The organism is Mesorhizobium ventifaucium (assembly GCF_935822925.1).
In the GTDB taxonomy this organism is placed as follows: domain Bacteria; phylum Pseudomonadota; class Alphaproteobacteria; order Rhizobiales; family Rhizobiaceae; genus Mesorhizobium; species Mesorhizobium ventifaucium.
In genome coordinates this window covers 452,468-547,383 of the sequence record NZ_CAKXZS010000023.1, presented here as the reverse complement: position 1 = coordinate 547,383, position 94,916 = coordinate 452,468, and the positions used below count along the sequence as shown (strand labels likewise).

The following is a 94,916-nucleotide window of genomic DNA, read 5'->3' as shown; positions in this document are numbered from 1 at the left end:
GCTTCGCCATCCGTGAAGGCGGCCGCACCGTCGGTGCCGGCATCGTAGTCACCATCAAAGAGTAATTTGGACTTAAACCGATCTGTCGCGGGCGCTGCCCGCGCCGCGCCAGAACAAGGAAGTGACGCATGAACGGACAGAATATCCGCATCCGCCTGAAGGCGTTTGATCACCGGGTGCTTGACGCCTCGACGCGGGAAATCGTGTCGACGGCCAAGCGCACCGGCGCCAACGTCCGCGGCCCCATTCCGCTGCCGACGCGGATCGAAAAGTTCACGGTCAACCGGTCGCCTCACGTCGACAAGAAGAGCCGCGAGCAGTTCGAGATGCGCACGCACAAGCGTCTGCTCGACATCGTCGATCCGACCCCGCAGACGGTCGACGCTTTGATGAAGCTCGATCTTGCCGCCGGTGTCGACGTCGAGATCAAGCTCTAAGGAACCAGAGCGGCGGGGCGACCCGGAACTCTGAAGGAACAAGAGGCGTGGAGGGGCGACAGCCCCGACAGGGAACTCTGAAGGAACAAGAGGCGTGGAGGGGCGACAGCCCCGACAGGGAACTCTAAAGGAATGAACCGATGCGTTCAGGTGTGATTGCAAAGAAGGTGGGAATGACCCGCATCTACAACGATGCCGGGGAACATGTTCCCGTCACCGTTCTCCAGATGGAGAACTGCCAGGTCGTGGCGCAGCGCACGCAGGAGAAGAACGGCTATACCGCCGTCCAGCTCGGCGTTGGCCTTGCCAAGGTGAAGAACACGTCGAAGGCGATGCGCGGCCATTTCGCAACCGCTTCCGTCGAGCCGAAGGCCAAGGTTGCCGAGTTCCGCGTCTCCGCCGACAACATGATCGATGTCGGCGCCGAGATCACCGTCGATCATTTCGTCGTCGGCCAGAAGGTCGATGTGACGGGAACCACGATCGGCAAGGGTTTCCAGGGCGTCATCAAGCGGCACCACATGGGCGGTGGCCGCGCGACCCACGGCAACTCGGTCTCGCACCGTACGCACGGCTCGACCGGCCAGCGCCAGGACCCGGGCAAGGTGTTCAAGGGCAAGCACATGGCCGGCCACATGGGTGACACCCGCGTCACCACGCAGAATGTCGAGGTCGTCTCGACCGACGCCCATCGCGGTCTGATCCTGATCCGCGGCGCGGTTCCCGGTTCGAAGGGCGCCTGGATCCTGGTCCGTGACGCGGCCAAGGTTGCGCTGCCGGCCAATGCGCCGAAGCCCGCCGCAATCCGCGCCATTGCAACCAGTGATGGCGCCAAGAACGATGCCCCGGCCACAGAGGGAGCGGAATAATGGACCTCAAGATCACAACGCTTGGCGGCAAGGACGCCGGCAAGGTGAAACTCTCCGAGGAGATTTTCGGCCTTGATCCGCGCGAGGACATCCTGCAGCGCGTCGTGCGCTGGCAGCTTGCCAAGAAGCAGCAGGGCACGCACAAGACCAAGGGTCGCGCCGAGATCGCCCGCACCGGCGCCAAGATGTACAAGCAGAAGGGTACGGGCCGCGCCCGCCACCATTCGGCGCGCGCTCCGCAGTTCCGCGGCGGCGGCAAGGCCCACGGCCCGGTCGTCCGCAGCCACGAGCACGATTTGCCGAAGAAGGTGCGTGCGCTGGGCCTCAAGCATGCTCTCTCGGCCAAGGCCAAGAGCGCCTCGCTCATCATCATCGATGAGCTGATGCTGACCGAGGCCAAGACCAAGGCGCTGATCGCGAATTTCGCGACGCTGGGCCTGTCCAACGCCCTGCTGATCGGCGGCGCCGAGCTCGACAAGAATTTCAAGCTGGCGGCGACGAACATCCCGAACATCGACGTGCTGCCCATCCAGGGCATCAACGTCTACGACATTCTGCGCCGCGGCACGCTGGTCCTTTCGAAGGCCGCCGTCGAGGCTCTCGAGGAGCGCTTCAAATGACCGACCTTCGTCACTACGACGTGATCGTCTCGCCGGCGATCACCGAAAAGTCGACCATGGCTTCCGAGCAAAACCAGATCGTCTTCAATGTCGCCAAGAAGGCGTCGAAGCCGGAAATTAAGGCTGCCGTCGAAGCGCTGTTCGGCGTCAAGGTGATGGCCGTGAACACGCTTGTTCGCAAGGGCAAGATCAAGCGCTTCCGCGGCACGATCGGCCGCCAGAGCGACGTCAAGAAGGCGATTGTGACGCTGGCCGACGGCCAGTCGATCGACGTCGCGACGGGTCTCTGAGCAAGACGGCGAGGACAACGGACATGGCACTGAAAAAATTCAACCCGATAACGCCGAGCACCCGCCAGCTAGTCATCGTCGACCGCTCGGGCCTCTACAAGGGCAAGCCCGTCAAGGGCTTGACCGAAGGCCTGACCAAGTCGGGCGGCCGCAACAATTACGGCCGCATCACGGCCCGCTTCATCGGCGGCGGTCACAAGCGTACGTACCGCATCATCGACTTCAAGCGCCGCAAGTTCGACGTTGTCGGCACGGTCGAGCGTATCGAATACGATCCGAACCGCAGCGCCTTCATCGCGCTGATCAAGTATGACGATGGCGAGCTGTCCTACATCATCGCCCCGCAGCGCCTTGCTGCCGGCGACAAGATCGTGGCCGGCGAAGCGGTCGACGTGAAGCCGGGCAATGCGATGCCGCTGGCCTCGATGCCGGTCGGCACGATCGTCCACAACATCGAGCTGAAGCCGGGCAAGGGCGCCCAGGTTGCCCGTTCGGCTGGCGGTTATGCCCAGCTCGTCGGCCGTGACCAGGGCATGGCGATCCTGCGCCTGAACTCAGGCGAGCAGCGTGTCGTCCACGGCTCGTGCATGGCCACCGTCGGCGCCGTGTCCAACCCGGACCACGGCAACATTAATGACGGCAAGGCAGGCCGCACGGTGTGGCGGGGAAAACGTCCGCACAACCGCGGCGTGACCATGAACCCGGTCGACCATCCGCACGGCGGCGGCGAAGGCCGCACCTCGGGTGGCCGCCATCCGGTTTCGCCTTGGGGCAAGCCGACCAAGGGCAAGAAGACGCGGTCCAATAAGGCGACCGACAAGTTCATCCTGCGCTCGCGCCATCAGCGCAAGAGCTAAGAAGAGGTAACGCCAAGTGACTCGTTCGATTTGGAAAGGCCCTTTCATCGACGGCTACCTTCTCAAGAAGGTGGACAAGGTTCGTGAAGGTGGTCGCAATGAGGTGATCAAGATGTGGAGCCGTCGCTCCACCATCCTGCCGCAGTTCGTCGGCTTCACCTTCGGTGTCTACAACGGCCAGAAGCACGTTCCCGTTTCGGTGAACGAGGACATGGTCGGCCACAAGTTCGGTGAATTCGCTCCGACCCGGACCTATTACGGTCATGGCGCGGATAAGAAGGCGAAGAGGAAATAATCATGGGCAAGGCCAAAGCTCCGCGCAGGCTTGCTGACAACGAAGCGCGCGCCGTGTTGCGCACGATTCGTATCAGCCCGCAGAAGCTGAACCTGGTTGCCGCGCTGATCCGCGGCAAGAAGGTCGCGACAGCGCTTTCCGATCTCGAATTCTCGGCCAAGCGGATTTCCGGCACGGTCAAGAAGACGCTGGAATCGGCGATCGCTAACGCGGAAAACAACCACGACCTCGACGTCGATGCTCTGATCGTGGCGGAAGCCTATGTCGGCAAGTCGATCGTCATGAAGCGGTTCCATGCCCGTGGCCGTGGCCGCGCCAGCCGTATCGAGAAGCCGTTCTCGCACCTCACGATCGTCGTTCGTGAAGTCGAAGAAAAAGTGGAGGCCGCATAATGGGCCAGAAAATCAATCCTATCGGTCTGCGTCTCGGCATCAACCGCACCTGGGATTCGCGCTGGTTCGCCAACACCGGCGAGTACGGCAAGCTGCTGCATGAGGACATCAAGATCCGCAAGTATCTTGAGAAGGAACTCAAGCAGGCCGCGATTTCGAAGGTCGTGATCGAGCGTCCGCACAAGAAGTGCCGCGTCACCATCCACGCGGCGCGTCCGGGCCTGATCATCGGCAAGAAGGGCGCCGACATCGAGAAGCTTCGCAAGAAGCTGATGGAGATGACGAAGTCCGAGACGCATTTGAACATCGTCGAAGTGCGTAAGCCCGAGATCGACGCGACGCTGGTCGCCCAGTCGATCGCGCAGCAGCTCGAGCGCCGCATCGCGTTCCGCCGCGCCATGAAGCGCGCCGTGCAGTCGGCGATGCGCCTCGGTGCCGAAGGCATCCGCATCAACTGCGCCGGCCGTCTTGGCGGCGCCGAGATCGCGCGCATGGAATGGTATCGCGAAGGTCGCGTGCCGCTGCATACGCTGCGCGCCGACGTCGACTACGGCACGGCCGAAGCACACACCGCCTACGGCATCTGCGGCGTCAAGGTCTGGGTGTTCAAGGGCGAAATCCTCGAGCACGACCCGATGGCTTCGGAGCGCCGCGCCACCGAGGGCGATCATGCGCATGGCGGTGGTGGTGAGCGCGAACGCGGTCGCCGTCGCGAAAACGCCTGAGACAGTTGAGAATTTGGAGTTAGAACGATGCTGCAGCCAAAGCGCACAAAGTTCCGCAAGCAGTTCAAGGGTCGTATCCACGGTGCCGCCAAGGGTGGCACCAATCTGGATTTCGGCGGTTTCGGGCTGAAGGCGCTTGAGCCGAACCGCGTCACCGCGCGTGAGATCGAGGCGGCCCGCCGCGCGATCACCCGCGAGATGAAGCGCGCCGGCCGCGTCTGGATCCGTATCTTCCCGGACGTGCCGGTGACGTCGAAGCCGACCGAAGTCCGCATGGGCAAGGGCAAGGGCGCGGTCGATTACTGGGCGGCGCGCGTCAAGCCTGGCCGCATCATGTTCGAGATCGACGGCGTCAATGAGGAAACCGCCCGTGAGGCGCTGCGTCTCGGCGCGGCCAAGCTCTCGGTCAGGACGCGCTTCGTACAGCGCATCGCAGAATAAGGACGGGCTGATCATGAAAGCCGAAGACATCCGGACCAAGACCCAGGACCAGCTGACCGACGAATTGGCCAGCCTGAAGAAGGAGCAGTTCAACCTGCGCTTCCAGAAGGCCACCGGCCAGCTCGAGAAGACCGCGCGCGTGAGGCAGGTCCGCAAGGACATTGCGCGTATCAAGACCATCGCTGCGGAAAAGTCCGCGGCTAAGAAGGCTTAAGGACGAAAACCATGCCAAAGCGCATTCTGCAGGGCACCGTCGTCAGCGACAAAAACGAGAAGACGGTTGTCGTCAAGGTCGAACGGCGCTTCACGCATCCCGTGATGAAGAAGACCGTGCGCATGACCAAGAAGTACAAGGCGCACGACGAGAACAATGCCCACAAGGTCGGCGATCAGGTGTTCATCCAGGAATCGAAGCCGATCTCCAAGGACAAGCGCTGGACCGTCGTGTCTTCGGACCAGGCGTAAACAACGAATTTTGAACAGACCGGGGAGGGGCTTTGAGCCCGTCCCGTTAGAAGAGAAGAAGGCGGCCAGTCATGATTCAGATGCAAACAAACCTCGACGTCGCGGATAATTCCGGCGCCCGTCGTGTCATGTGCATCAAGGTGCTGGGCGGCTCGAAGCGGAAATACGCTTCCGTGGGCGACATCATCGTGGTGTCGATCAAGGAAGCCATCCCGCGCGGCCGCGTCAAGAAGGGCGATGTGATGAAGGCGGTCGTGGTTCGCACGGCCAAGGACATCCGCCGCCCGGACGGCAGCGTGATCCGTTTCGACAAGAACGCGGCCGTTCTCGTCGACAACAAGAAAGAGCCGATCGGCACGCGTATCTTCGGGCCGGTTCCGCGCGAACTCCGCGCCAAGAACCACATGAAGATCATCTCGCTCGCGCCTGAAGTGCTGTAAGGAGCCGGACCAATGCAGAAGATTAGAAAAGGCGACAAGGTCGTCGTGCTGGCCGGCAAGGACAAGGGCCGTTCGGGCGAAGTCCTCTCGGTACAGCCGAAGGAAGACACCGCGCTGGTGCGCGGCGTCAACATGATCCGTCGTCACCAGAAGCAGTCCCAGTCCCAAGAGGGCGGGATCATCACCAAGGAAGCGCCGATCCAGCTGTCGAACATCGCGCTGGCAGACCCCAAGGATGGCAAGCCGACCCGTGTCGGCTTCATCTTCCAGAAGGACGGCAAGAAGGTGCGCGTCGCCAAGCGCTCGGGAGAAGTCATCAATGGCTAAGGCTCAAACCAAGCAGGCGACTGCCCAGAACACGCCGCGCCTCAAGCAGGTCTACAACGAGACCATCCGCAAGGCGCTGCAGGAGCAGTTCGGCTACGAGAACGAGATGCAGGTTCCGCGCATCGACAAGATCGTGCTGAACATGGGCGTCGGCGAGGCGACCGGCGATTCGAAGAAGCCTTCGATCGCGGCGGAGGATCTTGCGCTGATCGCCGGCCAGAAGGCCGTCGTCACCCACGCGCGCAACTCGATCGCCGGCTTCAAGGTCCGCGAAAAGATGCCGATCGGCGCCAAGGTCACGCTGCGCAAGGAACGCATGTACGAGTTCCTCGACCGCCTCGTGAACATCGCGCTGCCGCGCGTCCGCGACTTCCGCGGGCTCAATCCGAAGAGCTTCGATGGCCGTGGCAACTATGCCATGGGCATCAAGGAACACATCGTGTTCCCGGAGATCAACTACGACAAGGTTGATCAGATCTGGGGCATGGACGTCATCGTTTGTACGACTGCGAAGACGGACGACGAAGCCAGGGCATTGCTCAAGGCCTTCAACTTCCCCTTCCGCCAGTAACGGCAGCGAGAAAAGGAAAAATCTGAAATGGCAAAGACCAGCTCAGTCGAGAAGAACAACAGGCGCCGCAAGCTTGTGGACCAGTACGCTGCCAAGCGTAAGGTCCTCAAGGCGATCGTCATGGATCAGTCCAAGCCGATGGAAGAGCGCTTCCGCGCTCAGCTGAAGCTTGCGGCACTGCCGCGCAACTCGGCCAAGATCCGCATCCGCAACCGCTGCGAAGTCACCGGACGTCCGCGTGCCTACTATCGCAAGCTCAAAGTATCGCGCATCGCGCTTCGTGATCTCGGCAACAACGGCCAGATCCCGGGCCTGGTCAAGTCGAGCTGGTAAGGAGGACATAACATGTCATTGAGCGATCCTCTCGGCGATATGCTGACCCGCATCCGCAACGCCTATGGCCGCAAGAAGTCGAGCGTTTCGACGCCGGCCTCGCGCCTGCGTACCCGCGTCCTCGACGTGCTGAAGGCGGAAGGCTACATCCGCGACTACAGCCAGACCGACTTCGACAACGGCAAGTCCGAAATCGAAATCGAGCTAAAGTATTTCGACGGTGCGCCGGTCGTGCGCGAAATCGCCCGCGTCTCGAAGCCGGGCCGTCGTGTCTACGTTTCGGCGAAGTCGATCCCGCACGTCGCCAACGGCCTCGGCATCGCCATCCTTTCGACGCCGAAGGGCGTGATGGCCGACCACGAAGCGCGTGAACAGAATGTCGGCGGGGAAATCCTCTGCCAGATCTTCTGATCTGGAGCGCGATCCCGAACCGAACCACGCAGTGAAAAGTGGAACCCGGCTTCGGACAAGATCACGCTCGAAACAGAGACCTGAAACAAGAGAAGTGACGAGGACAACAAAATGTCTCGTATTGGAAAGAAACCCGTTTCGCTGCCGCAGGGCGTGACCGCGACCGTCGACGGCCAGACCGTCACGGCGAAGGGCCCCAAGGGTGAGCTGAAGTTCGTGGTCAACGACGAAGTACTGGTCAAGATGGAAGGCAGCGAGATCGCTGTCCAGCCACGCGACCAGACCAAGACCGCCCGTTCCAAATGGGGCATGTCCCGCACGCAGATCGTCAACATCCTGCAGGGCGTCAAGGACGGTTTCGAAAAGAGGCTCGAGATCACCGGCGTCGGCTATCGCGCCGCCATGCAGGGCAAGAACCTGCAGCTGGCGCTCGGCTTCAGCCATGACGTCGTCTACGAAACGCCGCAGGACATCACGATCACCGTGCCGAAGCCGACGGAAATCACCGTGACCGGCATCGACAAGCAGAAGGTCGGTCAGGTTGCTGCCGAGATCCGCGAATATCGCGGTCCTGAGCCGTACAAGGGCAAGGGCGTTCGTTACGCTGGCGAGAAGATCGTCCGCAAGGAAGGCAAGAAGAAGTAATTGCGTCAATAGTGAATGGTGAATGGTAAAATGGCAGTAGGATAGAGCAGGGGCCGGCTGGCACTTGGTTTCTACCTTTCACTATCTTTCCATTCACCATTCACTGCAAATCAACGCCGCGGGGAGCGGTCGCGGGAGGCTTGTCCTACCGCACAGGGTTGCCCCCGTTTTTTGAAGGCAAGGAACTGATACTCATGGGCTCGAAAGAATCCACTCAACGCCGCGCTCAGCGCGTCCGCCGCCAGATCAAGAAGGTCGCCGGCGAGCGTCCGCGTCTGTCGGTCCACCGCACGTCGAAGAACATCTACGTCCAGGTCATCGACGACGCCAAGGGCCACACCATCGCTGCCGCCTCGACGCTGGAGAAGGACATCAAGGGTTCGCTCAAGACCGGTGCCGACACTGCCGCCGCTGTGGCAATCGGCAAGCTGATTGCCGAGCGCGCTTCGAAGGCCGGCGTCAAGGAAGTCGTCTTCGACCGCGGACCGTACATCTACCACGGCCGCGTCAAGGCGCTGGCCGAGGCCGCCCGTGAAGGTGGCTTGAGTTTCTAAAACGTTTCGCTCCCGGCAACCCACAGAGGTGCCGGATATCATCATCAACCGTGCTTCCGGAAAAAAACAAGGAACAGGATATGGCACAGGAACGTAGGGATGGCGGCCGCGGCCGTGATCGCGAAGAGCGCGACGACGGCATGGTGGACAAGCTCGTCCACATCAACCGCGTCGCCAAGGTCGTCAAGGGCGGCCGGCGCTTCGGCTTTGCAGCACTCGTCGTCGTCGGCGACCAGAAGGGCCGCGTCGGCTTCGGTCACGGCAAGGCGCGCGAAGTGCCAGAGGCGATCCGCAAGGCGACCGAATCGGCCAAGCGCGACATGATCTTCGTGCCGCTGCGCTCGGGCCGTACGCTGCATCACGACGTCGAAGGACGCTGGGGTGCCGGACGCGTTCTGCTGCGCGCTGCCAAGCAGGGTACCGGCATCATCGCCGGCGGCCCGATGCGCGCCGTCTTCGAGACGCTCGGCATGCATGACGTGGTCGCCAAGTCGATGGGTTCGTCGAACCCGTACAACATGGTTCGCGCCACCTTCGACGCGCTGAAGAGCCAGATGCATCCCAAGGATGTGGCTGCCGCGCGCGGCATCAAGTATTCGACCCTTCAGGCCCGCCGCGGCACCGCCGTTGCGGCCGAAGAATAGTCGCGCTGACCAGGGATTTTGACCATGGCCAAGAAAGCAACCAAGACCGTCACCGTCGAGCAGATAGGTTCGCCGATCCGCCGGCCGAAGGAGCAGCGCGCGACGCTGGTCGGCCTCGGCCTCAACAAGATGCACAAGCAGCGCACGCTGGAGGACACCCCCTCCGTGCGCGGCATGATCGCTGCCGTCCAGCATCTCGTCCGCGTTGTGGACGAGGGCTGAACCAGAGCGCAGGAGAACTCAGATGAAACTCAACGATCTGCGTGACAAGGACGGCGCGACGCATTCCAGGAAGCGTCTCGGCCGCGGCATCGGTTCCGGCTCGGGCAAGACCGCCGGTCGCGGCGTCAAGGGCCAGAAGGCGCGCTCCGGCGTCGCCGTCAATGGATTCGAGGGTGGCCAGATGCCGCTCTACCGGCGCTTGCCGAAGCGTGGCTTCAACAACATCTTCGCCAAGAGCTTTACCGTCGTGTCGCTGGCCCGCATCCAGGCCGCGCTCGATGCCAAGAAGCTCGACGCCAAGACGATCGTGACCGCCGAAGCGCTGGTCGCGGCCGGCGTCATCCGCCGCGTCAAGGACGGCGTGCGCATCCTCTCCGACGGCGAGATCAAGTCGAAGCTTACCTTCGACGTGGCCGGCGCCTCCAAGGCTGCCATCGAGAAGATCGAAAAGGCCGGCGGTTCGGTGAAGCTGCCGGAAAAGGCAGCAGCCGAGTAACGGCGATTTGAAGCGCGATCGCCAGAGTGGAACACATAGAGTGGGACACCTTTCGCTTTCGATTGCGCTTTGATCCGCTCAATATTGCGGCCGCGTCAACGCGGCCGCTTGCATGTTTGCAGTCCGGAGCTTATCTCGTGAGCTTCGGTGACACGCGCCGCCTGAGTTGCGGGCCATCGAGCGTGACCAAGCGGAGAATCAGGCATGGCTTCGGCTGCTGAACAACTAGCCTCGAATCTGAATTTCTCGGCCTTCGCCAAGGCGGAGGATCTGAAGAAGCGCATCTGGTTCACCGTTGGCGCGCTGCTCGTCTACCGCCTCGGCACCTATATCCCGCTGCCCGGCATCAATCCCGACGCTTTCGCCCAGGCCTTCTCGTCGCAAAGCAAGGGCGTGCTTGGCATGTTCAACATGTTCGCCGGTGGCGCCGTCGAGCGCATGGCGATCTTTGCGCTCGGCATCATGCCCTATATCTCCGCTTCCATCATCATGCAGCTGATGACCTCCGTCATCCCGACACTGGAGGCGCTGAAGAAGGAAGGCGAGCAGGGCCGCAAGGTCATCAACCAGTATACCCGCTACGGCACCGTGCTTTTGGCGCTGGTCCAGGCCTACGGCATTGCGGTCGGACTGGAAGGCGGCAACGGCATCGTCAGCGATCCCGGCATGTTCTTCCGCATCTCGACCGTCATCACGCTGGTCGGCGGCACCATGTTCCTGATGTGGCTCGGCGAGCAGATCACCGCCCGCGGCATCGGCAACGGCATTTCGCTGATCATCTTTGCCGGCATCGTCGCCGGCCTGCCGCAAGCCATCTCCGGTACGCTGGAACTTGGCCGCACCGGCGCGCTGTCGACCGGCCTGATCCTGGCGATCATCGTTCTCGCCGTCGTCGTTATCGCGCTGATTGTGTTCTTCGAGCGCGCCCAGCGGCGCTTGCTGATCCAGTATCCAAAGCGCCAGGTCGGCAACCGCATGTTCCAGGGCGACACCTCGCACCTGCCGCTCAAGCTCAACACGGCCGGCGTCATTCCGCCGATCTTCGCCTCTTCGCTGCTGTTGCTGCCGGCAACGGTCGCCGGCTTCTCGCAGACGACCAACATGCCAGCCTGGGCCAGCACTGTCCTGGCGGCACTCGGCCATGGCCAGCCGCTCTACATGGCGTTCTATGCGGCGATGATCGTGTTTTTCGCCTTCTTCTATACGGCGATCGTCTTCAACCCGAAGGACACCGCCGACCAGCTCAAGAAGCATTCGGGTTTCATTCCGGGCTACCGTCCGGGCGAGCGCACCGCCGATTATATCGACTATGTTCTCACCCGCATCACCGTCGTCGGCGCCATTTATCTGGTGCTGGTGTGTCTGCTGCCCGAGTTCCTGATTTCAGCGACTGGCGTACCATTCTACCTCGGTGGCACATCGCTTCTGATCGTGGTCAGTGTAACGCTCGACACGGTGGCGCAGATTCAGGGCCACCTGATCGCGCACCAGTATGAGGGCCTGATCAAGAAGTCGAAGCTGCGCGGGGGGAAGAAGGCCAGATGAGGTTGATATTGCTTGGGCCGCCAGGGGCGGGCAAGGGGACACAAGCACAAAGACTGGTAGAAAAATACGGCATACCCCAACTCTCCACGGGCGATATGCTGCGCGCTGCTGTCCAGGCCGGCACCGAAGTCGGCAAGCGGGCCAAGGCGGTGATGGATGCTGGCGAACTGGTTTCCGACGCCATCGTCAACGCCATTGTTGCCGAGCGCATCGATCAGGCCGATTGCGCCGGGGGATTCATCCTTGACGGATACCCGCGAACCCTGGTGCAGGCAGACGCGGTTGAATCGATGCTCTCGGCTCGCGGCCTCACTCTCGACGCCGTCATCGAACTTGTCGTCGACGACAAGGCGCTGGTTGGTCGAATCGGCAAGCGCGCCGAAGAGGCCAAGGCCGCGGGTCTGCCGGTGCGAAAGGACGACAATCCGGCGGTGTTCGAAGAGCGCCTGAAGGAGTACTACAAGAAGACGTCGCCACTGATCGGCTACTACTATGCCAAGGGCAAGCTCAGAGGTGTCGACGGCATGGCCGACATCGATGCGGTGACGCGGCAGATCGAAGCGGTGCTCACGGCTGCGACCCCAGTGGCGGCCCAAGGGTCTGCGTACGGAAAATAAACGATTACGCTTGACTGGAGCGGTTCGCTGGGGTATGGCGGCCCGTCTTCCTATCAGGCATGAGGCTTGCTTGCCCGCAAGGGCAAGGCAGCCGCTTTGAACTGGAAACTCCCGCATGGGCCGGCCTCCACCGGACGCGGGGCAACTTTGATAGCGCCGGCTTGTCCGGCCCACATGGAGAAGAGAAGAACATGGCTCGTATAGCCGGCGTCAACATTCCGACCAACAAGCGCGTCGTCATTGCGCTTCAGTACATTCACGGCATTGGCAAAAGCTTCGCCCAGGAGATCGTCGACAAGGTCGGCATCCCGGCCGAGCGCCGCGTCAACCAGCTGACCGATGCGGAAGTGCTGCAGATCCGCGAGACGATCGACCGTGACTACCAGGTCGAGGGCGATCTGCGCCGCGAAGTGTCGATGAACATCAAGCGGCTCATGGACCTCGGCTGCTATCGCGGCCTGCGTCATCGCCGCTCGCTGCCGGTTCGCGGCCAGCGCACGCATACCAATGCGCGCACCCGCAAGGGCCCGGCCAAGTCGATCGCCGGCAAGAAGAAGTAATTTAGGGGAATATGGGAGTAGGGCAGTAGGGCAGTATGTTTGGTCGCGGACGACCGCGCCGTACTAACATACTCCCTTACTGCCCTATTCCCCTACTCCCTTACGAAGGTGGAGCCGCTGGCATTACGGCGGTGTAGAGATCAACTGAAAGGACCATCATGGCCAAGGAAGCCACACGTGTTCGCCGTCGCGAACGCAAGAATATCTCGTCGGGCGTCGCCCACGTCAACTCGACCTTCAACAACACGATGATCACCATCACCGACGCGCAGGGCAATTCGATTGCCTGGTCGTCGGCGGGAGCCCAGGGCTTCAAGGGATCTCGCAAGTCGACCCCGTTCGCTGCCCAGATGGCTGCCGAGGACGTTGCCAAGAAGGCCCAGGAACACGGCATGCGCATGCTTGAGGTCGAGGTCTGCGGACCCGGCTCCGGTCGTGAATCGGCGCTGCGCGCATTGCAGGCAGCCGGCTTCACCATCACCTCGATCCGTGATGTGACGCCGATCCCGCACAATGGCTGCCGCCCGCGCAAGAAGCGCCGCGTCTAGAGAATACCGAACGCCGCGCGAACGCCAGGAGCGTTCCTCCACGGCATTCCAGGTCGCCCGCCACGATTGGATGGTGGCGGGTCAACGGAAGGAAAGCATCATGATCCAGAAAAATTGGCAGGAACTGATCAAGCCGAACAAGATCGAGTTCTCTTCGAAGAAGAAGACGCTGACCACGCTGGTCGCCGAGCCGCTCGAGCGCGGCTTCGGCCTGACCCTCGGCAACGCGCTGCGTCGCGTGCTTCTGTCTTCGCTGCGTGGTGCGGCTGTGACCGCCGTGCAGATCGACGGCGTTCTGCATGAATTCTCGTCGATCGCCGGCGTGCGCGAGGACGTGACCGACATCGTCTTGAACATCAAGGAAATCGCCATCCGCATGGAAGGCGACGGCCCCAAGCGCATGGTTGTGCGCAAGCAGGGACCGGGCGCTGTTCTCGCCGGCGACATCCAGACGGTCGGCGACGTCGAGATCCTCAATCCCGACCACGTCATTTGCACGCTGGACGAAGGCGCTGAAATCCGCATGGAGTTCACCGTCGATACCGGCAAGGGCTACGTGCCGGCCGACCGCAATCGCGCCGAAGACGCGCCGATCGGCCTCATTCCGGTCGACAGCCTCTACTCGCCGGTCAAGAAGGTCTCCTACAAGGTCGAGAACACCCGCGAGGGCCAGGTTCTCGACTATGACAAGCTGACCATGACGATCGACACCGACGGTTCGATCTCGGGCGAGGACGCGGTGGCTTTCGCCGCCCGCATCTTGCAGGACCAGCTTGGCCTGTTCGTCAATTTCGACGAGCCGCAGAAGGAAGTCGCCGCCGAACAGGTGACCGAGCTTGCCTTCAACCCGGCGCTGCTCAAGAAGGTCGACGAGCTTGAGCTTTCGGTGCGTTCGGCCAACTGCCTGAAGAACGACAACATCGTCTATATCGGCGACCTGATCCAGAAGACCGAAGCCGAGATGCTGCGCACCCCGAACTTCGGCCGCAAGTCGCTGAACGAGATCAAGGAAGTCCTGGCGGCGATGGGCCTGCACCTCGGCATGGAAGTGCCGGATTGGCCGCCGGAAAACATCGAAGACCTCGCCAAGCGTTACGAAGATCAATACTAAGCTTGATCCCGAAAAGTTGCAGACTTTTCGGATAAGATCATGCGGCTAACCAACTGAGGCTGTGGCCTCTGAACCCGGAATGAAGGAGAAGAGCCATGCGCCACGGATTTAAAGGCCGCCGCTTCGCCCGCAGCATAAGCCATCGCAAGTCGATGTTTGCCAACCTTGCCGTATCGCTCATCGAGCATGAGCAGATCCTCACCACCTTGCCGAAGGCGAAGGATCTGCGCCCGATCGTCGAGAAGTTGGTAACGCTCGGTAAGCGCGGCGACCTGCATGCCCGCCGCCAGGTGATTGCCCAGATCGGCAATGAAGGCGTCGTCAAGCGCCTGTTTGACACGATCGCGCCGCGCTACGCCACCCGCAACGGCGGCTATCTGCGCATCATGAAGGCGGGCTTCCGCCACGGCGACAACGCCGCAATGGCGGTCATCGAGTTCGTCGATCGCGACACCTCGGCCAAGGGCGCCGGCGACCGTGCCCGCATCGAGGCAGAAAGCACCGACGAGGAAGCCGCAGCCGCATAAGCTTCGGTTTATCCTGAAAGAGTTCAAAAGGGCCTGCGGGCCCTTTTATGCATTCTGGAAGCGGTAGGGAGCATTGCGGCGACTGTCTTGACTTAAGCTCATGTCGTTTCCTCGAGAATAATTCGATTACATCGACTTAGCCTTTCATTTTGCACAATCGTCGGGACAATGGCGCCCCGACCCGGAGGATTCGGAATGCGCGTAAAACGAATGTCCCTTGTTCTACTCTGCGCCTTGATGGCGGCGGCAGTCGTGCCGGTCGCCAGGCAGGCGCTGGCTCAGGACGACAAGGCCGATCCCGGTCTGTCCGACGTGCTGACCGACATGTTGCGCGGCGCCGAAGGCGAAAATGCCACCTCCGGTCCAGACAAGCGCGTGCCGTTCGGCCGCGAGGAGATGCAACTGTCATTTGCGCCGCTGGTCAAGCAGACGGCGCCGGCCGTGGTCAATGTCTATGCCTCGCAAACGGCCAGGCTGAGGTCGCCCTTCGACGGCGATCCGTTCTTCGAAGAGTTCTTTGGCCGTTCGCAGCCGCGTGCGCAGTCTTCGCTCGGCTCCGGCGTGCTGGTCGACCCGACAGGCGTAGTGGTCACCAATTTCCACGTCATCAAGGACGCCGATCAGGTCAAGGTCGCCACCGCGGACGGGCGTGAATTCGACAGCAAGGTGCTGCTCAAGGACGAGACGCTTGACCTCGCTGTGCTCAAGATCTCCGCCGACAAGCCATTTCCGGTCGTCGCCATCGGCGATTCCGACGCGCTCGAGGTTGGCGACCTGTTGTTGGCCATCGGCAACCCCTTCGGTGTCGGCCAGACCACCACCAGCGGCATCGTTTCGGCGCTTGCCCGCAGCCACATCGGCGTTTCCGACTCCAGTTTCTTCATCCAGACCGACGCAGCGATCAACCCCGGCAATTCCGGCGGTGCGCTGATCAACATGGGTGGCCAGTTGGTCGGCATCAACACGGCGATCTACAGCCGCAGCGGCGGCTCGATCGGCATCGGCTTTGCTATTCCCTCCAACATGGTTCGCGCTTTTGCCGATGCGGCCAAGGCCGGGCGTGACTTCTTCGAGCGGCCGTATATAGGCGCCGAATTCGAGCGCGTGACGCCGCAAATCGCCGAATCGCTTGGTCTCGAGACGCCGACCGGGGCGCTGGTTTCGTCCGTCGACGAAGCAGGGCCGGCGGCCAAGGCGGGGCTCAAGGCCGGCGACGTCGTGCTGTCGCTCAATGGCACGCCTGTCGAGAGTATCGAGGCGCTGGATTACCGGATGGCGACGCTGTCGATTGGCACCAATGCCAGCTTCGCCGTTCTGAGCAAAGGCCAGCAAGCGGCGATGGACATCGCGCTGGAGCGTGCGCCGGAAGGTGCAAAACTTGCGGAAGTGACGCTGCGCGGTCGCAGCCCGTTCTCCGGTGCCAAGGTTGCGGAACTGTCGCCGCGGCTCGCCCAGCGGCTCGGCATGCGCACGGACGTCAAGGGTGTTACGGTGATCGACATCAATCGCGGTTCGCCCGCAGCCGGTTTCGGCTTCCAGCCGGGCGACATCGTTCGCGAGGTCAACGGCTTGACGATCGATACCGCCGCGACCCTGGAACAGGCAGCCATGCAGGAGACGCGCTGGTGGCGCTTTACCGTCGAGCGCGACGGGCAGATACTGCGCCAGGTGTTGCGTTACTGAGCCCGAGCGTCGATCCTTCGGACGAGATCGCGCTCCAACGAAAAGAAGTGCATGGCCGATCTGTTCAGTGTCGATGAACCGGAAAAGGCGCCGCCCGGCAGGCCGCTGGCCGACCGACTGCGCCCGCAGAACCTCAGCGAGGTCGTCGGCCAGGAGCATCTGACCGGACCCGACGGCGCACTGACGCGGCTGATCGGCTCCGGCTCGCTCGGCTCGATGATCTTCTGGGGGCCGCCCGGGACGGGCAAGACCACCGTCGCGCGACTGCTTGCCGGCGAAACCAGCCTTGCGTTCCAACAGATATCGGCGGTGTTTTCCGGAGTCGCCGACCTGAAGAAAGTGTTTGAGGCGGCCAAGCTGCGCCGCACCAAGGGCCGTCAGACGCTGCTCTTCGTCGACGAGATCCATCGCTTCAACCGGGCCCAGCAGGACAGTTTTCTGCCTGTGATGGAAGACGGCACTGTCGTGCTGGTTGGCGCCACCACCGAAAACCCCTCCTTCGAGCTGAATGCCGCGCTTCTATCCCGCGCCCGCGTGCTCGTTTTCCATTCGCTCGGTGAGGACAGCATCGCAAAACTGCTGGCCCGTGCCGAAGAGACCGAGGGCAGGGCGCTGCCGCTCGACGAGGAGGCGAGGGCGATGCTCGTGCGCATGAGCGATGGCGATGGCCGTGCTGCCCTGACGCTGGCGGAAGAGGTCTGGCGCGCCGCCAAGTCAGGCGAGGTGTTCGGCGCCGAGGGCCTGCAGCGCATCGTCCAGCGCCGCGCGCCGATCTACGACAAGGGCCAGGACGGCCACTACAATCTGATCTCGGCGCTGCACAAATCGGTGCGCGGCTCCGATCCCGATGCCGCCCTCTATTATCTCGCCCGCATGTTTGACGCCGGCGAGGATCCGCTCTATCTCGGCCGCCGCCTGGTACGCATGGCGATGGAGGATATCGGGCTGGCCGACCCGCAGGCGCTGGTCGTCGCCAATGCCGCCAAGGATGCCTACGACTATTTGGGCTCGCCAGAGGGCGAGCTCGCCTTCGCCGAGGCCGCGGTTTATCTCGCCAGCGCGCCCAAATCCAACGCCGTCTACACCGCCTTCAAGGCCGCCACTCAGGCGGCGAAGGAGTTCGGCTCGCTACTGCCGCCCAAACATATCCTCAACGCGCCGACCAAGCTGATGAAAGAAGAAGATTACGGCGCGGGCTACCGTTACGACCACGACGAGCCGGACGCTTTTTCCGGACAGGATTATTTTCCGGAAAAGATGGGCCGCCGCACATTCTATGATCCGCCGGAGCGGGGTTTCGAGCGTGATATCAGGAAACGGCTCGACTATTGGGCGAAGCTGCGCGGCGAGCGGGACAGATGAGCTCGCTTCACTCGGCCGGTTCGGCAAAGGGCCCGTTCGACAATTGTGCTTCCGCCGAGCGCAAGGGGCAGGGATTGACCGGGGTGCCCGACAAGGCCAGTAAACGGCGATGATAAATCTCCTCCTCGTTGCCGCGGGCGGCGCTATTGGTGCGGGGCTGCGCCACATCGTCAATTTCGTTGCGCTGCGCCTTGTCGGCCCGAGTTTTCCCTGGGGCACCATGGCGATCAACATTGTCGGCTCTTTTGCCATGGGTCTGTTCGTCACGACCCTGGCGCGGCGCTACGGCGGATCGAACGAGCTTCGGCTGTTCGTCGCCACCGGCATCCTCGGCGGCTTCACCACCTTCTCCGCCTTTTCGCTCGACTTCGCGACACTGTGGGAGCGTGGCGCGACGCTGCCGGCGTTCGGATATGCCCTTGCCAGCCTCATTGGCGCGATCATTGCCCTGTTTCTGGGTCTTTGGCTCGCAAGAAGCCTGCCTTAATGCTATTGCCCCCGCTTACAGCACCGCGTGTCCCTTAGGACGCGCAAAGGACGCTGTAGCTTTTTGATTTTGCGCATGACCCTTTCCGAAAATCGAGTTCAGGTCATGCGCTGGAAACGGGTAAAAACGAGACAATGGCAGGCGTAGAACAGATCACGGTGGAGGCCGGCGAGGCGGGCATGCGGCTCGACCGCTGGTTCAAGACCCATTTTCCGGGTCTTGGCTTCGGCCATCTGCAAAAACTGCTGCGCTCCGGCCAGATCCGTGTCGATGGCGGCAGGGTGAAGGCCGATACCCGCGTCGAGCCGGGCCAGACGGTTCGCATCCCACCGCTCGAAGTCGACAAGAAGGGCGAGAGCCCGCTCACCGGCCACTCGATCCGCAACCAGGGCGACGCCGACGTTCTGGCCAAGATGCTGATCCATGAAGATCCAAAAGTGTTTGTCTTCAACAAGCCGGCCGGCCTCGCCGTCCAGGGTGGCTCAGGTGTCACCCGCAATGTCGATGACATGCTGGAAGCCTGGCGCAGCCAGAAGGGCGAGAAACCGCGTCTGGTGCACCGGCTCGACCGCGACACGTCAGGCGTGCTGGTCGTCGCCCGCACCAGGCTCGCCGCCATGAAGCTTGCCGAGGCGTTCCGGGCGCGTGAGACCAAGAAGACCTATTGGGCGCTGGTCAAGGGAATGCCACCGAAGCGCGAGGACAAGATCTCGACTTGGCTGATCAAGGAGCCGACGCCCGACGGCGACCGCGTGCGCGTCGCCAAGCATGGCGAAAAGGGCGCCGACCACGCGGTGTCTTATTACCGGATCGTCGAGCAGGCGGCGCAGACCCTGTCCTGGCTGGAGATGGAGCCTTATACCGGCCGTACCCACCAGCTTCGCGTCCATGCCGCTCACATCGGCTGCCCGATCATCGGTGACCCCAAATATTTCGAGGCCGACACCAATTGGGATTTTCCCGGCGGCATGCAGAACCGCCTGCATCTGCACGCGCGCCGCATCGTCATCCCGCATCCCGACAAGGGTTTTATCGACGTCACCGCACCGATGCCGCCGCATATGCGCCAGAGCTGGAACCTGATCGGCTTCGACGACGCCAGCGCGGAGGACTAGGGCCGGTGGGTATCGCCACCGATACGCTTGACCGGCGCGACAGGGTCGACATGGCGGCCGCCGCCATCATGTTGGGGCTGACCTTTTCCTGGGGGCTGAACTACGTCGCCGCCAAGATCTCCTATGCCGGCTATGATCCTGTTTTCCTGTCGATCGCGCGGTCGGTCATTGGCGGGCTGTGCGTTTTCGTCTGGTGCCGCTGGCGCGGCATTGTGCTTTTCACCCGCGACGGAACCCTTGTCGCCGGCATTCTGGCGGGCGCGCTCTTTGGTCTCGAGTTCCTGTTTCTCTATGTCGGGCTCGAACAGACGACCGTCGCGCGCAACACCTTGCTGGTCAACACCATGCCGTTCTGGGTGCTGGTCGGCGGGCATTTCCTGCTGAACGAACGCATCACCGCGCGCCGGCTCGTCGGCCTTCTGCTCGCTTTCGCCGGCCTGGTCGCGGTGTTCTCCGACCAGTTGAGCGCCGATAACGGCGCGACCCTGATTGGTGATCTGCTCAGTCTCGGCGCCGGCATTCTGTGGGCCTTGACCTACATCGTCATCAAGCGGACGAAATTGGCGGAAACCAGCGCCGAGAAATTGCTGCTCTATCAACTGGCCGGCGCTGCGATGGTCGGCGCCTTGGTGCTGCCTTTCGCCGGTTCGCCCGTCCGCGACTTCGCCGCTTTACCGACCTTGGCCTTGCTTTTCCAGGCGGTCTACATCGTCGCCTTCACCTATGTACTGTGGTTCTGGCTGCTGCGGCGCTATCCGGCATCGGGCCTGTCGAGCTTCACCTTCCTGTCGCCGGTGTTCGGCGTGCTGTGCGGTGCCATCTTCTTGAACGAGCCGCTGACCATTCGTATTTTCCTGGCACTCGGCCTCATCGCAGCCGGCCTGATCATTGTGAACCGGCCGACCCGAAAACAGATCCCCGGATGAAAGGCTCCGGCATGCGCGATATTCTCAACGACCTCGAAGCGGGAAAGCAGCTTTCCGATCCGGATCCGGTACGCCGTGCCCAGATCCAGATGAAGACACCCCTGCCGAAACGCTTCTACAAAGCCGTCGCGGTCGCACCGGCCGAGGCTGGTTTTGCCGTTCATCTCGATGGCAAGCCGGTCCGCACGCCGGGCAAGGCGCTTCTGATCCTGCCGACCGAAAAAGCCGCCACTCTGGTCGCCGACGAGTTCGCTGCGCAAGGCGAGACGATCGACCCGGTGACGATGCCGGTCATGCGTCTGGTCAACACGGCCATCGACGGCGTCACCAGCGATCCGCAGGCGGTTTTGGAAGACATCCTGCGCTTTGCCTCGTCCGACCTGCTCTGCTATCGCGCCGACGCACCCCAAGGGCTGGTCGATCGGCAGAACGAATATTGGGATCCCGTCATCGATTGGGCGCGGAGCGCGCTCGGCGCCCGGTTTCACCTCGCCGAAGGGGTGATCCATGTCGAGCAGCCGCGCGAGAGCATTGCGGTGCTCGGCGTTCATCTTGCCCAACGTGCCGACCCGCACCGGCTTGCCGCCATCCACGTCATGACCTCGCTGACCGGATCGGCGCTGCTGGCGCTGGCCGTCGATTTCGGCGAGATCGACGGCGAGGCAGCCTGGGCCGCCGGTCATGTCGACGAGGACTGGCAGGCCGAGCACTGGGGCCATGACGCGGAAGCTGTCGCCCGCCGTGCCCACCGCAAGCGCGACATGATGGCCGCCGCCGGTCTCCTCGAGGCGCTCAAGGGCTGACCGCAATCGCCGCGTTGCACATTAGAGCGACGTGCGTTCAAGTTGGACGTGCGAAGTACGCTCTAAGACCTTGAAACTATGCATCGTGCTTTCGGAAGATCGATTTCGATCTTCGGGCCGATGCATTGGACCAAAGTCATAATCCCAAAGGCGGGCTGCCTCTGGGTGGCGCTTTCTGTCATTTCTCACGGCGATTGCTGCTCGAGTTCGTGTCCAGAGGCACGACACCGCGCAGCATCAAGCACAGCGAGATATCACGGGAGGACGAATTCATGGCAATGGCAGCGACCGCCGGCAGAGCAAGCCGCGGCATGACGCGGGAAGAGAAGAAAGTCATCTTCGCTTCCTCGCTCGGCACGGTTTTCGAATGGTACGATTTCTATCTCTACGGCGCGTTGGCGGCCTCGATCGGCATGACATTCTTCAACTCGTATCCGGAAGCGACGCGCAACATCTTCACGCTGCTGGTTTTCGCTGCTGGCTTCCTCGTGCGCCCGTTCGGCGCGCTGGTGTTTGGCCGCATCGGCGATCTCGTAGGTCGCAAATACACTTTTCTCGTCACCATCATGATCATGGGCCTGTCGACCTTCCTGGTCGGCCTGCTGCCTGGTTCGGCAAGCTGGGGCATTGCAGCGCCCATTATCCTGATTGCGCTGCGTATGCTACAGGGCCTGGCGCTCGGCGGTGAGTATGGCGGTGCGGCGACCTATGTGGCCGAGCATGCGCCCGACGACCGTCGCGGCTTCTATACGTCGTGGATCCAGACGACGGCGACGCTCGGCCTGTTCCTGTCGCTGGTCGTCATCCTTATCGTGCAAAATTCGCTGAGCAAGGAGGATTTCGACGCCTGGGGCTGGCGTGTTCCATTTCTGCTCTCAGCCATTCTGCTCGGCATATCGGTCTGGATTCGCCTGTCGCTTGCCGAATCGCCGACCTTCCAGCGCATGAAGGACGAGGGCAAGGGCTCCAAGGCGCCGCTGACGGAGGCCTTCGGACAGTGGAAGAATGCCAAGATCGCCATTCTGGCGCTTTTCGGCCTTACCGCCGGCCAGGCCGTGGTTTGGTATAACGGCCAATTCTACGCGCTGTTCTTCCTGCAGAACGTGCTCAAGGTCGACGGCCAGTCGGTCAACATCATGATCGCCATCGCGCTGGCACTCGGCACGATCTTCTTCGTCGTGTTCGGCTGGCTCTCCGACAAGATCGGCCGCAAGCCGATCATCATGGCGGGCCTGGCGCTGGCGATCGTCACCACCTTCCCGCTGTTCAAGGCGCTGACCTGGGCAGCCAACCCGGCGCTCGCCACCGCGCAGCAAAACACCCGTGCCACGATTACCGCTGCGCCTGGCGACTGCAAGTTCCAGTTCAATCCGACCGGAACGCGCAAGCCTCTGACGTCGTGCGATATTGCGACGGACTTTCTTGCCAAGAGCTCGGTGCCCTATGACATCGTCACGACAGCGGCACCGGGGACTGCGGCCAGCGTCAAGATCGGCACCGCAACGGTGGCGTCCTATGACGCCGTGGCAGCCGCAGACAAGGCAACTTCAAGCGACGCCGCGTTCAAGAAGGCAATCAACATTGCATTGCGGGACGGCGGCTATCCGCTCAAGCGTGCTGCGGCCAAGGTGGCCGACCAGAAGCTTGACGCCTTCGTCGCGGCCAATCCGGAACTGAAGCTCGACGCCGCCGCAATCCGCGCCGGCGACAAGACGACGCTTGCGGCCGACCGGGCGATCAAGGACAAACTGCTGACGGCCGATGAGGCCGCGGCGGGAGCGCCCGAGATCACCGTCTACAACGTGCCGGGGGCAGGCGCCTTTGCGATGTTTGCCGACCCTGAACAGGTCAGCTGGGCAAAAGTCATCGGCATCCTGTTCATCCTCGTCCTTTACGTGACCATGGTCTACGGACCGATCGCCGCGATCCTGGTAGAAATGTTCCCGACCCGCATCCGCTATACCGGCATGTCGTTGCCCTATCACATCGGCAATGGCTGGTTCGGCGGCCTGCTGCCGGCAACGGTGTTCGCGCTCAGCGCCTACAGCGGCGATATCTATTACGGCCTATGGTATCCGGTGGTGATCGCGGCGATGTCGCTGGTCATCGGAACCATCTTTGTCAGGGATACGCTGGGAACGGACTTGCACGCCAAGACCTGATCCTCGCCTGACAGCAAAAAGGAAAAGCCCGGCGTGAGTGATCGCGCCGGGCTTTGCAATTCGTCAAAAGCGATGCGGAGGAAAGGTTTAGCTCTTCCGGTCCTGTTTTTCTTTCTCGATGGCCGCTTCGTGATACCAGCCGCTACCGAAATCCGTACGGTTGCGCAATGAAGCAAGTTCTGCCGCGAACTTAGCCTTTCCGCTTAAATTTGAGGCAGAAACGCGCGCTGCCACCGGGAACATCAGGATTTTGGCCGACTGACGGGTAGGAGTGATTTCCATTGTCGGTCTCCCTTCTTCTGCAGAGCCTTGCCGGTTCAATCTTTCCCGAAGATAGGTTCTGCAATCCAGTTAGGCAACATGATTACGAAAAGATCAGTAATTGCCTATTATTTGTGCGAAATGTGCTTGTGATTGATCCGGACGCATTGCGGCGACGGCACCACGAATTCTCGGGACGCGCCGTCACTTCTGCCGCATCCTTTGCCGGCGAGAATGGCACACGAATTGCTTTTAATAACCCGGCAGGTCGGCTGCAGGGTGGCTGGCACGCCCGCGCCGTCCAGGTTCGGTGATCAAAGCAACGAGAGGCTAGAATGACGAAATACAAGCTCGAGTACATTTGGCTCGATGGATACACCCCGGTTCCCAACCTTCGTGGAAAGACGCAGATCAAGGACTATGCCGAATTCCCGACGCTCGACCAGCTTCCGCTGTGGGGCTTCGACGGTTCCTCGACCATGCAGGCCGAAGGCCACTCGTCCGACTGCGTGCTGAAGCCGGTCGCCGTCTATCCCGATCCCGCGCGCACCAATGGCGTGCTCGTCATGTGCGAAGTCATGATGCCGGACGGCGTGACGCCGCATGTTTCCAACAAGCGCGCCACCATCCTCGACGACGAGGGCGCCTGGTTCGGCTTCGAGCAGGAGTATTTCTTCTACAAGGACGGCCGCCCGCTCGGCTTCCCCGAGAGCGGCTACCCTGCGCCGCAAGGCCCGTACTACACCGGCGTCGGCTACAGCAATGTTGGCAGCGTCGCCAGGCAGATCGTCGAGGAGCATCTCGACCTCTGCCTTGCCGCCGGTATCAACCATGAAGGCATCAACGCCGAGGTGGCCAAGGGCCAGTGGGAATTCCAGATTTTTGGCAAGGGCTCCAAGAAGGCGGCCGACCAGATGTGGATGGCCCGCTACCTGATGCAGCGCCTCACCGAGAAATACGGCATCGACATCGAATACCACTGCAAGCCGCTCGGTGACACCGACTGGAATGGATCCGGCATGCACGCCAACTTCTCGACCGCTTACATGCGCGAAGTCGGCGGCAAGGACTATTTCGAGGCGCTGATGGCCGCCTTCGACAAGAATCTGATGGATCACATCGCCGTCTACGGGCCGGATAACGACAAGCGTTTGACCGGCAAGCATGAGACCGCGCCATGGAACAGGTTCAGCTATGGCATCGCCGACCGCGGCGCCTCGATCCGCGTGCCGCATTCCTTCATCAACAACGGCTACAAGGGCTATCTCGAGGATCGCCGCCCGAACTCGCAGGGCGACCCCTACCAGATCGCTTCCCAGATCCTGAAGACGATTGCCTCCGTCCCGACCAGTGCCGAGGTTTCGGCTGCCGCCTGAGCATGCACTCACGGCGCAGACCTCCCTCTGCGCCGTGAGTGCTCTCCGTCGGGTCGGCCTTTTGCCAGGCGACAACACCAACTGCTAATTGAGTGTTCTCCATCCCAAAGCAAAACCCCGCCGGATCGCTCGGGCGGGGTTTTGTTTGTCGCTTAGCCGATCCGCTCAGATCGAATAATACATGTCGTACTCGACCGGATGCGGGGTCATTTCGAAGCGCATCACTTCGGCCATCTTGAGCTCGATGTAGCTGTCGATCTGGTCGTCGTCGAAGACGCCGCCGGCCTTCAGGAAGCCGCGGTCCTTGTCGAGGCTCTGCAAGGCTTCGCGCAGCGAGCCGCAGACGGTCGGGATCTTCTTCAGTTCCTTCGGCGGCAGGTCGTAGAGATCCTTGTCCATCGGCTGTCCCGGATGGATCTTGTTCTTGATGCCGTCGAGGCCGGCCATCAGCATGGCGGCAAAGGCGAGGTAGGGGTTGGCGCCCGGATCGGGGAAGCGGACCTCGACGCGCTTGGACTTCGGCGACGAGCCGAATGGGATGCGGCAGGAGGCAGAGCGGTTGCGCGCCGAATAGGCGAGCAGCACCGGCGCTTCATAGCCCGGCACTAGGCGCTTGTAGGAATTGGTCAGCGGGTTGGTGAAGGCGTTGATCGCCTTGGCGTGCTTGATGATGCCGCCGATGTAAAACAGGCAGCTCTCCGAGAGGCCGGCATATTCATTGCCGGCGAAGGTCGGCTTGCCGCCCTTCCAGATGGACTGGTGGACGTGCATGCCCGAGCCGTTGTCGCCGAAGACCGGCTTCGGCATGAAGGTGGCCGTCTTGCCGTAGGCGTTGGCGACCTGGTGCACGACATACTTGTAGATCAGCATCTTGTCGGCGTTGCGGACCAGCGTGTCGAACTTGATGCCGAGCTCGTGCTGGGCAGCGGCCACTTCGTGGTGATGCTTTTCGACACGCACGCCCATTTCGGCGAGCACGGTCAGCATTTCAGAGCGCATGTCTTGCGCCGAGTCGATCGGCGGCACCGGGAAATAGCCGCCCTTGATGCGTGGACGGTGGCCGAGATTGCCGGTCTCGTAGTCGGTGTCGTCGTTGGACGGCAATTCGGTGGAGTCGAGCTTGAAACCGGTGTTGTACGGATCGGCCTTGTACTTGACGTCGTCGAACACGAAGAACTCGGCCTCCGGGCCGACGAAGATCTGATCGCCGATGCCTTCCGCCTTCATATAGGCTTCAGCCTTCTTGGCGGTGCCGCGCGGGTCGCGGTTGTAGGATTCCCCGGAGATCGGATCGAGGATATCGCACAGGATGACCATGGTCGACTGCGCGAAGAACGGGTCCATATGCACGGTCTCGGTGTCGGGCATCAGCACCATGTCGGACTCGTTGATCGCCTTCCAGCCGGCGATGGACGAGCCGTCGAACATTACGCCGTCGGCAAACATGTCTTCCTCGACCTCAACGACATCCATCGTCACGTGCTGCAGCTTGCCCTTCGGATCTGTGAAGCGCAGGTCAACGAATTTCACGTCGTTGTCCTTGATCTGCTTCATGATGTCTTTGGCTGTCGTCATGTCATGTTTCCCTGTCTGATGACGTTTCGAGGAGATGATCTGAAATCAGAATCCTCAGACCGCGTCCATCCCTGTTTCGCCGGTGCGGATGCGCACGACTTCCTCGATGTTGGAGACGAAGATCTTGCCGTCGCCGATGCGGCCGGTCTGGGCCGCCTTGCGAATCGCTTCGATCGCGCCTTCAACCGCGTCGTCGCCGAGCACGACCTCGATTTTCACCTTGGGCAGAAAATCCACGACATATTCGGCGCCGCGATAGAGTTCGGTATGGCCCTTCTGCCGGCCAAAGCCCTTGGCCTCGGTAACGGTGATGCCTTGCAGCCCGGCCTCCTGAAGCGCTTCCTTCACTTCGTCTAGCTTGAACGGCTTGATGATCGCTTCGATCTTTTTCATGTAAAAAGTGGCCTCCACTGCCAAAAAAGACGGGTTGTGAGCCCCGCTTGCGCCTCTTTCAAGCACGAAATGTGCCAATCTGAGGGGACTTGAAGCGGTATCACGCGATTTCGATGCCATGCCGCGTTGAGGGCTAAATTCGCGTCATTCGCTGACGTTGGATGCGTCATGGATACTGCGAACCTACACATTGTCGGTGCTACCGTCCGCACAATAATTGGGCAGATAGAGCATTTCGCGGGCAATTGTGCTTTGACGACGCCATTGTCCCTAACGATGTGCTTACAGATCGTGCCATTTCATCGCCGTTTGCTTCGAACCGAAAACTGGACAATGTTTGATCCACAGGAATCGGGAGTTTGATCACAGGGATCGGGTTTGACCACAGGATCGGCTTGAGCCAATGGGGATCGGCATCCATGAGCAATGAAATTCTGTCACCGGCCGAAATGGCTGAGGCCGACCGGTTGACGATTTCCGCCGGACCATTCGACGGCATTGGCCTGATGCGCAATGCAGGGGCCGCAGTCGCTGCTGTGGTGCTCGCCCATTTTCCGGCTGCCAGACACGTCCACGTGCTGTGCGGGCCCGGCAACAATGGCGGCGATGGATATGTCGTCGCCCGCATTCTTCGGGACAGTGCCGTCGACGTCTTGCTGTGGGCATCCGGCTCGCCCAAAGCCGGCAGCGACGCGGCGCTCGCCGCGTCGGAATGCCCGGTCGGGCCCCGGCGGCTGTCGGAATTTGTTGCCGAGACAGGCTCGATCCTGGTCGATGCGCTTTATGGGGCAGGGCTGTCGAAGCCGCTGTCCGGCGATGCCGTCAGGGCGGTCGAGGTTGCGACAGAACTGAACCTGCCTGTCGTTGCGGTCGATCTGCCCTCAGGCGTGTCAGGCGAGAGCGGCCAGGTTCTCGGCCAGGCATTCCGCGCCCGAATCACGGTGACGTTTGCGCGAAAAAAGCCCGGCCATCTGCTGTTGCCGGGGAGCGGGATGTGCGGCGAGCTGGTGCTTGCCGACATCGGCATTAGCGACGATATGGTTGCGCAGCTTGAACCGCAAACCTTCGAGAACACCCCGCCGCTTTGGTTAGAAAGTTTCCCGATTCCTGCCGTCGACGCGCATAAATACAGGCGCGGCCATGTCGGCGTCTTTTCCGGCGGGCCATCGGCGACGGGTGCCGCACGGCTATCGGCGCTTGCCGCGGCCAGAAGCGGGGCAGGGGCGGTGACCGTGCTGTCGCCGGCGAACGCCGTGCAGGTGAATGCCGCGCATCTGACTTCGATCATGCTGCAAAAGGCCGACAGCATCGCGGACGTGCAGGAATTCATCGACGGCCGTCGGCCGTCGGCGTTCGTGCTCGGACCCGGATTTGGCGTCGGTGAAAAAACACGCGATTTTGCCTTCGGCGTGCTGGCCAACGGAGAGCGGCAAGGCGGCAGGGTCGACGGGCTGGTGCTCGATGCCGATGGCATCACTTCGTTTCGTGATACCCCGAAGGTTCTGTTCGAAGCCGCCCGTCGTTTGAACGCGCCAGCGTTGGTGCTGACGCCGCATGAGGGCGAATTCGCCAGGCTGTTTCCGGACATCGCCGGAGACAAGAACCTGTCCAAGCTGGCCAAGGCGCGCTCTGCCGCCGAGCGCGCCGGCGCCATCGTCGTCTACAAGGGCGCGGACACGGTGATCGCGGCTCCCGATGGCAGGGCGGCGATCAACGGCAATGGCGCGCCATGGCTGGCCACCGCCGGTTCGGGCGACGTGCTGTCGGGGGTCATCGCCGGCTTCCTGGCGCAAGGCATGCCGGCTTTCGAAGCCGCCTGCGCGGCGGTCTGGATCCATGCTGAGGCCGGCAGCCGTTTCGGACCTGGGCTAATCGCTGAAGACTTGCCGCTGGCGCTGGTTCCGGTGCTGCGCGAGCTTGCCGAAAATCGCAACGGGATGACCGCTGAATGAACCGTCAGCTCGCCTTGAGCGCTGTGATTTTCGCCAATTTTTTCTTAGCCAGCCTGGCGCGCGCCGAAGGTCCGGTGATGATCGTCGACGATCCAGCCGTGCTCGCCGCTCTCGACGCCAGGGGTTTTGATTTCGCCGGCATTTTCGATGTCGACGGCAAGGGCGACCTGAAGACGCTCTATGGCAAGGCGCCGGCCTATCATCAGATCGTCGAAACGATTGCCGGCGATGTCGCCGCGCTGCGCGCCGAGATGAAGGCGGGCGGGCGGTCGCTCTACGAAGTCACCGACGGCAATGTCGGCCGCATCATCGACATGCGCTGGCTGAAGACCGACGCCGCGCGCTTCCGGCTGGTCGGTGTCGTCAACCGGCTCGATCGGCGTGATTTCGCCAAAATACGAGGCGACGGGGGCTGCGGCGAGGTTCGATTCATCTATCGCCTCGCCTACAGCTTCAAGAAAAACGGCAAGGTTCTGGCCTCGCGCCTGCCGTTCAATTTCAATGCCATCTATAGCGCCGCGCCGGACGCCGATGGCGGCTGCGTCGGCGTTGCCGGACGCTGGACGCCGCAGCTCGATGAGACCGTCGACATCGGCTGGCTTGTCGGCGGGCCGCTTGAAAAGGCCGGGCTGTCCTTCAAGCAGCTCGAGCTCAACGCCCAGGTGGTGCGCTTTCCCTCCGGCCAGGAGACCGAATTCGGCGGGCAGGCTGCCTACCTCATGCGGATTTTTGGCATCGATGGAGAGACGGTCAGCGAAAAGCCGCTGGAAAACACGCCGGACGTGACGCTGCTCTCGGAAGACGCCGCTCTGAAAGCAAAACTTGCTGACTATATCAGCGCCAATCTCGCGGCGGTCGATCTCGGCGTCTACGAAATCCCGGATGAATTCCTGGCGAAGAAAGTCGTCTCGTGGTCGACTTTCGGCAGCGCAAGACAGGCCAATCACCCGTTCACGCCGCTGTTCCAGCCCGCGGATTTTTCCGGGCTGGACTATTCCGCGCTGAAGCTGCTGCGCACGCCGGAGGCGCTGGTCGAGCGGCTCGACAATGGCGCTTGCCAGGGTTGTCATCAGGCTGGTTCGACCGCCGGTTTCCATTTCATCGGCCTCGACGACAAGACGACATCGCCGCTGAACCGCATCGAGGTTGGCATCTCGCCGCATCTTCATGCCGAGATGCCGCGGCGCGAATCCTGGCTGCGTGCGACCGCCGACGGCAAGGAACCGAACCGCCTCCGCCCGCTGTCCTTCGCGCCGCCGGCCGCATGGAAAGACGCCGGCGAGGTCGCTTACGCACCAGCCGAGATGGCGATGCCATGTTTGATGCCGGAGGATGCGGCCCACTTCGGCACGACCTGGCAATGCGGCGGCGGCACCGTCTGCACGGCGCTGGCGACCGCATCGGGGGTGCGGACGAAACTGGCGCAATGCCTGCTGCCCAAGGATAGCGCAAAGACGTTTTCCGGCCATCCATGCCTGACCGGCTCGATCGCCAGCAACAGCACGCAGCCTTTCAATGACCGCTACAGCATTACAGGCCAGTTCGCGGCCTTCGCCACCGACATTTCCCGCACCGCCTACACCTGCCGGCCGCCGAAAATCGGTGTGCCGGCCGGCATCGCCTATCGCGGATGCAATGACAAGGACCGTGCCTTTGCCGGCTTCAAGCCGGGCAGGCCGATGCCGAACGAGATCTGCGGGCTGGTCGGCGGCAAGAAATTCGACATTTGCGTGGCGACCAACAATTTCGACCAGTGCTTGGGCGGCGCCGTCAATCGCGGCAACCGGCCGGCTTGCTCGGCCGATCATTTCTGCCGCGAAGATTATATGTGCCAATCGCTGCCGCCCGATACGCCGGGCATCGGCAAGGTGAAAGGTGTCGGCTTCTGCTCGCCGACCTATTTTATCTTCCAGATGCGCATCGACAATCATGCAACGCCGTGGTCTGGCGCCGTCCGCGCGACGATGGGCGCGGGGTTTGGCGCGGCGGAAGCGGAGTGAGCTTTTGCTGCTTTCGCGATATCAGCGCCTCACAACGGAATGTTGTCGTGCTTCTTCCAGGGGTTCTGCATATCCTTGTTGCGCAGCATGCGCAGCGCACGCGCAATGCGGCGGCGGGTCGAATGCGGCATGATTACCTCGTCGACATAGCCGCGCTCGGCGGCAACGAAGGGCGACAGGAAGCGATCCTCGTAAGCCTTTGTATGTGCTGCGATCTTCTCCGCATTGCCGATGTCCTTGCGATAGATGATCTCGACCGCGCCCCTGGCGCCCATCACTGCGATCTGCGCCGTCGGCCAAGCATAGTTCATGTCGCCGCGCAGATGCTTCGACGCCATCACGTCATAAGCGCCGCCATAGGCTTTTCGGGTGATGACGGTGATCTTCGGGACGGTCGCTTCGGCATAGGCGAACAACAGCTTGGCGCCGTGCTTGATCAGCCCGCCATATTCCTGCGCGGTGCCGGGCAGGAAGCCTGGAACGTCGACGAAGGTGACGATCGGAATCGAAAAACAGTCACAGAAGCGCACGAACCGCGCCGCCTTGCGGCTTGCGTCCGAATCGAGCACGCCGGCCAGCACCATCGGCTGGTTGGCGACGAAGCCGACCGTGCGGCCCTCGACACGCCCGAAGCCGGTAACGATGTTTTTCGCAAAATCCTGCTGGATCTCGAAGAAATCACCCTCGTCGGCAACTTTAAGGATCAACTCTTTGATGTCGTAAGGTTTGTTGGCATTCTCGGGGATCAGACGGTCGAGCGACAGATCGTGATCGGTGACCGACTGGTAGCATTCGATCTCTGGGATATCAGCCGTGTTGGAGGCAGGCAGCAGATCGACCAGCCGGCGCATCTGCAGCAACGCCTCGACGTCATTGTCGTAAGCGCCATCGGCGATCGACGACTTCGTCGTGTGGACGAAGGCGCCGCCGAGGCTCTCGGCGGTTACCGTCTCGTTGGTGACGGTCTTCACCACGTCCGGGCCGGTGACGAACATGTAAGAGGTGCTGCGCACCATGAAGATGAAGTCGGTCATTGCCGGCGAATAGACGTCGCCGCCGGCGCAAGGGCCCATAATCACTGAAATCTGCGGGATGACGCCGGAGGCGAGCACATTGCGCTGGAATATCTCGGCATAGCCACCGAGTGCTGCCACGCCTTCCTGGATGCGGGCGCCGCCGGCGTCGTAGAGGCCGATGATCGGCGCGCGGTTGCGCAGCGCCATCTCCTGCACCTTGACCACCTTTTCGGCGTGGGCCTCTGATAGCGAGCCGCCGAACACGGTAAAGTCCTTGGCGAAGACGTAGACCGGTCGGCCGTTGACGGTGCCCCAGCCGGTGACGACACCGTCGCCGGCGATCTTGGTCTTCTCCATGCCGAAATCGGTCGAGCGATGCTCGACATACATGTCGAACTCCTCGAACGAGCCTTCATCGAGAAAGACGTCGATGCGTTCGCGCGCGGTGAGTTTGCCCTTCTTGTGCTGAGCGTCGGTACGGGCCTTGCCGCCGCCCATGCGCGCCATGGCGCGGCGGCGCTCGAGTTCCTTCAGCACGTCCTTCATCGGTCGGTCCCCCAAAAAGAAGCTGATCTGTGGTAGTCATGGCGGCAAGTGAGCGCAAGCGCCGCTTCGCCAAGGCTTTCGCTGCGCTGCAACATGACGCCCCTTGCATTTCGCAACGAACTGGGCCATATGCGGCGGCATAGGCGCTTGGGCCGGGACTATCCGGCCTTCTCGACAAATGAGACTGGTTGCGTCTGTTTTCCCTCTTCCCGACATATCGGCAAGGCGGCGAAAAAGCCCCGTGGCATGATGCCTGCGGGCACGACAGCGCAGCCGTGCGGACGACAATTTCCGCCGCCTTGTCGTTTCATGACAGTTTTTCGGCGGCAGGTTGCGCCCTGCCGCCATTGATGTTTGCGGCCAGGAGCCGCGTGAAAGAAGAATATTTTGATCAACGAAAACACTTTGACCGGTAAGGACAACACTTTGACCGGCAAGAACACTGGGGAACTTTCGGGTTTCGCGGCACTTGGAATTACGGGCGCGCTGCTCAAGGCTACCCATGCCGCAGGCTTCACCGATCCGAAGCCGATCCAGGCCCAGGCGATTCCGCCGCAGCTGGAAGGCCGTGACATTTTCGGCATCGCCCAGACCGGTTCGGGCAAGACCGCGGCGTTCGCGCTGCCGATTCTGTCGAAGATCATCGCGCTCGGCACCAAGCGCCGGCCGAAGACCGCTCGTGCACTGATCCTGGCGCCGACGCGCGAACTCGCCGTGCAGATCGAAGAGATGATCAAGCTGCTCGCCAAGGGCGCGCATGTCTCGACAGCACTCGTGCTTGGCGGCGTCTCGCGCTTCAGCCAGGTAAAGAAGATTGCTCCCGGCGTCGACATTTTGATTGCCACGCCTGGCCGGCTGACCGATCTGGTGCGTGAGGGCGACCTCATGCTAGCCGACACCAAGTGGCTGGTGCTCGACGAGGGCGACCGCATGCTCGACATGGGCTTCATCAACGACGTCAAGCGCATCGCCAGGGCGACCGCGCCGGACCGTCAGACGGTGCTGTTCTCGGCGACCATGCCGGCCGAAATCGCCGAACTGGCCAAGGGTCTGCTGAAGAACCCGATCCGCGTCGAAGTGGCGCCTCACAGCACTGCGGCGGCCGAGATCGTGCAGGGCGTCGTCTTTGCCCGCACCAAGCAAAAGCGCCAGGTGCTGTCGACAATGCTCGCCGACGAGGCGATGAAGTCCGTCATCATCTTTTCGCGTACCAAGCATGGCGCCGACAGGGTGACCAAGGACCTCGAGCGCGATGGCTTCAAGGCCGCCGTGATCCACGGCAACAAGTCGCAGAACGCCCGCCAGAAGGCGCTGAACGATTTCCGCGAGGGTTCGGTGCGCATTCTTGTGGCGACCGATATCGCGGCGCGCGGCATCGACGTGCCCGGCATCAGCCACGTGGTGAATTTCGACCTGCCGGACGAGGCGGAGAGCTATGTCCACCGCATCGGCCGCACCGGCCGTAACGGCATGGACGGCATCGCCATCACGCTTTGCGACCCGTCCGAGAACAGCAAGCTGCGCCAGGTCGAGCGCATCATCCGCACCAAGCTGCCGATCGTTGCCGACCACCTCGGCAGTCCCGATCCGCAGCGCAATCCCGCCGAAAAGAACGAGCGCAGCTTCGAGCCGGCCAACGATCGCAATGGTCGTCGCGACGGCAGGCGGCCGGGCGGCCAGAACAACGGCAACAAGCGCTTCGGCGACAAGCCGGCCTTCGCCGGCGAGCGCAAGCCGGAAGGCACCAAGGCGTTCAAGGGCAACAACAAGCGTCGTTTCGGCGGCAAGCGGCCGGCGGCACGGGCTGCGTAATCAGATAGTGCATCCAGCCCGCGCCTGTCGGGCTCGGTCGGCTGCTCACAATTGAAAAAGGCGATCGGAGCGATGCTTCGGTCGCCTTTTTCGCCTGAGACCTACTTCACCATCGCCTGTACCCACACGACAATGCGCTGCGCGAGGAAAGCTGTGGTTGCTGGCGACAGCGCGTCTCCGGCAATGACATGATTGTCTCGATCGCCGGTATCGTCGACCGGCACCAGTTCGTGCGCCGCGCCCCAGCGCCCGGCGATTTCGCGCGTGCGGTCCGGCCGCACGATCTTGTCCGAATCGGAAAAGATAAAGAGGGCAGGGATGGTCGCCTTCTCCACCGGCGCGCCATAGGCTAGCTCGGTCAGCGCCACCATTGGCAGGGTCGCCGCGATCGGATAGCGGTAGGTCCAGAATTTCTCGTGCAGCGCATTGCGTGGCACGAAGCTGCGCTGCTTGCCGGCGACCAGCTCGGCGATCTCTCGGCCCCACGGCATGGTCAGAAGTTCGGCGCCGGAAGCCTTGACGCCGAAATTCGGCGAGATGAACGCTATTGCCGCCACCCCGTCCGATGCGCCCGGCTGCGTCGCAGCCCAGGCTGCCAGCGAGCCGCCGGTCGAGGTGGCGATGACGATCACCTTGTCGCCGATCGCTCGGCCAATGGCGAGCGCTTCCTCATAGTCGTTGATCCAGGCGTTGACGCTGCCATCCGCCATTGCGGCACCGCCCTGTCCGTGGCCGGTGAGACGGGTGTAGTAAAGATTGGCGTCGAGCTGGTCGGCCACCTCGTCGGGAAGCGGGCGAACCTCGCCCTTCGACGCCGAAAAGCCGTGGATATAGACGATCGACAGCGGCGTCCTGGTACGAACCATCGGATTGGCCCAGATGATTTCCTTTTCCAGCCCGTCGTGGATATCAGGTACGGCCGCCTCCTTGCGTGCCAGATAGGCTTGCGGATCATCGCCGATCACGGAAGGATCGAAGCGGATCGTGGTGTCGGCTTGGATGCGCGGGCCAAGCACGAAGGCCAGGACAAGAATGACGGCGAGACCCAATACCGCAAGCACGATCCGTCGCCCCATCGCAGACTCCACGCAATAAACTCTCAACCTGTGGCCGCGACGGCAAACAGGCAACGACGTCCCGCCGACGGCGGGATCGCCAACTTTGATGGCCGGTCTATTGGCACGGCGGCTTGCGGTCGAAATTAAGCGGACGCGCCTTCCAGCGGGTCGCGGTGCTGATGACCCATCGGCAGAACGGTCTCGGCAGGATTCTGAGCAGCTTCAGGCCCCAGCTCAAGCGGCGCGGGAAGGTGACTTCGAAGCCGCCGGACTTGATGCCGCGCGCCATGCGGCACGAGGCGCGATTGACGGGCATCAGCCCGGGCATCGGCAGCAAATTCTTCTCGGTCAGCGGGGTGTCGACGAAGCCCGGGTTTATCACCTGGATGCGGACGTTCATCTTGTCGAAATCGTACTTCAGCGACTCGGCGAGGATATTGATCGCCGCCTTGGTGCCGCCATAGGCGGCCGTGGTCGGCCAGCCGAAATAGGCGGTGACCGAACCGACCAGGACGATATGGCCGCGCGCGCGGACGCGCATGCGCTCGATGACCGGCACCAGGCCGTTGATGATGCCGAAATAATTGACATCGAAGGACTGGCGAAATCCACGGACGGTGAGGTCTTCGCCGGCGGTCGCAATATAGCTCCCGGCATTGAACACGGCCAAGACGATCGGGCCGAGATCCTTCTCAATCGCCGCGACCGTCTTTGCCATGCGTTTCTCGTCGGTGACGTCGCAAGGATAGGCCGTGACGTGGCCCGGCATCTGCGCCGTCTCGACGACCAGCGTATCGATCGGATCGTCGTCGAGCGCCGTCACCGCGACGACATAGCCTTGCGCCGCAAGGTCCTTGGCCAGTGAACGGCCGATGCCGCTGCTGCCGCCGGTAATCCAGGCGACGCCGTGCTTCGGGTCGGCCCGATAGAGTGTCATGCTATGCCCTGCGACTTTGTCTTGGCCTGTGCTCTAGCGGTGAAGAAATCGGATGAAAAGAGCGCTTTTCAATGGTGAGCTTCAATGATTGGCGGAACGCAACATCTGTTTTAGGAAATTGCAGCCCGGAAATGCCGCTGGACCAGGCAAATTCTTGCCTTGAAACCCAAGCTTCGGGTTTCTAGGGTTCGGCCGCAAGCATAAAGGAATCTCCATGCCCCGTTCTGTGATCGAAGCGATCGGCAATACGCCTCTGATCCGCCTCAACAAAGCCTCGGAAGAAACCGGCTGCGAGATCCTGGGCAAGGCCGAATTCATGAATCCGGGCCAGTCGGTCAAGGACCGTGCCGCGCTGTTCATCATCCGCGACGCCGAGCAGCGCGGGCTCTTGAGGCCGGGCGGGGTCATCGTCGAGGGGACGGCCGGCAACACCGGCATCGGATTGACGCTGGTCGCCAAGGCGCTTGGCTACCGCACCGTGATCGTCATCCCCGACACGCAAAGCCAGGAGAAGAAGGACACGATCAGATTGCTCGGCGCCGAGCTGATCGAGGTGCCTGCCGTTCCCTACAAGAACCCCAACAATTATGTGAAACTGTCGGGTCGCCTGGCCGAGCAGATGGCCCGGTCCGAGCCGAACGGGGCGATCTGGGCCAATCAGTTCGACAACGTCGCCAACTGTGATGGCCATACCCGCACCACGGCGCAAGAAATCTGGGCCCAGACCGGCGGCAAGGTCGACGGTTTCGTCTCGGCGGTCGGCTCCGGCGGAACACTGGCCGGGGTCGCCTTCGGGCTCAGGGCCAGGAGCAAGGACGTCAAGATCGCGCTCGCCGATCCGCTCGGCGCGGCGCTCTATAGCTTCTACACCACCGGCGAACTGAAATCCGAAGGCAGCTCGATCACCGAAGGCATCGGGCAGGGGCGGGTCACCGCCAATCTGGAAGGGTTCACACCGGACTTCTCCTTCCAGATCCCGGACGAGGACGCGCTGCCTATCGTCTTCGACCTGATCCAGGAGGAAGGCCTGTGTGTCGGCGGCTCGACCGGCATCAACATTGCCGGCGCGATCCGGCTGGCACGTGAGATGGGTCCCGGCCACACCATCGTGACTGTGCTTTGCGACTACGGCACGCGCTACCAGTCGAAATTGTTCAACCCGGAATTCCTGCGTCAAAAGCAGCTGCCGGTGCCGGGCTGGATGGAACAGCGGAGCACGATCTCGGTGCCGTTCGAAGAGGTTGCGTGATGGCTTACAGGACGAATGCCCTGTTTCGCGACGACGCCTATCTCAGGACGGCTGATGCCGTGGTAGTCGCCGTCAACGACCGTGGCGGCATCATTCTCGACCGGACGATCTTCTATGCCACGTCGGGCGGGCAGCCTGGCGATACGGGCACCCTCGAACGCGCCGACGGCAGCCTGATCGCTGTTGCCGCCACCATCACCGGTGAGACCAAGGATGACATCATCCATGTGCCGCCGCCTGAGCAGGCGGTGCCTGAGGTCGGTGAGCCGGTAAAGCTTGCCCTCGATTGGCAGAGGCGGCATCTGCTGATGCGCATGCACACAGCCTGCCACTTGCTTACCGTCGTCTGCCCGTTCCCGATCACCGGCGCCTCGGTTTCCGAGGACGACAGCCGTATCGATTTTGATATTCCGGATGCCGGCTTCACCAGGGAAGATGTGACGGCCAGGCTGATGGAATTGGTGCGGGCCGACCACCCGGTCTTTGCCAGGCTGATCACCGACGAGGAACTGGCGGCCAATCCGGGGCTGGTGAAATCGAAAAATGTTCGGCCGCCCGTCGGTACGGGCAAGATCCGCCTGGTCTGCATTGGCGAGAACGCCTCGATCGACAGCCAGCCTTGCGGCGGCACCCACGTGAAGAGCACTGGAGAAGTCGGCGAAATCCATATCGGCAAGGTCGAGAAGAAGGGTCGCGAGAACCGGCGCTTCCGAATACGCTTTGGACCAATGCCGCCGGCCTGATAAACAGCCGGCCTGATAAACAGATTGTCAAAGGCGGGCAGGAGAAGAACAATGGCCGAAGACAGCCCTTTCACCGTCGATGCGGATTGGTTGCAGAAGCGCCTTGGCGAGCCTGGCCTGACCATCGTCGACGCGTCCTGGTATTTGCCGGCGCAGAAGCGCGACGCGCGCGCCGAATACGACGCAGCGCACATTCCGGGCGCCCGTTTCCTGGATCACGATGCGATCTCCGATCCTGATTCACCACTGCCGCACACACTGCCGTCGCCGCAGCATTTCGCCCAATATGTCGGCGCCATGGGCATTTCGGCCGACGATACCATCGTTGTCTATGACGGCCCGGGCTTCTTCTCGGCGCCGCGCGCCTGGTGGATGTTCCGTGTCATGGGGGTGTTCCAGGTCTACATATTGGACGGCGGCTTCGATCGCTGGAAAGCGGAGGGACGGCCGGTGACGGCAGAGCCGACGAAGATCGCGCCTTGCGTGTTCCATGCCGACTTCGATGCCGCTCGCGTCGCCAGCCTGGCCGACATGCGCCGGATCGTCGAGACCGGGGAAAGCCAGATCGCCGATGCGCGTTCGCCTGGCCGGTTTGCCGGTACCGAGCCGGAGCCTCGCGCCGGCATTCGCTCAGGCCATATGCCCGGCGCGCGCAATGTGCCGTTTTCGGCGCTTGCCGAGAACGGCGAGCTGCTGTCGAAAGACCGGTTGCGCAAGGTGATCGAGGACGCCGGCATCGACCTGTCAAAGCCGGTTGTCACCTCTTGCGGCTCAGGCGTTACGGCGGCGGCGATCACGCTGGCGCTCGAGACGCTAGGCCACACCGATAACAGGCTCTACGACGGTTCATGGACCGAATGGGGTGGGCTTGGCGATACGCCCGTCGTGACGGGCAAGGACTGACTGTGATGGAAAACGGCGCGCTTGAAGACATCGAGGTCACGGTGACGTTTCTCGAAATGCATGCGCCGCCGGCGTATTCGCCGCCGCTGCCGTACAACCGCCAGATCGCATTGCTGAAGACCAAGGACATTCCGCTGCATTTCTACCGCTATTTGATGGATCGGGTAGGCCGCAAATGGCACTGGGTCAACGTGCTGAGGCTGAGCGACGAGGAGCTTTCTGCCGGCATCCATCGCGAGGACCGCGACATCAGGGTGCTGTATCTCGACGGCTCGCCGGCCGGCTTTTTCGACCTGAAGCCGCATCTGCCGGGAGAAGTGGAACTTGCCTATTTCGGAATGATGGAGCACGCCACCGGCCAAGGCATCGGCCGATGGTTCCTGGGTGCGGCGATCGACGCCGCCTGGTCGCACGGACCAAGGCGGGTGACGGTGCAGACCTGCACGCTCGACCATCCGGCGGCATTGCCGCTCTACCAGAAGCTCGGCTTTGAACCGGTCGCGCAAAAGAAGGAGATGGTGCATCCAATGACCTTCGCCGAGCGTGCGGCCAGCGTTATGCGGCCATGATTTTCTATGCAAACTGAACCTTCATCAATGCTTCAGCCTGGAGGCAAACTGTTGGAGCGTTCGCCACGCGTCCAAGGGAACGCGTGGCGCTCGAAATGGCGATGGGAGGATCAATGACGATTCGGGTGGTGATGGCCGGTGCGACCGGCTGGGTCGGCAAGGCATTGGTTCCGGCGATCGGGGCGCAAGGCGACATGGCGCTGGCCGCGGCCGTGTCACGCAGCGGCGCTGGGCAGGATTCCGGCCTCCTGGTCGGCCTGCCGGCAAACGGTATCATCGTTTCCGCATCGCTGGCCGAGGCAATGGAGGTGCCGTCGGACGTGCTGGTCGATTACACCAAACCGCATGTCGTGAAGGACCATGCGCTGCTGGCCATCGAAAACGGACGCCACGTGGTGATCGGCACCTCGGGGATGGGTGCGAGCGATTTCGGCGAGATCGATGCTGCAGCCCGCGCCAGTCGTGTCGGCGTCGTTGCCGCCGGCAATTTTTCGATCACCGCCACGCTGATGAAGCGGTTTGCCCTGATGGCGGCGAAATACGTGCCGGATGTCGAGGTCATCGACTATGCCAGCGCCAGGAAACCCGACGCGCCGTCCGGCACGGCGCGCGAGCTTGCCGAAGCGCTGGCCGATGTCCGCAAGCCTTCCACCGCACGGCCGGTCTCGGAGGTCTCCGGTGTGCCGGGAACGCGCGGTGCGGCGGTTGGCATGGGCGAGGGGGTGCAGGTGCATGCGCTGCGCCTGCCTTCCTACATCCTGTCCTGCGAAGCGCTGTTCGGCCTGCCCGACGAGCGGCTGACCATCCGCCACGACGCCGGCTCGTCCGCTGCCCCTTACGTGGCCGGAACGCTGCTCGCGATCCGGCGGGTACAGGAGATCACCGGGCTGGTGCGCGGTCTCGACGCGCTGATGGACTGATCCGAATTGGCAGGAATCGGGTGGGAAGCGCTGGCGCAGCGACGTAATTTCCGGTCGACCACATCGGAGATTTCACCATGACCATCCAGTTCAAGGCCTTGCCCACGGAAGGTGTCAGAGCCTTGCAGCGCGGCGGGCCGGACGCCTATGGCCTGATGCCAGAGCGGAGAATATCCGACGGTGACGGCGTGCCTTGCCGCCACTGCCTGAAGAACGTCGCCGCTGGAGAAGCCTACCTTGTCCTGGCTTATCGGCCATTCCCGGAATTGCAGCCTTATGCCGAGACCGGTCCGATCTTCCTGCATGCCCAGCACTGCGAGCGCGCTGCCGAAGCCGCGGCGCTTCCCGAAATTCTCGAAAGCACCGACTACATCGTGCGCGGTACGGCAGCGACGACCGCATCGTCTACGGCAGCGGCGGCGTCATCCCAACGGGCGCTATCGCGGCGCGGGCCGAGATTTTGTTCGAGCGCGACGACATCGCCTATGTGCATGTCCGCTCGGCACGCAACAACTGCTATCAGTGCCGGATCGAGCGAGCGTGATCGGATCGGTCGCAGCTGTCGTACGCCTGTCGCAATGTCGCGTTATGGAATGATTGTCGATCGATTTGCCGACCGCGGATGAACCGGCGGGAGATCTCGATTTCAGAGGAAGCGGGGCTTTGGCTCCGCTTTTTTGCTGCCTGCATTGTCCCGCCCCATTTTTTTCACCCGAAGTATTTCGCCACCCGAAGAAAAAGCCCGCCGGAATGCCCGACGGGCTTTGACTGTTGTCTGGACGGCTCGAAAATTAGTTGAACTTGTACTTCGCACCGATACGAACGGTGTGGAACGAAGGCGTGGAGGTGAGAGTGTCGTCCGGCAGCCCAAGATCCGACGAAAAATCCTCCTCGGAGAACTGCGAGTAGCGGTACTCGAGGCCGACGGTCACGTTGCTGGACATGGCCGTTTCCAGACCACCACCCACCGAGAAGCCGCTGGAGTCCCAATCGAGGATATCGCCGATGGGCGAAGACGCATTCAGATCGAAATGCTGCCAGCTGTAACCGCCGAGCACATAGGCAAGTGTCGATTCGTTGACTTTCATGCCGACGCGGGCAAGCACATCGAAGCCGTAATCGGTATCCAGATTGATCGATCCGCCTGGAAATTCCAACTCGGAAGTCATGCCGGAGTAGCGGGCATCCACCATGACACCTGCGACCCAGCTGCCGAAATCATGGTCATAGCCGACGTTCAATTCGCCGAACACACCTTCGCCGCCGAGCCCGTTGAACTCGAGCCCGCCAAGCGGCGGAACCTCGATCTGATGCACCGACGCACCCGCGCCAGCGGCGCCGCCGACGTAGAAGCCGGTCCAGTTGTAGGCAGGCGCTTCAAAAGAGGCGACGCCGCCATTCTGGGCGCCAAAGCGATAGTTGGCCCCGACCTGGAACGTATGCCGCGACGTGTCGAGATTGAGGGCGCCATCCGGCGCACCGAAATCGGAAAGCAGATCATCATTAGTACCGAAGCGGGTATAGCGATATTCTGTCTTGATGGTCCAGTTGCTGTTGATGGCCGTTTCAACGCCGGCTCCGACGAAGTAGCCGCTCTGGTCCCAATCCGAGTCAAAACCAGCGTTGGTGTCGAGTTTGTATTTCTGCCAGGAATAGCCGCCGAGCACATAGCCCAAAGTGTTCGGCGTGAACAGGTAACCGGCCCGCAGACCAGCGTCGAAACCGTAGGTCTCGCGGACCGAAGCCTCGAATCCAGCTACATCGAGCGTGGTTTCAATGTTGCCGATATGGGCGTCCAAGAGTCCGCCGATCAGGAAGCGCGGCGACACCATATAGTCGTAGCCAACGGTCAGTTCACCGTATACGCCTTCACCACCAATGCCGTTCAACGAGAAGCCGGGAAGGAAATCGCTGCTGAGCTCGTGGACATTGGCGCCGGCGCCAACGCCAAAGCCGACATAGATGCCACTCCAGTTGAAGTCCGACGTCTCGACGACCGGCACAACCGCGTCGGCGGCATGAGAAGCCGATCCAAGCGCCAGAACGGAAACTGCGCCAAGAAGAAGAGATTTTGCGAATCGTTTGCTGATCATTGCCCCTGCCTTTTGAAAAACCCGTCAGCCGTCTAGCACCTGCCCATGCTGGCGGATGTAACAAAAAAGCCACAGGAATGACACATTGCAAGCAGAACGGGTAAAACCGGTCAGCCTATCGCAATCCGTGAAATCTACTTGTGGAAAAAGCGGCCGGGGGCGTCGGCGGCTCTGTCGGGAGAGGACTGAGCGACGGGTTCAGGCGGCGAGAACGGCCTTCGGCTCGACCAACTCATAGCCGAGTGATTCGGCCACCGCGCGGTTGGTGATCTTGCCCTTGTGGACATTGAGGCCGTTGCGCAAATGATGATCGTCGACCAGCGCCTTCAGGCCCTTGTCGGCGAGCTGCAGGCCGTAATGCAGCGTCGCATTGTTCAACGCCTGGGCCGAGGTGACCGGCACCGCGCCCGGCATGTTGGCGACGCAATAGTGAATGACGCCGTCGACCTCATAGGTCGGGTCGGCATGAGTTGTGGCGTGCGAGGTCTCGAAGCAACCACCCTGGTCGATGGCGACATCGACCAGCACCGAGCCTTTCTTCATTCCCGAAAGCATTTCGCGCGAAACGAGTTTTGGCGCGGCGGCACCCGGGATCAGCACGGCGCCGACGACGATGTCGGCCGAAAAACATTCCTCTTCCAGCGCTTCGACCGTCGAGTAGCGGGTGTGGACGCGGCCGCCGAAGATATCGTCGAGCTGGCGCAGCCGCGGGATCGAGCGGTCGATGATGGTGACGTCGGCGCCAAGGCCGGCTGCCATCCGCGCGGCATGCAGGCCGACGACGCCGCCGCCGAGCACAGTCACCTTGCCGGGCAGCACGCCGGGCACGCCGCCGAGCAGAACGCCGCGGCCGCCATTGGCCTTCTGCAGCGCGGTAGCGCCGGCCTGGATCGACAGGCGGCCCGCGACTTCCGACATCGGCGCCAGCAGCGGCAGGCCGCCGCGGTCGTCGGTGACCGTCTCGTAGGCGATGGCCGTCACGCCCGAGGCCAGCAGGCCCCTGGTCTGCTCCGGGTCCGGAGCGAGATGGAGATAGGTGTAGAGGATCTGGCCGTCACGGAGCTGGACCCATTCGTTGGGCTGCGGCTCCTTGACCTTGACGATCATGTCGGACTTGGCAAACACGTCGCCGGCCGTCTTGGCGATGCTGGCGCCGGCGGCGCGATAGGCGTTGTCGTCGGCGCCGATGCCGGCGCCGGCGCCGGTCTCGACCAGCACTTCGTGGCCATGCGCGACATATTCGCGGACCGATCCCGGCGTCAGGCCGACGCGGTATTCGTGGTTCTTGATTTCCCGGGGGCAGCCGACGCGCATCTTCTTCTCCTCCTGATTCAGCCTTTTGGGGCATATTCGCTGTTTAGAGGTAGTGAACCACGAATCGTCGCGTAGGTGTTTGCGAATGCGCTTGCGCAAGAGGGTACGGTTCGATAATCGTTGCGCGAAACAGCTGGATTGTCGCAGGAATCCCGAAAAATGCCGCTCGACAGGATTGATATCGCCATCCTCGAAACGTTGCAGAAGGACGGGCGGATACCCAACGCGGCGCTTGCCGAGAAGGTCGGCCTGTCGCAGTCGGCCTGCTCGCGGCGGCTGGACAATCTGGAGAAGTCCGGTACCATCCGCGGCTACCACGCCCGGCTTTCCAATGCCGCTCTTGGCCACCAGATGACGGCGATCGTGCATATATCGCTGTCGGGGCAATTCGAGAAGACATTGTCGGATTTCGAGGCGGCGATAAAGCGCTGCCCGAATGTGTTGTCCTGCCACCTGATGTCGGGCGAATACGATTATATCCTGCGCATCGCGGCAAAGGACCTCGTCGACTATGAGCGCATCCACAAGGAATGGCTGTCGGCGATGCCGCATGTTACGAAGATCAACTCGTCGTTCGCCTTGCGCGAGATCGTCGACCGGACGGCGGTCGGGATGAAGCCGGAACTTGCTTAGGCTTTGAAAGCCTCCGTTACCACCCGGTCCATCGGGATATCATGCGGCTGCGGGTAGATGGTGGCGATGCGCTGCAGTTCGTAGCCGACACCGATGACCAGCGGCTTGAACGGCATCGCCGCCAGCGTGCGGTCGAAGAAGCCGCCGCCATAGCCCAGCCGATACTGTCTCGGATCGATGCCGACGACAGGCGAAATGACGATGTCGGGCAGCACCGGATCGCCTCCAGCCGGGATCGGGATGTTCCAGACGCCCTTCTCAAGCCGGTCGCCCGGTGCGTAGGCGCGAAAGACAAGCGGGCGGCCTTTTTCGACGACAACAGGCAGTGCGGTACGGCCGCCGCGCTCATTGACGGAAGCCATCCAGGCCCGCAAATCCGGCTCGCCGCGGAACGGCCAGTAAAGGCTGACCATGCGGCCGGCAATGTCGCCGATCAGCGCGTCGAGACTTTCGCCGATGCGCTGCGACATTGCCATCCGCATGTCAGCCGAGACAGCGAGGCGGGCCGCAATCAGCCGCTCGCGCTCGGCCTTGCGCCATCGTTTCACGTCGTTCCAATCGGATAGGGGCGCCCGGAATTCCGAGTCGAGCTCGTGCATGAAGCAAGGCGGCGAGGAAAATTGCCCCGGACCGTCGGCGTTATGATCGCTATCCAAGTTCCACTCCTGTCATCTGCTTTGATGAAATTATACTCGGCGGCAGGATGGGGGCATGTACAACAGCGACATCTTCCGGCGAGCAGTCGGCAAAGTCGGATGTTGTTGCGGTGCACAAAAATAGCTACATCAGCCTTGGCGAAATTGCTCTCCAATCTGCTCTCGCGGCCAACTGCCCTCCCGCCAGCCTGCTCTCCCGGCCCAACCTGTTCTCCCGGAGTGAATGAGATGAACGAATCCAGCCATCATGTCGTCGTCGTCGGGGCGGGCTTTGGGGGGCTCGAATTCACCCGCGCGCTTGACGGTGCGCCGGTGCGCATCACCATGATCGACAAGCGCAACCATCATCTCTTCCAGCCGCTGCTCTACCAGGTGGCGACCACGGCGCTGGCGACCTCGGAGGTCGCCTGGCCGATCCGCCATCTCCTGCGCAAGCGCAAGGACGTGACGACGCTGCTCGCCACCGTCAGCGGCGTCGACCGCGTCGGCAAGCGCGTACTGTTCGATGATGGGGGCGCGGTCGCCTACGACACGCTCCTGCTGGCAACCGGCGCCCGCCACGCCTATTTCGGCCATGACGAGTGGGAGCCTTTCGCGCCAGGGTTGAAGACGCTGGAGGATGCCACCACCATTCGACGGCGCATTCTGCTGGCCTTCGAGGAGGCCGAGCGGGAAACCGATCCCGCCAAGCGCCAAGCGCTGCTGACGCTGGCGATCGTTGGTGGCGGACCGACCGGCGTGGAACTGGCCGGCACCATTGTCGAACTGGCGCACGACATGCTGCGCGGCGAGTTCCGCAACATCGATACGCGGCAGACGCGCGTGGTGCTGATTGAGGCCGGTGACCGCATCCTTCCCAATTTCGCGCAAGAACTCTCCGACTATGCCAGCAAGGCGCTTGAGCGGCTTGGCGTGACGGTCGAACTCGGCCGGCCCGTTACACGCTGCGATGCCGAGGGCGTCGTCTTTGGCGACACGCACCTGCCGGCCAGAACTATCCTGTGGGCAGCAGGCGTTGCCGCTTCGCCGGCCGCCGAATGGCTGGGGGTGGCAGCGGACCGCGCGGGCAGGGTGCTGGTCGAGCCCGACCTGACCGTGCCGGGCAGCCCGGAGATTTTCGTCATCGGCGACGCAGCACACGTCCTGCGGCCGGATGGCCGCATGGTGCCCGGCGTAGCACCCGCCGCCAAGCAGCAGGGCCGGCATGTCGCCGCGACGATCAAGGCCCGGCTTGCCGGCGACACGACCCCGCGGCCCTTCCGCTACAAGCATGACGGCGATCTGGCGACGATCGGCAAGCGCGCCGCCGCGATCGATTTCGGCTGGATCAAGCTCACCGGCCGGCTGGCCTGGTGGCTGTGGGGCCTCGCGCACATCTATTTCCTGATTGGATTCCGTAACCGGCTTGCGGTTTCGCTGAGCTGGCTATGGATTTACGCGACAGGTCAGCGCAGCGCGCGGCTGATCACCCAAGGCGACGACGACAGGAACTGAAGTCTCCGCGCGCGCACATGCATCCGCACGCCAAGGCGCCAACGCCGCTTCCTGATGAATCCCGCAGCGATCTCTCACGTCATCAAAAGGAAAGAGCCAAGATAAGCCAACACGGATCATGGAAAGATTTTGCGGGAGGGCGCTGATCAACGCCGGAATCACTATGGTTGCAGCCACCCAGATGCAGTAGTTCTAGCCATGCGTTATGTCATCGTCATCTGCGCCGTCACGTTCTTCCTGATCTGGGACGGACTCTACAATCAGGGCAGCTATCTCGACACCACGGTCAGGGAGATAACGCGCATCGCGCGCTACATCACCGGTATGATGTAGGTTTCCTCGCCCCGCGCAACGCGTTGTTGCCGCGACATCGTTGCCGGTTGACGCGCCCGTGTTGCCCACACAAAACACGGTCGCCCACACAAAACACGCTTGCACATCGATCGAGGAGGCTGGGGTTGATCCGGCATATCGTTTTCTTCAGCGCACGGCACAAAGAGGATGTCGAGGCCGTACGGACCGGCTTGCTGGCGCTGGGCAACATCCCCCATTCCCGTCTGTTCGAGGTGACGCTCAACACCAAGGTCGACCCGCTTTCGGACGAGATCGACGTGGTCGTTTATGCCGAGTTCGAGGATGACGCCGCTCTGGCCGCCTACAAGGCGCACCCGCTCTATGCCGAGACGACCAGCCAGGTCAAACCGTTGCGCGAATTGCGCTATTCGGCGGACATTGTGGCTGCGACTTGAAGAGAAACTGACCCAAGCAGGAGCGACTCCGTCTGCGGCGGTTGGTTCGGTCGGATCAGCGCCCGGCCGCTCTGGGGCGTCCAGACCCAGCATGGGCAAGAACAGCCATCGCTGCCGCTATGAAATCCCTGCGCGTCAGGCGAGGGCTCTTGAACCAACTTCTGGAATGATGCACACCGCGCCGGCATGACCGAGACGATGCCAGCACGCCCTCATTCGCCCGGCGCTTATCCGCCCGGCGCATATTCACTTGACCATCTTGTGCTGCCGACCGCGAGCCTCGACGTGGCGCGGGCGCGGCTGGTTTCGCTTGGCTTTGTCGTGGCGCCGACCGGCACCCATCCTTTCGGCACGGAAAACTGCTGCGTCTTCCTTGAAGACGGCATCTATCTCGAGCCGCTGGCAGTGGGCAATGCGCAAGCGGCGGCGAAAGCGATTGCCGACGGCAACGTCTTCGTCGCGCGCGATCGTGCCTATCGCGACAGCTGCGGCAATGAGGGATTTTCCGCTCTCGTCCTGGGCACCCAAAATGCCGATGCCGACCACGCACGCTATGTCGAAGCGGGCCTGTCGGCTGGAGGGATGCTGAGCTTTTCGCGCGCCTTCACCGACGCGGCGGGCAACAGCGACACGGCATCGTTCAAACTGGCCTTCGCCTCCGGCAACGGGGCGACGGACGCATTCCTGTTTGCCTGTGAGCGGATCAATGCGCCGAAAGTGGACCGCGGCGCGTTGCAGGTCCACGCCAATGGCGCAACCGGCATTATCGAAGTCGTGGCGGTTAGCAGCGAGCCATCCGAACAGCGCCGATTGATTTCGATCGCGACGCGCAGTCCGGCGACCGGGCAGGGGAGCAGCACAGCGTTTGACCTGCCGAACGCGACCTTGACCCTGCTTGACCCCGCCGCTTTCGAAACGCGCTTCGGCATACCTGCCGGCGCGCCATCGGAACTCCGCTTCGCGGCGATCGTCTTCTCAGTTCGCCGCGCGGACACGGTCGCCAAGCTGCTTGCAGCCAGTTCCGTCGAACACGACATACGCGGCGATGATATTGTCGTGCGGCCGGTATCCGGGCAGGGTGCGGCCTTCGTTTTCCAGGAGAAAGCATGAGCAAGCCCAATTCGTCCGTAACCGTCGGCAATGTCGTCTTCGGCAACACCGCGCCGCTGTCGCTGATTGCCGGCCCGTGCCAGCTTGAATCGCGCCAGCACGCCTTCGACATGGCTGGCGCACTGAAGGAACTGACCGAGAAGCTCGGGCTGGGCCTCGTCTACAAGACCAGTTACGACAAGGCCAACCGCACTTCGCTTGGCGGCACGCGCGGCGCCGGGCTCGACGCGGCGCTGCCCGTCTTCGACGATTTGCGCAAGGCGTTTTCGCTGCCGATCCTGACCGATATCCACACCGAGGAACAGTGCGCGCTCGTGGCGCCGCATGTCGATATCCTGCAGATTCCGGCTTTCCTCAGCCGCCAGACCGATCTGCTGATCGCGGCGGCAAGAACTGGCAAGGTCGTCAATGTGAAGAAGGGCCAGTTCCTCGCACCGTGGGACATGAAGAACGTCGTCGCCAAGGTCACCGGTTCTGGCAACGCCAATGTGCTGGTCACCGAGCGCGGCGCTTCCTTCGGCTACAACACGCTGGTGTCCGATATGCGCGCCCTGCCGATCATGGCCGAGATCGGCGCGCCGGTGATTTTCGACGCCACGCATTCGGTGCAGCAGCCGGGCGGGCAGGGCGGCTCGTCAGGTGGCGATCGCCGTTTCGTCGAGACGCTGGCGCGCGCCGCGGTCGCGGTCGGTGTCGCCGGCGTCTTCATCGAGACGCATCAGGATCCCGACAACGCCCCCTCCGACGGTCCCAACATGGTGCCGCTGAAGGACCTTCGGGCGCTGCTTGAAAGGCTGATGGCATTCGATCGCGTCGCCAAGGGCTGAGCAAGTTCAGCGGTCCAGCCCTAATTCCGACCCCGAAACTTGTGATCAACAGGCGCCGGTTGTACGCTGCCCAGGCAACCGAGTGCCTTGGAGGAGGAAGCCATGTCCGTCGCCCGCGTCACCGAAATCACATCATCGTCGAATAACAGCTTTCAGGACGCCATCGAACAGGGGATTGCCCGCGCCGCAAAGACATTGAAGAACGTCGAAGGCGCCTGGATCCAGGACCAGAAGGTCGTCGTCGAGAACGGCAAGATCTCCGCCTACCGCGTCAACATGAAGGTCACCTTCATCCTCGCTGAGTGATCAGCCCTGCACGTATGACCGCGTCCATAAAAGTCTGGAACCTTCGCAGCCCTTTCCTCATTGTCGAACCTGAAGTGAACGACAAAAGGAGCACATCATGACAACCCAGACAGGACACACTGAAGCCATCGCTGCCTCGCGGGTGATCGGCACTTCCGTCTACAACACGGAAGGCACGCACATCGGCGACATCGAGGATGTCATGCTCGACAAACTATCGAATGGAATCATGTTTGCCGTGATCGGCTTTGGCGGATTTCTCGGCATCGGCGAGAAGTACCACGCCATTCCGTGGGCGAGCCTCGACTATGACGAGGACAAGGGCGGCTACGTCGTGCCGTTCACCAAGGAGCAACTGAAGGCAGCTCCCGCCTATTCGATCGACGAATTGACGGGCGCCGACGGCGAAGCCGCGCGTGATGCTTCATACAGTTACTACAAGGTCGAGCCTTATTGGCATTGATCTTGCTCTGCCGGAATCAAAGGGCCCCCGGTTGAACCGGGGGCCTTTTCTGCAGGATATCTACTCCGCTGCAAGGGTCGACAACTCTACCGCGCCCTGTTGAGGCTGCTGAGTGTCACACGACGTCAAAAACGCCGCCGCGATCAGGAACAAACTCACAATACCGCTCAACTGAGACATGGCGAAACTCCTCCTGTTTCGCCCCGCGCGACTGTGAGCATAAACCAGAAAGCCGCACGCCGCCAAGGCTTATGACTGACATGACTTATGATGACAGCAATTTGTGCTTCGTGATTCGATGTGGCGGAAGTGGCGCCGATATTTGCGGGCGCCCCGATTGCGTTTTGCAGCACTTTGGCTAAGACGTGCGCGACGCTTCGTCAGATCAATCGGGGACATCGCAATGACTGCCATCATCGACATTGTCGGGCGTGAAATCCTGGACAGCCGCGGAAACCCGACCGTCGAGGTCGACGTCGTGCTCGAAGACGGCTCGATGGGCCGCGCTGCGGTGCCTTCCGGCGCCTCGACCGGCGCGCATGAGGCGGTCGAACTGCGTGACGGCGGCGCCCGTTATCTCGGCAAGGGCGTCCTCCAGGCGGTAGAGGCCGTCAATGGCGAGCTGTTCGAGGCGATCGGCGGCATGGAAGCCGAGAACCAGATCCACATCGACCAGACCATGATCGAGCTCGACGGCACGCCCAACAAGAGCCGCCTCGGCGCTAACGCCATCCTCGGTGTCTCGCTGGCTGTAGCCAAGGCTGCGGCGGAAGCGGCTGGCCTGCCGCTCTACCGCTATGTCGGCGGCACCAAGGCGCATGTGCTTCCGGTGCCGATGATGAACATCATCAACGGTGGCGCCCATGCCGATAACCCGATCGATTTCCAGGAATTCATGATTCTGCCGATCGGCGCGCCGACACTGCGTGACGGCGTGCGCTGGGGTTCGGAAATCTTCCATACGCTGAGGAAGCGGCTGAAGGACGCCGGCCACAACACCAATGTCGGTGACGAGGGCGGCTTCGCTCCTAACTTGAAAAGCGCGCCCGCCGCGCTCGATTTCATCATGGAATCAATCGAGAAGGCCGGCTTCAAGCCGGGCGAAGAGGTTGCGCTCGGCCTCGACTGCGCCGCGACCGAATTCTTCAAGGACGGCAACTACGTCTATGAAGGCGAGAAGAAGACCCGCGATCCGAAGACCCAGGCCAAGTATCTGGCCAAGCTCGCCGCGGACTATCCGATCATCACCATCGAGGATGGGCTGGCCGAAGACGACTGGGACGGCTGGAAAACGCTGACCGACCTCATCGGCAACAAGATCCAACTGGTTGGCGACGATCTGTTCGTCACCAATACGGCCCGGCTGCGCGACGGCATCCGCATGGGCGTCGCCAATTCTATCCTGGTCAAGGTCAACCAGATCGGCTCACTGACCGAAACGCTCGACGCCGTCGAGACCGCGCACAAGGCCGGCTACACCGCGGTCATGTCGCACCGCTCGGGCGAAACCGAAGATTCGACCATCGCCGATCTCGCCGTCGCCACCAATTGCGGGCAGATCAAGACGGGGTCGCTGTCGCGATCGGATCGCATGGCCAAGTACAATCAGCTCATCCGCATCGAGGAAGAGCTCGGCAAGCAGGCGCTCTACGCCGGCAAGTCGATCGTGAAGGGCTGAGCCGCAGAAAATCCGAAAACCCAGAAAATTCGAAAACGAAGGGGCGGGGCATTCTCGCCTTTTTTGTTTCCACACCGCCAGATCCGGTCGTCCGTAACCGTCCATTAAGCACAATCGGGCGAGAAAGGGCGAGGTCGCAGAGTGTTAGAGCGCCCTTTGCGCGTCCAAGCGGGCGCGCGGCGCTCTAAGGGATTTGGATCATGTGGACACGTCAGCACAAGCAGAGAAATACCGGTCGGCTGATCATCCCCTCGCTCTGCGTGGCGTTCCTTGCCTATTTCGGCTTTCACGCCTACCACGGCGAATTCGGCATCTATTCCAAATACCGGTTGGAAGCCGAAGCCGTCGACCTGCAAGGTAAGCTCGATGCCGTCAAGGCGCGCCGGCTCGATCTGCAGCGGCGTGTTCAGCTGATGCACCAAGGCACGCTGGAGAAGGACATGCTCGATGAGCAGGCGCGCAAGGCGCTCAATGTGTCCCACGCCGATGAAATCACCATCATGCTACCGGCCACGGCAAGATAACCAAATTCAAGTTAATCGCCGATATTTTCAACGATTTTAATCGCTTAGACGCATGTCAGCCATGCATTTTCAGCATGGCGAAACGCTTTCTCGCGTGTTAGCCTTTGCCAAATCGGTGGGGAGAACTGATCTCCCTCAGTGTCCGCAAGAGACGCCAACAGGGAGTGATGCATGGCCACCGCCGCCAGAAAAGCGCCTGCCAAAACCAAACCCAGATCCGACGGCAAATCGGCAGGGCTTTCAGCCCCCAAACCTGTCGACTTCACCAAGGATGAGGAGCTTGACGCCTACCGGCGCATGCTGCTCATCCGCCGCTTCGAGGAAAAGGCCGGCCAACTCTACGGCATGGGCTTCATCGGCGGCTTCTGCCACCTCTATATCGGCCAGGAAGCAGTTGTCACCGGCATGAAGATGGCGCTGATCGACGGCGACCAGATGATCACCGCCTACCGCGACCATGGTCATATGCTGGCGATGGAACTTTCGCCGCGCGGCGTCATGGCCGAATTGACCGGGCGCCGCGGCGGCTTGTCCAGGGGCAAGGGCGGCTCCATGCACATGTTCTCCAAGGAGAAGCATTTTTACGGCGGCCACGGCATTGTCGGCGCGCAGGTTTCGCTCGGCACCGGCCTCGCCTTCGCCAATCGCTATCGTGGCAATAACAATGTGACACTGACCTATTTCGGCGACGGCGCCGCCAATCAGGGCCAGGTCTATGAGAGCTTCAACATGGCCTCGCTGTGGAAGCTGCCGGTGATCTACATCATCGAGAACAACCGCTATGCCATGGGCACCTCGGTAACGCGTTCGTCGGCCGAGACGGATTTTTCGCACCGCGGCGCCTCCTTCAAGATCCCCGGCATCCAGGTCGATGGCATGGACGTCCGCGCGGTCAAGGCAGCCGGTGATCTCGCCACCGAATGGTGCCGTGACGGCAAGGGGCCGCTGATTCTCGAAATGCAGACCTACCGCTACCGCGGCCACTCGATGTCCGACCCGGCAAAATACCGCTCCAAGGAAGAAGTGCAGAAGATGCGCTCCGAGCGCGACCCGATCGAGCAGGTCAAGGCGCGCCTGCTCGACAAGAAGTGGGCTGATGAGGACGAGCTCAAGGCCCTCGACAAGGAGGTCCGCGACATTGTCGCCGACGCCGCCGAATTTGCCCAGAACGACGCAGAGCCGGATCCGTCCGAGCTCTGGACCGATATCGTACTGTAACGAGAGGGCAAGGCCATGCCGATCGAAATTCTCATGCCCGCTCTCTCGCCGACCATGGAAGAGGGCAATGTTTCCAAATGGTTGAAGAACGAGGGCGACAAGGTCGCCGCCGGTGACGTCATCGCCGAGATCGAGACCGACAAGGCGACGATGGAAGTCGAAGCGGTCGACGAAGGCACGCTCGGCAGGATCCTGGTTGCCGAGGGCACCGAGGGCGTAAAGGTCAACACGCCGATCGCGGTGCTGCTGCAGGACGGCGAGAGCGCCGCCGATATCGGCAAGGACGCCAAGGCTGCACCGGCCTCCACCCAGGATGCGATTTCAGACGGCGGGCAGCGCACCGACGCAGCCGAGGAAGGCTCGAAGGCCGCGCCGCAGGATGCCGGCGAGGCGCCGAAGGCGTCCGTTCCCGCTGCCCCTGCGATGAAGGCGGCCGCCGATCCTGACATCCCGGCCGGCATGGAAATGGTCTCGACCACGGTGCGCGAGGCGCTGCGGGATGCGATGGCCGAGGAAATGCGCCGTGACGGAGACGTCTTCGTGATGGGCGAGGAGGTCGCCGAGTACCAGGGCGCTTACAAGATCACGCAAGGGCTGCTGCAGGAATTCGGGCCGCGTCGCGTCGTCGACACACCGATCACCGAGCACGGTTTTGCCGGCGTCGGAGTCGGTGCGGCGATGGCCGGCCTGAGGCCGATCGTCGAGTTCATGACCTTCAACTTCGCCATGCAGGCGATCGACCATATCATCAACTCCGCCGCCAAGACGCTCTACATGTCCGGCGGCCAGATGGGCGCGCCGATCGTCTTCCGCGGGCCAAACGGGGCGGCCGCCCGCGTCGCTGCCCAGCATTCGCAGTGCTATGCCGCCTGGTACAGCCACATTCCCGGCCTGAAAGTGGTGATGCCCTACACCGCCGCCGACGCCAAGGGATTGCTGAAGGCCGCGATCCGCGACCCGAACCCGGTCATCTTCCTCGAGAACGAAATCCTCTACGGCCAGTCCTTCGATGTGCCGAAGATGGACGATTTCGTGTTGCCGATCGGCAAGGCGCGCATCCACAAGTCGGGCAAGGATGTCACCATCGTCTCCTTCGGCATCGGCATGACCTACGCGGTGAAGGCCGAGGCCGAATTGCGCGGCATGGGCATCGATGCCGAGATCATCGACCTCAGGACCATCCGACCGCTCGATTTCGACACCATCATCGCCTCGGTCAAGAAGACCAATCGTCTCGTGGTGGTGGAAGAAGGATTTCCGCAGAGCTCGGTCGGCGACCACATCGCCAGCCAGGTGTCGCAGCGCGCCTTTGATTTCCTCGACGCGCCGGTCATCACCATTGCCGGCAAGGACGTGCCGATGCCCTACGCGGCAAACCTCGAAAAGCTGGCGCTGCCCAATGTCGGCGAGGTCGTCGGGGCGGTCAAAGCCGTCACATATCGCTGAGCAGGGCGGGAGGACAAGATGCCGATCAATATCACCATGCCGGCCCTGTCGCCCACTATGGAAGAGGGCAATCTTGCCAAGTGGCTGGTCAAGGAGGGCGACAAGGTTTCGCCGGGCGATGTGATCGCCGAGATCGAGACCGACAAGGCGACGATGGAAGTTGAAGCCGTCGATGAGGGCACGGTGGCCAAGCTGGTGGTTCCGGCCGGCACCGAAGGCGTCAGGGTCAACGCGCTGATCGCCGTGCTCGCAGCCGAAGGCGAGGATGCGGCGGCTGCCGCCAAGAGCGGTGATGGCGCTGCGCCGGCAAAGGCTGAGGCACCAAAAACAGAAGCCCCCAAAACTGAAGCACCAAAGGCGGAAACCCCAAAGCCGGAAGCGCCGAAACCTGCGGCCGCACCGGCGCCCCAGGCGGCTCCGATTGCGAATGGCCATGCAAGCGGCGAACGTGTCTTCGCCTCGCCGCTGGCCCGTCGCATCGCCCGGGAAGCCGGTGTCGATGTCTCCGCGGTGACCGGCTCCGGCCCGCATGGCCGCGTGGTCAAGGCCGATGTCGATGCAGCGATCTCCAGCGGCGGCGCCAAGGCGGCACCCGCCGCGAAAGCGGCACCTGCCGGCGCTCCGGCTCCGGCGGCCGCAGCCAAGCCAATGTCGGACGACCAGGTGCTGAAACTGTTTGCCGACGGCTCTTACGAGCTTGTCCCGCATGACAACATGCGCAAGACCATTGCGCGCCGGCTGGTCGAGGCCACGACCACCATCCCGCATTTCTACCTGACGCTCGACTGCGAGCTTGATGCGCTTCTGGCGCTGCGCACGCAGATCAACGGTGCCGCCCCGGTGAAGAAGACCGACAAGGGTGAGGCGCCGGCCTACAAGCTGTCGGTCAACGACATGGTCATCAAAGCGATGGCAATGGCGCTGATGGCGGTGCCGGATGCCAATGCGTCATGGACCGAGAGCGCCATGGTCAAGCACAAGCATGCTGACGTCGGTGTCGCCGTGTCGATCCCCGGCGGGCTGATCACGCCAATCATCCGGCGTGCCGACGAAAAGACGCTGTCGGTCATCTCCAACGAGATGAAGGATCTTGCCAGCCGCGCGCGCAGCCGCAAGCTGAAGCCGGAAGAATACCAGGGCGGCACCACGGCGGTGTCCAATCTCGGCATGTTCGGCATCAAGGACTTTGCCGCCGTCATCAACCCGCCGCATGCGACGATCCTGGCGGTCGGCGCCGGCGAGGAGCGCGCGGTGGTCAAGAACGGTGAGATCAAGATCGCCACCATTATGTCGGTGACATTGTCGACCGATCACCGCGCTGTCGACGGCGCGCTCGGCGCCGAACTCCTCGTCGCCTTCAAGCGCATGATCGAAAACCCGATGGGCATGCTGGTCTAGAGGGGAAAGAAGGCGGTGCGGGAACTCTTCACCAGCCTTTTTGCCTTCAGCCTTCCAGCGTTGCAACGATCGTCGTGCATTGGCTGTTCGTGGGCCGGCGGGTGAGGCGCGCGCGGGCGGATTTCGACCGGAGTGGGGCAAACGCATGAAAACAGTCCTTTGCTACGGCGATTCGCTGACCTGGGGCTATGATGCGGCAAGTCTGGATCGCCACCCGCTCAAGGACCGCTGGCCGAGTGTGCTGCAGACGACGTTGGGAGCCAGCGTCGAGGTCATCGCCGAAGGCTTGAACGGCCGCACAACAGCTTTCGATGACCATCTGGCCGGCGCCGACCGTAACGGCGCAAGAGTGTTGCCGACGATCCTGATGACGCATGCGCCGATCGACCTGGTCATCATCATGCTCGGCGCCAACGACATGAAGCCGTGGATTCACGGCAATCCGGTCGCCGCCAAGCAAGGCATGCAGCGCCTGATCGACATCGTGCGCGGTCACGACTACCCGTTCGATTGGCCGTCGCCGCAGATCCTGATCGTCGCACCGCCCGCCGTCAGCCGCACGGAAAACGCCGAATTCAAAGAAATGTTCGCCGGCGGCGATGAAGCGTCGAAGCGGCTGGCGCCACAATATTCCGTCCTTGCCGACGAGGTCGGCTGCGGCTTCTTCGATGCGGGCTCGGTGGCCGAGACCACGCCACTCGACGGCGTCCATCTCGACGCAGAGAACACGCGGAAAATCGGGCAGGCATTGGCGCCAATCGTGCGCGTCATGTTGGAACTCTAGAGAATCAGGGGAGAAATCCGTGGCTGAGAACTACGACGTCATCATCATCGGCTCCGGCCCCGGCGGCTACGTCACGGCGGTGCGTTCCGCCCAACTCGGATTCAAGACAGCGATCGTCGAGCGCGAGCATCTCGGCGGCATCTGCCTCAATTGGGGTTGCATCCCGACCAAGGCGCTGCTGCGTTCGGCCGAGATCATGCACTATTCGGATCATTTGAAGGACTACGGCTTGAAGATCGACGGCAAGGTCAGCGTCGATACCGCTGCCGTGGTCGACCGCTCGCGAAAGGTCTCGCTGCGGCTGAACGGCGGCGTCGCCTTCCTGATGAAGAAGAACAAGGTCGATGTCATCTGGGGCGAAGCCAAGCTGTCCAAGGCAGCTTCCGGCGATAGACCGGGCGAGATCGTCGTGTCGAAATCGTCGAAGAAGCCGATGGAGCCACAGCCGCCGGCGCCCAAGGGCGTCAAGGGCGAGGGCACATACACTGCCAAGCACATCATCCTGGCGACCGGCGCCAGGCCGCGTGCGCTGCCCGGCATCGAGCCCGACGGCAAGCTGATCTGGACCTATTTCGAAGCGATGGTGCCGAAGGAGATGCCGAAATCGCTGCTGGTGATGGGTTCGGGCGCAATCGGCATCGAATTCGCCTCATTCTACCGCACCATGGGCGCGGAGGTGACGGTGGTCGAGTTGCTGCCGGCGGTGATGCCGGTCGAGGACGCAGAAGTCTCGAAATTCGCGCAAAAGCAGTTCGAGAAGCAAGGCATGAAGATCATCCTCGATGCCAAGGTCACCAAGGTCGAAAAAGGTGCGAACTCGGTGACCGCGCATGTCGAGATGAAGGACGGCAAGGTCGAGAAGATCACCGCCGACCGGATGATCTCGGCCGTCGGCGTGCAGGGCAATATCGAAAATCTCGGCCTCGAAGCGCTCGGCGTGAAGACCGAGCGCGGCTGCGTCGTCGTCGACGGCTACGGCAATACCAATATGCCCGGCATCTATGCCATCGGCGATGTTGCCGGCCCGCCTTTGCTCGCCCACAAGGCCGAGCACGAGGGCGTGGTCTGCGTGGAGAAGATCGCCAATCTCCCCGGCGTGCACGCCACTGACAAACTGAAAATTCCGGGCTGCACCTATTGCAACCCGCAGGTTGCCTCCGTCGGGTTGACCGAAGCGAAAGCCAAGGCCGAAGGCAAGGACATCCGCGTCGGCCGCTTTCAGTTCGCCGCCAACGGCAAGGCCATCGCGCTCGGCGAGGACCAGGGTTTCGTCAAGACCATCTTCGACAGGAAGACCGGGCAGTTGCTCGGCGCGCATATGGTCGGCGCCGAAGTGACCGAGCTGATCCAGGGCTTTGTCGTGGCGATGAACCTGGAGACCACCGAGGAAGAACTGATGCACACGATCTTCCCGCATCCCACGCTGTCGGAGATGATGAAGGAAAGCGTGCTCGACGCCTATGGCCGCGCGCTGAACGCATGATAAATTGACCGCGTGAGACCCGGCACGTGAGAGCCAAGGAACTCAACGGCAAGGTAATTCGTTTCCGAATGCATTCGTCACCAGAGGAGAGGGCATATGGACGTGAATGGCGTGGGCTGGATCGCAGCCATCATCATCGGCGGGCTGGCGGGCTGGCTTGCCGAGATGTTCATGAAAAGCAACATGGGCGTCTTGATGAACATCGTTCTGGGCATCGTCGGCGCGATCGTGCTGAATGCCATCCTGCAGGCGCTCAACATCGGCGCCTTCGGCGCCGGCTGGATCGCCTATTTGATCACCGGTTTCATTGGCGCCTGCCTGCTGATCTGGGTAGGGCGCCTGGTGCGCCGTTAGTTGCTGAACTCTTGCCATGCGAAAACGGCTGTGGCGGCATGCGCCGCCGCGGCCTTTTTCTTTGCAGCGAAAAGTCCTAGATGACTTGTGAAAGCGAACGCCGGAAGGCGATCGCGAATGAACTGGATTTCTGATGGTCACCGTCCTCGACACGATCGCCAATGCGCCGCGCCTGCGGCATCCTGAAAAGGCGCACAAGCCTGACCAGGATGTGCTGCGCAAGCCCGACTGGATCCGCGTCAAGGCGCCGATGTCGAAAGGCTATGCTGAGACGCGCGACATCGTGAAGTCGCACAGGCTGGTGACGGTGTGCGAAGAGGCCGGGTGCCCCAATATCGGTGAGTGCTGGGAGAAGAAGCACGCCACCTTCATGATCATGGGCGAGATCTGCACGCGCGCCTGCGCCTTCTGTAACGTCGCCACCGGCATTCCGACCGCGCTCGATCCCGATGAACCGGCGCGCATCGCCCACGCCGTCAAGCAAATGGGTCTAACTCATGTCGTCATCACCTCAGTCGATCGCGACGATCTCGCCGATGGCGGAGCTCAGCACTTTGCCGAGGTCATCGGCGCCATCAGGGCGGCAACGCCTTCGACGACGATCGAAATCCTGACGCCCGACTTCCTGCGCAAGGACGGCGCGCTGGAGATCGTGGTGGCGGCTAAGCCTGATGTGTTCAACCACAATTTGGAGACCGTTCCGTCGAACTATCTGACAGTCCGGCCGGGCGCCCGCTATTTCCATTCGATCAGGCTGCTGCAGCGGGTCAAGGAACTCGATCCCTCGATCTTCACCAAATCCGGCATCATGGTTGGCCTTGGCGAGGAGCGGAACGAGATCCTGCAATTGATGGACGACCTGCGTTCGGCCAATGTCGACTTCATGACCATCGGTCAGTATCTGCAGCCCTCGAAAAAGCACCATCCGGTGATCCGTTTCGTCACGCCGGAGGAGTTCAAGTCCTTCGAGACGATCGGCAAGACCAAGGGCTTCCTGCTGGTGGCATCGAGCCCGCTGACGCGTTCGTCGCATCACGCCGGCGACGATTTCGCCAAGCTGCGCGCGGCGCGGGAAGCGTTTCTCAAGAAGTCCGCCTAACACACTGGTTTCATGCCACAATTCGAAGCTCATCGCCGCGTTACGCATACGCCGGAACAGATGTTCGCTCTGGTCGCCGATGTCGAATCCTATCCGCAATTCCTGCCGCTTTGCGAGGCGCTGACGGTTCGCTCGCGCAAGGAACGCGACGGACGCACCCTGCTCGTCGCCGACATGAGCATTGGCTACAAGGCGATCCGCGAGACTTTCACCACGCAGGTGCTGCTAAAGCCTGACGAGAAGGCCATCGACGTCAAATATATCGACGGTCCGTTCAAATATCTGAGCAATGCCTGGCGTTTCGAGCCGGCCGACGGCGGTTGCAATGTCTGCTTCTTCATCGACTACGAATTCAAGAGCCGTATTCTGGGTGCGGTGATGGGAGCGATGTTCGATCGCGCCTTCCGCATGTTCTCCGAGGCGTTCGAGAAGCGCGCCGACGTCATCTATGGCGCAACGCCGGCAGCCTGATCCGCAGCGAGCGCGCGCAAGCCCAGTTCAAGCGCATGCTTGACCGTCTCCCGGCGGATGAAATTGCGGCCTTTGTCAGCAAACAACTGGCATTCACTGACGACCGGCCGGCCGGTCAAGGCGATACCGAACCAGACCAGGCCGACGGGCTTTTCCGTCGAGCCGCCGCCCGGACCGGCAATGCCGGTGACGGCAAGGGTTAGCCCGGCGCGCGAATGGTCCAAGGCGCCGGCCGCCATCTCGACCGCCGTTTCCCGTGAGACCGCGCCGTGCGCCTCGAGCGTGGCGGCGGATACGCCGAGCATCTCAGTCTTGGCCTCGTTGGAATAGGTGATGAAACCCCGGTCGACCACCGTCGAAGAGCCGGCGATGTCGGTCAGGGCGGCGATGATCATGCCGCCGGTGCAGCTCTCGGCCGTCGCCAGCATGATGCCGCGCTGTTGGCAGGCTTGAAGCAGGGCATCTGCGAGATCGCTGTTGCTCATTCGGGGACATCGCCTGGAAACGCGACGCTGGCGGTCGCGATGGCGGCTATGCCTTCCTCGCGTCCGACAAAGCCGAGCTTTTCGTTGGTTGTCGCTTTGATCGAGATGCGGTCCCTGGAAATCGCCAGCATTGCCGAAAGGATTTCGGTCATCGCTTCACGATGCGGGCCGACGCGCGGCGCCTCGCAGATCAGCGTGATGTCGGCATTGGCGATGCGCCCGCCGCGCGCGCGCACCAATCCTGCCGCATGCTCGACGAAGATCCGCGAGGCCACGCCTTTCCACTGCGGGTCCGATGGCGGGAAATGCGTGCCTATGTCGCCCGCGCCGCAAGTGGCGAGCAGCGCGTCCGTCAAGGCGTGCAGGCCGACATCGGCATCCGAATGGCCGGACAGTTTCTTGTCGTGCGGGATGGAGACGCCGCACAGGACGACATGGTCGCCGGGCTCGAAGGCATGGACGTCGTAGCCATTGCCGGTGCGGATATCCGGAAAACGCGGCCGTTCGCCGGAAAGCCGCTGATCCGCCATCGAGATATCCCTTGCCCAGGTGAGTTTGACATTGTCCGGCGAGCCCGGGACGATTTTCACTGGAATATTCGCCCATTCGGCAATCGCCGCGTCGTCGGTGAAGTCCGCCTTGCCCAGATGATGGGCCTTTTCATGGGCAGCCAGGATCGGCCAGAACGGAAAGCCCTGCGGCGTCTGGGCGGCATGAAGCCCGTTCCTGGAAACCGTTTCGCCGATCATGCCGGCGGCCGACTCACGTTTCAGCGTATCGGCGACAGGCAGGGTAGGCAGCGCTCCCTGGCGCTCGCCGATGGCGGCGATCGTGCGGTCTATCAGTTCCGCGTCGACGAACGGGCGGACGGCATCATGGACCAGAATCCGGCTCGGCGCATGGCCTCTCAGCGCAAGCAATCCGAGTCGGACGGAGTCCTGCCTGGACGCTCCACCGGTCACCGTGACCACCCGATCGGCGTTGGCGCCGGCGGCGCTGCGAAAAAGCGCGCTGTCGTCGGCATGGATGGCGACAACGACAGGACCGATTCTCGGATGCGCCAGAAACACGTCCAATGTGCGCGCTATGATGGCACGGCCGCCGATCCTTTGGTATTGCTTCGGCCCGTCGGCCTGACCGGCGCGCGCGCCGCGGCCGGCGGCGACGATAACGACGGCAACCTTGTCGTCCGCCGCCAAAGCCTGCTTTTCGCTTGCGTCTGTCATGCCGAGACGCTTAGCGCATCATCCCGAAAAGTGGAATCGCTTTTCGGAAGAGATCATGCGCAGATGAAAAGTGCCAAAGCGCCCCAGGTACGCACGCCGCTTTGGCGTGCCAGCCTTTTTCCCAAATGCGCCTTAATGTGACGTCATTGCGAGTTGCACATTGCCGCCATTCTGGCTAGAGAATGTGCATCTATAAGAAATGCTTGGTTTTTGTGCATGCTTGACCTGACCAAATTGGCTTCACCGCTGGACGTGGGTCGTGTGAGAATCCGCAATCGCGCTTTTCTCGCGCCCATGTCGGGCATAACAGATGAGCCGTTCCGGCAGCGTGCCTATGCGCATGGCGCCGGGTTGGTGGTGTCCGAGATGGTGGCGAGCGGCGAGCTTGCCAGGGGCAGAGCCGGTTGCGGCCTGCGCATTCGCCATTCCGGGCTGCCTGTGCACATGGTCCAGCTTGCCGGCCGTGAGGCCACGCATATGGCAGAGGGCGCCCGTATAGCCGCGGGCGAGGGCGCCGACATCATCGACATCAATATGGGCTGTCCGGCCAAGAAGGTGACCGGCGGCTATGCCGGTTCGGCGCTGATGCGCGATCTCGATCACGCTTTGTCGCTGATCGAGGCGGTGGTCGGCGCCGTCGAGGTGCCGGTCACGGTCAAGATGCGGCTCGGCTGGGACGAAAGCGCGCTCAACGCCCCGCTGCTGGCGCGCCGCGCCGAGCAGGCGGGGGTTCAGATGGTGACGGTGCATGGCCGCACGCGCTGCCAGTTCTACCAGGGCAAGGCCGACTGGCGCGCCATCGCGCGCATTAAGCAGGCTGTCTCGATCCCGGTCGTTGCCAATGGCGATGTCGGCTCGCCGGCGGAGGCAGCAATGATCCTCGACCAGTCGGGCGCCGACGCTGTGATGATCGGCCGCGCCCACTACGGCGCACCCTGGACGGCAAGCAGCATTGCGGCAGCCGCGGCAAAAGAGGCGACGCCCGGCGTGCCGGAAAGCCCGCAAGCGTTGGCCGACTACGTCGTTGCTCACTACCAGGACATGCTGTCGCTCTACGGCATCGAAAGCGGCGTGCGCCAGGCGCGCAAGCATCTTGGCTGGTATCTCGACCGCCACGCCGCTGGCGTCGTCGATGAGCAGCGGAAGGCCATCCTCACCTCTTTCGAGCCTGTCCGCGTCATTGCCGCGCTGCGTGAGGTGTTTTCAAGCGCTGCCGAGGCGGTGAACCTGCGGGGCGCAGCATGAATGCCACGGTTGCACAAAACATGGGCATGGCGGACGCCGCCCACATCGTGCTCAACACCATCCGCCGCCCGGTGATCATGCTCGATGCGGAAGGGTTCATCACCTTCGCCAATGCCGATGCCGAGGATTTCTTCCGCTCGAGCGCGACCATGCTCGCCCGCAATACCCTGCCCAAGCTCATTCCCTTCGGCAGCCCGTTGCTGACGCTTGTCGACCAGGTGCGCGAGCGCCGCGCGCCCGTCAACGAATATCGGGTCGACGTATCATCGCCGCGCCTCGGCATCGAGAAGGTCGTCGACCTCTATGTCGCGCCGGTGTCGGAATTCCCGGGCTCCGTCGTGGTGATGTTCCAGGAACGGTCGATGGCCGACAAGATCGATCGTCAGATGACGCATCGCGGTGCGGCACGATCGGTGACCGGCCTTGCCGCGATGCTCGCCCACGAGATCAAGAACCCGCTATCCGGCATCCGCGGTGCTGCCCAACTGCTCGAACTGTCGGCTTCCGACGAGGATCGCGCGCTGACCCGGCTGATCACCGACGAGACCGACCGCATCGTCTCGCTGGTCGATCGCATGGAGGTGTTTTCCGACGAGCGGCCCGTCGATCGTTATCCGGTCAACATCCATGTCGTGCTCGACCATGTGAAGGCGATTGCCAAGAACGGTTTTGCCAAGCGGATCAAGATATTGGAGGATTATGATCCATCATTGCCTCCGGTTTTCGCCAACCGCGACCAGCTCATCCAGGTGTTCCTCAACCTGGTCAAGAATGCCGCCGAGGCCATTGGCGGCGATCCGCAAGGCGAGATCACCCTGTCGACCGCGTTCCGGCCGGGCATCCGTGTTTCGGTTCCGGGATCGCAGGGCCGTGTGTCGCTGCCGCTGGAATTTTGCGTGCGCGACAACGGTTCTGGCGTCTCCGAAGATATCCTGCCGATCCTGTTTGATCCCTTCATCACCACCAAGCCGAACGGGTCGGGGCTTGGTCTGGCGCTGGTCGCGAAAATCGTCGGCGAGCATGGCGGCATCATCGAATGCGATTCGACGCCGCGCGCAACCACCTTCCGCATCCTGATGCCAGCCTGGAAAGAAACGCCGTTCGGCACAGATGATGATGGCGAAGGAGACCGCAAATGACGGTTCGCGGCAATATTCTCGTCGCCGACGACGATGCGGCGATCCGTACGGTGCTCAATCAGGCGCTTTCGCGCGTCGGCCATGAGGTGCGAGTGACGTCCAACGCCTCGACGCTGTGGCGTTGGGTGGCGGCGGGCGAGGGCGATCTCGTCATCACCGACGTGGTCATGCCGGATGAGAACGCTTTCGACATGCTGCCGCGCATCAAGAAGGCGCGGCCGGAACTGCCCGTCATCGTCATGAGTGCCCAGAACACGTTCATGACCGCGATTCGCGCCTCCGAAACCGGCGCGTACGAATATCTGCCGAAACCGTTCGACCTGACCGAGCTTCTCAACATCGTCAACCGGGCGCTTTCCGAGCCCCGACGGCCGAAGATCGATGCGAGGGCGGACGAGCCGCCGGAAACGATGCCGCTGGTCGGCCGTTCGGCCGCCATGCAAGATATCTACCGCATGCTGGCGCGCATGATGCAGACCGACCTGACGGTGATGATTTCAGGCGAATCGGGCACCGGCAAGGAACTGGTGGCGCGCGCGCTGCACGAATACGGCCGCCGCCGCGGCGGCCCGTTCGTCGCGATCAACATGGCGGCGATCCCGCGCGACCTGATCGAATCGGAACTGTTCGGGCACGAGAAAGGCGCCTTCACCGGCGCGCAGAACCGCTCTACCGGCCGTTTTGAGCAGGCTGAAGGCGGCACGCTCTTCCTTGACGAGATCGGCGACATGCCGATGGAAGCGCAGACGCGCCTGCTGCGTGTCCTGCAGCAGGGCGAGTACACCACTGTCGGCGGGCGTACGCCGATCAAGACCGACGTGCGCATCGTCGCCGCCACCAACAAGGATCTGCGCACGCTGATCAATCAGGGGCTTTTCCGCGAGGATCTGTTCTATCGCCTGAATGTCGTGCCACTAAGGCTGCCGGCGCTGCGCGAGCGGTCCGAGGACGTTCCGGATCTCGTCCGGCACTTCTTCAAGCTCGGCGCTAGCGAAGGCCTGCAGACCAAGCGCATTTCCACAGGCGGCATCGAGCTGATGAAGCGCTATCCGTGGCCAGGCAACGTGCGCGAGCTCGAAAATCTTGTCCGCAGGCTTGCCGCACTCTATTCGCAGGACGAGATTTCCGCCGAGGTCATCGAAGCGGAACTGAAGACCGGCGAGAGGCCGGTCGTCCCCGGCGGCGGCAATCTTATTCCCGACGATCTGTCCATTGGCCAAGCGGTGGAACATTTTCTGCAGCGCTATTTTGCGTCGTTCGCCGGCGACTTACCGCCCGCCGGCCTCTATCAGCGCATCCTTTCCGAGGTCGAATATCCGCTGGTGCTCGCGTCGATGACGGCAACCCGCGGCAACCAGATCAAGGCTGCGGAACTCCTGGGTCTCAACCGCAACACGCTGCGCAAGAAAATTCGCGAACTCGGCGTCAACGTCTACAAATCGTCCAGGCCGGCATAAGCGAAGCCTTTTCAGGGGATCGATCGCCGAAACAGTTCCGTCCAGGTCACACTTGTTGCATAATCGCCACAATGCGTTGCATACATCCGACGCAATCACTGGCTCTAGACGGCGACATGGCTCCACGGGCACCGACACTGAGCGAAACGCTTTTCAGCGAACCCGGCACCCGGGACGGGCGCCGGCTGCTTGCGCTGCCCGGCGTGGTGGCAATTGCCGGTGCTTTGGCTACGGCGGCGATCTCCTTCGCCATCCTCGTCGGCGCCACGCCGATCACGCCGGACGAGAGGACGACGCTGGCGCTTATCGCCGTCAATGCGGCGTTCATCCTGTTCCTGATCGCGCTGGTTGGCCGCGAAGTACATCGTATCGTGATGGCGCGCCGGCGCGGCAAGGCGGCGTCGCGGCTGCATGTGCGGATCGTGGCGATGTTCGCGCTGGTCGCCGCGATTCCCGCCATCATGGTCGCGATCATCGCCTCGATCACGCTCGATATCGGTCTTGATCGCTGGTTCGAAATCCGCACCAAGACGATCGTCAATTCGTCGCTGTCGATAGCCGATGCCTATGTGCAGGAGAACGCGCGCAACCTCCAGGGAACGACCCTGTCGATGGCCTACGATCTCGACGCCTCCCGCACGCTCTACGGCCTCGATCGAACCGGCTTCCTCGATCTCATGAACAAGGAAGCCGTCGGACGCTCGCTGGCCCATGCCGCGCTGATCAGGCTCGACGGTTCGTTCGTCATGAGCGCCAAGACCGACGCCGATTTTGCCATGCCGGAGCCGCCGGAAGGCGCCATGAGCAGTGCCGCCGACGGCAGGCCGGTGCTGATCGAGCCAAAGACGCGCAACATCATGGGCGCCATCGTCAAATTGCGCGAGATCGAAGGGCTCTATCTCTACACCATTCGGCTCGTCGATCCCGAGGTGATCAAGGCGCGGCAGATTGTCAGATCCAACAGCGACGAATATCGCGGCCTGGAAGACAATCGCCGCACCTCGCAGGTGGCCTTTGCACTTCCCTATCTGTCGCTGACGCTGATCATCATCCTGTCCGCCATCTGGACCGGCATCGCCGTGGCCGACCGCCTGGTGCGGCCGATCCGCCAGCTCATCGGCGCGGCCGACGAGGTCGCGACCGGCAATCTCGACGTTGCCGTGCCCGTTCGGCCCTCCGACGGCGACGTCGCCTCGCTCGGCGACACCTTCAACAAGATGCTGCTTGAGCTGAAATCGCAGCGTAACGAGATTCTGTCCGCCAAGGATTTGATCGACGAGCGGCGACGTTTTTCGGAAGCCGTGCTTGCCGGCGTCACCGCCGGCGTGATCGGCGTCGATCCGTATGGCATCGTCACCATCGTCAACCGGTCGGCCGAAACGATGCTCGCGATATCCGCCACCGCCGCACTCGGGCAAAACCTCTCCGCCGTGCTGCCGCATGTCGGCCGCGTCTTCGAGATCGGCCGCAAGTCGGGCAAGCCTGTCCATCGCGAGCAGGTGACCTTCTATCGCGCCGGTACGGAGCGCACGTTCAACGTGCAGATCACGGTCGAGGCCGGCGACGACGGTTCGGAGGAGAAATCCTATGTCGTGACGGTGGATGACATCACCGATCTGGTCCAGGCGCAGCGTTCCTCGGCCTGGGCGGATGTGGCGCGGCGCATCGCCCACGAGATCAAGAACCCGCTGACACCGATCCAGCTTTCGGCCGAGCGCATCAAGCGCCGCTACGGCAAGGTCATCACCGAAGACCGCGAGGTTTTCGATCAGTGCACCGATACGATCATCAGGCAAGTGGAAGACATCGGCCGCATGGTCGACGAGTTCTCCGCTTTCGCACGCATGCCCAAGCCCGAAATGAAGGCCCTCGATTTGCGCGAATCGTTGCGCGAAGCCTCGTTCCTCGTCGAGGTTAGCCGCTCCGATATCACCTTCGAGCGCGTATTCGGCAACGAACCGCTCAAAGGCACTTTCGACAGCCGCCTGATGGCGCAGGCTTTTGGCAATGTCATCAAGAACGCAGCCGAGGCGATTGACGGACTTGATCAAAAGGACCGCTCGCACGGCATAATCCGGATTCAAGCCGGGCGCCAGAATGGTGTGATTCGCATCGATGTCATCGACAACGGCAAGGGCTTGCCGCGCGAGAATCGCCAGCGATTGCTCGAGCCTTACATGACGACACGCGAAAAGGGCACCGGGCTCGGCCTCGCTATCGTCAAGAAGATAGTGGAGGACCATGGCGGCCGGCTCGAATTGCATGACGCGCCGGCGGATTTCCACGACGGGCGAGGCGCGATGATCAGCATCATCCTGCCGCTCGCCGCCACTGTACCATCGCGCGGCGAAGGCAGGGCGGAACCCGAAAGAGAAACTGAAAAGGTCGGTAATGGCGTCTGACATTCTCATCGTCGATGACGAGGAAGACATCCGCGAACTTGTCGCCGGTATCCTGAGCGACGAAGGTCACGAAACCCGCACGGCATTCGATGCCGACAGCGCCCTGGCGGCGATCGCCGACCGGGCGCCGAGGCTGATTTTCCTCGACATCTGGCTGCAAGGCTCACGCCTGGACGGGCTGGCGCTGCTGGACGAGATCAAGACGATGCACCCGAGCCTGCCGGTGGTGATGATCTCGGGCCACGGCAACATCGAAACGGCGGTCTCGGCCATCCGCCGCGGCGCCTATGACTTCATCGAAAAGCCGTTCAAGGCCGACAGGCTGATCCTCATCGCCGAACGTGCGATTGAAACCTCGAAGCTGAGACGCGAGGTTTCGGATCTCAAGCTGCGCAGCGGCGAAACCTTCGACCTGATCGGCATGTCGTCGGCGATGAGCCAGTTGCGCCAGACCATCGAGCGCGTCGCGCCGACCAACAGCCGCGTCATGATCATCGGCCCGTCCGGCTCGGGCAAGGAACTCGCGGCACGCGCCATCCACACGCTGTCGGCGCGCAAGGGCGCCCCGTTTGTCACGCTGAGCGCCGCCAACATCACGCCCGAACGCATGGAGGTCGAGCTGTTCGGCACCGAATCCAACGGTGTCGAACGCAAGGTCGGCGCACTTGAGGAAGCCCATCGCGGCATTCTCTACATCGACGAAGTGGCCGACATGCCGCGCGAAACGCAAAACAAGATCTTGCGTGTGCTGGTCGAACAGCAGTTCGAGCGGGTAGGGGGCACCAAACGGGTCAAGGTCGATGTCCGCATCATTTCGTCGACGTCGCAGAACCTGGAGGCGATGATCGCCGACGGTCGTTTCCGCGAGGATCTCTATCACCGCCTGGCGGTGGTTCCGGTCATGGTGCCGGGGCTGGCTGAGCGGCGTGAGGACATCCCTTATCTTGTCGACAATTTCATGAAGCAGATCGCTCGCCAGGCCGGCATCCGGCCGCGGCGCATCGGCGACGACGCGCTGGCGGTGCTTCAGGCGCACAACTGGCCAGGCAACGTTCGCCAGTTGCGCAACAACGTCGAGCGGTTGATGATCCTGGCGCGCGGCGACGATATCGACGCACCGATCACCGCCGACCTCTTGCCTGCCGAGATCGGCGATGTCATGCCGCGCACGCCAAACCAATCCGATCAGCACATCATGGCGCTGCCGTTGCGTGAAGCGCGCGAACAGTTCGAGAAGGACTATCTGATCGCCCAGATCAACCGTTTTGGCGGCAACATCTCGAAGACCGCCGAGTTCATCGGCATGGAGCGCTCGGCGCTTCACCGAAAGCTCAAGTCGCTGGGCGTCTGATAGCCAATCCAGTCGTGGCCTAGGCAATTATCGGTTACGGCGGCGGCGGAATCGCATAGAAGCGCTACCGCACCGCGCGACTTTTGGGACGCGCAACGGACGCTGTAGCATTTTGTTTTTTGCGCATGATCCTTCCCCGAAAATGGATTCCGATTTTCGGGGGCATGCGCTGACTTCTTCAGGGGTGATCCATGCCGCGCATTGCCTATGTGAACGGGCGCTATGTCGCTCACGCCGACGCTTTCGTGCATATCGAGGACCGTGGCTATCAGTTCGCCGACGGTGTCTACGAGGTCTGCGAGGTGGCGCGCGGCTTCATCGTCGATATGCCTCGCCATCTCGGACGGCTGAACCGCTCGCTGACCGAATTGTCGATCGACTGGCCGGTCACGCCGGGCGTGTTGCCGATTATCCTGCGCGAGGTGGTCCGCTGCAACCATGTCACCGATGGCCTGGTCTATCTTCAGGTGACGCGTGGCGTCGCCAGCCGTGATTTTGTTTTTCCGGCGGGGACGAAGCCGTCGCTGGTGGTTACCGCCAGGAAAGCCGATCCCGCTGCTGCCGCCAAGAGGGCCGAAAGCGGAATCAAGGTCATCACCGTGCCGGAGAACCGTTGGGACCGGGTCGATATCAAGTCGGTCGGCCTGCTGCCAAATGTGCTCGCCAAGCAGAAGGCCAAGGAAGCCGGCGCCCAGGAAGCCTGGTTCGTCGATGCCGACGGCACCGTCAAGGAAGGTGGATCGTCGAACGCCTGGATCATCACCAGGGACGGCGTGCTGGTGACGCGTCCGGCCGAGCGCGGCATCCTGCGCGGCATCACCCGCACCACGCTGTTCGACGTGGCCGCCAAGCTCGGCCTGAAGATCGAGGAGCGGGGCTTTTCGGTCGCCGAAGCCAAGGCCGCGCGCGAGGTTTTCATCAGCTCCGCGACCACAATCGCCATGCCGATCGTGGCGATCGACGGTGCTCCCGTCGCCAACGGCCACCCGGGCTCGATAACACTTTCCTTGCGGCATGCCTTTTTTGACGTTGCGGAAAAAAGTCCAGCCTGATAACCGCACAGGTGGAATGAACATCAATATATCTCGTTCTGCTTGTCGTTATTGACGGCAAGACGGTGTTTGCGCGCTTGACATGTGCCAGGTAATTTGGCGCATTGGCCTGCAAACCGAAGGGGATCGGCGAAAGACAAGAACAATGGCGGAACGATCGCAAAATCTTCAGGACCTGTTCCTGAATTCAGTTCGCAAGAGCAAAAACCCACTCACCATCTTTCTCATCAACGGCGTGAAGCTGACCGGTGTGGTCACTTCCTTCGACAATTTCTGTGTTCTGCTGCGTCGAGACGGCCATTCCCAGCTCGTCTACAAGCACGCCATTTCCACGATCATGCCGAGCCAGCCGGTTCAGATGTTCGATGGCGAGGAAAGCCAGGGCGCCTGATTGGCACGTAAGAAAGACGCGGACCGCAGCGTTCGCGAAAAACCAGCATATCAGCCGGGGATGGAAGCCGAAGGCCCGACCCGGGCCGTGGTCATCGTGCCGGTGCTTACCCGCCAGCCGCGCGGCGACGAAGACACGAATCGTCCGCGCCTGACGCGATCTGCCGAGGCGCGCCACGACGAGGCGGTTGGCCTTGCCCAAGCCATAAACCTCGACCCGATCCATACCGCGGTGGTGACCGTCAACGATCCCCGGCCTGCAACCCTGCTCGGCAGCGGCAAGGTCGCGGAGTTCGCCGAGATCGTCAAAGAGGGCCGTGCCGAACTGGTCATTGTCGACCATCCGCTGACGCCGGTGCAGCAGCGCAACCTGGAAAAGGAATTGAACGCCAAGGTGCTGGATCGCACCGGCTTGATCCTGGAAATTTTCGGCGAGCGCGCGCGGACCAAGGAAGGCACGCTGCAGGTCGATCTGGCGCACCTCAACTATCAGAAGGGCCGGCTCGTGCGAAGCTGGACTCACCTCGAGCGCCAGCGCGGCGGCGCCGGTTTCCTCGGCGGCCCTGGCGAAACGCAGATCGAATCGGACCGCCGTGTCCTGCAGGACAAGATCAACAAGCTCAAGCACGAGCTGGAAACAGTGCGACGCACTCGTGACCTGCACCGCGCCAAGCGCAAGAAGGTGCCGTTCCCGGTTGTGGCCATCGTCGGCTATACCAACGCCGGCAAGTCGACGCTGTTCAACAGGCTGACCGGAGCAGGGGTGCTGGCCGAGGACATGCTGTTCGCCACGCTCGACCCGACACTGCGTCGGGTGCGACTGCCGCACGGCACGCCGGTCATCCTTTCGGACACGGTCGGTTTCATTTCGGACCTGCCGACGCATCTGATCGCGGCCTTCCGGGCAACGCTCGAAGAGGTGGTTGAGGCCGATCTCGTCATCCATTTGCGCGATATTTCGGACCCCGACACGGCCGCCCAGGCCGAGGATGTCGAGCGCATCCTCGCCGATCTCGGCGTCGACGCCGGCGACGGCAGGCGCGTCATCGAAGTGTGGAACAAGATCGACCGGCTCGATGAGGGCAACCGGGAGCGGTTGCTCGCCGACGGCATGGACGGCAACAAGGCACCGCCGATTGCCATATCGGCGGCCACCGGCGAGGGCATCGATGTGCTGAAGGCGATCATCGAGACACGAGTGTCAGGCGAACTGGAAACGCTGACCGTCACGCTCAAGCCTGACCAACTTGGGCTCGTCGACTGGCTCTACCGCAATGGTGACGTCGTCTCGCGCACAGACAATGAAGATGGCGGTATAACCGTGTCGCTCAAAGCGACGCGAAGCGCACACGAAGAGATAGAAACCAGATTGCACCGTAAAAACAACGGGTAATCGACGTTACTTCGCGGTTTTGGCTTGCTGCCAAAGCGCCTCCATCTCGTCGAGCGTCGCCCTTTCCAGCGTGTTTCCTGACGCTTCCAGCGCTTGCTCGACATAGTGGAACCGCGACCGGAATTTCTCATTGGTGCCGCTGAGCGCCGCTTCGGAATCAACCTTGAGATGACGCCCGAGATTGACGACGGCAAACAGCATGTCGCCGAACTCGTCCCTGATCGAAGCCGTATCGCCCTTGGCAAGGGCCTGGCGCAACTCGCCGATCTCTTCCTCGATCTTGTCGAGGATCGGCGTGGCCTCGCTCCAGTCGAAGCCGACGCGGGCCGCTTTTTCCTGCAGCTTGAGCGCCCGGGTCAAAGCCGGCAGGGCAACCGGTACGCTGTCCAGAAAACCCTTGCCATGATCCTCCGGATCGTGCCCGCGGGCGAGGCGGGCATATCGCTTTTCGGCTTTTTCCTCGGCCTTGATCTTCTCCCACATGCCCTTGGCCATGCCGGCGCTGCGCGCCTCATCGTCGCCGAAGACATGCGGATGGCGGCGGATCATTTTTGTGGTGATGGCCTGGACCACGTCGCCAAAGGCGAACTCGCCGGCTTCCTCGGCCATCTGCGTATGGTAGACGACCTGCAGCAGCAGGTCGCCGAGCTCGTCGCGCAGATCGTCCAGGTCGCCACGCGCAATGGCGTCCGCCACCTCGTAGGCTTCTTCGATCGTGTAGGGCGCGATGGTGGAAAAATCCTGCTCGACGTCCCACGGGCAGCCGGTTTCCGGCGCCCGCAGCGCCGCCATGATCTCGATCAGCCGGGAAATATCTTTAGAGGGTTTCATCGGACGAATGCTAGCCTGCGTCCGACCGTGTAGCCAACGCCGTCGGCAGGCGAGGGACGATTGTCCACAGCGCTGCTCAGCCTTAGTCGAGCACAGAGACGATCGCCTTGGCGAGCGCGTCCATGCCGTCCTCCGGCAGGCCGGCGACGTTGATGCGGCTGTCGCCGACCATATAGACGCCGTGCTCGGCGCGCAGCCGCTCGACCTGCGCTTCGGACAGGCCCAGCCGGGAAAACATGCCGCGATGGCTGGCGACGAAATCGAAGCGATCGGAATTGGACTGCCGCCGCAGCGCTTCGGCGAACTGCACCCGAAGCCGCAGCATGCGCAGGCGCATCTCCTCGAGCTCCGCTTCCCAGTCGGCGCGCAGCGTGGCGTCTTCAAGCACGATGCGCACCGCGGCCGCGCCGTGGTCCGGCGGCATCGAGTACATGGCGCGTGCCGCCGACAGCATCTGGCTCATTGCGACATCCGCCTGCGCGCTGTCTTTTGCCAGGATCATCGCCGCGCCGACGCGATCACGATACACGGCAAAGTTCTTCGAGCAGCTCGAGGCAACCACCATTTCCGGGACTTTTTCTGCCAGCAGGCGCAAGCCGGCGGCGTCAGCGTCAAGGCCCTCGCCAAACCCCTGATAGGCAATGTCGACAAAGGGCAGCAGGCCGCGCTCGACGACGAGGTCTGCTATTTCAGCCCACTGCGCGGTGTCCAGATTGGCGCCTGTCGGATTGTGGCAGCAACCATGCAGCAGCACCACGTCGCCGCTCCTGGCGGTGGCCAGCGCGCTCATCATGTCCGCGAAGCGAACAGCACCTGAGGCTGCGTCGAAGTAGGGATATTCGCGGATCTGAAGGCCGGCGGCGCGCATCACCGGCATGTGGTTCGGCCAGGTCGGGTCCGACAGCCAGATCGTCGCGTCGGATCGCGTCCTCTTGAGCAGCTCGGCCGCCAGCCGCAGCGCGCCCGAGCCGCCGGGCGCCTGGGCCGCACGGATGCGCGTCAGCTCGGCCGCAGGGCCAAATACCAGCCTCGCCATCGCCGTGTTGAAGCCGGTATCGCCGGCAAGGCCGAGATAGGTCTTGGTGTCCTGGCTCTGCAGCAATCGTTTTTCGGCTTCGCGCAAGGCGCGCATCACCGGCGTCTTGCCATCGCGATCCTTGTAGACGCCAACGCCGAGGTCGACCTTGCCGGGGCGGGGATCGGCGCGATAGAGGCCGATCAAGGCGAGGATCTTGTCGGCTGGGGCAGGCTGGAGGTCTTCGAACATCGGCGCGGTTCCGTTGGCGGCGGAGTGATACGCAAATCGGCTGTGCTGCGCCAGCGGTTTTCATTTGCGCCAGGCTGAAAACCGCCAACCGGGCGACTGGACACAGAAATCCATAGCGTGGCCTGGAGGACAGGCTCGCACCCGGCGAAAGGCCTTGATCGCACGGCGCGTCGTGCCGTTCTATCATGCCGGTTTGAGAGCAGCAGACGGCAAGGCGGCTCCAGATTGCTGCTTCTTGCCGCCCCAACCAATCCGCGGCAACCATTCGAGGTAGTAGGCGAAGCCGAACTGCAGCGCGATACCTGTCGAGATCAGGATCGCGTCGTAGAGGAGGCCGCCCGGGCTGACGACTTTCATGACCTGCGCGATCATGGCGAGGATCGTTCCGGCGACGAAGACCGGCAGCGAATGCTTGCCGAGAACCGCGAGCGGGTGTTCGGGCCTTGTCCTCGCCAGGTTGGAAAGCGCCGGGATTGCCACGATCAGATAGGCGATCGCCAGAATGTGCATGAGGCGGGACAGCGACAGGAATGTCTTGTCGAAGCCGGTCAGCACGGTAGGCAGGCCGGAGGCCGTCTCGATGCCCCAAAGCGGCAACCGCACCCAGATCAGCGCGCCGACCAGATACAGGACGGCCGCGCTCGCCATCACCCAGTTGAAGCGGATTTCGCCGCCGCGCTTGATATGCAGCATGCCGGCGATGCCGATGACGAAAAGAAACTGCCAGGAGAGCGGGTTCAGGAACCAGAAGCCGTCGCCGGGAAAATTCGAAGGCGCGATCTGAAAAATGCCGGCGATGAGCCAGAGGAGAGCGGACGCAGCAAGCATCAGGCGCAGGCTGAAAGTGCCGAGCCACAGGAAAAGCGGCATCATCAGAAGTACGACGGCATACATGGAAAGAATGTTGTTATAGCCGATCTGGTGGCCGAGCGCCGCGATGCCGAGCAGCGCTTCCGGCGTGTCCTCGATGATCAGCTGGATGTTGATCAGCTTCAAAAGGTCCGGCCGCGAAAAATGCAGTGCAGCCGCCGAGAAGATCGCCAGCGTTGCGACGGTGGTCATGACGTGGGTGACATAGAGGACACCGGCCCGCCGCCAGGCTTTTAGGGTGATGAGCAGCCGATTCCCCGGCTGGAACTTCAGTCCGTTGGCGAGCCCAACGGCAATCCCCGAAATCAGCACGAAGGCTTCGGCCGAATCGGAAAAGCCGAAATTCTTGTGCGTGACATACTCGAAGATCGTCCCCGGCACGTGGTTGACGAAGATCGTCAGCAGCGCTAGCGCGCGGAAGACATCGATGCGGGTATCCCGCTGGGCTGGCACATTGCCTGTCATGTCGGGGCTTGTCATGTCGGGTCGGTAATTCGTTGAACAAAGCGGGCCCACCGGGCCGTCGGCGATGAGAAGATTCGGCGGTGAATGTTCCCCGCCTATAACTCGCAAGTGCCCCGAAAATGATGACACCTACGCGATTTTTCGCGTCACAAATTAATTCAGGTGTAAACATCGAAATCCCCCGTGGCTCTAAAACCCGCGCGGCGAATTGGGTCGGGTGCGGGGAGGGCTGCTCGATCGCGGACAAAAGAAGCCTTACCCGCGCTGGTGGCGTTGTACCGGTTGTGCCTGACCTTCCCGGATCGCAAAAAAACTCAAAGAGCGGGATTAAAATCCTGCCATGCTCCGTAAACAGGACATGAGAGGATCGATGCCACGCTTCGATATCATAGGACAGCTTGGTTCTCTGCGGCGCTACGCGCGTTCGCTGACGCGCGACAGCGCAGAAGCAGAGGATCTGGTGCATGACGCGCTGGTGCGTGCCTATGAGCGGCGCGGCACATTTCGATCCGGCGGAAACCTGCGCGCATGGCTGCTGTCGATCGTCCACAACGCTTTCATTGACGGCTTGCGGTCCCGCAAATCCGAAGCGGTGCGCGTCGAGCAGGCCGGATATCTTGCCGACGCCAGCATGCAGGCACCCCAGGAGCATTCCGTCCGCCTGGCACAGGTGCGCGAAGCTTTTTTCAAATTGCCAGATGAGCAGCGTTCGGCGCTGCATCTCGTCGCCATCGAGGGACTTAGCTACAGCCAGGCGGCCGAGGCCAGCGGCGTACCGCTGGGTACGCTGATGTCGCGCATCGGCAGGGCGCGCGCAGCGCTCCGCGAGATGGAGGACAAATTGCCGGCACGTGCGAAAAGCCACCTCAAGATCGTGGGAGGCCCGTGATGTCCATGATGAGCGAACTGCGCGACCCGGTGACCGATGCCGACCTCGACGCCTATGTCGACGACCAGCTGGACGTTGCCCGCCGCATCGAGGTCGAGGCGTTTCTTTCCGCCCGTCCCGAGGCTGCCGCCCGCGTGATGTCCGACCTCAGGACGCGCGACGAACTGCGCGTGGCGCTTGCCGGATGCAAGGGCATGGCGCGGCCGGCAACGGCTGATGCGGCACGGCGGCTTGAAAGGGGACTGGCTCGAGGGCGCGCCTTGCGCACATTGCAGCGGGCTGCGGCGGTCGCAGTTTTGGTGGCTGCGGGCTGGCTGGCGAACGGGATCGTCGGGCCGATATCGGTGACGAAAGTCGTCGCCTCGACCCAGCCGCCCGTCTATCTGGAGGAGGCGATCCGGGCACACAGGACGACGATCATCCGCGAGGCCATGTCGTCCCAGCCCGAAGCGCCGGATTACGATGCGGACGAAATCCGCGCCGCCACGGCGATCGTCATGCCGTCGCTGCCGAAGGACTGGAAGGTTCGTGACGTCCAGATCTATCCATCGCAGTTCGGCCCGAGCGTCGAAATGGCTGTCGAAACAAGAGATCTGGGACTGGTCTCGCTGTTCGCGATCAGGCCCGGAACGTTCGACGTGGTCCAGCCGACCGTCGCCCCGTCGGGCGAAATTTCCTCGGCGTATTTCCAGATCGGCGAAGTTGCTTACGCAGTCGTCGCCCGAAGCGGTGTCCGCGATCTCGATCGCACCGCTGAAACGCTCGCCAACACGCTTTACTGACCTTCACAAAGGAGAACCCGCATGAACACCCCCAATCTAGGATACCGCACCGGGGTCGGAGCCCAAACCGGCGCCGTCTATGACGAAGGCCTGCGCCAGCACATGCTGCGCGTCTACAACTACATGGGAGTTGGCCTCGTCGTTACCGGCGTGATCGCCTTCGTCGTGGCTTCCACGCCAGCCCTCTACGTGCCGATCTTTTCCAGCCCGTTGAAGTGGGTGGTGATGCTGGCGCCGCTCGCCTTCGTGCTTTTGTTCTCGTTCCGGATACAGACGATGTCCGCGGCCGGCGCCCAGGCGATGTTCTGGGCATTCTGTGCGGTCATGGGCCTGTCGCTGGCTTCCGTGTTCCTGGTGTTCACCGGGACCAGCATCGCGCGCACCTTCTTCATCGCCGCCACCATGTTCGGCGCAACCAGCCTTTATGGCTACACGACCAAACGCGACCTGACCCAGTTCTCGTCCTTCCTGATCATGGGGCTGATCGGCGTGGTGATCGCCAGCATCGTCAACATCTTCCTCGGCTCGACCGCGCTCCAGTTCGCCATCTCGGTGATCGGCATCGCCGTCTTCATCGGTCTCACCGCCTGGGATACCCAGACGATCAAGGAGCAGTTTGCGGAAAACTTCGGTGCGGAATCGCAGCAGAAGCTCGCCGTCTTCGGTGCATTCTCGCTCTATCTAAACTTCATCAACATCTTCCAGCTGCTGTTGAACTTCACCGGCGAGCGCGAATAGCCGCGTCAAATCCATGCATGTCGCGGCAGCGGTTTTGGAGCAGCGACATGCATGAACAGTGACTTGAAGCGCGTCGCGAAAATCTCTCGGAACGCGGCGCGCCTGGATGTCGGAGTGCTTCCCATGGACAGGAACGACCAGCAGGCGATCGGCAATCTTTTCGAGAAACTTGCCAACGTCGAGCGGCAGACGCCGCCGCGCGATGCCGAAGCGGAACGCTTCATCAACGATCAGATTGCCCGGCAGCCCGGCGCCCCATACTACATGGCGCAGACGATCGTTGTGCAGGAACAGGCGCTGAACGCGGCCCAGGCCCGCATCGAAGAACTGGAACAACAGGCACAGCAGTCTGCCGGCGGCGGATTGCTCGGCGGCCTCTTTGGCAGCAGCGGCGCCAGGCGCTCGGGTTCGGTCCCGCGGGTCGGGCGCACCGCTGCCGCCGCGCCGCAGGAGCCGCTTTCGGGCGATGATCGGCAGAGGGCAGGCGGCGGTTTCCTGGCCGGAGCCGCGCAGACAGCGATGGGCGTGGCTGGCGGCGTGCTTCTCGGCAACGCGATCGCAGGCATGTTTGGCGGAAGCGAAGCGCAGGCGACCGAGCCGGCGGCGTCACAGCCAGACGAAGCCGCAGCCGACGAAGCAGGCGATGCCGACTCCGATAGCGGCGGCGATTTCGGCGATATTGACTTCTGACAAGGAGCGGCAAGCGCGCAGGGCGGTCTGACCAGGACTCGGCCTTCGAGGGCCATGGGCAGTCACATTGCCTGCACCTGCATCAAACGATGACGAGCCTTCCTGGCACCAACCGGAGCGCCTGAGGCGTCAGGCGGATGAAAGCTTGTCGGGCCATCATGCTACGAGAAGAACCTGGATTTCAAACCTGTCGGACGATGGTGCCGATCACATTGACGAGAAGGCGCGCGGCGGCCAGGGCCGACAGGCCGTCAATGTCGGCCGGAGGATAGAGCTCGACAATGTCGAATCCGGCGATCCTGGCCCGCTTGCCCAGGCCCGCGATCAGGTCGATCACCTGGGTGTAGGTGAGGCCGCCGGGCGTGCGCGCCGCCACGCCCGGCATGATGCCGGGATCGAGGCCGTCGCAGTCGAGGGTGACGACGACCCGCGCTCCTTCCGGAATATGCCGGAGAGCGGCTTCGACGCCGTGGGCGTGAACTTCGCGGGCAGTCACGAAGCGGCTGCCATAGTGCCGCGCCGCTTCGATTTCGCTGAGGCGTGCGCTGCCGACGCCACGGATGCCGACCTGCACGATACCGGCGACATGCGGCATCTCGCTCGCCCGACGCATCGGGTTCGAATAGCCGTAGCGTTCGCCATGCGACTCGTCGCGCCAGTCGATGTGGGCGTCGATCTGCAGGATCCAGACCGGCCCATGATTCGCAAAGCCGGCGAAGAAGGGAATGGGCACGGAATCGTCGCCGCCGAGCAGGATCGGTACGGCCGGCAATGCCAGGACCTCGCGCGTCTTCGCCTCGATCCGGTTTCGGTTGCCGGGATTGTCATGCATGGTTGTCGGGATGTCGCCGGCGTCGATGCAGCAGACCGGCTTGCCGTCGAACAGCGGGCCGCCGAGATCGAAATCCCAGTGCTCGACGAGCTCGGCATCGACCTGGCTCGCAGCGCGGATGACGTCGGCGGCCAAGGCATAGCCGCTGCTGTCCTTGCCGGGATAGGTGCTGCCGTGACCGGCTCCGAAGATCACCACACGGGGCGCGCGGCCGTCGGCGAGGCGATCGGGAAAGCCGAGAAAGGGAGGCGAGGCGGTCATTCTTGATGGTCTTGATGATTTTCGTGCTGTAGGGGGCGAAATCCTACTCTAAGCCAATCGACGCAAAAATCAGAGAGTCTTTCGTCGGTTCACGCTGGGGTTTCCATCCATCAGAAAGTCGCATAAGATAGATTATGGAACTGAGATGCGGTTTCTGATTGCGTGCTTTCGGCCCAACCGCAGTTCCATGTTCCCTAAGCGGAACTGCGGTTGGTAGCGTTGCGTCACCTGCGTCGCACACAGGTCCTACGCCGCCTGCGGCACGCAGGCCTCGCAGATCGCCGCGATGTGCCGGTGGTCGGTGCCGCAGCAGCCGCCCAGGATTCGCATCGTCGGAAACGAGGCTGTCAGCCTGCTGTAGCGCCGCCCGAGATCGTCCGGGTCACCCGCGTCCAGCGTTTCCGATTCGTCCAGTTCGGCATGGCTTTTGGCCGAAGCGTTCGCCTTCACGCCATAGACGCGATCGAGCCAGCGCTCGCCCTTGTTCAGCGCCTGCATGAAATGCGTCGGATGGGCGCAGTTGATCATATAGTAGGCCGGCGCACCGTCGGTGGCGTCGTCGACCCTGTCGATCGCCTCGCCGAGCGCCATGCCGGTCACCAGCTTCCCGTCCGTCTCCACGGTGAACGAGATCATGCACGGCATCTCATGCGCCTTGGCCGCCCGCGCCACGCCGATTGCCTCATGGAAATTGGTGAGCGTATAGGCCGCAACCATGTCGGCCTCGGTCCGCGCGAAACTCTCGATCTGCGCCGCGTGATAGGCTTCCGCCTCGTTGGCGTCCATACTGCCGGCTTTGTAGCCGTCGCCGCGCGGCCCGATCGCGCCGCTGATGACGCACGGCGTTTCGGCGGTCTCAAACTCTTTGCGCAGGTCGAGAAGAAGCTCGATCGAGGCCTCGTTCACGGCGCGTAGCGCTTCCGGCCCGTAGCCGAGCAAGGTTCCCCAATCCGGGTTGGCCCGCCACGTCGGCGTGTCGAGGATGAAGCCGGTCGCATTTCTGCGCGCAATGGTCAGATAACGGACGTAATATTCCCGCAGCTTCTGCCGGCCTTCAGGCGTTGCCATCAGCGTGAATGAAGCAAAATGCGGAAGGTCGAGGCCTTCGTGAAAGATGAGGGTCGTTTCCATGCCGCCATCGCTCAGGAATGTTCTGTTGGCGAGTTGCGGCAGATTCTGGCGGTACTTGGCCATGTTTGTCTCCAGTGGTAAGATGACACCGTGCCGCCCTGGTGGCGGCCGGTTCGCAATAGCCAGGTTTTAGCAGAACGTGCCGCCGGTGCGGTAGAAGGCTTGTGGTCCGGTACTCCAACGAAGCGGAAACCGCAGTAATTACAGGCGGATAGCCGCGCTGGGCCGGTCGTATTGCTATCGGTGCCGATGTTGGCGGGTGTGAAAACCATACCGCCGGTACAGTAGATTTGAGGGCATTCGGTCATGCGCAAGGGTGCGGAAACGCGCGAACGCATTCTGGAGATCGCCGAGGCCTCGGTGCTCGCCAAGGGGTTCGGCGCGACTTCCATCGAGGAGGTGATCGCCGAAGCCGGCATCACCAAGAGCGGCTTCTTCTATCATTTCAAGGACAAGAATGAACTCGCCCGCGCCTTGATGCTGCGCTACGTCGAGGAGAACGACCGCATCTTCGATGATGTGTTTCACCGCGGCCGGCAATTGTCCGATGATCCGTTGCAGTCGTTCCTGATCACGCTCAAGCTGCTTGCCGAGCTGATGGGCGACCTGCCGAACGGCCACCCCGGCTGCCTGATCGCGACGTTCACCTATCAGGAGCGCCTTTTCGACCGCAGCGTTCGCGACATCGCCGCCGCCGCCGTACGCTCCTGGAACGGGCGGTTTCGCGATGCGCTGAACGAGATCGCAGCCGCTTATCCCGCCCGCAAAGGCATGGACCTCGACGACGTGGCCATCATGTTCTCCTGTGTGATCGATGGCGGCATCATCATGTCTCGGGGGCTCGGCGATCCCCGTGTCCTCGAACGCCAGATCCTCGCCTTCCGCGACGTCGTAAAGATGTTGTTCGCGCCGGCGGCGCCCGAAATCATGCTGCCGCCCACCGCCATCGCCGCCGAATAGGAGTGCGCCGGGCGGCGCTCGCTGCAGCCCCGAGGCCTGCAATATCAGCGTGCTCGATTCAGACTGCCAGCGTCGCCACGACAGCCTGCGCTGCCCTGACCATTGCCTGTGGCTCTGCGGCGAACACCGCGTCGTGTGCGCCGGCCGCAGCCCAAACGCGGTCGAAACCGAGCAGCGTTTCGTCGGTGAACGCCGGAATCGCGATCAGATGGCCGATCGGCGCGACGCCGCCGATGGCAAAGCCGGTCTCGTCGCGGATCTGCCGCGGGTCGGCGCGCTTCAGCGGCTCGCCGCTCAGTACGGCAGCCTTGCCCAGATCCAGCTGGTTGGAGCCGGAAACCGGGAAGAGAAACAGCTTTCCGCTGGTTTCTCCCTGGACACCAAGGATTTGATGATCTGGGCGACTGTGCAGCCGCATTGCGCGGCGGCTTCCTCGGCGGTGCGTGTCGAGGCACCCATGCGCCTGATTTCGATGTCGAGGCCGGCATCGGCCGCTGCCCTGGTCACACGATCAATGCTTCCAGCCATCAAGAACCGAACCTATCATGCAGATTCATAAGGGATTTCGATCGTCATGCCATCATAGGCCGGGTCGACGTAGGCCGGCGTCTCGGCCATCACCGCAGCGTAGTCGAGCGGCACATGCATGTGCGTCAGAACGGCTTTTTTCGGCGCCAGTTTTTCAATCCAGCCGAGTGCCTGGCCGAGCGACAGATGGCTCGGATGTGTCCTGTATTGCAGCGCGTCGATGACCAGCACGTCCAGGTCGCGCAGCCGTTCGGCGGTGGCGTCGGGGAAATCACTGACATCGGGGCAATAGGCGAGGCCGCCGATGCGAAAACCAAGCGATATGATATCGCCATGGATCTGCGGCAGCGGCTCGAGGGCGAGGGTACCCCCCTCGCCTTCGATCACGACCGGCCTGGCATGGTCGATGATATGCGGCTCGACAATGGGCGGATAGGAACTGCCTGATGGAGTTTCGAAACAATAGCCGAACGCTTCCCGTAACCGCAGCATGGTGGGCTGATCGGCATGGATGTCGATCCGATGATGCTGCTCGAGCACGAAGCCGCGCAAATCGTCGATGCCGTGGATATGGTCGGCATGCGGATGCGTATAGACGACCGCATCGATGCGCTTGACCGCTGCCAGCAGCATCTGCGTGCGGAAATCCGGCCCGGTGTCGATGACGACTGTGGTCCTGTCGCCGTTTGCCGCGATCCGCTCGATGAGCGCTGCGTTGCGCATGCGCCGGTTCCTCGGATTGGCCGGATCGCAATTGCCCCAGTCGCCGGTGATGCGCGGCGTGCCCGGCGATGAGCCGCAGCCGAGAATGGTGAGGCGCAGCCGGTCGCTCATGCGTCAGGCGCTCAGCGCGGTCGGGCGCGGCATCTGGCTGAACAGCCGGAAGAAATTGTCGGTGGTGACGGCGGCGATTTCGGCCTCGCTGACACCGATCGTTTCGGCCAGCACCTTGGCCGTATGCGCGACATAGGCAGGCTCGTTGCGCTTGCCGCGAAACGGTATCGGCGCCAGGTATGGCGCGTCGGTTTCGACTAGCAGGCGGTCATGTGGCACATCGGCGGCGATGGCGCGCAGTTCGGCCGAATTCTTGAAAGTCACGATGCCGGAAAAGGAAACATAGCCGCCGAGCGTCACGCCGATCTCGGCCAGCCTGCGCCCAGACGAAAAACAGTGCAGGACGAAGGGGAAGGCGCCCTTCCCTGTTTCGTCCTCGAGGATTTCAGCCATGTCGCTGTCGGCATCGCGCGCATGGATGACCAGCGGCAGGCCCGTCTCGCGCGCTGCGGCGATGTGCGTGCGAAAGCCCTGCGCCTGCGCATCGCGCGGCGCATGATCGTAGAAATAGTCGAGCCCGGCCTCGCCGATCGCCACCACTTTGGGATGAGCGGACAGCCGGACAAGCGCCTCGACAGTCACGTCCAGCTCCTCGGCGGCGTTGTGCGGGTGGGTGCCCACCGAGCAGTAGACTTCGTCGAAAGACTCAGCAATCTCGAGCACTTGCTGGAACCTTTTCACACGCGTCGAGATCGTCACCATGCGGCCGATTCCAGCGGCTAAAGCGCGGGCGACGATGGCCGCCCGCTCCTCTGCGAAATCCGGAAAGTCGAGATGGCAGTGACTGTCGACCAACATCAGATGTCAGCGTCCGGCTGCTCGACGTAACGCGGGAACACGCCCTCCGGCGCGGGCAAAGCAACTCCTGATACCAGCGCATAGTCCGCGTGGACATGCGTGAAATCGCGGCTATCTTCTGGCACGGCCAGCAGGTCGAGCAGCTTGGCGGCCGATCCCGGAATGAAGGGCTGGCACAGCAGCGCCACGCGTCGGACGACTTCCGCGGTCGTCCACAGCACCGTCTCCATGCGCGCCGGATCGGTCTTTCTGAGCGCCCAGGGTTCCTGCGAGGCGAAGTAGCGATCGGCGTCCGCCACGACGCCGAAGATCGCCGCCAGCGCCAGGTGGATGCCCTGCTCCGCCATCACCTTGCGTGCAGTAGCAAGCGCCTCCACCGCCTGGTCGAGGATCGCCCTGTCGGCCTCTGCCAGGTCGCTGCGTTTCGGCACTACGCCGCCGCAGTTCTTGGCGATCATCGACAGCGAGCGCTGCGCCAGATTGCCAAGGCCGTTGGCGAGGTCGGCATTGGTGCGGTTGACGATGGCCTCGTGGCTGTAGCTGCCGTCCTGGCCGAACGGCACCTCGCGCATGAAGAAATAGCGTACCTGATCGAGGCCGTAATGCTCGATCATCGCGAACGGATCGACGACATTGCCGACCGACTTCGACATTTTCTCGCCGCGGTTGAACAGAAAGCCATGCGCGAATACGCGCTTCGGCAGTTCGATCCCTGCCGACAGCAGGAAGGCCGGCCAGTAGACGGCATGGAAGCGGACGATGTCCTTGCCGATGACGTGGACGTTCGCCGGCCAGAAGGACCATCTGTCATCGGCCGCATCCGGATAACCGGCAGCCGTGATGTAGTTGGTCAGTGCATCGACCCAGACATACATCACATGCTTGTCGTCGCCCGGCACCGGCACGCCCCATTTGAAGGTGGTGCGCGAGATCGACAGGTCCTTCAGTCCGGATTTGACGAAGCTGACGATTTCGTTGCGCCGCTCCGCCGGCCCGACAAATTCGGGGCTGCTCTCATAGAGCGCGAGCAACCTGTCCTGATAGGCGGAAAGGCGGAAGAAATAGCTCTCTTCCTCGGTCCATTCGACCGGCGAGCCGAGCGGTTCGCGACGCACGCCGTCGTCGCCGACCTTGGTTTCGGCCTCATCGAAATAGGCTTCCTGCCGCACCGAATACCAGCCGCTGTAGCGGTCGAGGTAAATGTCGCCATTTTCCGCCATGCGTGTCCAGATCGCCTGGCAGGCCTTGTAGTGGCGCTCCTCGGTGGTGCGGATGAAAACATCGTTCGAACAGCCGGTTGCTTCAAGCATCGAGCGGAAGATCGCCGAATTGCGATCGGCAAGCGCTTTCGGCGTCAGGCCTTCGGCGTCCGCCGTCTGCTGCATCTTCAAACCGTGCTCGTCGGTTCCCGAGACGAAGAAGACGTCCTTGCCGTCGAGCCGCTGAAAGCGGGCCAGCGTGTCGCTGGCGATGACATTGTAGGCATGACCGATATGAGGCTTGCCGTTCGGATAGAAAATCGGCGTCGTGAGGTAGTATTTTTCGCGTGCCATGGATGAGCCGTCATGAATGTCTGAATGAAAGATGCCGGTGAGATATCGCATCGAAACGGCGATTGCCATCCCGATGGGCCGTCACATTCGCATTGCAGAATTCAGGCGGTCGATCATGGTCAAGGCGTGCTGCTTCTTGTCGAGATTGTAGGTGTCGGTCTCAGATATAGCGTTCAAAGCCTCGTGCCAAGTATCCGACAGCGTTTTGGCCCGCGCCAGATCGCCCGCCAGCGCGGCCTGGCTTGCGCCGGTCGAGAGCAGGTCGAGCGCACGGCGGTTGAAAATATCGAACTGGATCGCCTGGTCGCGCCCGGCGACCGCCTCCGCCAGGCGAAATGCGCCGGCAACATCGCTCTTTCCCGCTGTCGCCAGGGCGTCGAGCGTCTCGGCGATTTCCAGCCCGCCATACTGCGTCAACAGGATTGCGGTGCGCGCGCTGCCCCCTGCCCGCTTGGCCAGTGCCGCGCGCGCCGCGGGATCGTCCGGTGGCGGTGGTTCGACGCTCTCCAGGACCGTCATCAGGCTCTCGGCATCCAGCGGCGTGAGCCGCACCATCTGGCAGCGCGAGCGGATCGTCGGCAACAGGCTGCCCGGCGCATGGACGATGAGGATGAACAATGTGCGTGCCGGTGGTTCTTCAAGATTCTTCAACAAGGCGTTGGCCGCATTGGTATTCATGTCGTCGGCCGGGTCGACGATCACCACCCGGTAGCTGCCGTCATGCGAGGTCAACGACAGGAAACGGCTGACCTTGCGGATCTCGTCGACGGTGACGACCGTCTTAAAACTCTTGGTTTTGTCGTTCGGCGGGCGGGTCAGATGCAGCACCGAAGGATGCGCGCCGGTGGCGATCTGGCGAAACAGCGACGACGCCGGATCGGGAACGGCAAGGACCTCCGGCGCCTGTTCGAACGCCGGATGCTTCAACAGATGATGCGCCAGATGAAAGGCCAGCGTCGCCTTGCCGATGCCGACCGGTCCGACAAAGATCAGCGCATGCGGCAGCTTCCCTGAGCGATAGGCTGACGCCAGCATGTTCGCTGCCTGGTCATGTCCGACCAGACGCGGCGTCTCGGATGGCTCCGGTACGCCGTCAAGTGTGTCGTGCTGTTCTGGTGCGATCCGTTCGAAAATCATCCCGGCGCCTGTTTCCTGTGCCTCGGCGTCATCGTCTCCAGCGCCGCGAACACGGCGCCGGTGACGACATTCTCCACCGTGTCGGGGTCGGCGGACGCGTCGACGACGATGCAGCGCTCGGGTTCTGCCGCGGCGATTGCCAGAAAGGCTTCGCGGCGGCGCTGGTGAATATCAAGCGTTTCCTTTTCGAAGCGGTCGGCGCCGGCATCGGTGCCCCGCCGTGCGGTGGCGCGCCGCAGTCCTTCGGCCGGGTCGACATCGAAGATCAGCGTCATGTCGGGCACCATGCCATTGATGGCGACCTTTTCCAGCGCGCCCATGAAGGCTGGATCGAGGCCGCCGGTGACGCCCTGGTAGACGCGCGAGGAGTCCATGAAGCGATCACAAAGCACGATCGAGCCGCGCTCGACCGCCGGCCGGATGACCTGCTCGACATGGTCGGAACGCGCAGCGGCGAACAGCAGCGCCTCCATCCTGGGGCCGAATGGCTCGGCGGCGCCGGAGAGCAGCACATGCCGGACCGCCTCTGCGCCTGGCGAGCCGCCCGGCTCGCGCGTGACAAGGACATCGTATTTCTTGGCGCGCACCTTACTGGCCAGCCGCTCGATCTGCGTCGACTTGCCTGCCCCTTCTCCGCCTTCGAAGGTGATAAAGAATCCGTGCGCCAAAGCCTTTATCCATGCTGCGGGACCGTAATAGTCCTGACTTGAGAAAAGGTCCACGCCACGGCTGCTAACGCAACCAGCCGACCGCCAGTTCCTTGGCGGCATCGAGCGCGCGTTGTGGCAGCGAGCCGACGCCAACCGATTCGGCCGCGAAAAGCGGCGTCTCCTGGCTCAGCGTGTCACCGATCCAGACCCGCAGCGCACCCACCGGTTGTCCCTCCTCTACGGGGGCTGCAACCGGTCCCTCATAGACGATTCTGGCGGTCAGCTTGTCGCGGTTGGCGATCGGCAAGAAGATGACTACGGGCGCTTTTGCCTTCAGCGCCACGCCGGATTTCGCACCGCCGAAAACCTGGGCCTCGCCGACCACTTCGTCCTTGGCGAAAATCTCGGTTTTCTCAAAGGAACGAAGGCCCCAGTCGAGCAGCTTTCGCGCTTCCTCGGCGCGCTCCCGGTCGCTTGCCAGGCCGCTCATCGCCGCAATGACCCGCCTGCCACCATGGCTGGCCGAGCCGACGATGCCGAAGCCGGATACCTCGCTCCTGCCGATCGCCAGGCCGTCGGCGCCGATATCCATCGCCAGCAGCGGGTTGCGGTTCCTCTGGGTGATCTTGTTCCAGGTGAAGTCCTTCTGGCCGTAGTAGCGATAGAGGTCCGGGTACTCGCGCCAGATATGCAGGGCAAGGAGCGCTAGCTCTCGAACCGTCGTTTGCTGACCGTCGGCCGGCAGACCGGTTGCATTGACGAATGTCGATTTCTTGAGGCCAATCTGCCTTGCGCGCTCAGTCATCTCAGTCGCGAAATTCGCCTCCGATCCGGCGAAACCTTCGGCGATGATGATGCAGCCGTCATTGGCTGCCTGGACCGTCACGCCCTGGATCAGGTCCTCAAGCCGGATCGTCGACTTGAGCTGGGCAAACATCGTCGACGTTCCGGATGGCGCGCCGCCGGTGCGCCATGCGTTCTCACTCACCACGAATGTATCGTTGAGCGTCACGCGCCCCGATTTGATGGCGTTGAACACCACCTCCATCGTCATCAGCTTGGCCAGCGACGCCGGCTGAATCGGCCTGTCGGCATCCTTGGAAAACAGCACCGTTCCGGTTTCGGCATCGATCATGAAGGCCTGCGCGGCCTTGGTTTCGAAAAGCTGCGCCGCGGCCGGAGCCAGCGAAAGCAGCAGGAGGCCAAAACCCAGGAGCCCGGCGAGAGGCGCGGCGAAGCGAAATTTCATGAGAAGATCGACCTGTCAGCCGGCATTTTTTGGGGCAAGCTCTAGGCTATCAAGCTTTGTCCCGGCCGAGCAACCGCGCGATGGACAACTCGGCAAAACTTCAGGCTTTGCCGGTCAATTCCGAACCACGAGCGCGTCCGGCGCGCCATGCGACCATGCCGCCTGCAGCATGTCGTCCAGGCTGCCATGGCCGTCCGGATAGAGATTGACCGAATACCAGTCCTTGCCCTCGAATTCGGAGCGCTGGATTTCGGTCTTGCCGAAGCCGGAAAGCTGGGTTGCCACCTGCTGCGCCTCGGCGGCATCCTCGAACGAGCCCGCCGCGATATAGTCCGTGGGCGAAGCGGCCGAAGGAACTTGCCGCTTCCACGATTGAAGGATTTCGCCGGGCGACATGCCGGCGCCATCCAGCGCGGCAAAGACATTGGAGGCGCGCTGCACGCGTTCGTTGGCGTAAGACAGCGTCGCTACGCTGAACGGCGATTGCGGCGGCAGATTGATCTGCGGCCGTTCCGGTACGATCGGCCCGAAATCGGGCAGCGTCACACTGCCAGCGGCCGGCGTCTGCGCGGCCATGATAGGCTGTGCTGATGCAGAATTCGTCAACTGACCGGGAAAGGGAGCGGCGGCGGCGTTGGCCATGCTCGGCGATGGTCCATTCATGGCGATCATGACACCGGTGGGCAGGCCGTCCGACGGATCCGGCGCCCTGTTGCCGGGATGGTAAGAGGCCATCAGATATTGCTCGTCATTGCCGTGAAGCGGCGCCCGTCCGACATATTCGACCTTCACCTTGGCCGTGCCGATATTGGCATAGTCGAGCATTTCGGCGGCGCGCTTCGACACATCGATGATGCGGCCGTCATGGTAAGGACCGCGATCGTTGACGCGCACGATGACCGAGCTGCCGGTCTTCAGATTGGTGACGCGCGCATAGCTCGGCAGCGGCATTGTCGGATGCGCGCCGGTCAGATGCGTCATGTCGTAGACTTCGCCGTTGGCGGTCAGCCTGCCGTGGAAGGCTTCGCCATACCAGGAGGCGAGGCCCTTCTTGGCGTAGCGCTTGTCTTCCTTTGGATAATACCACTTGCCGCGCACTTGATAGGGTTTGCCGAGCTGATCGCGTCCGCCGCCACGCTGCAGGCCCGACATCTTGAAGGTGACGCGCGGGCTGGCTTTCACGCCATATACGGATTCGGCAAAATATTCCTTGGAGCGAGGCTTCTTGTTGACCATTGCCTTGGGCTGTGGCGGCGCCGCGCAAGCCGCCAGCAAGGCAGCCGACAGGGCAAACAACGCGAAAGCGGAAGCGCGACGAAGACGCGGGCGCGTCGTGCCTTGCATTTTTCGATTGTCCCCTCTCAACAAAGGCGCCGCAACTTGACCGTCGGCCGGGCCAAAACCTACCCGACAATGCCAGCGCCACCTTGATTCGCAATCCCTTGTGCACAGGAATTGTTTATCACCGTATTAACCGATTATGGTCGGAACCGGGCGAGATTGTGGCACAAGCCGTCCCGGCGATCGCTGTGAGAAATCACGGCGTTTCGACCTTCGGCGCAGCGCTGCTCGTCCTGCTCAAGCCCCGCCGTCAAGCGCCCGTGCCCTGCCCTTGGCAGGAACCGGGCAACAGCCGGTTGACAGGACTTCGTTGGGCGCACTAGAGCAATGAAGCGCGAACGATCTGTCCGCGCAGCGCAGCCGTGCCCACAGGTACGCGATGAGATCAGGACGAGCATCCAAGTGGTTGAAAAATCACGATGGAGGGATGGCCGAGCGGTTTAAGGCACCGGTCTTGAAAACCGGCGTGGGTGCAAGCCCACCGTGGGTTCGAATCCCACTCCCTCCGCCAATGGCAGGTGTCGAACGCGCGCAACGTTCTCGCGCGGCAATCCCCTACTCTTTTATAAGCGGGAAATAGCCACGGGCGCGGCCGGAACAATCGGGATCGACGCCGGTTAACTACTATTGAAGGGACCGCAACCGGACAAGACGCGGGAAAATGCTTGAAATTAATCGCCTCGAAGTGGCCAAGGCCAGACAGGGAGTAAAACGAGCCGAGAACTCTCTGAAGCGCGCGAATGAGTTGCTGGACGAGGACGGTGGCGTCGCCGTTAATCTCGCGTTGTGCGGCAGAATAAGGGCCGAGCAAAGGCGTGTGATCGATGCCAGAGAGCGACTGACGAAGGAAGATCGATCCGAACAGCACCGACAACGTGGGCTGAGCTGGCCGCTGGGCCGCGCCCGCTCCGCTAGTCTTAGTCTAGACAAGAGCTTCCCTTTGAACCGATCTCCTTCCATGGGGCTGGGCAGCTACATCATAGGCGAACGAATCCTGTAAGCGGTAGATGATCGGAGGCGACCCGCGAAAGCGGCGTGTCATGGGCTTCGACGGTTGAGATCATTCCGTGTCGATTTGCCATGATCCGGTCGAGCGACAGCAGCGGCAGACGCGATGGAAAGGTGGGGACCGCCGGCGGCGCGGGACCGAAAGTCGTGTGCAACGTATTCAGCGCGGAACGGTTTCCAAGTCGCCATTCGTTCAAATCGCCGAGCAGCAGTGTTGGTTTTTCGTCCGGTCTGTTCATGATTTCGAGCACGACACGGGCCTGTTCGGAGCGCGATCGGCGTAGCAAGCCGAGATGGGCTGCGATAATGCGCAGAGTTCGTTTCTCGTCCAGATCGATTTCGGCAACCAGGGCTCCGCGCGGCTCCAGCCCCGGGAGCTTTATCTGATGGACATTGCGAACGATGCCCCGTTTGAAAAGCAGAACGTTGCCGTGCCAGCCGTGCCCTTTGCCGTTTCCGGACACCGGCACCGGCACCAGGCCCGTTTCCAATTCGAGACGCAGCAGATCCAGAAGGCCGGCACGATCTCCAAAGCGATTGTCCGCTTCCTGCAACGCAATGACATCCGGGGCGATTTCCCGGATGACGCGACCGATTCGTTCGGGATCGAACTTTCTGTCGACGCCCACGCATTTGTGAACGTTGTAAGATGCGACCAGAGTCCCCGCGGGGCGTGTCCCTTCGGACGGCGCAGCCTTCGCCTTCGGCTTTTTTCTGTCGCGAATGGATTTGAGCACACTTGCAGGAAAGCTATGTCCAGTTCTTTGCATGAGTCTGCTGCTCGTCCTCACTACCTTCAAGACTAAGCTTTGTCTCACTCAGATAGGATCTGCAATCGCTGCTTCCCTGCCCTGACGAGATGCGGCGCTTAAAAGAAGCGATGGCTGCGTCACCCGAATTCCCCCCGGCAGAACGAGAAAGCCTCTAAAGGTAGGGCGATCCCAGCCACAACACTCGGTCGAACAGGCGGACGATGAACGGCCGGGCTCTCAAGGTTTCGATCGTTACGGACGCGGCGGAGGCGATTGCCGATCCGATCCGCGCTTCAATCTCCGCGGCAAAGCCTGCATCAAGAACCTCTATATCAATCTCAAAATTCAGCCGCAGGGACCGGGCATCAAGATTGGAGGATCCTATATAAGCCCAAACTCCATCGACCGACAGCAGCTTCGAATGATCGAACGAGCCCTCCGTGCGCCATACGCGGCAATAGTGCTTCAGGACCTGATCGAATTGCGCCGTCATCGCCCGGTCGACAAGGAAGAGATTGTTCACCGCCGGTACCACGATGTCGATCTCGACGCCTCGCCTGGCCGCGGTCGTCAGCGCGCTGATCAGTTCCCGATCCGGCAGGAAATAGGGCGACATGATGCGGATCGATTTGCGGGCGACGGAAAATGCCCCGATCAGCAAGTTGTGGTTCGTTTCGATGCTGGCATCCGGCCCGGATGCAACCGCGCGCGCCAGCATCGGTTGACCGGGAGCCGGGGGAAGCGTGGCCACTTGCCAGGTGTCGCCTTTCAGAAGCTCGCCGCTCACGAAGCGCCAATCTTCGGCGGCAACCGAAAAAAGGTCGGCCACGACCGGCCCGGTGACCTGAAAATGCGTGTCCCTCGCGCTGGAGGACCCGGCGAACTCGGCTGAGAATCCCTTCCGGATGTTCATCCCTCCGGTGAACGCAATCGTGCCATCGACGACCAGGATCTTCCGGTGCGTTCTGAGGTTGGCGTAGGGAAGACGCAGGCCCATGACAATGTTGCCATTGAAGAGGTCTGCTGTGATTCCTGCCTCTCGCAGACGCCCAAGGATGCTGGGGACGGAGTAACGCGCCCCGACGGCATCGATCAGCACGCGAACGCTGACACCCCGCTGGACGGCTCCGGCGAGAGATTCCACGAAAAGCCGCCCGACATCGTCATTGTCGAAGATGTAGGTCTCGAGAAGGACAGTGCGTTGAGCGCCATCAATCGCTCGGCACATTGCGGCATAGGCCTCGTCACCTGTTTCCAATATCGCAATCGCGTTTCCCTCGGTCAGGGCACGTCGGGCCACTCTGTCGCCCAATGTCTTCAGGCCGGTGAAGCGTTGGCCGTACTGCTCGGCAATCAATTCCTCGGCGGCAATGTTGCGCTCATGTTTTGCGGAAGCCGCCTCGCTGGAAAGGGGCCGCATGGCGCTGATCGTTGCACGACGGATCCGGTTTATGCCGGCAACGGCGTAGATGATCGCGCCAAGGAATGGCGACAGGAACATCACACCGACCCAACCTGTGGCGGCGCGGACGTCTTCCTTCGTCATTATGGCGTGGACGATGCCGATGGCCGCCATCCCCACCGAAATGATCGCGAGGATCTGGGGCCAATGAGTCATTAAGGTCTGCAACATCGCCAGGACTATCCAGCGAGCGGTTGCAGAACGCAATGCAGCTCATTCCCGGCGTTGATACTCAACAGACCCACAGCGAAGAGCGCTGTCTCGCATATTGGCACCTCTTGACCAAGTTTTGGCCGCATTCGCCGCTGTGCGGTTGATAGCGATGCCAGGCGCGAGTTCTTCGAACAGACTACAGGCCTAACTTCTCCCGGAGTGCATCAATGCGTTTAGAGGCTTCCGCCTTGCTGAGGCCGTCAGCATAGGCGTCAGGGTCGTCGGCCTGTTCCGCCAAAGTTTTCAGATATGAGGCTTGTGCGGGGGGTAATTGGTTCGTCTCCGCTGATCCAATCTTCCGGGTCTTTTTCGACATTTGCCGGTGCCTCGATTTTTGGGTTCTGCCGGTCGCCTATCAATCTCCCTTGATAATCACCACGATGAGAATGATCATGATTTGATCCGTCAGATTCTATGCATGTCGCGCTTGCGCGTAACCGGCCGGCGCGGGCGGTGAAAGGAACGCGCTGGACCATCTGTCCGGCAATTAAGGCGCGCCGGCCACTCTCCTTCCAGACTTTCCCCGGAACTCGCAATTTCGTCGGTTCCTCCGATGGCCGTAGTGCCATGAGCGGCACCATGGGCAGTTCGAGGTTTCTTTGCCGCCTTCTGGTTTTGATCGCGCGCCCTAGGCCGAAGCCATTC

103 protein-coding genes, 1 tRNA gene and 2 pseudogenes are annotated in these 94,916 nt (G+C 62.3%); 79 read left to right on the top strand and 27 right to left on the bottom strand.

Going from position 1 to position 94,916, the window contains the following annotated elements; all coding sequences use genetic code 11:
* Window positions 1-128: 128 nt before the first annotated feature.
* The 34 genes from rpsJ (at window position 129) to NMG70_RS20525 (ending at window position 23,480) form a co-directional block, all read left to right on the top strand.
* On the top strand, window positions 129-437 hold the full coding sequence (gene rpsJ, locus NMG70_RS20690) for a 30S ribosomal protein S10 (RefSeq protein WP_006205468.1): 309 nt from the start codon (window positions 129-131) through the stop codon (window positions 435-437).
* A gap of 140 nt (window positions 438-577) precedes the next feature.
* Complete coding sequence (rplC, locus tag NMG70_RS20685) at window positions 578-1,306, top strand: 50S ribosomal protein L3 (protein WP_254026226.1); 729 nt, start codon at window positions 578-580, stop codon at window positions 1,304-1,306.
* Entirely contained in the window at window positions 1,306-1,926 is a 621-nt protein-coding gene (gene rplD, locus NMG70_RS20680) for a 50S ribosomal protein L4 (protein WP_027154042.1), read from the top strand. The genes rplC and rplD overlap by 1 nt, the downstream gene beginning before the upstream one ends.
* The gene (locus NMG70_RS20675; RefSeq protein WP_254026225.1) at window positions 1,923-2,216 is read left to right on the top strand and encodes a 50S ribosomal protein L23; all 294 of its coding nucleotides are present in this window, start codon (window positions 1,923-1,925) and stop codon (window positions 2,214-2,216) included. Before rplD ends, NMG70_RS20675 begins: the two co-directional genes overlap by 4 nt.
* A gap of 23 nt (window positions 2,217-2,239) precedes the next feature.
* Entirely contained in the window at window positions 2,240-3,073 is an 834-nt protein-coding gene (gene rplB, locus NMG70_RS20670; protein WP_095488566.1) for a 50S ribosomal protein L2, read from the top strand.
* A gap of 16 nt (window positions 3,074-3,089) precedes the next feature.
* A complete protein-coding gene (rpsS, locus tag NMG70_RS20665) occupies window positions 3,090-3,368 on the top strand; it encodes a 30S ribosomal protein S19 (protein ID WP_006205463.1) in 279 nt (92 codons plus the stop codon).
* A 2-nt stretch (window positions 3,369-3,370) separates the two neighbouring features.
* The gene (gene rplV / locus NMG70_RS20660; RefSeq protein ID WP_023799292.1) at window positions 3,371-3,760 is read left to right on the top strand and encodes a 50S ribosomal protein L22; all 390 of its coding nucleotides are present in this window, start codon (window positions 3,371-3,373) and stop codon (window positions 3,758-3,760) included.
* Window positions 3,760-4,485: a 30S ribosomal protein S3 gene (rpsC, locus tag NMG70_RS20655; protein ID WP_077377560.1), complete on the top strand. Its 726-nt coding sequence runs from the start codon at window positions 3,760-3,762 to the stop codon at window positions 4,483-4,485. The genes rplV and rpsC overlap by 1 nt, the downstream gene beginning before the upstream one ends.
* Before the next feature lie 27 nt (window positions 4,486-4,512).
* Entirely contained in the window at window positions 4,513-4,926 is a 414-nt protein-coding gene (gene rplP / locus NMG70_RS20650) for a 50S ribosomal protein L16 (protein WP_023799290.1), read from the top strand.
* A 13-nt stretch (window positions 4,927-4,939) separates the two neighbouring features.
* Complete coding sequence (rpmC, locus tag NMG70_RS20645) at window positions 4,940-5,140, top strand: 50S ribosomal protein L29 (protein WP_023799289.1); 201 nt, start codon at window positions 4,940-4,942, stop codon at window positions 5,138-5,140.
* Window positions 5,141-5,151: 11 nt separating this feature from the next.
* Window positions 5,152-5,391, top strand: a complete 240-nt coding sequence (gene rpsQ, locus NMG70_RS20640) for a 30S ribosomal protein S17 (RefSeq protein ID WP_023799288.1) — start codon at window positions 5,152-5,154, stop codon at window positions 5,389-5,391.
* A gap of 71 nt (window positions 5,392-5,462) precedes the next feature.
* Window positions 5,463-5,831, top strand: coding sequence for a 50S ribosomal protein L14 (gene rplN / locus NMG70_RS20635; RefSeq protein WP_006205457.1), 369 nt, complete (start codon window positions 5,463-5,465; stop codon window positions 5,829-5,831).
* A 12-nt stretch (window positions 5,832-5,843) separates the two neighbouring features.
* Window positions 5,844-6,158 (top strand): 50S ribosomal protein L24, encoded by a 315-nt coding sequence (gene rplX, locus NMG70_RS20630; protein ID WP_013531428.1) that lies wholly within the window; start codon window positions 5,844-5,846, stop codon window positions 6,156-6,158.
* Window positions 6,151-6,729, top strand: coding sequence for a 50S ribosomal protein L5 (gene rplE, locus NMG70_RS20625; RefSeq protein WP_023799287.1), 579 nt, complete (start codon window positions 6,151-6,153; stop codon window positions 6,727-6,729). Before rplX ends, rplE begins: the two co-directional genes overlap by 8 nt.
* Before the next feature lie 27 nt (window positions 6,730-6,756).
* A complete protein-coding gene (gene rpsN, locus NMG70_RS20620; RefSeq protein WP_254026224.1) occupies window positions 6,757-7,062 on the top strand; it encodes a 30S ribosomal protein S14 in 306 nt (101 codons plus the stop codon).
* A gap of 12 nt (window positions 7,063-7,074) precedes the next feature.
* On the top strand, window positions 7,075-7,473 hold the full coding sequence (gene rpsH, locus NMG70_RS20615) for a 30S ribosomal protein S8 (RefSeq protein ID WP_006205453.1): 399 nt from the start codon (window positions 7,075-7,077) through the stop codon (window positions 7,471-7,473).
* 111 nt (window positions 7,474-7,584) lie between these two features.
* A complete protein-coding gene (gene rplF, locus NMG70_RS20610) occupies window positions 7,585-8,118 on the top strand; it encodes a 50S ribosomal protein L6 (protein ID WP_254026223.1) in 534 nt (177 codons plus the stop codon).
* A 194-nt stretch (window positions 8,119-8,312) separates the two neighbouring features.
* Entirely contained in the window at window positions 8,313-8,672 is a 360-nt protein-coding gene (gene rplR / locus NMG70_RS20605; protein ID WP_254026222.1) for a 50S ribosomal protein L18, read from the top strand.
* A gap of 80 nt (window positions 8,673-8,752) precedes the next feature.
* Window positions 8,753-9,316, top strand: a complete 564-nt coding sequence (gene rpsE / locus NMG70_RS20600) for a 30S ribosomal protein S5 (RefSeq protein ID WP_006333394.1) — start codon at window positions 8,753-8,755, stop codon at window positions 9,314-9,316.
* Window positions 9,317-9,340: 24 nt separating this feature from the next.
* Complete coding sequence (gene rpmD / locus NMG70_RS20595; RefSeq protein ID WP_023736690.1) at window positions 9,341-9,538, top strand: 50S ribosomal protein L30; 198 nt, start codon at window positions 9,341-9,343, stop codon at window positions 9,536-9,538.
* A gap of 22 nt (window positions 9,539-9,560) precedes the next feature.
* The gene (gene rplO / locus NMG70_RS20590) at window positions 9,561-10,034 is read left to right on the top strand and encodes a 50S ribosomal protein L15 (protein ID WP_254026221.1); all 474 of its coding nucleotides are present in this window, start codon (window positions 9,561-9,563) and stop codon (window positions 10,032-10,034) included.
* A gap of 204 nt (window positions 10,035-10,238) precedes the next feature.
* Window positions 10,239-11,579 (top strand): preprotein translocase subunit SecY, encoded by a 1,341-nt coding sequence (gene secY / locus NMG70_RS20585; RefSeq protein ID WP_254026220.1) that lies wholly within the window; start codon window positions 10,239-10,241, stop codon window positions 11,577-11,579.
* Window positions 11,576-12,196, top strand: a complete 621-nt coding sequence (locus NMG70_RS20580; RefSeq protein ID WP_254026219.1) for an adenylate kinase — start codon at window positions 11,576-11,578, stop codon at window positions 12,194-12,196. The genes secY and NMG70_RS20580 overlap by 4 nt, the downstream gene beginning before the upstream one ends.
* A gap of 191 nt (window positions 12,197-12,387) precedes the next feature.
* The gene (rpsM, locus tag NMG70_RS20575; RefSeq protein ID WP_023799280.1) at window positions 12,388-12,756 is read left to right on the top strand and encodes a 30S ribosomal protein S13; all 369 of its coding nucleotides are present in this window, start codon (window positions 12,388-12,390) and stop codon (window positions 12,754-12,756) included.
* A 158-nt stretch (window positions 12,757-12,914) separates the two neighbouring features.
* Window positions 12,915-13,304 carry a 30S ribosomal protein S11 gene (gene rpsK, locus NMG70_RS20570; protein WP_023799279.1) on the top strand — a complete coding sequence of 130 codons (390 nt, stop codon included), beginning with the start codon at window positions 12,915-12,917 and terminating at the stop codon, window positions 13,302-13,304.
* 100 nt (window positions 13,305-13,404) lie between these two features.
* The gene (locus NMG70_RS20565) at window positions 13,405-14,415 is read left to right on the top strand and encodes a DNA-directed RNA polymerase subunit alpha (RefSeq protein ID WP_023799278.1); all 1,011 of its coding nucleotides are present in this window, start codon (window positions 13,405-13,407) and stop codon (window positions 14,413-14,415) included.
* A gap of 95 nt (window positions 14,416-14,510) precedes the next feature.
* Entirely contained in the window at window positions 14,511-14,942 is a 432-nt protein-coding gene (rplQ, locus tag NMG70_RS20560) for a 50S ribosomal protein L17 (protein WP_254026218.1), read from the top strand.
* A 195-nt stretch (window positions 14,943-15,137) separates the two neighbouring features.
* A complete protein-coding gene (locus tag NMG70_RS20555) occupies window positions 15,138-16,625 on the top strand; it encodes a DegQ family serine endoprotease (protein WP_254026217.1) in 1,488 nt (495 codons plus the stop codon).
* A gap of 51 nt (window positions 16,626-16,676) precedes the next feature.
* A complete protein-coding gene (locus tag NMG70_RS20550) occupies window positions 16,677-17,987 on the top strand; it encodes a replication-associated recombination protein A (protein WP_254026216.1) in 1,311 nt (436 codons plus the stop codon).
* A 109-nt stretch (window positions 17,988-18,096) separates the two neighbouring features.
* A complete protein-coding gene (gene crcB / locus NMG70_RS20545; RefSeq protein ID WP_254026215.1) occupies window positions 18,097-18,474 on the top strand; it encodes a fluoride efflux transporter CrcB in 378 nt (125 codons plus the stop codon).
* A 134-nt stretch (window positions 18,475-18,608) separates the two neighbouring features.
* A complete protein-coding gene (locus tag NMG70_RS20540) occupies window positions 18,609-19,589 on the top strand; it encodes an RluA family pseudouridine synthase (RefSeq protein ID WP_254026214.1) in 981 nt (326 codons plus the stop codon).
* A gap of 50 nt (window positions 19,590-19,639) precedes the next feature.
* A complete protein-coding gene (locus NMG70_RS20535) occupies window positions 19,640-20,515 on the top strand; it encodes a DMT family transporter (RefSeq protein ID WP_254026254.1) in 876 nt (291 codons plus the stop codon).
* An 11-nt stretch (window positions 20,516-20,526) separates the two neighbouring features.
* The gene (locus tag NMG70_RS20530; protein WP_254026253.1) at window positions 20,527-21,318 is read left to right on the top strand and encodes an ATP12 family chaperone protein; all 792 of its coding nucleotides are present in this window, start codon (window positions 20,527-20,529) and stop codon (window positions 21,316-21,318) included.
* A gap of 272 nt (window positions 21,319-21,590) precedes the next feature.
* Window positions 21,591-23,480, top strand: coding sequence for an MFS transporter (locus NMG70_RS20525; protein ID WP_254026213.1), 1,890 nt, complete (start codon window positions 21,591-21,593; stop codon window positions 23,478-23,480).
* Window positions 23,481-23,567: 87 nt separating this feature from the next.
* On the opposite strand, the gene NMG70_RS20520 is transcribed toward NMG70_RS20525, so the two are convergent.
* A complete protein-coding gene (locus NMG70_RS20520) occupies window positions 23,568-23,762 on the bottom strand; it encodes a DUF2735 domain-containing protein (RefSeq protein ID WP_254026212.1) in 195 nt (64 codons plus the stop codon).
* On the opposite strand from NMG70_RS20520, the gene NMG70_RS20515 reads away from it, so the two are divergent.
* Window positions 23,762-24,055, top strand: a complete 294-nt coding sequence (locus NMG70_RS20515) for a hypothetical protein (RefSeq protein WP_254026211.1) — start codon at window positions 23,762-23,764, stop codon at window positions 24,053-24,055. The two genes, NMG70_RS20520 and NMG70_RS20515, sit on opposite strands and share 1 nt — an antisense overlap.
* 21 nt (window positions 24,056-24,076) lie before the next feature.
* On the top strand, window positions 24,077-25,117 hold the full coding sequence (locus NMG70_RS20510) for a glutamine synthetase beta-grasp domain-containing protein (RefSeq protein WP_254026210.1): 1,041 nt from the start codon (window positions 24,077-24,079) through the stop codon (window positions 25,115-25,117).
* A gap of 165 nt (window positions 25,118-25,282) precedes the next feature.
* Here NMG70_RS20510 and glnA read toward each other — a convergent pair whose 3' ends face one another.
* A complete protein-coding gene (glnA, locus tag NMG70_RS20505; protein WP_254020995.1) occupies window positions 25,283-26,692 on the bottom strand; it encodes a type I glutamate--ammonia ligase in 1,410 nt (469 codons plus the stop codon).
* Window positions 26,693-26,746: 54 nt separating this feature from the next.
* The gene (locus NMG70_RS20500) at window positions 26,747-27,085 is read right to left on the bottom strand and encodes a P-II family nitrogen regulator (RefSeq protein ID WP_006205430.1); all 339 of its coding nucleotides are present in this window, start codon (window positions 27,083-27,085) and stop codon (window positions 26,747-26,749) included.
* A gap of 419 nt (window positions 27,086-27,504) precedes the next feature.
* On the opposite strand from NMG70_RS20500, the gene NMG70_RS20495 reads away from it, so the two are divergent.
* Entirely contained in the window at window positions 27,505-29,037 is a 1,533-nt protein-coding gene (locus NMG70_RS20495; protein WP_254026209.1) for an NAD(P)H-hydrate dehydratase, read from the top strand.
* Complete coding sequence (locus NMG70_RS20490; RefSeq protein WP_254026208.1) at window positions 29,034-31,037, top strand: hypothetical protein; 2,004 nt, start codon at window positions 29,034-29,036, stop codon at window positions 31,035-31,037. Before NMG70_RS20495 ends, NMG70_RS20490 begins: the two co-directional genes overlap by 4 nt.
* Window positions 31,038-31,066: 29 nt before the next feature.
* On the opposite strand, the gene NMG70_RS20485 is transcribed toward NMG70_RS20490, so the two are convergent.
* Complete coding sequence (locus tag NMG70_RS20485) at window positions 31,067-32,599, bottom strand: acyl-CoA carboxylase subunit beta (protein ID WP_254026207.1); 1,533 nt, start codon at window positions 32,597-32,599, stop codon at window positions 31,067-31,069.
* Between the two features lie 188 nt (window positions 32,600-32,787).
* Here NMG70_RS20485 and NMG70_RS20480 point away from each other — a divergent pair, with 188 nt between their 5' ends.
* Window positions 32,788-33,015, top strand: a complete 228-nt coding sequence (locus tag NMG70_RS20480; protein ID WP_254026206.1) for a hypothetical protein — start codon at window positions 32,788-32,790, stop codon at window positions 33,013-33,015.
* Window positions 32,987-34,411, top strand: coding sequence for a DEAD/DEAH box helicase (locus NMG70_RS20475; protein WP_254026205.1), 1,425 nt, complete (start codon window positions 32,987-32,989; stop codon window positions 34,409-34,411). The genes NMG70_RS20480 and NMG70_RS20475 overlap by 29 nt, the downstream gene beginning before the upstream one ends.
* 101 nt (window positions 34,412-34,512) lie before the next feature.
* On the opposite strand, the gene NMG70_RS20470 is transcribed toward NMG70_RS20475, so the two are convergent.
* Together NMG70_RS20470 and NMG70_RS20465 are read right to left on the bottom strand one after the other, a co-directional pair.
* Window positions 34,513-35,487, bottom strand: a complete 975-nt coding sequence (locus NMG70_RS20470; RefSeq protein WP_254026204.1) for an alpha/beta hydrolase — start codon at window positions 35,485-35,487, stop codon at window positions 34,513-34,515.
* A 97-nt stretch (window positions 35,488-35,584) separates the two neighbouring features.
* Window positions 35,585-36,406 carry an SDR family oxidoreductase gene (locus NMG70_RS20465; RefSeq protein WP_254026203.1) on the bottom strand — a complete coding sequence of 274 codons (822 nt, stop codon included), beginning with the start codon at window positions 36,404-36,406 and terminating at the stop codon, window positions 35,585-35,587.
* A gap of 214 nt (window positions 36,407-36,620) precedes the next feature.
* Here NMG70_RS20465 and NMG70_RS20460 point away from each other — a divergent pair, with 214 nt between their 5' ends.
* The 6 genes and pseudogenes from NMG70_RS20460 (at window position 36,621) to NMG70_RS20435 (ending at window position 41,334) form a co-directional block, all read left to right on the top strand.
* On the top strand, window positions 36,621-37,655 hold the full coding sequence (locus tag NMG70_RS20460) for a cysteine synthase A (RefSeq protein WP_254026202.1): 1,035 nt from the start codon (window positions 36,621-36,623) through the stop codon (window positions 37,653-37,655).
* Window positions 37,655-38,398, top strand: coding sequence for an alanyl-tRNA editing protein (locus NMG70_RS20455; protein ID WP_254026201.1), 744 nt, complete (start codon window positions 37,655-37,657; stop codon window positions 38,396-38,398). The genes NMG70_RS20460 and NMG70_RS20455 overlap by 1 nt, the downstream gene beginning before the upstream one ends.
* 51 nt (window positions 38,399-38,449) lie before the next feature.
* The gene (gene sseA, locus NMG70_RS20450; protein WP_254026200.1) at window positions 38,450-39,301 is read left to right on the top strand and encodes a 3-mercaptopyruvate sulfurtransferase; all 852 of its coding nucleotides are present in this window, start codon (window positions 38,450-38,452) and stop codon (window positions 39,299-39,301) included.
* 5 nt (window positions 39,302-39,306) lie between these two features.
* Window positions 39,307-39,870 carry a GNAT family N-acetyltransferase gene (locus NMG70_RS20445; RefSeq protein WP_027154015.1) on the top strand — a complete coding sequence of 188 codons (564 nt, stop codon included), beginning with the start codon at window positions 39,307-39,309 and terminating at the stop codon, window positions 39,868-39,870.
* A gap of 113 nt (window positions 39,871-39,983) precedes the next feature.
* Window positions 39,984-40,790 carry a 4-hydroxy-tetrahydrodipicolinate reductase gene (dapB, locus tag NMG70_RS20440; RefSeq protein ID WP_254026199.1) on the top strand — a complete coding sequence of 269 codons (807 nt, stop codon included), beginning with the start codon at window positions 39,984-39,986 and terminating at the stop codon, window positions 40,788-40,790.
* A 77-nt stretch (window positions 40,791-40,867) separates the two neighbouring features.
* A pseudogene (locus NMG70_RS20435) lies at window positions 40,868-41,334 on the top strand (DUF1203 domain-containing protein).
* 247 nt (window positions 41,335-41,581) lie between these two features.
* On the opposite strand, the gene NMG70_RS20430 reads toward NMG70_RS20435, so the two are convergent.
* Together NMG70_RS20430 and ald are read right to left on the bottom strand one after the other, a co-directional pair.
* Window positions 41,582-42,883, bottom strand: coding sequence for an outer membrane protein (locus tag NMG70_RS20430; RefSeq protein ID WP_254026198.1), 1,302 nt, complete (start codon window positions 42,881-42,883; stop codon window positions 41,582-41,584).
* A gap of 198 nt (window positions 42,884-43,081) precedes the next feature.
* Window positions 43,082-44,197 (bottom strand): alanine dehydrogenase, encoded by a 1,116-nt coding sequence (ald, locus tag NMG70_RS20425; RefSeq protein ID WP_254026197.1) that lies wholly within the window; start codon window positions 44,195-44,197, stop codon window positions 43,082-43,084.
* 159 nt (window positions 44,198-44,356) lie between these two features.
* Between ald and NMG70_RS20420 the strand changes: the two genes are divergently transcribed.
* Window positions 44,357-44,830: an Lrp/AsnC family transcriptional regulator gene (locus NMG70_RS20420; protein ID WP_023675099.1), complete on the top strand. Its 474-nt coding sequence runs from the start codon at window positions 44,357-44,359 to the stop codon at window positions 44,828-44,830.
* Here the strand turns inward: NMG70_RS20420 and NMG70_RS20415 are convergent.
* Window positions 44,827-45,429: a 5-formyltetrahydrofolate cyclo-ligase gene (locus tag NMG70_RS20415; RefSeq protein ID WP_436798430.1), complete on the bottom strand. Its 603-nt coding sequence runs from the start codon at window positions 45,427-45,429 to the stop codon at window positions 44,827-44,829. The genes NMG70_RS20420 and NMG70_RS20415 overlap by 4 nt on opposite strands.
* Before the next feature lie 285 nt (window positions 45,430-45,714).
* Here NMG70_RS20415 and NMG70_RS20410 point away from each other — a divergent pair, with 285 nt between their 5' ends.
* From NMG70_RS20410 to NMG70_RS20335, 17 genes are all read left to right on the top strand, one after another.
* Window positions 45,715-46,980: an NAD(P)/FAD-dependent oxidoreductase gene (locus NMG70_RS20410; RefSeq protein ID WP_254026195.1), complete on the top strand. Its 1,266-nt coding sequence runs from the start codon at window positions 45,715-45,717 to the stop codon at window positions 46,978-46,980.
* Window positions 46,981-47,178: 198 nt separating this feature from the next.
* Window positions 47,179-47,313 carry a hypothetical protein gene (locus NMG70_RS32675; protein WP_301555168.1) on the top strand — a complete coding sequence of 45 codons (135 nt, stop codon included), beginning with the start codon at window positions 47,179-47,181 and terminating at the stop codon, window positions 47,311-47,313.
* 125 nt (window positions 47,314-47,438) lie between these two features.
* Window positions 47,439-47,729 carry a Dabb family protein gene (locus NMG70_RS20405; RefSeq protein WP_254026194.1) on the top strand — a complete coding sequence of 97 codons (291 nt, stop codon included), beginning with the start codon at window positions 47,439-47,441 and terminating at the stop codon, window positions 47,727-47,729.
* Window positions 47,730-47,927: 198 nt separating this feature from the next.
* A complete protein-coding gene (locus NMG70_RS20400; protein ID WP_254026193.1) occupies window positions 47,928-48,839 on the top strand; it encodes a VOC family protein in 912 nt (303 codons plus the stop codon).
* Entirely contained in the window at window positions 48,836-49,666 is an 831-nt protein-coding gene (gene kdsA / locus NMG70_RS20395; protein ID WP_254026192.1) for a 3-deoxy-8-phosphooctulonate synthase, read from the top strand. The genes NMG70_RS20400 and kdsA overlap by 4 nt, the downstream gene beginning before the upstream one ends.
* A 102-nt stretch (window positions 49,667-49,768) precedes the next feature.
* The gene (locus NMG70_RS20390; RefSeq protein WP_254026191.1) at window positions 49,769-49,972 is read left to right on the top strand and encodes a dodecin family protein; all 204 of its coding nucleotides are present in this window, start codon (window positions 49,769-49,771) and stop codon (window positions 49,970-49,972) included.
* Window positions 49,973-50,069: 97 nt separating this feature from the next.
* Window positions 50,070-50,435, top strand: a complete 366-nt coding sequence (locus NMG70_RS20385) for a PRC-barrel domain-containing protein (RefSeq protein ID WP_254026190.1) — start codon at window positions 50,070-50,072, stop codon at window positions 50,433-50,435.
* Window positions 50,436-50,838: 403 nt separating this feature from the next.
* Window positions 50,839-52,113, top strand: coding sequence for a phosphopyruvate hydratase (gene eno / locus NMG70_RS20380; protein WP_254026189.1), 1,275 nt, complete (start codon window positions 50,839-50,841; stop codon window positions 52,111-52,113).
* A 200-nt stretch (window positions 52,114-52,313) separates the two neighbouring features.
* Window positions 52,314-52,637: an FtsB family cell division protein gene (locus NMG70_RS20375; protein ID WP_128187469.1), complete on the top strand. Its 324-nt coding sequence runs from the start codon at window positions 52,314-52,316 to the stop codon at window positions 52,635-52,637.
* A gap of 171 nt (window positions 52,638-52,808) precedes the next feature.
* On the top strand, window positions 52,809-53,855 hold the full coding sequence (pdhA, locus tag NMG70_RS20370) for a pyruvate dehydrogenase (acetyl-transferring) E1 component subunit alpha (protein WP_254026188.1): 1,047 nt from the start codon (window positions 52,809-52,811) through the stop codon (window positions 53,853-53,855).
* 15 nt (window positions 53,856-53,870) lie between these two features.
* Complete coding sequence (locus tag NMG70_RS20365) at window positions 53,871-55,301, top strand: pyruvate dehydrogenase complex E1 component subunit beta (RefSeq protein WP_254026187.1); 1,431 nt, start codon at window positions 53,871-53,873, stop codon at window positions 55,299-55,301.
* An 18-nt stretch (window positions 55,302-55,319) separates the two neighbouring features.
* Window positions 55,320-56,699, top strand: coding sequence for a pyruvate dehydrogenase complex dihydrolipoamide acetyltransferase (locus NMG70_RS20360; protein ID WP_254026186.1), 1,380 nt, complete (start codon window positions 55,320-55,322; stop codon window positions 56,697-56,699).
* Between the two features lie 145 nt (window positions 56,700-56,844).
* Window positions 56,845-57,483, top strand: a complete 639-nt coding sequence (locus NMG70_RS20355) for an SGNH/GDSL hydrolase family protein (protein WP_254026185.1) — start codon at window positions 56,845-56,847, stop codon at window positions 57,481-57,483.
* Window positions 57,484-57,502: 19 nt separating this feature from the next.
* Window positions 57,503-58,966, top strand: coding sequence for a dihydrolipoyl dehydrogenase (gene lpdA, locus NMG70_RS20350; RefSeq protein ID WP_254026184.1), 1,464 nt, complete (start codon window positions 57,503-57,505; stop codon window positions 58,964-58,966).
* 96 nt (window positions 58,967-59,062) lie between these two features.
* Window positions 59,063-59,320 (top strand): GlsB/YeaQ/YmgE family stress response membrane protein, encoded by a 258-nt coding sequence (locus tag NMG70_RS20345; protein WP_254026183.1) that lies wholly within the window; start codon window positions 59,063-59,065, stop codon window positions 59,318-59,320.
* A 133-nt stretch (window positions 59,321-59,453) separates the two neighbouring features.
* On the top strand, window positions 59,454-60,419 hold the full coding sequence (gene lipA / locus NMG70_RS20340) for a lipoyl synthase (protein ID WP_254026182.1): 966 nt from the start codon (window positions 59,454-59,456) through the stop codon (window positions 60,417-60,419).
* Between the two features lie 12 nt (window positions 60,420-60,431).
* Window positions 60,432-60,890: a type II toxin-antitoxin system RatA family toxin gene (locus NMG70_RS20335; protein WP_254026181.1), complete on the top strand. Its 459-nt coding sequence runs from the start codon at window positions 60,432-60,434 to the stop codon at window positions 60,888-60,890.
* On the opposite strand, the gene NMG70_RS20330 is transcribed toward NMG70_RS20335, so the two are convergent.
* Together NMG70_RS20330 and NMG70_RS20325 are read right to left on the bottom strand one after the other, a co-directional pair.
* On the bottom strand, window positions 60,866-61,375 hold the full coding sequence (locus NMG70_RS20330) for a CinA family protein (RefSeq protein WP_254026180.1): 510 nt from the start codon (window positions 61,373-61,375) through the stop codon (window positions 60,866-60,868). The genes NMG70_RS20335 and NMG70_RS20330 overlap by 25 nt on opposite strands.
* On the bottom strand, window positions 61,372-62,601 hold the full coding sequence (locus NMG70_RS20325; RefSeq protein WP_254026179.1) for a bifunctional 2-C-methyl-D-erythritol 4-phosphate cytidylyltransferase/2-C-methyl-D-erythritol 2,4-cyclodiphosphate synthase: 1,230 nt from the start codon (window positions 62,599-62,601) through the stop codon (window positions 61,372-61,374). The genes NMG70_RS20330 and NMG70_RS20325 overlap by 4 nt, the downstream gene beginning before the upstream one ends.
* A gap of 216 nt (window positions 62,602-62,817) precedes the next feature.
* Between NMG70_RS20325 and dusB the strand changes: the two genes are divergently transcribed.
* The 8 genes from dusB to hflX all read left to right on the top strand — a co-directional run bounded on the left by dusB (window position 62,818) and on the right by hflX (window position 73,030).
* Complete coding sequence (gene dusB / locus NMG70_RS20320) at window positions 62,818-63,846, top strand: tRNA dihydrouridine synthase DusB (protein ID WP_254026178.1); 1,029 nt, start codon at window positions 62,818-62,820, stop codon at window positions 63,844-63,846.
* Window positions 63,843-64,985 (top strand): two-component system sensor histidine kinase NtrB, encoded by a 1,143-nt coding sequence (locus NMG70_RS20315; protein WP_254026177.1) that lies wholly within the window; start codon window positions 63,843-63,845, stop codon window positions 64,983-64,985. Before dusB ends, NMG70_RS20315 begins: the two co-directional genes overlap by 4 nt.
* Complete coding sequence (gene ntrC, locus NMG70_RS20310) at window positions 64,982-66,442, top strand: nitrogen regulation protein NR(I) (RefSeq protein WP_254026176.1); 1,461 nt, start codon at window positions 64,982-64,984, stop codon at window positions 66,440-66,442. The genes NMG70_RS20315 and ntrC overlap by 4 nt, the downstream gene beginning before the upstream one ends.
* 116 nt (window positions 66,443-66,558) lie before the next feature.
* Window positions 66,559-68,844 carry a sensor histidine kinase NtrY-like gene (locus NMG70_RS20305; protein WP_254026175.1) on the top strand — a complete coding sequence of 762 codons (2,286 nt, stop codon included), beginning with the start codon at window positions 66,559-66,561 and terminating at the stop codon, window positions 68,842-68,844.
* Window positions 68,834-70,195, top strand: a complete 1,362-nt coding sequence (ntrX, locus tag NMG70_RS20300; RefSeq protein ID WP_027153990.1) for a nitrogen assimilation response regulator NtrX — start codon at window positions 68,834-68,836, stop codon at window positions 70,193-70,195. Before NMG70_RS20305 ends, ntrX begins: the two co-directional genes overlap by 11 nt.
* Window positions 70,196-70,386: 191 nt before the next feature.
* Window positions 70,387-71,247, top strand: coding sequence for a D-amino-acid transaminase (locus tag NMG70_RS20295; protein WP_254026174.1), 861 nt, complete (start codon window positions 70,387-70,389; stop codon window positions 71,245-71,247).
* A gap of 145 nt (window positions 71,248-71,392) precedes the next feature.
* A complete protein-coding gene (hfq, locus tag NMG70_RS20290; RefSeq protein WP_006202172.1) occupies window positions 71,393-71,638 on the top strand; it encodes an RNA chaperone Hfq in 246 nt (81 codons plus the stop codon).
* A complete protein-coding gene (hflX, locus tag NMG70_RS20285) occupies window positions 71,639-73,030 on the top strand; it encodes a GTPase HflX (RefSeq protein WP_254026173.1) in 1,392 nt (463 codons plus the stop codon).
* A 6-nt stretch (window positions 73,031-73,036) separates the two neighbouring features.
* Here the strand turns inward: hflX and mazG are convergent, their stop codons facing one another.
* From mazG to NMG70_RS20270, 3 genes are all read right to left on the bottom strand, one after another.
* Entirely contained in the window at window positions 73,037-73,861 is an 825-nt protein-coding gene (gene mazG, locus NMG70_RS20280) for a nucleoside triphosphate pyrophosphohydrolase (RefSeq protein ID WP_254026172.1), read from the bottom strand.
* 82 nt (window positions 73,862-73,943) lie between these two features.
* Complete coding sequence (locus tag NMG70_RS20275; protein WP_254026171.1) at window positions 73,944-75,128, bottom strand: amino acid aminotransferase; 1,185 nt, start codon at window positions 75,126-75,128, stop codon at window positions 73,944-73,946.
* A gap of 183 nt (window positions 75,129-75,311) precedes the next feature.
* Entirely contained in the window at window positions 75,312-76,478 is a 1,167-nt protein-coding gene (locus NMG70_RS20270) for an OpgC family protein (protein ID WP_254026170.1), read from the bottom strand.
* A gap of 355 nt (window positions 76,479-76,833) precedes the next feature.
* Here NMG70_RS20270 and NMG70_RS20265 point away from each other — a divergent pair, with 355 nt between their 5' ends.
* The 4 genes from NMG70_RS20265 (at window position 76,834) to NMG70_RS20250 (ending at window position 79,562) form a co-directional block, all read left to right on the top strand.
* Entirely contained in the window at window positions 76,834-77,352 is a 519-nt protein-coding gene (locus NMG70_RS20265; RefSeq protein ID WP_254026169.1) for a sigma-70 family RNA polymerase sigma factor, read from the top strand.
* A gap of 8 nt (window positions 77,353-77,360) precedes the next feature.
* Complete coding sequence (locus NMG70_RS20260) at window positions 77,361-78,134, top strand: anti-sigma factor family protein (protein ID WP_123151520.1); 774 nt, start codon at window positions 77,361-77,363, stop codon at window positions 78,132-78,134.
* Between the two features lie 21 nt (window positions 78,135-78,155).
* Window positions 78,156-78,872, top strand: coding sequence for a Bax inhibitor-1/YccA family protein (locus tag NMG70_RS20255; RefSeq protein WP_029352369.1), 717 nt, complete (start codon window positions 78,156-78,158; stop codon window positions 78,870-78,872).
* A gap of 123 nt (window positions 78,873-78,995) precedes the next feature.
* A complete protein-coding gene (locus NMG70_RS20250; RefSeq protein WP_254026168.1) occupies window positions 78,996-79,562 on the top strand; it encodes a DUF2076 domain-containing protein in 567 nt (188 codons plus the stop codon).
* 181 nt (window positions 79,563-79,743) lie between these two features.
* On the opposite strand, the gene NMG70_RS20245 is transcribed toward NMG70_RS20250, so the two are convergent.
* Both NMG70_RS20245 and NMG70_RS20240 read right to left on the bottom strand, forming a co-directional pair.
* A complete protein-coding gene (locus tag NMG70_RS20245; RefSeq protein ID WP_254026167.1) occupies window positions 79,744-80,655 on the bottom strand; it encodes an agmatinase in 912 nt (303 codons plus the stop codon).
* 246 nt (window positions 80,656-80,901) lie between these two features.
* Window positions 80,902-81,849: a homocysteine S-methyltransferase family protein gene (locus NMG70_RS20240; protein WP_254026166.1), complete on the bottom strand. Its 948-nt coding sequence runs from the start codon at window positions 81,847-81,849 to the stop codon at window positions 80,902-80,904.
* Between the two features lie 243 nt (window positions 81,850-82,092).
* Here NMG70_RS20240 and NMG70_RS20235 point away from each other — a divergent pair, with 243 nt between their 5' ends.
* Window positions 82,093-82,746, top strand: coding sequence for a TetR/AcrR family transcriptional regulator (locus NMG70_RS20235; protein ID WP_254026165.1), 654 nt, complete (start codon window positions 82,093-82,095; stop codon window positions 82,744-82,746).
* 58 nt (window positions 82,747-82,804) lie between these two features.
* Here the strand turns inward: NMG70_RS20235 and NMG70_RS20230 are convergent, their stop codons facing one another.
* From NMG70_RS20230 to NMG70_RS20195, 8 genes are all read right to left on the bottom strand, one after another.
* Window positions 82,805-83,164, bottom strand: a complete 360-nt coding sequence (locus NMG70_RS20230) for a YbaK/EbsC family protein (RefSeq protein WP_367185564.1) — start codon at window positions 83,162-83,164, stop codon at window positions 82,805-82,807.
* A 125-nt stretch (window positions 83,165-83,289) separates the two neighbouring features.
* Window positions 83,290-84,108, bottom strand: coding sequence for an MBL fold metallo-hydrolase (locus NMG70_RS20225; RefSeq protein ID WP_254026164.1), 819 nt, complete (start codon window positions 84,106-84,108; stop codon window positions 83,290-83,292).
* 3 nt (window positions 84,109-84,111) lie between these two features.
* Complete coding sequence (locus tag NMG70_RS20220) at window positions 84,112-84,906, bottom strand: TatD family hydrolase (RefSeq protein ID WP_254026163.1); 795 nt, start codon at window positions 84,904-84,906, stop codon at window positions 84,112-84,114.
* Entirely contained in the window at window positions 84,906-86,459 is a 1,554-nt protein-coding gene (gene metG / locus NMG70_RS20215) for a methionine--tRNA ligase (protein WP_254026252.1), read from the bottom strand. Before metG ends, NMG70_RS20220 begins: the two co-directional genes overlap by 1 nt.
* Before the next feature lie 81 nt (window positions 86,460-86,540).
* Window positions 86,541-87,596 (bottom strand): DNA polymerase III subunit delta', encoded by a 1,056-nt coding sequence (locus NMG70_RS20210; protein WP_254026162.1) that lies wholly within the window; start codon window positions 87,594-87,596, stop codon window positions 86,541-86,543.
* The gene (gene tmk / locus NMG70_RS20205; RefSeq protein ID WP_254026161.1) at window positions 87,593-88,264 is read right to left on the bottom strand and encodes a dTMP kinase; all 672 of its coding nucleotides are present in this window, start codon (window positions 88,262-88,264) and stop codon (window positions 87,593-87,595) included. The genes NMG70_RS20210 and tmk overlap by 4 nt, the downstream gene beginning before the upstream one ends.
* Window positions 88,265-88,328: 64 nt before the next feature.
* A complete protein-coding gene (locus NMG70_RS20200) occupies window positions 88,329-89,495 on the bottom strand; it encodes a D-alanyl-D-alanine carboxypeptidase family protein (protein WP_254026160.1) in 1,167 nt (388 codons plus the stop codon).
* A gap of 114 nt (window positions 89,496-89,609) precedes the next feature.
* Entirely contained in the window at window positions 89,610-90,839 is a 1,230-nt protein-coding gene (locus tag NMG70_RS20195; protein ID WP_254026159.1) for a septal ring lytic transglycosylase RlpA family protein, read from the bottom strand.
* A gap of 418 nt (window positions 90,840-91,257) precedes the next feature.
* Between NMG70_RS20195 and NMG70_RS20190 the strand changes: the two genes are divergently transcribed.
* Window positions 91,258-91,347: transfer RNA gene (locus NMG70_RS20190), tRNA-Ser, on the top strand.
* A gap of 150 nt (window positions 91,348-91,497) precedes the next feature.
* Window positions 91,498-91,836: a hypothetical protein gene (locus NMG70_RS20185; RefSeq protein ID WP_254026158.1), complete on the top strand. Its 339-nt coding sequence runs from the start codon at window positions 91,498-91,500 to the stop codon at window positions 91,834-91,836.
* On the opposite strand, the gene NMG70_RS20180 is transcribed toward NMG70_RS20185, so the two are convergent.
* The 3 genes and pseudogenes from NMG70_RS20180 to NMG70_RS20170 form a co-directional block, all read right to left on the bottom strand.
* Window positions 91,814-92,614 (bottom strand): endonuclease/exonuclease/phosphatase family protein, encoded by an 801-nt coding sequence (locus tag NMG70_RS20180; RefSeq protein WP_254026157.1) that lies wholly within the window; start codon window positions 92,612-92,614, stop codon window positions 91,814-91,816. The genes NMG70_RS20185 and NMG70_RS20180 overlap by 23 nt on opposite strands.
* 154 nt (window positions 92,615-92,768) lie before the next feature.
* Window positions 92,769-94,229 (bottom strand): phospholipase D-like domain-containing protein, encoded by a 1,461-nt coding sequence (locus tag NMG70_RS20175; RefSeq protein WP_254026251.1) that lies wholly within the window; start codon window positions 94,227-94,229, stop codon window positions 92,769-92,771.
* 178 nt (window positions 94,230-94,407) lie between these two features.
* Window positions 94,408-94,630, bottom strand: a pseudogene (locus NMG70_RS20170) (DUF3072 domain-containing protein).
* Between the last annotated feature and the right edge of the window lie 286 nt (window positions 94,631-94,916).

What these genes read in the sequence shown, in the direction of transcription:
- NMG70_RS20410 (WP_254026195.1), top strand. Translation starts at nt 45,715, where the DNA reads ATGAACGAATCCAGCCATCATGTCGTCGTCGTCGGGGCGGGCTTTGGG.
- NMG70_RS20455 (WP_254026201.1), top strand. Translation starts at nt 37,655, where the DNA reads ATGGCTTACAGGACGAATGCCCTGTTTCGCGACGACGCCTATCTCAGG.
- NMG70_RS20225 (WP_254026164.1), bottom strand. Translation starts at nt 84,108, where the DNA reads ATGAGCGACCGGCTGCGCCTCACCATTCTCGGCTGCGGCTCATCGCCG.
- NMG70_RS20500 (WP_006205430.1), bottom strand. Translation starts at nt 27,085, where the DNA reads ATGAAAAAGATCGAAGCGATCATCAAGCCGTTCAAGCTAGACGAAGTG.
- pdhA (WP_254026188.1), top strand. Translation starts at nt 52,809, where the DNA reads ATGGCCACCGCCGCCAGAAAAGCGCCTGCCAAAACCAAACCCAGATCC.
- NMG70_RS20295 (WP_254026174.1), top strand. Translation starts at nt 70,387, where the DNA reads ATGCCGCGCATTGCCTATGTGAACGGGCGCTATGTCGCTCACGCCGAC.
- NMG70_RS20565 (WP_023799278.1), top strand. Translation starts at nt 13,405, where the DNA reads ATGATCCAGAAAAATTGGCAGGAACTGATCAAGCCGAACAAGATCGAG.
- NMG70_RS20260 (WP_123151520.1), top strand. Translation starts at nt 77,361, where the DNA reads ATGAGCGAACTGCGCGACCCGGTGACCGATGCCGACCTCGACGCCTAT.
- NMG70_RS20250 (WP_254026168.1), top strand. Translation starts at nt 78,996, where the DNA reads ATGGACAGGAACGACCAGCAGGCGATCGGCAATCTTTTCGAGAAACTT.
- NMG70_RS20255 (WP_029352369.1), top strand. Translation starts at nt 78,156, where the DNA reads ATGAACACCCCCAATCTAGGATACCGCACCGGGGTCGGAGCCCAAACC.
- NMG70_RS20375 (WP_128187469.1), top strand. Translation starts at nt 52,314, where the DNA reads ATGTGGACACGTCAGCACAAGCAGAGAAATACCGGTCGGCTGATCATC.
- NMG70_RS20530 (WP_254026253.1), top strand. Translation starts at nt 20,527, where the DNA reads ATGCGCGATATTCTCAACGACCTCGAAGCGGGAAAGCAGCTTTCCGAT.
- rplB (WP_095488566.1), top strand. Translation starts at nt 2,240, where the DNA reads ATGGCACTGAAAAAATTCAACCCGATAACGCCGAGCACCCGCCAGCTA.
- rpsE (WP_006333394.1), top strand. Translation starts at nt 8,753, where the DNA reads ATGGCACAGGAACGTAGGGATGGCGGCCGCGGCCGTGATCGCGAAGAG.
- NMG70_RS20495 (WP_254026209.1), top strand. Translation starts at nt 27,505, where the DNA reads ATGAGCAATGAAATTCTGTCACCGGCCGAAATGGCTGAGGCCGACCGG.
- hfq (WP_006202172.1), top strand. Translation starts at nt 71,393, where the DNA reads ATGGCGGAACGATCGCAAAATCTTCAGGACCTGTTCCTGAATTCAGTT.
- NMG70_RS20445 (WP_027154015.1), top strand. Translation starts at nt 39,307, where the DNA reads ATGGAAAACGGCGCGCTTGAAGACATCGAGGTCACGGTGACGTTTCTC.
- rpsH (WP_006205453.1), top strand. Translation starts at nt 7,075, where the DNA reads ATGTCATTGAGCGATCCTCTCGGCGATATGCTGACCCGCATCCGCAAC.
- NMG70_RS20335 (WP_254026181.1), top strand. Translation starts at nt 60,432, where the DNA reads ATGCCACAATTCGAAGCTCATCGCCGCGTTACGCATACGCCGGAACAG.
- eno (WP_254026189.1), top strand. Translation starts at nt 50,839, where the DNA reads ATGACTGCCATCATCGACATTGTCGGGCGTGAAATCCTGGACAGCCGC.
- ntrC (WP_254026176.1), top strand. Translation starts at nt 64,982, where the DNA reads ATGACGGTTCGCGGCAATATTCTCGTCGCCGACGACGATGCGGCGATC.
- NMG70_RS20305 (WP_254026175.1), top strand. Translation starts at nt 66,559, where the DNA reads ATGGCTCCACGGGCACCGACACTGAGCGAAACGCTTTTCAGCGAACCC.
- crcB (WP_254026215.1), top strand. Translation starts at nt 18,097, where the DNA reads ATGATAAATCTCCTCCTCGTTGCCGCGGGCGGCGCTATTGGTGCGGGG.
- NMG70_RS20230 (WP_367185564.1), bottom strand. Translation starts at nt 83,164, where the DNA reads ATGCGGCTGCACAGTCGCCCAGATCATCAAATCCTTGGTGTCCAGGGA.
- NMG70_RS20240 (WP_254026166.1), bottom strand. Translation starts at nt 81,849, where the DNA reads ATGGCCAAGTACCGCCAGAATCTGCCGCAACTCGCCAACAGAACATTC.
- lipA (WP_254026182.1), top strand. Translation starts at nt 59,454, where the DNA reads ATGGTCACCGTCCTCGACACGATCGCCAATGCGCCGCGCCTGCGGCAT.
- rplV (WP_023799292.1), top strand. Translation starts at nt 3,371, where the DNA reads ATGGGCAAGGCCAAAGCTCCGCGCAGGCTTGCTGACAACGAAGCGCGC.
- NMG70_RS20275 (WP_254026171.1), bottom strand. Translation starts at nt 75,128, where the DNA reads ATGTTCGAAGACCTCCAGCCTGCCCCAGCCGACAAGATCCTCGCCTTG.
- glnA (WP_254020995.1), bottom strand. Translation starts at nt 26,692, where the DNA reads ATGACGACAGCCAAAGACATCATGAAGCAGATCAAGGACAACGACGTG.
- NMG70_RS20210 (WP_254026162.1), bottom strand. Translation starts at nt 87,596, where the DNA reads ATGATTTTCGAACGGATCGCACCAGAACAGCACGACACACTTGACGGC.
- NMG70_RS20430 (WP_254026198.1), bottom strand. Translation starts at nt 42,883, where the DNA reads ATGATCAGCAAACGATTCGCAAAATCTCTTCTTCTTGGCGCAGTTTCC.
- NMG70_RS20470 (WP_254026204.1), bottom strand. Translation starts at nt 35,487, where the DNA reads ATGGGGCGACGGATCGTGCTTGCGGTATTGGGTCTCGCCGTCATTCTT.
- rplF (WP_254026223.1), top strand. Translation starts at nt 7,585, where the DNA reads ATGTCTCGTATTGGAAAGAAACCCGTTTCGCTGCCGCAGGGCGTGACC.
- NMG70_RS20235 (WP_254026165.1), top strand. Translation starts at nt 82,093, where the DNA reads ATGCGCAAGGGTGCGGAAACGCGCGAACGCATTCTGGAGATCGCCGAG.
- rpmC (WP_023799289.1), top strand. Translation starts at nt 4,940, where the DNA reads ATGAAAGCCGAAGACATCCGGACCAAGACCCAGGACCAGCTGACCGAC.
- rpsK (WP_023799279.1), top strand. Translation starts at nt 12,915, where the DNA reads ATGGCCAAGGAAGCCACACGTGTTCGCCGTCGCGAACGCAAGAATATC.
- NMG70_RS20415 (WP_436798430.1), bottom strand. Translation starts at nt 45,429, where the DNA reads ATGCACGAGCTCGACTCGGAATTCCGGGCGCCCCTATCCGATTGGAAC.
- NMG70_RS20540 (WP_254026214.1), top strand. Translation starts at nt 18,609, where the DNA reads ATGGCAGGCGTAGAACAGATCACGGTGGAGGCCGGCGAGGCGGGCATG.
- rplQ (WP_254026218.1), top strand. Translation starts at nt 14,511, where the DNA reads ATGCGCCACGGATTTAAAGGCCGCCGCTTCGCCCGCAGCATAAGCCAT.
- NMG70_RS20245 (WP_254026167.1), bottom strand. Translation starts at nt 80,655, where the DNA reads ATGACCGCCTCGCCTCCCTTTCTCGGCTTTCCCGATCGCCTCGCCGAC.
- NMG70_RS20390 (WP_254026191.1), top strand. Translation starts at nt 49,769, where the DNA reads ATGTCCGTCGCCCGCGTCACCGAAATCACATCATCGTCGAATAACAGC.
- NMG70_RS20520 (WP_254026212.1), bottom strand. Translation starts at nt 23,762, where the DNA reads ATGGAAATCACTCCTACCCGTCAGTCGGCCAAAATCCTGATGTTCCCG.
- rplC (WP_254026226.1), top strand. Translation starts at nt 578, where the DNA reads ATGCGTTCAGGTGTGATTGCAAAGAAGGTGGGAATGACCCGCATCTAC.
- NMG70_RS20465 (WP_254026203.1), bottom strand. Translation starts at nt 36,406, where the DNA reads ATGACACTCTATCGGGCCGACCCGAAGCACGGCGTCGCCTGGATTACC.
- rplX (WP_013531428.1), top strand. Translation starts at nt 5,844, where the DNA reads ATGCAGAAGATTAGAAAAGGCGACAAGGTCGTCGTGCTGGCCGGCAAG.
- rpsN (WP_254026224.1), top strand. Translation starts at nt 6,757, where the DNA reads ATGGCAAAGACCAGCTCAGTCGAGAAGAACAACAGGCGCCGCAAGCTT.
- NMG70_RS20270 (WP_254026170.1), bottom strand. Translation starts at nt 76,478, where the DNA reads ATGACAAGCCCCGACATGACAGGCAATGTGCCAGCCCAGCGGGATACC.
- dapB (WP_254026199.1), top strand. Translation starts at nt 39,984, where the DNA reads ATGACGATTCGGGTGGTGATGGCCGGTGCGACCGGCTGGGTCGGCAAG.
- NMG70_RS20180 (WP_254026157.1), bottom strand. Translation starts at nt 92,614, where the DNA reads ATGCAAAGAACTGGACATAGCTTTCCTGCAAGTGTGCTCAAATCCATT.
- NMG70_RS20490 (WP_254026208.1), top strand. Translation starts at nt 29,034, where the DNA reads ATGAACCGTCAGCTCGCCTTGAGCGCTGTGATTTTCGCCAATTTTTTC.
- NMG70_RS20365 (WP_254026187.1), top strand. Translation starts at nt 53,871, where the DNA reads ATGCCGATCGAAATTCTCATGCCCGCTCTCTCGCCGACCATGGAAGAG.
- NMG70_RS20185 (WP_254026158.1), top strand. Translation starts at nt 91,498, where the DNA reads ATGCTTGAAATTAATCGCCTCGAAGTGGCCAAGGCCAGACAGGGAGTA.
- NMG70_RS20510 (WP_254026210.1), top strand. Translation starts at nt 24,077, where the DNA reads ATGACGAAATACAAGCTCGAGTACATTTGGCTCGATGGATACACCCCG.
- NMG70_RS20535 (WP_254026254.1), top strand. Translation starts at nt 19,640, where the DNA reads ATGGCGGCCGCCGCCATCATGTTGGGGCTGACCTTTTCCTGGGGGCTG.
- NMG70_RS20220 (WP_254026163.1), bottom strand. Translation starts at nt 84,906, where the DNA reads ATGTTGGTCGACAGTCACTGCCATCTCGACTTTCCGGATTTCGCAGAG.
- rpsC (WP_077377560.1), top strand. Translation starts at nt 3,760, where the DNA reads ATGGGCCAGAAAATCAATCCTATCGGTCTGCGTCTCGGCATCAACCGC.
- NMG70_RS20525 (WP_254026213.1), top strand. Translation starts at nt 21,591, where the DNA reads ATGGCAATGGCAGCGACCGCCGGCAGAGCAAGCCGCGGCATGACGCGG.
- rplN (WP_006205457.1), top strand. Translation starts at nt 5,463, where the DNA reads ATGATTCAGATGCAAACAAACCTCGACGTCGCGGATAATTCCGGCGCC.
- rplP (WP_023799290.1), top strand. Translation starts at nt 4,513, where the DNA reads ATGCTGCAGCCAAAGCGCACAAAGTTCCGCAAGCAGTTCAAGGGTCGT.
- NMG70_RS20345 (WP_254026183.1), top strand. Translation starts at nt 59,063, where the DNA reads ATGGACGTGAATGGCGTGGGCTGGATCGCAGCCATCATCATCGGCGGG.
- ald (WP_254026197.1), bottom strand. Translation starts at nt 44,197, where the DNA reads ATGCGCGTCGGCTGCCCCCGGGAAATCAAGAACCACGAATACCGCGTC.
- dusB (WP_254026178.1), top strand. Translation starts at nt 62,818, where the DNA reads ATGCTTGACCTGACCAAATTGGCTTCACCGCTGGACGTGGGTCGTGTG.
- NMG70_RS32675 (WP_301555168.1), top strand. Translation starts at nt 47,179, where the DNA reads ATGCGTTATGTCATCGTCATCTGCGCCGTCACGTTCTTCCTGATCTGG.
- NMG70_RS20485 (WP_254026207.1), bottom strand. Translation starts at nt 32,599, where the DNA reads ATGAAGGACGTGCTGAAGGAACTCGAGCGCCGCCGCGCCATGGCGCGC.
- NMG70_RS20360 (WP_254026186.1), top strand. Translation starts at nt 55,320, where the DNA reads ATGCCGATCAATATCACCATGCCGGCCCTGTCGCCCACTATGGAAGAG.
- sseA (WP_254026200.1), top strand. Translation starts at nt 38,450, where the DNA reads ATGGCCGAAGACAGCCCTTTCACCGTCGATGCGGATTGGTTGCAGAAG.
- NMG70_RS20580 (WP_254026219.1), top strand. Translation starts at nt 11,576, where the DNA reads ATGAGGTTGATATTGCTTGGGCCGCCAGGGGCGGGCAAGGGGACACAA.
- rplR (WP_254026222.1), top strand. Translation starts at nt 8,313, where the DNA reads ATGGGCTCGAAAGAATCCACTCAACGCCGCGCTCAGCGCGTCCGCCGC.
- NMG70_RS20355 (WP_254026185.1), top strand. Translation starts at nt 56,845, where the DNA reads ATGAAAACAGTCCTTTGCTACGGCGATTCGCTGACCTGGGGCTATGAT.
- metG (WP_254026252.1), bottom strand. Translation starts at nt 86,459, where the DNA reads ATGGCACGCGAAAAATACTACCTCACGACGCCGATTTTCTATCCGAAC.
- NMG70_RS20400 (WP_254026193.1), top strand. Translation starts at nt 47,928, where the DNA reads ATGCCAGCACGCCCTCATTCGCCCGGCGCTTATCCGCCCGGCGCATAT.
- NMG70_RS20385 (WP_254026190.1), top strand. Translation starts at nt 50,070, where the DNA reads ATGACAACCCAGACAGGACACACTGAAGCCATCGCTGCCTCGCGGGTG.
- NMG70_RS20675 (WP_254026225.1), top strand. Translation starts at nt 1,923, where the DNA reads ATGACCGACCTTCGTCACTACGACGTGATCGTCTCGCCGGCGATCACC.
- rpsM (WP_023799280.1), top strand. Translation starts at nt 12,388, where the DNA reads ATGGCTCGTATAGCCGGCGTCAACATTCCGACCAACAAGCGCGTCGTC.
- ntrX (WP_027153990.1), top strand. Translation starts at nt 68,834, where the DNA reads ATGGCGTCTGACATTCTCATCGTCGATGACGAGGAAGACATCCGCGAA.
- mazG (WP_254026172.1), bottom strand. Translation starts at nt 73,861, where the DNA reads ATGAAACCCTCTAAAGATATTTCCCGGCTGATCGAGATCATGGCGGCG.
- NMG70_RS20420 (WP_023675099.1), top strand. Translation starts at nt 44,357, where the DNA reads ATGCCGCTCGACAGGATTGATATCGCCATCCTCGAAACGTTGCAGAAG.
- rplD (WP_027154042.1), top strand. Translation starts at nt 1,306, where the DNA reads ATGGACCTCAAGATCACAACGCTTGGCGGCAAGGACGCCGGCAAGGTG.
- NMG70_RS20315 (WP_254026177.1), top strand. Translation starts at nt 63,843, where the DNA reads ATGAATGCCACGGTTGCACAAAACATGGGCATGGCGGACGCCGCCCAC.
- rpsJ (WP_006205468.1), top strand. Translation starts at nt 129, where the DNA reads ATGAACGGACAGAATATCCGCATCCGCCTGAAGGCGTTTGATCACCGG.
- NMG70_RS20175 (WP_254026251.1), bottom strand. Translation starts at nt 94,229, where the DNA reads ATGTTGCAGACCTTAATGACTCATTGGCCCCAGATCCTCGCGATCATT.
- rpsQ (WP_023799288.1), top strand. Translation starts at nt 5,152, where the DNA reads ATGCCAAAGCGCATTCTGCAGGGCACCGTCGTCAGCGACAAAAACGAG.
- NMG70_RS20265 (WP_254026169.1), top strand. Translation starts at nt 76,834, where the DNA reads ATGCCACGCTTCGATATCATAGGACAGCTTGGTTCTCTGCGGCGCTAC.
- NMG70_RS20330 (WP_254026180.1), bottom strand. Translation starts at nt 61,375, where the DNA reads ATGAGCAACAGCGATCTCGCAGATGCCCTGCTTCAAGCCTGCCAACAG.
- NMG70_RS20460 (WP_254026202.1), top strand. Translation starts at nt 36,621, where the DNA reads ATGCCCCGTTCTGTGATCGAAGCGATCGGCAATACGCCTCTGATCCGC.
- NMG70_RS20550 (WP_254026216.1), top strand. Translation starts at nt 16,677, where the DNA reads ATGGCCGATCTGTTCAGTGTCGATGAACCGGAAAAGGCGCCGCCCGGC.
- NMG70_RS20555 (WP_254026217.1), top strand. Translation starts at nt 15,138, where the DNA reads ATGCGCGTAAAACGAATGTCCCTTGTTCTACTCTGCGCCTTGATGGCG.
- kdsA (WP_254026192.1), top strand. Translation starts at nt 48,836, where the DNA reads ATGAGCAAGCCCAATTCGTCCGTAACCGTCGGCAATGTCGTCTTCGGC.
- NMG70_RS20325 (WP_254026179.1), bottom strand. Translation starts at nt 62,601, where the DNA reads ATGACAGACGCAAGCGAAAAGCAGGCTTTGGCGGCGGACGACAAGGTT.
- rplE (WP_023799287.1), top strand. Translation starts at nt 6,151, where the DNA reads ATGGCTAAGGCTCAAACCAAGCAGGCGACTGCCCAGAACACGCCGCGC.
- rplO (WP_254026221.1), top strand. Translation starts at nt 9,561, where the DNA reads ATGAAACTCAACGATCTGCGTGACAAGGACGGCGCGACGCATTCCAGG.
- NMG70_RS20195 (WP_254026159.1), bottom strand. Translation starts at nt 90,839, where the DNA reads ATGCAAGGCACGACGCGCCCGCGTCTTCGTCGCGCTTCCGCTTTCGCG.
- NMG70_RS20200 (WP_254026160.1), bottom strand. Translation starts at nt 89,495, where the DNA reads ATGAAATTTCGCTTCGCCGCGCCTCTCGCCGGGCTCCTGGGTTTTGGC.
- secY (WP_254026220.1), top strand. Translation starts at nt 10,239, where the DNA reads ATGGCTTCGGCTGCTGAACAACTAGCCTCGAATCTGAATTTCTCGGCC.
- rpmD (WP_023736690.1), top strand. Translation starts at nt 9,341, where the DNA reads ATGGCCAAGAAAGCAACCAAGACCGTCACCGTCGAGCAGATAGGTTCG.